110 protein-coding genes (1 of these 110 running past the window's edge) are annotated in these 115,343 nt (G+C 42.8%); 59 read left to right on the plus strand and 51 right to left on the minus strand.

Going from position 1 to position 115,343, the window contains the following annotated elements; genetic code table 11:
- The coding region (locus tag T433_RS0107110) for an HU family DNA-binding protein (RefSeq protein WP_044109432.1) at positions 1-242 on the minus strand (242 nt) is incomplete at its 3' end.
- A 915-nt stretch (positions 243-1,157) separates the two neighbouring features.
- Positions 1,158-3,215 carry a M13-type metalloendopeptidase gene (locus tag T433_RS0107120; protein ID WP_027455335.1) on the minus strand — a complete coding sequence of 686 codons (2,058 nt, stop codon included), beginning with the start codon at positions 3,213-3,215 and terminating at the stop codon, positions 1,158-1,160.
- 416 nt (positions 3,216-3,631) lie between these two features.
- Here T433_RS0107120 and T433_RS0107130 point away from each other — a divergent pair, with 416 nt between their 5' ends.
- The 8 genes from T433_RS0107130 (at position 3,632) to T433_RS0107175 (ending at position 10,412) form a co-directional block, all read left to right on the plus strand.
- Entirely contained in the window at positions 3,632-4,642 is a 1,011-nt protein-coding gene (locus T433_RS0107130) for a hypothetical protein (protein ID WP_155808421.1), read from the plus strand.
- A gap of 9 nt (positions 4,643-4,651) precedes the next feature.
- On the plus strand, positions 4,652-5,137 hold the full coding sequence (locus T433_RS0107135; RefSeq protein WP_155808422.1) for a hypothetical protein: 486 nt from the start codon (positions 4,652-4,654) through the stop codon (positions 5,135-5,137).
- A 346-nt stretch (positions 5,138-5,483) separates the two neighbouring features.
- On the plus strand, positions 5,484-5,780 hold the full coding sequence (locus tag T433_RS0107145) for a hypothetical protein (protein ID WP_027455339.1): 297 nt from the start codon (positions 5,484-5,486) through the stop codon (positions 5,778-5,780).
- A gap of 191 nt (positions 5,781-5,971) precedes the next feature.
- Positions 5,972-6,343 (plus strand): hypothetical protein, encoded by a 372-nt coding sequence (locus T433_RS0107150; RefSeq protein ID WP_027455340.1) that lies wholly within the window; start codon positions 5,972-5,974, stop codon positions 6,341-6,343.
- Positions 6,344-6,361: 18 nt separating this feature from the next.
- A complete protein-coding gene (locus T433_RS0107155) occupies positions 6,362-8,590 on the plus strand; it encodes a hypothetical protein (protein WP_027455341.1) in 2,229 nt (742 codons plus the stop codon).
- Between the two features lie 5 nt (positions 8,591-8,595).
- Positions 8,596-8,967 (plus strand): hypothetical protein, encoded by a 372-nt coding sequence (locus tag T433_RS0107160; RefSeq protein WP_027455342.1) that lies wholly within the window; start codon positions 8,596-8,598, stop codon positions 8,965-8,967.
- 79 nt (positions 8,968-9,046) lie between these two features.
- Positions 9,047-9,292, plus strand: a complete 246-nt coding sequence (locus tag T433_RS17025) for a hypothetical protein (protein WP_027455343.1) — start codon at positions 9,047-9,049, stop codon at positions 9,290-9,292.
- Between the two features lie 703 nt (positions 9,293-9,995).
- Positions 9,996-10,412, plus strand: a complete 417-nt coding sequence (locus tag T433_RS0107175; RefSeq protein WP_027455344.1) for a hypothetical protein — start codon at positions 9,996-9,998, stop codon at positions 10,410-10,412.
- A 3-nt stretch (positions 10,413-10,415) separates the two neighbouring features.
- On the opposite strand, the gene hisC is transcribed toward T433_RS0107175, so the two are convergent.
- Genes hisC through hisG form a run of 3 tightly spaced genes read right to left on the minus strand, consistent with a single transcriptional unit; the run spans position 10,416 to position 13,652 of the window.
- Positions 10,416-11,453 (minus strand): histidinol-phosphate transaminase, encoded by a 1,038-nt coding sequence (gene hisC, locus T433_RS0107180; RefSeq protein WP_027455345.1) that lies wholly within the window; start codon positions 11,451-11,453, stop codon positions 10,416-10,418.
- Positions 11,454-11,496: 43 nt separating this feature from the next.
- Positions 11,497-12,780, minus strand: coding sequence for a histidinol dehydrogenase (gene hisD / locus T433_RS0107185; RefSeq protein ID WP_027455346.1), 1,284 nt, complete (start codon positions 12,778-12,780; stop codon positions 11,497-11,499).
- A gap of 20 nt (positions 12,781-12,800) precedes the next feature.
- Complete coding sequence (hisG, locus tag T433_RS0107190; RefSeq protein WP_027455347.1) at positions 12,801-13,652, minus strand: ATP phosphoribosyltransferase; 852 nt, start codon at positions 13,650-13,652, stop codon at positions 12,801-12,803.
- Between the two features lie 131 nt (positions 13,653-13,783).
- On the opposite strand from hisG, the gene T433_RS14920 reads away from it, so the two are divergent.
- Positions 13,784-14,791 (plus strand): MltF family protein, encoded by a 1,008-nt coding sequence (locus T433_RS14920; RefSeq protein WP_052342134.1) that lies wholly within the window; start codon positions 13,784-13,786, stop codon positions 14,789-14,791.
- A gap of 8 nt (positions 14,792-14,799) precedes the next feature.
- Complete coding sequence (locus tag T433_RS0107200; RefSeq protein WP_027455348.1) at positions 14,800-15,606, plus strand: ATPase; 807 nt, start codon at positions 14,800-14,802, stop codon at positions 15,604-15,606.
- Positions 15,607-15,643: 37 nt separating this feature from the next.
- On the opposite strand, the gene rhaM is transcribed toward T433_RS0107200, so the two are convergent.
- Together rhaM and T433_RS0107210 are read right to left on the minus strand one after the other, a co-directional pair.
- Positions 15,644-15,964: an L-rhamnose mutarotase gene (gene rhaM, locus T433_RS0107205; RefSeq protein WP_044109435.1), complete on the minus strand. Its 321-nt coding sequence runs from the start codon at positions 15,962-15,964 to the stop codon at positions 15,644-15,646.
- Positions 15,965-15,968: 4 nt separating this feature from the next.
- Positions 15,969-16,871, minus strand: coding sequence for a glycosyltransferase family 2 protein (locus tag T433_RS0107210; protein ID WP_027455349.1), 903 nt, complete (start codon positions 16,869-16,871; stop codon positions 15,969-15,971).
- Positions 16,872-17,023: 152 nt separating this feature from the next.
- On the opposite strand from T433_RS0107210, the gene T433_RS0107215 reads away from it, so the two are divergent.
- The 10 genes from T433_RS0107215 (at position 17,024) to T433_RS0107260 (ending at position 25,002) form a co-directional block, all read left to right on the plus strand.
- Entirely contained in the window at positions 17,024-17,554 is a 531-nt protein-coding gene (locus tag T433_RS0107215; RefSeq protein WP_027450249.1) for a 30S ribosomal protein S16, read from the plus strand.
- Positions 17,555-17,728: 174 nt separating this feature from the next.
- Positions 17,729-19,255 (plus strand): F0F1 ATP synthase subunit beta, encoded by a 1,527-nt coding sequence (gene atpD / locus T433_RS0107220; protein WP_027450250.1) that lies wholly within the window; start codon positions 17,729-17,731, stop codon positions 19,253-19,255.
- Positions 19,256-19,296: 41 nt separating this feature from the next.
- Entirely contained in the window at positions 19,297-19,548 is a 252-nt protein-coding gene (gene atpC / locus T433_RS0107225) for an ATP synthase F1 subunit epsilon (protein ID WP_027455350.1), read from the plus strand.
- Entirely contained in the window at positions 19,545-19,934 is a 390-nt protein-coding gene (locus T433_RS15905) for a hypothetical protein (protein WP_027455351.1), read from the plus strand. The genes atpC and T433_RS15905 overlap by 4 nt, the downstream gene beginning before the upstream one ends.
- A 23-nt stretch (positions 19,935-19,957) precedes the next feature.
- Positions 19,958-21,007 (plus strand): F0F1 ATP synthase subunit A, encoded by a 1,050-nt coding sequence (gene atpB, locus T433_RS0107235; RefSeq protein ID WP_027455352.1) that lies wholly within the window; start codon positions 19,958-19,960, stop codon positions 21,005-21,007.
- A gap of 56 nt (positions 21,008-21,063) precedes the next feature.
- A complete protein-coding gene (gene atpE, locus T433_RS0107240; RefSeq protein WP_027450254.1) occupies positions 21,064-21,306 on the plus strand; it encodes an ATP synthase F0 subunit C in 243 nt (80 codons plus the stop codon).
- A 13-nt stretch (positions 21,307-21,319) separates the two neighbouring features.
- On the plus strand, positions 21,320-21,832 hold the full coding sequence (atpF, locus tag T433_RS0107245) for a F0F1 ATP synthase subunit B (RefSeq protein WP_044109437.1): 513 nt from the start codon (positions 21,320-21,322) through the stop codon (positions 21,830-21,832).
- 15 nt (positions 21,833-21,847) lie between these two features.
- Positions 21,848-22,384, plus strand: a complete 537-nt coding sequence (locus T433_RS0107250; protein ID WP_027450256.1) for a F0F1 ATP synthase subunit delta — start codon at positions 21,848-21,850, stop codon at positions 22,382-22,384.
- A gap of 50 nt (positions 22,385-22,434) precedes the next feature.
- The gene (gene atpA / locus T433_RS0107255) at positions 22,435-24,021 is read left to right on the plus strand and encodes a F0F1 ATP synthase subunit alpha (RefSeq protein ID WP_027450257.1); all 1,587 of its coding nucleotides are present in this window, start codon (positions 22,435-22,437) and stop codon (positions 24,019-24,021) included.
- 6 nt (positions 24,022-24,027) lie between these two features.
- Positions 24,028-25,002, plus strand: a complete 975-nt coding sequence (locus tag T433_RS0107260) for a F0F1 ATP synthase subunit gamma (RefSeq protein WP_027455353.1) — start codon at positions 24,028-24,030, stop codon at positions 25,000-25,002.
- Between the two features lie 12 nt (positions 25,003-25,014).
- Here T433_RS0107260 and prmA read toward each other — a convergent pair whose 3' ends face one another.
- Positions 25,015-25,890, minus strand: coding sequence for a 50S ribosomal protein L11 methyltransferase (prmA, locus tag T433_RS0107265; RefSeq protein ID WP_027455354.1), 876 nt, complete (start codon positions 25,888-25,890; stop codon positions 25,015-25,017).
- Between the two features lie 138 nt (positions 25,891-26,028).
- On the opposite strand from prmA, the gene T433_RS15910 reads away from it, so the two are divergent.
- The 3 genes from T433_RS15910 to T433_RS0107280 all read left to right on the plus strand — a co-directional run bounded on the left by T433_RS15910 (position 26,029) and on the right by T433_RS0107280 (position 31,152).
- Positions 26,029-27,054: a hypothetical protein gene (locus T433_RS15910; protein WP_052357033.1), complete on the plus strand. Its 1,026-nt coding sequence runs from the start codon at positions 26,029-26,031 to the stop codon at positions 27,052-27,054.
- 40 nt (positions 27,055-27,094) lie between these two features.
- A complete protein-coding gene (locus T433_RS0107275) occupies positions 27,095-28,759 on the plus strand; it encodes an OmpP1/FadL family transporter (RefSeq protein WP_027455355.1) in 1,665 nt (554 codons plus the stop codon).
- 1,055 nt (positions 28,760-29,814) lie between these two features.
- A complete protein-coding gene (locus T433_RS0107280; RefSeq protein ID WP_027450262.1) occupies positions 29,815-31,152 on the plus strand; it encodes an NADP-specific glutamate dehydrogenase in 1,338 nt (445 codons plus the stop codon).
- A gap of 167 nt (positions 31,153-31,319) precedes the next feature.
- Here the strand turns inward: T433_RS0107280 and T433_RS0107285 are convergent, their stop codons facing one another.
- The 5 genes from T433_RS0107285 to T433_RS0107305 are packed head-to-tail and all read right to left on the minus strand — an operon-like array spanning position 31,320 to position 35,645.
- Positions 31,320-31,901 (minus strand): L-threonylcarbamoyladenylate synthase, encoded by a 582-nt coding sequence (locus tag T433_RS0107285; protein ID WP_027450263.1) that lies wholly within the window; start codon positions 31,899-31,901, stop codon positions 31,320-31,322.
- A gap of 17 nt (positions 31,902-31,918) precedes the next feature.
- Positions 31,919-33,508 carry a peptide chain release factor 3 gene (locus T433_RS0107290; RefSeq protein WP_027455356.1) on the minus strand — a complete coding sequence of 530 codons (1,590 nt, stop codon included), beginning with the start codon at positions 33,506-33,508 and terminating at the stop codon, positions 31,919-31,921.
- Between the two features lie 46 nt (positions 33,509-33,554).
- A complete protein-coding gene (gene rfbD, locus T433_RS0107295) occupies positions 33,555-34,403 on the minus strand; it encodes a dTDP-4-dehydrorhamnose reductase (RefSeq protein WP_027450265.1) in 849 nt (282 codons plus the stop codon).
- Between the two features lie 3 nt (positions 34,404-34,406).
- A complete protein-coding gene (locus T433_RS0107300) occupies positions 34,407-34,952 on the minus strand; it encodes a DUF4924 family protein (RefSeq protein WP_027455357.1) in 546 nt (181 codons plus the stop codon).
- Positions 34,953-34,964: 12 nt separating this feature from the next.
- A complete protein-coding gene (locus T433_RS0107305; protein WP_027450267.1) occupies positions 34,965-35,645 on the minus strand; it encodes a LysE family translocator in 681 nt (226 codons plus the stop codon).
- 150 nt (positions 35,646-35,795) lie between these two features.
- Between T433_RS0107305 and T433_RS0107310 the strand changes: the two genes are divergently transcribed.
- On the plus strand, positions 35,796-36,776 hold the full coding sequence (locus tag T433_RS0107310; protein ID WP_027450268.1) for an ROK family protein: 981 nt from the start codon (positions 35,796-35,798) through the stop codon (positions 36,774-36,776).
- A 70-nt stretch (positions 36,777-36,846) separates the two neighbouring features.
- On the opposite strand, the gene T433_RS0107315 is transcribed toward T433_RS0107310, so the two are convergent.
- The 18 genes from T433_RS0107315 to T433_RS0107400 form a co-directional block, all read right to left on the minus strand.
- A complete protein-coding gene (locus T433_RS0107315; protein WP_027450269.1) occupies positions 36,847-38,769 on the minus strand; it encodes an NAD(+) synthase in 1,923 nt (640 codons plus the stop codon).
- Positions 38,766-39,827 (minus strand): DUF2027 domain-containing protein, encoded by a 1,062-nt coding sequence (locus T433_RS0107320; protein ID WP_027450270.1) that lies wholly within the window; start codon positions 39,825-39,827, stop codon positions 38,766-38,768. The genes T433_RS0107315 and T433_RS0107320 overlap by 4 nt, the downstream gene beginning before the upstream one ends.
- 12 nt (positions 39,828-39,839) lie before the next feature.
- Positions 39,840-41,060: an S-adenosylmethionine:tRNA ribosyltransferase-isomerase gene (locus T433_RS0107325; RefSeq protein WP_027455358.1), complete on the minus strand. Its 1,221-nt coding sequence runs from the start codon at positions 41,058-41,060 to the stop codon at positions 39,840-39,842.
- Positions 41,061-41,065: 5 nt separating this feature from the next.
- A complete protein-coding gene (locus T433_RS0107330) occupies positions 41,066-41,767 on the minus strand; it encodes a phosphatase PAP2 family protein (protein WP_027455359.1) in 702 nt (233 codons plus the stop codon).
- Between the two features lie 11 nt (positions 41,768-41,778).
- Positions 41,779-44,319 (minus strand): BatD family protein, encoded by a 2,541-nt coding sequence (locus T433_RS0107335; RefSeq protein ID WP_211249745.1) that lies wholly within the window; start codon positions 44,317-44,319, stop codon positions 41,779-41,781.
- 13 nt (positions 44,320-44,332) lie between these two features.
- Positions 44,333-45,055 carry a tetratricopeptide repeat protein gene (locus tag T433_RS0107340; protein WP_027455361.1) on the minus strand — a complete coding sequence of 241 codons (723 nt, stop codon included), beginning with the start codon at positions 45,053-45,055 and terminating at the stop codon, positions 44,333-44,335.
- Positions 45,056-45,057: 2 nt separating this feature from the next.
- Complete coding sequence (locus T433_RS0107345) at positions 45,058-46,071, minus strand: vWA domain-containing protein (protein WP_027450275.1); 1,014 nt, start codon at positions 46,069-46,071, stop codon at positions 45,058-45,060.
- 12 nt (positions 46,072-46,083) lie between these two features.
- The gene (locus tag T433_RS0107350; protein WP_027450276.1) at positions 46,084-47,100 is read right to left on the minus strand and encodes a vWA domain-containing protein; all 1,017 of its coding nucleotides are present in this window, start codon (positions 47,098-47,100) and stop codon (positions 46,084-46,086) included.
- A gap of 13 nt (positions 47,101-47,113) precedes the next feature.
- Complete coding sequence (locus T433_RS0107355; RefSeq protein ID WP_027450277.1) at positions 47,114-48,175, minus strand: hypothetical protein; 1,062 nt, start codon at positions 48,173-48,175, stop codon at positions 47,114-47,116.
- A complete protein-coding gene (locus T433_RS0107360; protein WP_027450278.1) occupies positions 48,175-49,044 on the minus strand; it encodes a DUF58 domain-containing protein in 870 nt (289 codons plus the stop codon). The genes T433_RS0107355 and T433_RS0107360 overlap by 1 nt, the downstream gene beginning before the upstream one ends.
- Positions 49,044-50,039 (minus strand): AAA family ATPase, encoded by a 996-nt coding sequence (locus tag T433_RS0107365; protein ID WP_027455362.1) that lies wholly within the window; start codon positions 50,037-50,039, stop codon positions 49,044-49,046. Before T433_RS0107365 ends, T433_RS0107360 begins: the two co-directional genes overlap by 1 nt.
- Before the next feature lie 19 nt (positions 50,040-50,058).
- Positions 50,059-51,327 (minus strand): HU family DNA-binding protein, encoded by a 1,269-nt coding sequence (locus tag T433_RS0107370; protein ID WP_027455363.1) that lies wholly within the window; start codon positions 51,325-51,327, stop codon positions 50,059-50,061.
- Positions 51,327-51,614 carry an HU family DNA-binding protein gene (locus T433_RS0107375; protein WP_027450281.1) on the minus strand — a complete coding sequence of 96 codons (288 nt, stop codon included), beginning with the start codon at positions 51,612-51,614 and terminating at the stop codon, positions 51,327-51,329. Before T433_RS0107375 ends, T433_RS0107370 begins: the two co-directional genes overlap by 1 nt.
- 2 nt (positions 51,615-51,616) lie before the next feature.
- Positions 51,617-52,909 (minus strand): 30S ribosomal protein S12 methylthiotransferase RimO, encoded by a 1,293-nt coding sequence (rimO, locus tag T433_RS0107380; RefSeq protein WP_027450282.1) that lies wholly within the window; start codon positions 52,907-52,909, stop codon positions 51,617-51,619.
- The gene (gene ftsY / locus T433_RS0107385; RefSeq protein WP_027450283.1) at positions 52,899-53,858 is read right to left on the minus strand and encodes a signal recognition particle-docking protein FtsY; all 960 of its coding nucleotides are present in this window, start codon (positions 53,856-53,858) and stop codon (positions 52,899-52,901) included. The genes rimO and ftsY overlap by 11 nt, the downstream gene beginning before the upstream one ends.
- Before the next feature lie 142 nt (positions 53,859-54,000).
- The gene (locus T433_RS0107390; RefSeq protein WP_027450284.1) at positions 54,001-54,615 is read right to left on the minus strand and encodes a DNA alkylation repair protein; all 615 of its coding nucleotides are present in this window, start codon (positions 54,613-54,615) and stop codon (positions 54,001-54,003) included.
- Positions 54,615-56,567, minus strand: a complete 1,953-nt coding sequence (locus T433_RS0107395) for a dipeptidyl-peptidase 3 family protein (protein WP_044109441.1) — start codon at positions 56,565-56,567, stop codon at positions 54,615-54,617. Before T433_RS0107395 ends, T433_RS0107390 begins: the two co-directional genes overlap by 1 nt.
- Positions 56,568-56,574: 7 nt before the next feature.
- Positions 56,575-57,006: a helix-turn-helix domain-containing protein gene (locus T433_RS0107400; protein ID WP_027450286.1), complete on the minus strand. Its 432-nt coding sequence runs from the start codon at positions 57,004-57,006 to the stop codon at positions 56,575-56,577.
- A gap of 153 nt (positions 57,007-57,159) precedes the next feature.
- Here T433_RS0107400 and purN point away from each other — a divergent pair, with 153 nt between their 5' ends.
- From purN to T433_RS0107455, 11 genes are all read left to right on the plus strand, one after another.
- The gene (gene purN, locus T433_RS0107405; protein ID WP_027455365.1) at positions 57,160-57,741 is read left to right on the plus strand and encodes a phosphoribosylglycinamide formyltransferase; all 582 of its coding nucleotides are present in this window, start codon (positions 57,160-57,162) and stop codon (positions 57,739-57,741) included.
- Positions 57,742-57,800: 59 nt separating this feature from the next.
- On the plus strand, positions 57,801-58,664 hold the full coding sequence (gene purU / locus T433_RS0107410) for a formyltetrahydrofolate deformylase (protein WP_027450288.1): 864 nt from the start codon (positions 57,801-57,803) through the stop codon (positions 58,662-58,664).
- A complete protein-coding gene (hisH, locus tag T433_RS0107415) occupies positions 58,664-59,245 on the plus strand; it encodes an imidazole glycerol phosphate synthase subunit HisH (RefSeq protein ID WP_027455366.1) in 582 nt (193 codons plus the stop codon). Before purU ends, hisH begins: the two co-directional genes overlap by 1 nt.
- Entirely contained in the window at positions 59,242-59,976 is a 735-nt protein-coding gene (hisA, locus tag T433_RS0107420; RefSeq protein ID WP_027450290.1) for a 1-(5-phosphoribosyl)-5-[(5-phosphoribosylamino)methylideneamino]imidazole-4-carboxamide isomerase, read from the plus strand. The genes hisH and hisA overlap by 4 nt, the downstream gene beginning before the upstream one ends.
- Positions 59,967-60,725, plus strand: a complete 759-nt coding sequence (gene hisF / locus T433_RS0107425; RefSeq protein WP_027450291.1) for an imidazole glycerol phosphate synthase subunit HisF — start codon at positions 59,967-59,969, stop codon at positions 60,723-60,725. Before hisA ends, hisF begins: the two co-directional genes overlap by 10 nt.
- Positions 60,700-61,365: a bifunctional phosphoribosyl-AMP cyclohydrolase/phosphoribosyl-ATP diphosphatase HisIE gene (gene hisIE / locus T433_RS0107430; protein WP_044109442.1), complete on the plus strand. Its 666-nt coding sequence runs from the start codon at positions 60,700-60,702 to the stop codon at positions 61,363-61,365. Before hisF ends, hisIE begins: the two co-directional genes overlap by 26 nt.
- Before the next feature lie 16 nt (positions 61,366-61,381).
- Complete coding sequence (locus T433_RS14935) at positions 61,382-62,047, plus strand: cell division ATP-binding protein FtsE (protein ID WP_044109444.1); 666 nt, start codon at positions 61,382-61,384, stop codon at positions 62,045-62,047.
- 19 nt (positions 62,048-62,066) lie between these two features.
- Positions 62,067-63,383: an aspartate kinase gene (locus tag T433_RS0107440; RefSeq protein ID WP_027455367.1), complete on the plus strand. Its 1,317-nt coding sequence runs from the start codon at positions 62,067-62,069 to the stop codon at positions 63,381-63,383.
- 30 nt (positions 63,384-63,413) lie between these two features.
- Positions 63,414-64,574 carry a diaminopimelate decarboxylase gene (lysA, locus tag T433_RS0107445; protein WP_027455368.1) on the plus strand — a complete coding sequence of 387 codons (1,161 nt, stop codon included), beginning with the start codon at positions 63,414-63,416 and terminating at the stop codon, positions 64,572-64,574.
- Between the two features lie 102 nt (positions 64,575-64,676).
- Positions 64,677-65,525, plus strand: coding sequence for a hypothetical protein (locus T433_RS0107450; RefSeq protein ID WP_027455369.1), 849 nt, complete (start codon positions 64,677-64,679; stop codon positions 65,523-65,525).
- The gene (locus T433_RS0107455; RefSeq protein WP_027455370.1) at positions 65,522-67,480 is read left to right on the plus strand and encodes a fructose-bisphosphatase class III; all 1,959 of its coding nucleotides are present in this window, start codon (positions 65,522-65,524) and stop codon (positions 67,478-67,480) included. The genes T433_RS0107450 and T433_RS0107455 overlap by 4 nt, the downstream gene beginning before the upstream one ends.
- On the opposite strand, the gene T433_RS0107460 is transcribed toward T433_RS0107455, so the two are convergent.
- The 7 genes from T433_RS0107460 to T433_RS0107490 form a co-directional block, all read right to left on the minus strand.
- The gene (locus T433_RS0107460; protein ID WP_027455371.1) at positions 67,481-68,062 is read right to left on the minus strand and encodes an AbgT family transporter; all 582 of its coding nucleotides are present in this window, start codon (positions 68,060-68,062) and stop codon (positions 67,481-67,483) included. It lies immediately after the preceding gene.
- Entirely contained in the window at positions 68,052-68,768 is a 717-nt protein-coding gene (locus tag T433_RS0107465) for a DUF5932 domain-containing protein (RefSeq protein ID WP_027450299.1), read from the minus strand. Before T433_RS0107465 ends, T433_RS0107460 begins: the two co-directional genes overlap by 11 nt.
- The gene (locus T433_RS0107470; RefSeq protein ID WP_052357035.1) at positions 68,750-71,803 is read right to left on the minus strand and encodes an ATP-binding protein; all 3,054 of its coding nucleotides are present in this window, start codon (positions 71,801-71,803) and stop codon (positions 68,750-68,752) included. Before T433_RS0107470 ends, T433_RS0107465 begins: the two co-directional genes overlap by 19 nt.
- Before the next feature lie 55 nt (positions 71,804-71,858).
- Complete coding sequence (locus T433_RS0107475; RefSeq protein ID WP_027450301.1) at positions 71,859-72,527, minus strand: bifunctional 4-hydroxy-2-oxoglutarate aldolase/2-dehydro-3-deoxy-phosphogluconate aldolase; 669 nt, start codon at positions 72,525-72,527, stop codon at positions 71,859-71,861.
- Positions 72,528-72,554: 27 nt separating this feature from the next.
- Positions 72,555-73,577 (minus strand): sugar kinase, encoded by a 1,023-nt coding sequence (locus T433_RS0107480; RefSeq protein ID WP_027450302.1) that lies wholly within the window; start codon positions 73,575-73,577, stop codon positions 72,555-72,557.
- A gap of 30 nt (positions 73,578-73,607) precedes the next feature.
- The gene (gene rho, locus T433_RS0107485) at positions 73,608-75,497 is read right to left on the minus strand and encodes a transcription termination factor Rho (RefSeq protein ID WP_027455373.1); all 1,890 of its coding nucleotides are present in this window, start codon (positions 75,495-75,497) and stop codon (positions 73,608-73,610) included.
- A gap of 191 nt (positions 75,498-75,688) precedes the next feature.
- The gene (locus T433_RS0107490) at positions 75,689-76,831 is read right to left on the minus strand and encodes a hybrid sensor histidine kinase/response regulator (RefSeq protein WP_027450304.1); all 1,143 of its coding nucleotides are present in this window, start codon (positions 76,829-76,831) and stop codon (positions 75,689-75,691) included.
- Between the two features lie 152 nt (positions 76,832-76,983).
- Between T433_RS0107490 and ruvC the strand changes: the two genes are divergently transcribed.
- From ruvC to T433_RS0107505, 3 genes are read left to right on the plus strand one after another with little or no spacing between them, the layout of a single operon-like run.
- Positions 76,984-77,553 (plus strand): crossover junction endodeoxyribonuclease RuvC, encoded by a 570-nt coding sequence (gene ruvC, locus T433_RS0107495; protein WP_027450305.1) that lies wholly within the window; start codon positions 76,984-76,986, stop codon positions 77,551-77,553.
- Positions 77,532-78,845 carry an ATP-binding cassette domain-containing protein gene (locus T433_RS14940; RefSeq protein ID WP_052357036.1) on the plus strand — a complete coding sequence of 438 codons (1,314 nt, stop codon included), beginning with the start codon at positions 77,532-77,534 and terminating at the stop codon, positions 78,843-78,845. Before ruvC ends, T433_RS14940 begins: the two co-directional genes overlap by 22 nt.
- A 17-nt stretch (positions 78,846-78,862) precedes the next feature.
- Positions 78,863-79,351 carry a hypothetical protein gene (locus tag T433_RS0107505; protein ID WP_027455374.1) on the plus strand — a complete coding sequence of 163 codons (489 nt, stop codon included), beginning with the start codon at positions 78,863-78,865 and terminating at the stop codon, positions 79,349-79,351.
- Between the two features lie 441 nt (positions 79,352-79,792).
- On the opposite strand, the gene dapA is transcribed toward T433_RS0107505, so the two are convergent.
- From dapA to truA, 3 genes are all read right to left on the minus strand, one after another.
- A complete protein-coding gene (dapA, locus tag T433_RS0107510; protein ID WP_027450307.1) occupies positions 79,793-80,680 on the minus strand; it encodes a 4-hydroxy-tetrahydrodipicolinate synthase in 888 nt (295 codons plus the stop codon).
- Between the two features lie 77 nt (positions 80,681-80,757).
- Positions 80,758-81,672: a DMT family transporter gene (locus tag T433_RS0107515; protein ID WP_027455375.1), complete on the minus strand. Its 915-nt coding sequence runs from the start codon at positions 81,670-81,672 to the stop codon at positions 80,758-80,760.
- A gap of 1 nt (position 81,673) precedes the next feature.
- Positions 81,674-82,405: a tRNA pseudouridine(38-40) synthase TruA gene (truA, locus tag T433_RS0107520; protein ID WP_027450309.1), complete on the minus strand. Its 732-nt coding sequence runs from the start codon at positions 82,403-82,405 to the stop codon at positions 81,674-81,676.
- 174 nt (positions 82,406-82,579) lie between these two features.
- Between truA and T433_RS0107525 the strand changes: the two genes are divergently transcribed.
- Positions 82,580-83,179 (plus strand): sigma-70 family RNA polymerase sigma factor, encoded by a 600-nt coding sequence (locus tag T433_RS0107525; RefSeq protein ID WP_027450310.1) that lies wholly within the window; start codon positions 82,580-82,582, stop codon positions 83,177-83,179.
- 17 nt (positions 83,180-83,196) lie between these two features.
- On the opposite strand, the gene rpe is transcribed toward T433_RS0107525, so the two are convergent.
- The 4 genes from rpe to T433_RS0107550 form a co-directional block, all read right to left on the minus strand.
- Positions 83,197-83,844: a ribulose-phosphate 3-epimerase gene (rpe, locus tag T433_RS0107530; RefSeq protein ID WP_027450311.1), complete on the minus strand. Its 648-nt coding sequence runs from the start codon at positions 83,842-83,844 to the stop codon at positions 83,197-83,199.
- Positions 83,845-84,057: 213 nt separating this feature from the next.
- On the minus strand, positions 84,058-85,029 hold the full coding sequence (fmt, locus tag T433_RS0107540) for a methionyl-tRNA formyltransferase (RefSeq protein ID WP_027455376.1): 972 nt from the start codon (positions 85,027-85,029) through the stop codon (positions 84,058-84,060).
- 1 nt (position 85,030) lies between these two features.
- The gene (locus tag T433_RS0107545) at positions 85,031-86,836 is read right to left on the minus strand and encodes a chloride channel protein (protein WP_027455377.1); all 1,806 of its coding nucleotides are present in this window, start codon (positions 86,834-86,836) and stop codon (positions 85,031-85,033) included.
- Between the two features lie 18 nt (positions 86,837-86,854).
- Positions 86,855-87,295 (minus strand): hypothetical protein, encoded by a 441-nt coding sequence (locus T433_RS0107550; protein ID WP_027450314.1) that lies wholly within the window; start codon positions 87,293-87,295, stop codon positions 86,855-86,857.
- 132 nt (positions 87,296-87,427) lie between these two features.
- On the opposite strand from T433_RS0107550, the gene T433_RS0107555 reads away from it, so the two are divergent.
- The 10 genes from T433_RS0107555 to T433_RS0107600 all read left to right on the plus strand — a co-directional run bounded on the left by T433_RS0107555 (position 87,428) and on the right by T433_RS0107600 (position 95,901).
- Entirely contained in the window at positions 87,428-87,844 is a 417-nt protein-coding gene (locus T433_RS0107555) for a SoxR reducing system RseC family protein (protein ID WP_027455378.1), read from the plus strand.
- A gap of 36 nt (positions 87,845-87,880) precedes the next feature.
- Entirely contained in the window at positions 87,881-88,744 is an 864-nt protein-coding gene (locus T433_RS0107560; RefSeq protein WP_027455379.1) for a Fe-S cluster domain-containing protein, read from the plus strand.
- Positions 88,741-90,105, plus strand: a complete 1,365-nt coding sequence (gene rsxC, locus T433_RS0107565) for an electron transport complex subunit RsxC (RefSeq protein ID WP_044109446.1) — start codon at positions 88,741-88,743, stop codon at positions 90,103-90,105. Before T433_RS0107560 ends, rsxC begins: the two co-directional genes overlap by 4 nt.
- Positions 90,102-91,103 carry an RnfABCDGE type electron transport complex subunit D gene (locus T433_RS0107570; protein WP_027455381.1) on the plus strand — a complete coding sequence of 334 codons (1,002 nt, stop codon included), beginning with the start codon at positions 90,102-90,104 and terminating at the stop codon, positions 91,101-91,103. The genes rsxC and T433_RS0107570 overlap by 4 nt, the downstream gene beginning before the upstream one ends.
- Positions 91,100-91,714, plus strand: coding sequence for an RnfABCDGE type electron transport complex subunit G (locus tag T433_RS0107575; protein WP_027455382.1), 615 nt, complete (start codon positions 91,100-91,102; stop codon positions 91,712-91,714). Before T433_RS0107570 ends, T433_RS0107575 begins: the two co-directional genes overlap by 4 nt.
- A 5-nt stretch (positions 91,715-91,719) precedes the next feature.
- Positions 91,720-92,304: an electron transport complex subunit RsxE gene (gene rsxE / locus T433_RS0107580; RefSeq protein ID WP_027450320.1), complete on the plus strand. Its 585-nt coding sequence runs from the start codon at positions 91,720-91,722 to the stop codon at positions 92,302-92,304.
- 60 nt (positions 92,305-92,364) lie between these two features.
- Complete coding sequence (gene rsxA / locus T433_RS0107585; RefSeq protein ID WP_027450321.1) at positions 92,365-92,940, plus strand: electron transport complex subunit RsxA; 576 nt, start codon at positions 92,365-92,367, stop codon at positions 92,938-92,940.
- A 287-nt stretch (positions 92,941-93,227) separates the two neighbouring features.
- Positions 93,228-93,836, plus strand: a complete 609-nt coding sequence (locus T433_RS0107590; protein WP_027450322.1) for a thiamine phosphate synthase — start codon at positions 93,228-93,230, stop codon at positions 93,834-93,836.
- A gap of 22 nt (positions 93,837-93,858) precedes the next feature.
- Positions 93,859-94,797: a ribose-phosphate pyrophosphokinase gene (locus tag T433_RS0107595; RefSeq protein WP_027450323.1), complete on the plus strand. Its 939-nt coding sequence runs from the start codon at positions 93,859-93,861 to the stop codon at positions 94,795-94,797.
- Between the two features lie 9 nt (positions 94,798-94,806).
- Complete coding sequence (locus T433_RS0107600; RefSeq protein ID WP_027455383.1) at positions 94,807-95,901, plus strand: TlpA disulfide reductase family protein; 1,095 nt, start codon at positions 94,807-94,809, stop codon at positions 95,899-95,901.
- A 62-nt stretch (positions 95,902-95,963) separates the two neighbouring features.
- Here T433_RS0107600 and panD read toward each other — a convergent pair whose 3' ends face one another.
- Both panD and panC read right to left on the minus strand, forming a co-directional pair.
- The gene (gene panD, locus T433_RS0107605; RefSeq protein ID WP_027450325.1) at positions 95,964-96,308 is read right to left on the minus strand and encodes an aspartate 1-decarboxylase; all 345 of its coding nucleotides are present in this window, start codon (positions 96,306-96,308) and stop codon (positions 95,964-95,966) included.
- Positions 96,305-97,159: a pantoate--beta-alanine ligase gene (gene panC, locus T433_RS0107610; RefSeq protein WP_027455384.1), complete on the minus strand. Its 855-nt coding sequence runs from the start codon at positions 97,157-97,159 to the stop codon at positions 96,305-96,307. Before panC ends, panD begins: the two co-directional genes overlap by 4 nt.
- Before the next feature lie 197 nt (positions 97,160-97,356).
- Here panC and T433_RS0107615 point away from each other — a divergent pair, with 197 nt between their 5' ends.
- The 4 genes from T433_RS0107615 (at position 97,357) to T433_RS16815 (ending at position 100,542) form a co-directional block, all read left to right on the plus strand.
- On the plus strand, positions 97,357-98,172 hold the full coding sequence (locus T433_RS0107615; protein WP_027450327.1) for a glycogen/starch synthase: 816 nt from the start codon (positions 97,357-97,359) through the stop codon (positions 98,170-98,172).
- A 104-nt stretch (positions 98,173-98,276) separates the two neighbouring features.
- Positions 98,277-99,656 carry a DUF4270 domain-containing protein gene (locus tag T433_RS0107620; protein WP_162164188.1) on the plus strand — a complete coding sequence of 460 codons (1,380 nt, stop codon included), beginning with the start codon at positions 98,277-98,279 and terminating at the stop codon, positions 99,654-99,656.
- Positions 99,657-99,664: 8 nt separating this feature from the next.
- A complete protein-coding gene (locus T433_RS16220) occupies positions 99,665-99,793 on the plus strand; it encodes a dehydrogenase (RefSeq protein ID WP_081778412.1) in 129 nt (42 codons plus the stop codon).
- An 80-nt stretch (positions 99,794-99,873) separates the two neighbouring features.
- Positions 99,874-100,542, plus strand: coding sequence for a YraN family protein (locus T433_RS16815; RefSeq protein WP_248616499.1), 669 nt, complete (start codon positions 99,874-99,876; stop codon positions 100,540-100,542).
- Positions 100,543-100,605: 63 nt separating this feature from the next.
- On the opposite strand, the gene T433_RS0107630 is transcribed toward T433_RS16815, so the two are convergent.
- From T433_RS0107630 to bamG, 4 genes are all read right to left on the minus strand, one after another.
- Complete coding sequence (locus tag T433_RS0107630; protein WP_027455386.1) at positions 100,606-102,738, minus strand: peptidylprolyl isomerase; 2,133 nt, start codon at positions 102,736-102,738, stop codon at positions 100,606-100,608.
- Positions 102,739-102,850: 112 nt separating this feature from the next.
- Positions 102,851-104,128: a hemolysin family protein gene (locus T433_RS0107635; RefSeq protein WP_044109448.1), complete on the minus strand. Its 1,278-nt coding sequence runs from the start codon at positions 104,126-104,128 to the stop codon at positions 102,851-102,853.
- A 15-nt stretch (positions 104,129-104,143) separates the two neighbouring features.
- Complete coding sequence (locus tag T433_RS0107640; protein WP_027455387.1) at positions 104,144-104,752, minus strand: LPS export ABC transporter periplasmic protein LptC; 609 nt, start codon at positions 104,750-104,752, stop codon at positions 104,144-104,146.
- Between the two features lie 74 nt (positions 104,753-104,826).
- A complete protein-coding gene (gene bamG / locus T433_RS0107645) occupies positions 104,827-106,110 on the minus strand; it encodes a BamG family beta-barrel-assembly machinery protein (protein WP_027455388.1) in 1,284 nt (427 codons plus the stop codon).
- Between the two features lie 87 nt (positions 106,111-106,197).
- Between bamG and T433_RS0107650 the strand changes: the two genes are divergently transcribed.
- The 6 genes from T433_RS0107650 to T433_RS0107680 form a co-directional block, all read left to right on the plus strand.
- Complete coding sequence (locus tag T433_RS0107650; RefSeq protein ID WP_027455389.1) at positions 106,198-107,367, plus strand: lipoprotein N-acyltransferase Lnb domain-containing protein; 1,170 nt, start codon at positions 106,198-106,200, stop codon at positions 107,365-107,367.
- A complete protein-coding gene (locus T433_RS0107655; protein WP_044109450.1) occupies positions 107,357-108,940 on the plus strand; it encodes an alkaline phosphatase family protein in 1,584 nt (527 codons plus the stop codon). Before T433_RS0107650 ends, T433_RS0107655 begins: the two co-directional genes overlap by 11 nt.
- Positions 108,941-109,055: 115 nt before the next feature.
- Positions 109,056-112,430 carry a preprotein translocase subunit SecA gene (gene secA, locus T433_RS0107660; protein WP_027455391.1) on the plus strand — a complete coding sequence of 1,125 codons (3,375 nt, stop codon included), beginning with the start codon at positions 109,056-109,058 and terminating at the stop codon, positions 112,428-112,430.
- Entirely contained in the window at positions 112,427-113,131 is a 705-nt protein-coding gene (locus T433_RS0107665; RefSeq protein ID WP_027450337.1) for an ABC transporter ATP-binding protein, read from the plus strand. The genes secA and T433_RS0107665 overlap by 4 nt, the downstream gene beginning before the upstream one ends.
- Positions 113,132-113,249: 118 nt before the next feature.
- Complete coding sequence (locus T433_RS0107670) at positions 113,250-113,528, plus strand: HU family DNA-binding protein (protein ID WP_027450338.1); 279 nt, start codon at positions 113,250-113,252, stop codon at positions 113,526-113,528.
- 253 nt (positions 113,529-113,781) lie between these two features.
- Positions 113,782-115,343, plus strand: the 5' portion of a protein-coding gene (locus tag T433_RS0107680; protein ID WP_027450339.1) for an Rne/Rng family ribonuclease. It continues 16 nt past the right edge of the window; the window shows 1,562 of its 1,578 coding nt (coding positions 1-1,562); it begins with the start codon at positions 113,782-113,784; its stop codon lies off the right edge, out of view.

Consider the following 115,343-nt stretch of genomic DNA (forward strand, 5'->3'; position numbering starts at 1 on the left):
GTCACCTTGAAGGCACCGATGCCGTCGAGCACCACGCGACCACCCTGAATGAGCTTCTGGTTCATCACCTCGCTCAGCTCGCAGAGCACGGCCTTCACGTCAGATTTCTTGACAGATGCGTTGCGCTGGATCTCGTCTGCCAGCTGGTCGGTGGTCACGGTCTCGCTCACCACGGCACGTGCGTACCACTTGCCAAACATCTTTGAGTTTTTCACTACGTTCTGATACTTTTTGAATCGCATAATTTGTGTGTGTTTTTAATGGTTAATACTTCCGCCTTTGGGCGTTTTTTTGTCTCGTTACTCTTGGCCTGCAGAAGTGGTGCTTTTGGGCCCTGATAGCGCCACTTTCATCTCTCAGCCGGCGCCCTTTGGCGGAGTGGGGGTGTGTGATGTTTTAATTCACGATGCAAAGATACAACACTGGTTTTGCGGTTTACGAATACTTGGGCAAGAAATCGAAAAAAAATATGGGGAGGGCAACTTTTCTAGGGTAGTACAAAAGCGCTGCACTGTTGCAGTGTTGCAGTTCTCGAAAGGGAGTGTATATACTCGAAAAATACTTCTATATTTATATATAAATATAGAGTTAAATTTTGATATATACAGTATTTGTTTTTATAACTGCAACGCTGCAACGCTGCAACACGAGTGTACTTCCCTAGAAAAAGTTCTTGGACGAGCCAAGCGGCAAGAAAGCCGAGCGGAATGGTTTTTAACTTAACTCTGCCATAGATTGAATGTCTGTACGGGCCTTAATCCTTATCCCTGGCAGAAGTTGAATAATTCTCTCTTAACCCTTGTTTTTGTTGAATAGGCTCCGCGGAAAGCTGTTCAATCATATTCAGGGTTTGCGGTGTGTCTTTTCCTGTATAGTGTTGACTCCCTCAGAGCCTTGATTTGTTACTGTTTTGTTAATTACTGTTTATTATACTGATAATCAAGACAAGCAAAATCATCAATGACATGGTAAAAGTACAAATATAATCTGAGAAAATCACCGCTTTTGGCGGAATATTTTTCGTTTTGGACAAATTCGACTCTATTCTGTCCTCTGTGATAGACTCACACTTAGGACTTCGGAACATACACGGGGACGGTTCTTTCGTTATCACAGCACGATAACAAAAGAACCGTCCCTCTGTTATGAAATATATATCACCAGATCTGCACGCGCTTCTCTGGTGCGAGATAGAGTTTCCCGTCAGTCACGTTGAAGAGTCTGTACCAGTCGTCGAAGAGTGTCACGATGACATTGACGCGGTTTTGGGGGATTGAATGGACGTCAGTCAGGTACAACACCTTCTTTTTGGCAAGGGTGGGATATTCCAGCCACAGTTTTGCATAGTGCAGGAAGAACTCCTGGCAGGCATAGTCGAGGGCAGCCCCCTGAAGCCCCTCATCCATTTTCTTCTGCTTGAAGAGTGAGTAGGCCAGCGTCATGCCGCCGTAGTCGGCCATGTTCTCCCCCAGCGTCTTTTTGCCATCGGCCGGCTGTCCGGGGTAGGCCTCCATACGGTTGTAGAGCGCAATCATCTCCTGCTGCTTGGCCTCGAACTTCGCTTTGGATTCTGATGACCACCAGTTTCTCAGGTATCCCCGTTCGTCATACTTTGCCCCATTGTCATCGAAGCCGTGGGTCATCTCGTGGGCGAAGACTGTAGCGGCAACGTACTGGGTGTATTCATCATCGGCAGGGAACAAGCCTTCACTGATGAATTGCGGCAAGATGATCAGACAGTTCATATCGGGAGCATAAGAGGCGTTCCGTACGCTATAATCGCTTTCATAGTCGATGATGGCGCGGACATGCTGCTCAACTTTTCCGCACATGTTATGCCTGATGGCTTCATTCTGCGCTATGATGGACAGGGCGTCCTCGACCAGCGTGTTCCCCTCGTCGAGGGTGAACTCGCCTTCGCTAAGGTTGTCGGGCACGCCGACAAAGAACTGCATGGCCTCCAGTTTCTTCAGTGCCTCCTGGCGCGTGGCGTCGCTCAGCCAGTCGAGCGTTTCGATGCGCTGTCGGAACAAGGTGCGCAGTTTCTCCAGCATCGTCAGGCAGCGGTCTGCCCCGGCTTGCCCCATCTTCCGTAGTACGTCCGCACTCAACTTGTTCATCAGGAAGGGGCTTGTCTGTTTCAATGTCGCTACGATTTCACTCTTGACGGCTCCTTCGCTTTTACCGGCATAAGTAGCCTTCATGTAGCTGAATACGCTCATGACGGCATAGTATCTCAGGTAGTCGTAGCAGTTGTCCATCGTCTTCAGCACGGTCGTGATGCCGCCTTTCTGTTCCATATATTTCTTGAAGGCGGGTGATTCGTCGAAGATTGCACCAGCCATCGGATGGAATGCTTCCCACAGCGTCTCCCGGGTGACTTCGTCTTCGACGCCGCCCCCGGCAAGTGTGGCACGACTCCGCGCGAAGCTGCCGGCCTCGGTGTAGTCAGGTATGTCGCGCACGTTCCACAAGCTCTGACGGTCTGAGTCGGAGGTATCGCCGCCACCATGGGCTGTCGCATAAATCAATTGCTCCTCGGCGAGAATCGCGCTGACGCGCTCCTCGAGTTCCGCCTCATAGCCTGCCGCCTTCGTGCGCTCCGGATCTGCCACGTTGTCGATGGTCGTCAGTATGTTCTTGATGTACGATGATTTCAGCAAGTCTGTCATTTTAGTTCCCAGCAAAGCTTCTACCAATTGTGTCTGGATGCCTCTGCTCACTATTTCCTGGCAGGAGTGGGATTGCATATGTATATCCACTTTTTTCGAGAATATGGGATTCAGCCCCTTGTCCTGCAGTTTGCCGATTTCGGTCAGCAGCATGCCGATTCCCGTCGGCTTCTGGATGTCCAGATAGTCGAGTACGGCCTTCACGTCTTCATTCAATGATGGCGCAGGAGCCTCAATATTCCGCACGAGGTGCCGGGCCAGGGGGTTGTCGGAGGCAAACAGGCTCTTTTCAACCTCATTGGTGTTTATTGAATCGTAATACTCCATGTACCCCGGGTCGCCCTCTTTATGTGAATTGAACCAGGTGCCCAGGGCATACATGTAGAAGTCGTCGCCGGGCTTGACGGTCTTGTCCATCAATGCCTCGTTGATGAAGTGGTCTGGCACTACCGGGTTGTCTATTGAATTGTCAACACACGATGTGAATACACTTGCGCCGCAAACGAGGGTGGCGGCGAGCACCCATTTCATGATTCTTTTCATATTGTAACGAACCTTAATTCCGCAGCATTTTAGTTTAACTTCCTTTATAAGTTCCTGGGTAACAAAATATTGCTCAGGATTTTGCTATGTCAGATTTTTCACTTACCTTAGTGCTGCAAATCAAGACAAGCAAAAATTATCAATGGCAAAGATACAACAAAAATCTGAGAAAATCAGCGCTTTTGGCGGAATATTTTTTAGAATCATCGGTACAGGCACTTGATCCGTTCAATGATAGGTGAAACTATACCAAGTGATAGAGACAGTGGAATTGGCATCAAACGTGAAAACTTAAAAGGGACTGCAAAGTCTTATGGAAAAAGGCTTGGAGAAGTATGGATTTTTTTGTAATTTTGCAGGCCAAAAAAAACGAAACTATAGATATTGACTGAGATTCAGAATAGCGATAATAATTGATGCAATCCCTAAAACTTCACATTGTAGGATTCCCTTACCGAAAGAATATTGAGGGGCACGTCAGCGAGTTTCTCTCTGACGCTCCTGGGCATGGCATGACGCTGAGACCACAGAGGAATAACGAGGTGGATGTACATGCCATTCGTGCCTACGACTGGGAGGGCAGGCATGTGGGCTTCGTGTCTTCTGCAGAACTGTCGGCGGCATGGGGTGCTTTGCAGGCTACAGGGCGTAAGTCGCTTCGAGGAACAATCGTGTCTTCCAACATAGAACATCCTTGTGCCATCTTTGAGTGCATGGTTCCTGATGACTATACCCCAGCCGTAGAGTTATATCCGCAGAAGCCTTTCACGGAATGGACGTACAGCGGACCGATGCTCGACTTCCCTGAGGAACTGGATGCGCTGGATTACATGATGGACGAGATAGACGACCGCCTTTATGAGCAGCACGACTGGAGTAAGGACGATTTGCATAACTTCATATTGCTGCTGGAGCGCTTTACGCATGAGTCCATTTACGACATCTCCAGCGAGACTAACGACTATAGACGCAGTCTGTTGACACGCCTTCGCGACACGAAAATACAGTCGCTTCAGACACTGGCCGATGAGCTGAATATGATGAGCGGACGCACGGGACGAGAGACGTCGGGCGGTTGTGTGCTGGACTTCTGGACAAGGGTCATTGCTTCAGAAGAGATGCGAAAGAGTCTGATGGTACACCAGCACCAGTATGATGCGGAAAAGGTGGAGGAGGAACTAAAACTGTTTCCTGACTGCATGTATTACGAATGGCTGCGCGACCGACAGCATTTCGTGTCGAAACTTTTTTATAAGCATATTCCTCGTGAGGTGTTGTGGTGCTTCGTCTCGGGCATTGCCTTCGTGGAAATGAAAAAGGCCATAGATCTGACGAAACAGGCCAAGGAAAGGGAGGAGGCCGACAGGCAGCACGTGAATGTGATTATGACGGGACAGAATGCCTCGTATATAGAGAATCATCAATAACAAAGGACGATGGGACGAAAGATAACGATGACGGGTAGATTTGCCCGATATGAAGAGCATAGAGGGGCTAACACTATGCCCAGTGATGACAGGGATATACGGCTGGAAGGCGAAGAGGCCATATATCGCGAGTATGCCTATCCTAGTAAGAAGGAGCAAGGGGCAGGAGAAAAAGGGCAAGAGGATAGATATAATGAGAGAGGGCAAGAGGAACAGCTGCTGCTTACTGACCATGGGGAATATATTGAGCCTGGCATGAGCGTGGAGGAAAAACTGAGCCCCATTTTCTATAATAACGAGGAGAACGTGAGACAATTCCTTAAGGAGATAAACGGTATGCCTGCTAACGATATCACCGACCTTGTGAACCGCTGGGTGCAGGACAAACGGATTTCAGATTACGGGTATAGTAGAAAGGGGGAACTCTGGGCTATACTCTATGATGAAGGGTTATACGATAAATCCAGACAGAACTGGAACAGGAGAGTCTTTTAGATTCTCCTTTTTTTATGCCTTTTTCTAAGCTTTCTAAGGCCGAAAGTTTCTAGTTTTAGTTTCTAAAAGTTTCAATGAGTTTCTAAAGGTTTCCACCCTTTGGACTTCTAATCCATATCTTTTTTCAGCCCCTTTTTTGTGCCTAACTTTGCAGCGTCGAAAGACAAGAAAACGCGCTCTTTGAGCTTTCGCTCGAAAACCTTGAGCGCTCGGAAGAGCCAGAAAGCAAGCTTTCGCTCTTCACTCGCTGATGCGGTCTTTGACTTATTGATACAGCATAGATAGACAAACAAAAAGAATAAACTTTAAAGGTCGTATGAAGGATGCGACGTAAAACAAACAAATTATGGAAACAAAAATTTTGAAAGTGGTACGCCAGGGCGAGGCCTTTAGCGTACAGAGTTCTAAACAGGAGTCGGGCAGCATTCAGAAGTGCAACATTGTGTTGCGCGAGCTGGGTGGCTCGAAGTTTGAAAACGAGTATGTGTGCGCCATGCTGGGCAATCTGGCGGCGTGCAGGTTCTACGAGGGTGATGTGGTTGCGGCCACCCTTCGTTTCTCTACACACGAGTATCAGGGGCAGATGTTCCAAGAAATTCTTGCTACTGATATTGAACGACTCTCCCCCCGCCCCTCCCTGTAATGGAGGGGAGTGATTAGACCTTCAATAAACAATTCATACATAATAATTATTAATTAGACCAACTAACTATTCCTCCCCATTCAGGGGGAGGCTGGGAGGGGGTCTTTCTGAGTTGAAGTGAGGAGGATATTCTCGAGTAAATGGCCAAAGAATCTGAAACTTCTTCTCGCTTATCAAATTCAGAAATTCTTATGGAAAAGATTATTATTTCTAAAGACAGACAGGTGACGCTTGATGGTCTGATGACCTTGGGCATGTTGGAGAGCGGACTCAAGACGGCAGACTTTCTGTGCTGCGAGGATGTGGAACTGGAGGCGTTCTCGGGAATTTTCAGTGTGCAGGCGATGCGCGATGGCAACATCTATATGCAGCAGAAGCCCAAGCGCATGAAGAACAAGCCAATATACCGCGACGACAACGCATCGTTCACACGCGGCAAGGACGGCAAGTACTATTTCTTCTTCGCCATGGACGAGGAGCGTATCGCAGAACTTCCAGAACAGCTGGTACGCCAGGCAAGTACAATAGCTCAGAAGGTAATTCGAGAACTAATCTGCAACTAAACGGCCATGAGTGTACACATGATTTATTATAAGGATGGGGCGAAGATGATGCGCCCCGTCCGCCAAAGAGAGGAGTATCTGGCACTGCGCAACGGTGGCGAACAGCAGTCCATCGTCAAGGCGGTGCGCGGTGGCGACGACAGCAAAAAGTGCCGCCTGGTGCAAATGAACTACTCGTGTCTGCCCAACGCCGACGGCACGCTGAAAGGCTCTACCACAATGAGCACCACCGTGGGCATGGACATAGACCACGTCGGCATAGAGAAGATGCAGACCTTGCTGACCCACATGCTCGGCAAGAAAGACGAACTGGGGCTCTTGATGTTGGAGAAGAGTGCCCGAGGTGCTGGCTACCACCTGGTGTTCCGCCGCCGTGAAGACCTCTCGCAAGAGGAGAACTTGCGCTGGGCCAGCGAACTGCTGGGCGTGGCCTATGACGACAACGCCAAAGACATCACACGCGTGTTCTTTACTACAACGGCCGATGCCGACGAGCTGCTGTTTCTGGACGACGCCATCTTTGATGCTACGCCAGCAGAATGTCACGAACCGAGGGAAGGCGTTGCAGCGTTGCAGTGCTGCAGTCAGCAGATAGTACACGACCCCGAAGCGATGTACAACGGGGTGTTGTTCAGCGACATCATTGAGAAATACTGGCAATTGTTCAACGACGGCAAAGAGCCCACCGATGGCGACCGCAACGCACTCACCTTTGAGTTGGCCGTCACAATACGTAGCATCTGCGGATACTCAATGCAGAAGATGCTGACGGTGGTGCCCAACTACTGGAATCGGCCCGACGGAACCTGCTCGCAACAAGATTTAGCCGAGTGGCACAAGACCATAGAGAACGCTCTGAAAGAACCCCGCAAGGGCATGCCTTACCGATTGAAACAGGTGCTGCAGGCACTGAAATCACAGGCCGCCGTGAAGGCCTGTGGCGGCACACTGACCGCCCCACCACCGATGCCGAAGAAGTTGCCACCACTGATTCGACTGCTGACGAAAAACGTGCCCTGGTTCTACAAGCCTGCTGTAGCGGGCGCGGTGTTCCCCGCACTAGGTGTTCATCTGCATGGTGTGAAGTTCAGGTATTGGGACAACGTAGACCACGAGCCCACGTTTATGAGCGTACTGATAGGTAGACAGAGCATCGGTAAGGGTACTATTAAAAAGCCTATCGAGTATATCATGGAGGGCATTCGCCAACGTGACATACCCAATCGTCAGCGCGAGGCCGAATGGAAACAAAAGAACCCAGGAGCAAGACAGAAGAAAGACCCGCGACCTAAGGATATCTGCATCCAAATGCTGATAGACAACCTGACCGATGCCGTCTTCAACCAGCGCATTGTGGATGCCAACAACAATGGACAGCGCTTTATCTACACCATGGTGGACGAGATTGAAGCCCTGAAGAAGGTGACGTCGAAGGGCACGGCAGACGAGGTGGGACTCTTGATTCGCAAGGCTTTTGACAATGCCGACGCCGGACAGGAGCGCGTGGGGGCCGACTCGGTATCGGGTATTGCTCCGCTGAGGTGGAACTTCAATGCCTCGACCACACCGCCCAACGCACGTAAGTTCTTCTACAAAATGGTGAACGACGGCACGGTGAGCCGATTGGATATATCGACCATTATACGAACGGACGACGACGATGACACAGCACCCATTTTGGGCATCTACGACCAGAAGTATGCCAAGGAGCTGAAACCTTATATCGACCGCTTGGAGGCTGCCAGCGGACTCATCGAGTGTGCGCAAGCCACGAAGCTTTCGCTGGAAATGAAGCAGGAGAACAAGGACACGGCCAGACTCTACGAGAGCGATGCCTACCGCGTGTTCAGTTATCGTGCCAACGTGATAGCCTGGCTGAAGGGGATGGTGCTCTATGTGGCTCACGGCTGCAAGTGGTCTCGCGAGATTGCAGATTTTGTGCGTTGGAGCCAACAATACAACCTGTGGTGCAAGATGCTGTACTTCGGTCAGCAGTTGGAGCACGAATTGCGCGAAGAGCAGGACATTCAGCGTCAGTCGGGCCCGCAGAACCTGCTGGATCTACTGCCAGACGAATTCACCAAAGAGGAGTATCACCACATGCGCTCACAGCAAGGAAAAACGGGCAGTGGCGACAGCACGCTGCGCTGCTGGCATAGTCGCGGCTACATCGACTACGATGAGGTTTCGGGCCGATATTGCAAGACAAAAGCATATAAGAAAAAGTTTGAGGGAGTTAATAGTTGAAAAATATGATTACCATTGAAAATAACCAAAAATGCTTTGTACAGCTCTGGCTTCAGCTGGAGCGCACAAGGCTGATGCTCTACAGACAATGCAAGCGATACTGCGTGAGGCGAGTGTTGAAGGCGTGGTTTGGCGGTGAGGCTACCGATGATTTTATCTGGCAAATCTGCACACTTAGCCTTCTGACGGGTTGGGATGAGCTCCCGTTGCCATCGCTCTGTCCGCGCCCACATCGGGAGCTACTGCGCGCTATCGTAGCCCACCAGACGGGCATCAGCTACAAAAAGGTTGACCTTTGTGCCCTCGACGCAGCCTATAGCATCGCATTCCCCCATAGCACCCCGCTGAATGTAAACAAAAAGAAACGTAAAAAGTAGCAACCCGTTGCAGTGTTGCAGCGTTGCAGTTATTAAATAAACAAAACTGAAAAACAGTAAAATCAAAGATTTAAAACATATGATGACACCACGAGGATTAAGAAACAACAACCCACTGAACATCCGTCGTTCTAAGGATAAGTGGCAGGGCTTGAGTGCCCAGCAAGAAGAAAAGCCACCCTTCTTTGAGCCGCCTGCGGCGGGAAATTATATAAAATTTGATACAAAATTAAACAGGATTATTTTTTTTTCTACTTGCGAGGAAGAAATAAAAATGAATAATTTTGTTTTTAATTTTGAAAAATTTCCCTGCGAAGCAGGCTAACCTTCCGCACTATCGAAGCAGGCTAAGCTCACAAGCTCCCCTCCCTTCAAGGGGAGGGGCAGGGGTGGGGTCTGTATCTCCATTGGCAGTTAGAACAACACTGACCCCACCCCCAACCCCTCCCCTACATGGGAGGGGAGTGGCTGCGCAAGGTTCAAGCTAAGGAAACAACCGCACAGGTTGAAAAATTTGACTTCCCCTGTCGACCGTCGAGCTATACCTTCCCTGCGAAGCAGGCTTCATTCGGTAGGAGGACTATAACCAATAAACATTAAACAAAATGAGTTTACCAAGAGGAATCAGAAATAATAATCCTTTGAACATTCGTCGGTCTAAGGACAAATGGCAGGGCTTGAGAGCCCAGCAAGAAGAAAAGAACCCCCTTTCTTTGAGCCGCCTACGGCGGGAAATTATATAAAATTTGATTCAAAATTAAACAGGATTATTTTTTTTCTACTTGCGAGGAAGAAATAAAAATGAATAATTTTGTTTTTAATTTTGAAAAATTTCCCTGCGAAGCAGGCTAAGCTCACAAGCTCCCCTCCCATGTAGGGGAGGGGAGTGGCTGCGCAAGGTTCAAGCTAAGGAAACAACCGCACAGGTTGAAAAAATTTGACTTCCCCTGTCGGCCGTCGAGCTATACCTTCCCTGCGAAGCAGGCTTCATTCGGTAGGAGGGCTATAACCAATAAACATTAAACAAAATGAGTTTACCAAGAGGAATCAGAAATAATAACCCTTTGAACATCCGTCGTTCTAAGGATAAGTGGCAGGGCTTAAGTGCCCAGCAGACAGATGCAGCGTTCTGTCAGTTTGAAACAATGGCGTATGGCTGGCGCGCAGCCTTCGTGCTGCTGACGCGCACGTACTACCACACGTATCGGTTGTTTACCATCCGAAACATCATCAGGCGGTGGGCACCGCCAGGCGAGAACAATACGGAGGCTTATATCGCCAACGTGAGCCGACTGACGGGCATCGACGCCAACGAGCCGCTGGGCATTCCCAGCGACCAGCCCGCCCGCTGGATGGCTCTGGCTCTGGCGATGGCTAAACATGAAAATGGCGACAGCGCCGACATCGACACTTTCGCCATGTTGAAAGGGTGGGAAATAAAATAATCTCTAGCAATACTGTCTCAGCGCACCTATCAGCTCGTTGTTCTCATCACGATTGCCGATAGTGATGCGCAGGCAGTTTTGGCACAACTGAACGCGCGTTCGGTTGCGAACAATGATGCCCTGCTCAACCAGATAGTCGTAGATGCGCTGGGCATCGACCACACGCGCCAGGAAGAAGTTGGCATCGGTGGGATAGATCTTCTCGCAAAGGGGCAGGGCCTGGAAGGCCTCTATCACACGCGTGCGCTCGCTCTTGATCAGCTGTACCCAGCGATCCACTTCGTAGGGGTCGCTAAGCACCTTGATGGCCTGCTCTTGAGTCAGGAGGTTGACGTTGTAGGGATACTTCACCTTGTTGAACAGGCCGATGATCTCGGGCGAGGCGAAAGCCATGCCCAGACGGATGGCGGCAGAGGCCCACGCCTTGCTGAGCGTGTTGAGCACAACGAGGTTGGGGTAGCGGGGCAACTCGAAGCGCAGCGGACGCTGCTGGGAGAAGTCGCTATAGGCCTCGTCGACCACCACGATGCCCTCGAACGAGGTGAGCACCTTGACAATCTCGTCGCGGTTGATATCGTTGCCCGTGGGGTTGTTGGGACTGCATATCCAGATGACCTTGGTATGGGCATCGCAGGCAGCCAGGAGGGCGTCGGCCGAGATCTGGAAGTTCTCGTCGAGCAGCACGGGGCGATAGGCTACGTCGTTGATATCGGCACAAACTTTATACATGCCGTAGGTGGGCTCGATAGCCACCACATTATCCTCCTTAGGCTCACAGAAGCAGCGATAGACCAGGTCGATGGCTTCGTCGCTGCCATTGCCCAGAAAGGTATAGTCCACGGGTATGCCCTTGACCTTCTCGATGATGTTTTTCAACTCTATCTGCAGCGGGTCGGGGTAGCGATTGAGCGGACCTCCGTAGGGATTCTCGTTGGCATCAAGAAACACGGAAGCCTTCTTGCCCGAAAATTCGTTTCTTGCACAGCTATATGGAGCCAGGTTCCAGATGTTGCGGCGTGCAAGTTTTTCAAGACTTATCATAATGATATGTGTATTATCCTCTGTAATCTACAAAAAAATACTTCTACTTTAATGCGTTCAGTCTCACGGTCATGGCGTTCTTGTGAGCATCCAGCTGCTCGGCCTCTGCCATCAGCTCCACGGCGTGGCCTATCTGGCGGATACCTTCCTCAGACAGGTGCTGGAACGTGATCTTACGGCAATAGCTGTCCAGATTCACGCCGCTATAGGCGGTGGCATAGCCGTGAGTGGGCAGTGTGTGGTTGGTGCCGCTGGCATAGTCGCCGGCACTCTCGCAGGCATACTGACCCAGGAACACGCTGCCGGCATTGACAACACTTTCGGCCATCTGCTCGTAGTTGGCGGTTTGGATAATAAGATGTTCGGGCGCATAGGCATTAGAGAGTGCCATCATTTCGTCTGACGTCTGCACCAGCACCAGTCGGCTGTTTTCCAGCGCACGGGCGGCAATCTCTTTGCGGGGCAGCAGGTCGAGCTGTCTTTCCACCTCTTGCTGCACCTGGGTGAGCATTGCTTCTGAGGTGGTGACCATCAGCACCTGTGAGTCGATGCCGTGCTCGGCCTGTGAAAGCAGATCGGCTGCCACGAAAGATGCGTTGGCCTGCTCGTCGGCAAGCACGCATACCTCGCTGGGGCCGGCAGGCATATCGATGGCCACATCGCCCATAGACACTTGCTGCTTGGCGGCCATCACATACTGATTGCCTGGACCAAAAATCTTATAGACCTTGGGCACGGACTCTGTGCCATAGGCCATGGCACCGATGGCTTGAACACCACCTATTTTAAATATCTTGCTGACGCCGGCAATGCGCGCAGCCACAAGTATAGAGGGGTTTATCTTGCCTTCGCGGTTGGGAGGCGTACAGAGCACGATCTCTTTGCAACCGGCAATCTTAGCGGGTGCTGCCAGCATCAAAACGGTGGAGAAGAGGGGAGCCGTGCCGCCAGGGATATACAATCCGACGCGCTCGATAGCTACACTCTTCTGCCAGCAGACGACGCCCTCGCGGGTTGTGATCTTACGGCCGGTGAACTGCTGGGCTTCGTGAAACTTATAGATGTTTTCATGAGCCAACTTGATGGCCTGTTTCAGCTCGTCGCTGACCTGTGTCTCGGCCTCGTTGATCTCGGCCTCTGTGACTGCGAGCGACGCCAGCGCTACGTGGTCAAACTGCTGCTCATACTTCCTGACGGCTTCGTCGCCATGCTGGCGCACATCGGCCAGCACGCCGCTGACGGTGGTTTGCAGTTGGGTCATGTCGAGATGAGGGCGCTGACAAATCTCTGCCCACTGTTCTCGCTTTGGATAACGTATAATCTTCATAACAAGATTAGTTTGTGGAATCAAAGAATCATCTTCTCAATAGGAGTGACAAGGATGCCTTGTGCACCCAGGTCTTTCAGCTGGCCGATAATCTCCCAGAAGCGCTTCTGGTCGAGCACGGTGTGAACAGAGCACCACTCTTCGTCGGCCAAAGGAATGATGGTGGGGCTCTTGAGTCCGGGCAGAACATTGATGATTTCATCAAGCTTGGCCTTGGGAGCATTCATCCGTACGTACTTCTTGTCTTCTGCCTGTTTCACAGCCTCAAAGCGGAACAGCATCTGGTTGAGGATGTCGCGCTTCTCCTGGCTCATGCCTGGATGGCCGATGAGCAGAGCCTCACTCTGCATCACAACCTCTACTTCGCGAAGATTGTTGCTGACCAGCGTTGAGCCTGAACTTACAATATCGAAGATGGCATCAGCCAATCCGATACCCGGGCTGATCTCTACACTACCTGTGATAACATGTACATCTGCATGGATATGATGCTCGTCTAGAAAACGATTCAAAATGACTGGATAAGAGGTGGCAATGGTTTTTCCGTTGAACCACTCTAATCCCTGATAGTCGATGTCTTTGGGAATGGCCAGCGACAAACGACAACGACTGAAACCTAATCGCGAGATAATGTCGGCCTCGGCTCCGCGCTCTTGGTATTCGTTTTCACCAACGACACCGATATCGGCAACACCCGTTGCCACGCTCTGAGGAATATCGTCATCTCGCAGATACAAAACCTCTAATGGAAAATTCTGAGCTGAAACCAACAGTGTTCTTTTACTGGCAGTAACCTTGATGTCTGCCTCACTGAGCAACTGCATGGTATCTTCATACAGTCGTCCTTTTGATTGTACTGCAATTCTTAGCATAAGTCTAATTATCTTGAAAAATCGCTCGCAAAATTACTCTTTTTTTTTCTAATATGCAATAAAATATATAATTTTGCACCAAAATTTCAAATAGTTTGAGACTCTTTAGTGTAATTATACTCCTCGTTGGGATGCTTTCTGCTTGTCAACAACAGAAAGACACAACACCGCCTTGGGCTACGAACGAGAACAGCGACAGCCTGTTTGACCTCTCTGAGATTGAGCAGACGGGCGAGCTGATCGCCGTGACCATGAGCGGACCTGACACTTACTACGACTATCACGGTCATCATCTGGGCGTACACTATCTGCTGTGCGAGCAACTGGCTAAGCATCTGGGCGTTGAGCTGCGCATGGAGGTGTGTCGCGACAGTGCGGAAATGATGGGCAGGCTGGAGGCCGACGAAGCTGACATCGCGGTGTATCCTTTCGACAACGACTCGGTGCTGTTTGGATGGCGAGTGGGCAACAACAAGCCTGAACTGATACAGGAACTTGAACAATGGTACAAGCCTGATATGCTGAGCAACATGAGGGCCTACGAGCATCGCCTGCTGACCGAGTCGAGGGTGAGACACAGGGTGTATGCGCCAATGCTGTCGAAGGGGGTCATCTCGCGCTACGACCACCTGTTCAAGCGCTATAGCAAGACCTGCAACTGGGACTGGCGACTGCTGGCGGCGCAGTGCTATCAGGAGTCAACCTTCGACGAGAAGGCGCAGTCGTGGGCTGGCGCAAAGGGACTCATGCAGATTATGCCCAGCACGGCCGACCATCTGGGATTGCCCAGAGACCAGGTGTTTAATCCGGAGAAGAACATCGCTGCCGCAACGCGCTTTCTGCACGAGCTGGAGTCGATGCTCAGCGATGTGCACAACAGAAACGAGCGCCAGAACCTGGCGCTGGCTGCCTATAACGGCGGCATGAACCATGTGCGCGACGCCATGCGACTGGCTGCAAGAGACAAGCGCAACCCGCATGCGTGGAACGACGTAAAGCCTTACATCCTGAAGTTGAGCCAAAGGGAGTACTACCAGGACACACTGGTGCACTATGGCTACATGCGCGGACAGGAGACTGCTGAATACGTAGATAAGATCAGAAAAAGATATCAAATTTATAGACGTTCTATCCGATGAATAATCACATGAAACTAGTAGCAGACAGTGGCAGCACCAAGACGGACTGGGCCATGGGCGGCCTTCGCTTTAAGACCCAAGGAATCAACCCCTTTCATCAAGACGATGAAGCAATACTAAAGATACTGTCGGAGGAGCTGTTGCCACAGGTGAAGGACTACGAGATACAGGAAATTTGTTTTTACGGAAGTGGCGTTCGCCAGGAGTTGGAAGATAAGATGACGGCGGCCCTGAGAAAGGTGTTCCCCAGCGCCACCTTCATCGAGGCGCACAACGACCTGCTGGGGGCTGCCAAGGCACTGTGTGGCGACCAAGAAGGCATTGCCTGCATCCTGGGCACGGGGTCTAATTCCTGCATCTACGACGGGCGCGCCATCGTATCGAATACGCCTGCACTGGGATATATCCTGGGCGACGAGGGTAGTGGGGCCGTGCTGGGCAAGCGCTTCCTGAACGCGCTCTACAAGAACCGTCTGCCAGAACAGCTGAAACGCGAATTTGAGCTATCGCAGCAGATGACGATGGCTGACGTCATAGCGCGGGTTTACAAGCAGCCGATGCCCAACCGATGGCTGGCGTCTTTATCGACGTTTATCAGCAAGCACCAGTCAGAAGAGGCAGTGCATCAGCTCATCGTAGATAATTTCAGCGATTTCTTCCGCTTCAACATCAACCCCTACGACAGGCGCGACCTGCCTGTGTCGGCCGTGGGTAGCATCGCTTTCTATTATGAATCCCAATTGCGCGAAGCCGCAGAAAAAGAGGGCTACGCCATGGGGAAAATCATGCGTAGCCCTATAGATGGTTTAGTATAAGTCCTGATTTAGGGGTTAGACTAAGCCCTGTTGAGGGTTAATCTAAATGGAATAGCTCAGGAAGGGGAATGGTGACAGGCGAGTTATCTGGATTCACCTCCATAATATCTGCCATCATGTCCCACCATTTCTGTGTGATGGGGTCCACGTTCTCTGTGTCCTGCGAGTTGCCTTCCTTGGTGCACTCCTGATAGGCAAACAGGATGTTGGTGTCCTTATCCCAGTAGATACTGTAGTTCTCCACGCCCTGCTCCTTGATCATCTGCTTGAGTTCGGGCCAGATGGCAGCGTGACGTTTTGCATACTCTTCCTCAAATCCCTTCTTGAGGAACATCTTAAAAGCAAATCTTTTTCTCATTGTTTTAGTCGTTTTTTGTTAATGATATATAGTAACCTAGTCGATATAGATTAAATACAGCCAGAACGGGATGCTTCCCGCATAGTATTCTTCGCTCTAACACCCCAAACAGGCGGTGCCAACAGCGAATGAGGGTAAGCACCTGTTTAATGTGTATGCCGTTGACGATGGTGAGCATGCGAGAATAGCCTCGCAGTTCGTCTCTAAAAGAATATAAGGTGCGCAAACTCCGCTCTATCTTTTCCACATAGCAGGCATTGCTCTCGAAGTCCACCATCATGGAGGGGTTGTCGATATGCGAAATGCGGATGCGGTGCTCTTTCAGCGTCTTTCCAAACATCACATCTTCATAGCCGCTTTTCTTGAAGCGCTCGTCAAACGGATGACTGATCATCAGCGAGCGCTCTATCATGAAGTTGGTGGAACGAAACGACTGATAGGGACGCTCGCTGCGCTTCGTATAGTGGTGCATCGGGGCGCAATGGGTCTCGTAGAGACAGCGCAGATTTTGCGTATCTCCCTCTTTGATGCAGATGCCGCCATTGACGACGCCATCAGACGCACAGTCGAGATAGCGGGCGAGAAAGTCTTGACTCACTATCTGCATATCGCAATCCAAGAACAAAAGCCACTGATACTGACTCTTTTGGGCCAGAAAATTGCGCGTGGCAGCACTGCCCGTATTGCGCTCTTTCTCAATAAAGGTGCAGTGGGGAATGGTGTTTATCTGCCTGTTCTGCTCGATGCTCGACACACGAGGGGAGGCATCGTCGGCCACAAGGATCTCGTACGTAAAATCAGGACGACGGGCACGCTCATTTTCACACATAGCAGCCAGTCGTCTCACAATATCAACACAAGCCTCGTTATAGACAGGAAGTAATATGGATATTTCGTTTTTACTCATTTCTTGAGCAAAATTACACAAAAAACCATAAAATGAACAACAAATCAAAGAAAAAGTTTGCGAGAATAGATAAAAAATAGTAATTTTGCACCCGCTATTACGAGATAATAGCATGAAATTCAAATTATTAATTAAATCAAAACAAAAAAAACATGGCAACAAAAATCAGATTGCAGCGCGGTGGTCGCAAAGGTTATGCTTTCTATAGCATCGTAATCGCTGACGCTCGTGCACCACGTGATGGTCGTTTCACTGAGAAGATTGGTTCTTACAATCCTAACACCAATCCCGCCACAGTAGACTTGAATTTCGAGCGTGCATTGTACTGGGTAGAGGTAGGCGCACAGCCCACCGATACTGTTCGCAACATCCTCAGCGGTGAGGGCGTTTACCTGATGAAGCACCTCCGCGGTGGTGTGAAGAAGGGCGCTTTCGACGAGGCTGCTGCACAGAAGAAGTTCGATGCATGGAAGGCAGACAAGCAGAAGGGCCTTGACAAGGTTCGCGAGGAAGAGGCTAAGGCAAAGAAAGAAGCTGCTGCAAAGGCTCTCGAGGCTGAGAAGAAGGCCAACGAGGCTATTGCACAGAAGGTTGCTGAGAAGAAGGCTGCAGCTGAAGCTGCTGCCGCTGAAGCACAGGCCGAGGCAGCTCCCGCAGCTGAAGAGGCTCCCGCAGAGGCATAAGCTTTTATGCTGAAATGAAGGTTAAGGTTGCGATCCTTTCAAGGGATTGCAACCTTTTTTAATTGTTTAACAAGTTTTTTTGTTAAAGATTTGCCGTTCAAAAAATAATTGTTATCTTTGCAAGCGAAAAAATCAACAGACAACATATAAACTTAAAATAATACATATTACTTTATGTCACAAATTACAGGTCACATCTCGCAGATCATTGGTCCTGTTATCGACGTTTATTTCGATACCAAAGGCCTGGATGCAGAGAAAGTGCTGCCTAAAATTCACGAGGCTCTGACTATTAAGCGTCCTAACGGCAATCAGCTGATTGTCGAAGTACAACAGCACATTGGCGAGGATACCGTGCGCTGTGTGGCTATGGACAACACGGACGGACTGCAGCGTGGACTTGAAGCACAGCCCATGGGCACACCTATTGTGATGCCCTCTGGCGAACAGATTAAAGGTCGTATGCTGAACGTGATCGGTCAGCCTATCGACGGTATGAAACAACTCGATATGCAGGGCGCATATCCCATCCACCGCGAGGCGCCTAAGTTTGAGGAGCTTTCCACAACCAAAGAGGTGCTGGCCACTGGTATTAAAGTGATCGACCTGCTGGAGCCCTATCTGAAGGGTGGTAAGATCGGACTTTTCGGTGGTGCTGGTGTAGGTAAGACGGTGCTCATCATGGAGCTTATCAACAATATTGCCAAGGGGCACAACGGTTTCTCGGTATTTGCCGGAGTAGGCGAGCGCACCCGTGAGGGCAACGACCTGATTCGCGAGATGATTGAGTCGGGCGTTATCCGCTATGGCGATAAGTTTAAAGAGGCAATGGCCCAGGGTAAGTGGGATCTGTCGCTGGTTGACCCCGAGGAACTGAAGAAGAGTCAGGCAACCCTCGTTTATGGACAGATGAACGAGCCACCTGGTGCTCGTGCTTCTGTAGCCCTTTCAGGTCTGACCGTAGCCGAGGGCTTCCGCGATGGTGGCGGTAAGGACGGCGGCGCTGCCGATATCCTGTTCTTTATCGACAATATCTTCCGTTTCACACAGGCTGGTTCTGAGGTATCTGCACTGCTGGGTCGTATGCCTTCTGCCGTAGGTTATCAGCCGACGCTGGCCTCTGAGATGGGTGCTATGCAGGAGCGTATCACTTCTACGAAGTCTGGTTCTATCACCTCTGTTCAGGCTGTCTATGTGCCTGCCGACGACTTGACCGATCCTGCTCCTGCTACTACGTTTACCCATCTGGATGCAACCACCGTGCTCGATCGTAAGATTGCCGAGCTGGGTATCTATCCTGCTGTGGATCCACTGGGTTCTACCTCACGTATTCTCGACCCACTCGTAGTAGGAAAGGCCCACTATGACTGTGCGCAGCGCGTGAAAGAGATTCTTCAGCGCTACAAGGAGTTGCAGGACATTATTGCTATTCTGGGTATGGACGAGCTTTCTGATGAGGATAAACTCACTGTGAACCGCGCACGTCGCGTTCAGCGTTTCCTCAGTCAGCCATTCTCTGTTGCCGAACAGTTTACTGGTCTGCCAGGCGTGATGGTGCCCATCGAAGAAACAATCAAGGGATTCAATGCCATTCTGGATGGTGAGGTCGATGACCTGCCCGAGCAGGCCTTCCTCAACGTTGGTACTATCGAGGATGCTAAGGCTAAGGCCAAGAAACTGCTGGAGGCAGCCAAGGCCTAATGCCTAATGGCACATGTTCAACGTTCAATGTTCTATGATTTATGTTGCAGCTTAAGATAGTTTCTCCCGAAAAGATAGAGTTTGAAGGCGATGTAGAGAGTGTGCTCGTACCAGGAACGCTCGGACAATTTGAGATCTTGGTCAACCACGCACCTATCATCTCTTCGCTCGACAAGGGTAGGGTGGTTTACACACTACCAGGAGGCGAGAAGAGAACTCTCGATATTTTTGGAGGTTTTGTCGAGGTGCAGAAGAATGTTGTCAGCCTCTGTATAGAATTAATCGAAGCATGATAGAGAAGAAGTTGTTTTCTACAGCCATCCATTACAGCATTCAGCTTCTCATCATAGAGTGCGTGCTATTTGCAGGATTCCTGCTGCTGGCACCACCTACGACCCTAGTTGGCTCTGTAGCTGGCATCTGTGCCACTTCTTTCTTCTATCTTCTTTGTGGTTGGATATGGTATATGGTCGCATCCAGACACCACGACTATCTGACCTCGTTCTATACGGGAACATCGGGATTTCGTTTTATGATGGCTCTTGCCGTGATAGGCATCTATTACATGACTGCCAATGAGCCTGATATGAAGACGTTTATCTGCGTGTTTGGCATCTATTATCTGGTTACGCTGATTCATTTCAGCATCTTCTTTTCGAGAGTATCTAACCGTTCGTAACGAGTTAACAAACAAAGAATTAAATGAAACGACTAAAGTCATTAATTATCCTGATAGCGTTAGCACTCCTGCCTTTATCATCATTGCTGGCTGAAGAGACGCCCAAGACCGAAGAACCTCTGAATATCTCAGAGATTGTCTTGGAGCATTTGGCCGACTCTTATGAGTGGCACATCGCTTCGTACGAGGGTAAGCATATCAGCATTCCGCTGCCCATCATCATCAGGAGTTCACATACTGGCGAGTGGCATTTCTGCACAGAGCACTCTCTGCCGGCAGGCTTCTTCTTTAACCCTGAAGCTCATGGCAAGATATACGAGCAGCTGCCCGACGGCACCACCGAACGTCCGTTAGACCTCAGCATCACTCGCAACGTGATGCAGATCTGGATCGTTGTGGCACTACTGCTGGTAGTATTCCTCAGTTGTGCCAGGTGGTATAAGAAGCATGATAAAACCAGTAATGCTCCAGGCGGATTCGTCGGTGCTGTCGAGATGCTGGTGATGATGATTAACGATGATGTCATCAAGTCATCCATCGGCGAGAAGCACTATAAGCCATACGCTCCCTATCTGCTGACGGTGTTCTTTTTCATTCTGTTCACCAACCTGTTAGGACTACTTCCTGTCTTCCCTGGTGGATCGAATGTCACAGGCAATATCAACATTACGTTCTTCTTTGCATTGTGCACGTTCCTGGCTATCAATCTCTTTGGTAATAAAGAGTATTGGAAAGAAATTTTCTGGCCCGAAGTGCCTCTGTTTCTGAAGGCCATCCCCCTGATGCCAGCTATCGAGTTGTTTGGTGTGTTCACCAAGCCATTCGCGCTGATGATCCGTCTTTTCGCCAACATGATGGCAGGTCACGCTATGATACTCAGTTTCAGCTGCGTCATCTTCCTGGGTTGGACAATGGGTGTTGGTCTTGGCATCGGACTTAATCTGTTCAGCATCCTGATGTTGCTATTCATGAATGCACTAGAACTCCTGGTGGCCTTTGTCCAGGCTTATGTGTTCACGATGCTTAGCGCTGTGTTCATTGGTTTGGCGCATCCGGAACATCATGCAGAATAAACAAAACAATAAAGAATTGAAAATATAAACATTATTAATAATTTAAAACTTTTAAAATTATGATTACATCATTATTATTGGCCGAAGGTCTGGCTCAGCTGGGCTGCGGTATTGGTGCTGGTATTGCAGTGATTGGTGCTGGTTTGGGTATTGGTAAGATTGGTGGTAGCGCTGTTGACGCTATTGCTCGCCAGCCAGAGGCTTCTGGTAAGATCTTCACACAGATGATTCTGACCTCTGCCTTCGTCGAGGGTTGTGCCCTTTTCGCAATTGCAGCTTGTGCATTCTTGATCAAATAAAACCGTATAGCAAATGGATTTCACTCAATTACCAGCAATCCTGACGCCAGATCTAGGACTTCTGTTCTGGATGTTGCTGGCGTTCTTGGTGGTCTTTGGTGTACTTGCTAAGTTTGGTTTCCCCGCCATCATCAATATGGTGGACGAGCGAAACAAATTTATAGACGACAGTCTGCGCAAGGCACACGAGGCTCAGGAGCGTTTGGCCAATATCGAGAAGGAAGGTGAATCCATCTTGCAGGAGGCACGCGAGAAGCAAGCTCAGATACTGAAGGAGGCCGCCGAGTCGCGCGACGCTATCGTCGAGCAGGCTCAGCAGAAGGCTAGGCTAGAGGGCGCCCGCTTGATGGAGGAAGCAAAGATTGCCATCGAGCAGGAGAAGAAGGCGGCCATCGCTGATATTCGTCAGCAGGTTGCAACCCTCAGCGTAGGCATCGCTGAAAAGGTTCTCCGTCAGAACCTCCGTGACGATAAGTCGCAGATGGATTTGATAGATCGCATGCTGGATGACTCTACTGTTAAATAATTAAGGTAAACGCGTATGGATATCGGAGTAATCTCTACGAGATATGCAAGGGCACTGCTGAAGAGTGCTACGGATGCCCAGCTTGAAGCACAGGTGTATCAGGAAATGATGACACTGGCTAAGAGCTATACCGATGTGCCCATGCTTCGACAGACCATCGACAACCCCATGCTGGACAAGTCCGAGAAGCAGAAGTTGCTGGAGGTAGCAACTGGTGGCACGCCCTGTCCGCTGATGCAAACCTTCATATCCCTGGTATTGAAGGAGGACCGCGAAAGCATGATTCAGTTTATGGCCTACTCGTACATGACGCTTTACCGCAAGCAGAAGAATGTCATTCGTGGCAAACTCACCACCGCCGCGCGCGTTTCCGCTGAGACGGAACAGAAGATGCGCCAGATGGTGGAGAGCCGAACTCAAGGCACAGTGGAGTTTGAAACAGAGGTGAACCCCGACATCATTGGTGGTTTCATATTGGAATACGACACGTTTCGCATGGATGCAAGCGTGAAGACTAAGCTCAACTCCATTCTTAACATACTTAAGAAATAACGTTATCACGCAAAAACGTCGTAACGTCATAACGAATAAAAATTAAAACAATGTCAGATAAAATAAAACCAAGCGAAGTCAGTCAGGTACTTCTTGAACAACTGAAAGGCATTCAGAATGCTGCACAGTTTGACGAAGTTGGTACCGTACTAACCGTTAGCGATGGTGTAGCCCGTATCTATGGTCTGCGAAATGCCGAGGCCAACGAGCTGCTCGAATTCGAAAACGGTACGATGGCTATCGTCATGAACTTGGAGGAAGACAACGTAGGTTGTGTGCTGCTGGGCAGCACATCAGGCATTAAAGAGGGCATGGTTGTTAAGCGTACCAAGCGTATTGCTTCAATTCGTGTCAACGATAATATGCTGGGACGCGTCATCAACCCTCTGGGTCAAGCTGTCGACGGCAAGGGCGACATTGATCTCACTGACGCTTTCGAGATGCCGCTTGACCGCAAAGCGCCTGGCGTTATCTATCGTCAGCCAGTGAAAGAACCTCTGCAAACTGGACTGAAGGCTATCGACTCGATGATTCCTATTGGTCGTGGTCAGCGTGAGCTTATCATTGGCGACCGTCAGACAGGTAAGACGGCTATTGCTGTTGATACGATCATCAACCAGAAGAGTTTCTATGAAGCAGGCAAGCCCGTTTATTGTATCTACGTAGCCATCGGACAGAAAGCTAGTACTGTAGCCAACCTTGTTCAGACGCTGAAGGAGCATGGCGCTATGCCTTACACGATTATCGTGGCAGCTACTGCCGCTGATCCTGCAGCTATGCAGTATTATGCACCTTTTGCCGGAGCTGCTATCGGTGAGTACTTCCGCGATCGCGGTCTTCCTGCACTCGTGGTCTATGATGACCTTTCAAAGCAGGCTGTAGCTTATCGTGAAGTATCGCTGATTCTGCGTCGTCCTTCTGGACGTGAGGCTTATCCTGGTGATGTGTTCTATTTGCACTCTCGTTTGCTTGAGCGCGCTGCCAAGATGAACGAGCAGCAGGAAGTAGCCGAACAGATGAACGACCTGCCCGAGTGTATGAAAGGCCACGTGAAGGGTGGTGGTTCGCTCACCGCGCTGCCTATCATCGAGACTCAGGCCGGCGACGTATCAGCTTACATCCCAACCAACGTTATCTCAATCACCGACGGTCAGATATTCTTGGAGTCAGACCTCTTCAACCAGGGTTTCCGCCCTGCCATCAACGTAGGTATCTCTGTATCTCGTGTAGGTGGTTCGGCTCAAATCAAGAGTATGAAGAAGGTGGCAGGTACACTGAAAATTGACCAAGCTCAGTATCGCGAGTTGGAGGCTTTCTCTAAGTTCTCTAGTGATATGGATGCAGTGACCGCAATGACGCTGGATCGTGGTCGTAAGAACAATCAGTTGCTCATTCAGCCACAGTATAGCCCCATGCCCGTTGGTGAGCAGGTGGCCATCCTCTATTGTGGTGTGCACGGTTTGATGCGCGAGGTGCCCATCGACAAGGTTCGCGAGTGCCAGAATCAGTTCCTCGACAAGTTGCGTTCGTCAGCTCCGGAGGTTATCGAGACACTGGCCAGTGGCAACATTGACGATGCCACCACGCAGAAGATTGAGTCAGTGATGGCTGATATCGCCGGAACATACAAAGCATGATAGCCTATGCCCAGCCTGAAAGAAATTAAAGGCCGTATTGCCTCGGTCAACAGCACGCGTAAGATCACTTCCGCTATGAAAATGGTGGCAAGTTCTAAGCTGCATCATGCTCAGGTGGCTATCCAGAACATGCTGCCCTATGAGTCAATGCTTGAGCATATTCTTAAGTCATTCCTCGCTGCCGAGGCAGAAGCTCAGTCTATTTATGATCAGGTGCGCCCAGTAAAACGAGTGGCTTTAGTTGTTTACTCTTCTAATTCTTCACTCTGTGGTGGGTTCAACGCCAATGTCATCAAGATGATGCTGAGCACCGTGAAGCAGCTGTCTGACCAACTAGGCGCAGAAAATGTCGAGGTGTACCCAATCGGAAGAAAAGTAGCAGAGAAAGCCAGGAAGATGGGTTTTAACGTGATGTATGATCAAAACGAAATGGTGGATCATCCTAACGTTAATCAATGCATCAAACTGGCCGCCGAGCTCGGCCAGCGTTTTGCCGATGGAGAAATCGACAAAGTGGACTTGATCTATCATCACTTCAAGAGTGCCGGATCGCAGATTCTTTGTAAGAAGACCTTCCTGCCGATTGATGTTGAAAGCGAGTTGGAGCGTGATCACGAGCGTGATCTCACTTCGAATATTGCTACTAAGAAGTCGCAGGAATATCTGAAGAAGCATGGTGCTTCACATGATGAGGGTTCAAAGAAAGAGGAAGCAAAGCCTCTGAATGACAACTTCATCGTTGAGCCTGATATGGATAGCGTGCTTTCTAGTTTGATTCCTAAGTACGCTCATCTGATGCTCTACACCGCACTTCTCGATAGTGTTGCCTCAGAGCATGCAGCGCGTATGGTTGCGATGCAGACAGCTACCGACAATGCTGACGAGCTCTTGCGTCAGTTGAATCTGCAGTACAACAAGAGTCGTCAGCAGGCTATCACTTCAGAATTGCTTGATATTGTGGGAGGATCTGTCAATAACTAACGTATTGACAAATCACTTTTCGAATACTAAACAAGCCCAGTGGTCATCCAGCCGCTGGGCTTTCTTTTGCAATCCCAGCTCAGTTGCTTTTCTTGTAAGTATTTCAATGTCATCCTCATAAAAACCACTTAATATGAGGATTGCATGTTCTTTCATTTTACCCACAAAGGCAGGCATATCTGCCAGCAGGATATTCCTATTGATATTGGCTGTTATGATATCGAAATGTCCTTGTATTGCATCATCCAAAACTTTAGCATCGCCAAGATATGACTGGAAGTGATCATCTACACGATTAATCACCGCATTATGCCTGGCATTATCTACACTCCATTCGTCGATATCATAACCAATGGCTTCGCAGGCCCCCAGTTTCAAAGCCGTTATAGCTAAAATACCGGTGCCTGTGCCACAATCTAAGAAGCGTTTGTTGTTCAGATCCAAGTCAAGAAGCGAGGTTACGATCATACGGGTTGTTTCGTGTGTTCCTGTGCCAAAGGCCAAGTGTGCATCTATTTCAATGCCCATATCCATTTTCTCTGGCAGATGTCTTCCGTCATGAATCGCTAAGACACCTTCTCCACGCGAAACAGGCGTCTGGATACAAATTGGCATGAATCCTTCCTTCTCCCATTGTTCGTTCCAATCTTTATCCTCAGCTTCCTCTACAGTATAGCTGATAGAAAAGGGTAGGGGGAAATCTTCTATAATGCCATCAAGTGCAGACCTATCGAATAGGTTCTGCTGAACATATCCCTTAAGGCCGTTTTCGCACTCTTCAAAAGTTTCAAAGCCAGCTTCTGCTGCCATCGAAGCAAAAACGTCACAAGCTGTCTGCTGCAGTTCTTCTGCTCCTTTTATATTAAATGTAACCTCGTAATACTTCATTTCTTTGTTAAATTTACCCGCAAAATTACAAAAATTAGGGAAAATCCTACTATGTTTTAGGGTTTTTCCGTAAATTTGCATGGAAATAAGTTTTATTTTTGCATCGTAAAAGAATATAAACTAAAGGATTTAAGAGATATGAAAAAGTTATTGTTACTGACCCTCAGCTTTGGCATCCTGCCAACTACCTTGCTGGCTCAGGATGACATGTACTTTGTTCCCAAAAAGTCGAAGCCCGCTAAAACGTATTCTTCTGCAGAGCGTTCTGCCGAGAATACTTATTATTCTGGTAGCTCCAGAAGTGTCGATGACTACAATCGTCGCGGCAACTCATACGATGTCTTGGCAAATGATTCGGCTAACGACGTGATAGATTTTGACGAGACCATGGGTGTCTATCCAGATTCAACCCAAGAGGATTACAGCATCACTAAGAAAATGGCTCGCTGGGAAGACTATACGCCATCGGAGTCTTACTGGGATGGCTATCTTGATGGACGACGTGATTCATGGGGATTCCGCTCTTGGCATTCACCCTGGTATTACGCATCGTTCTATCCTTGGTATGATTACACCTGGTACGATCCTTGGTATGCTGGATGGGGATGGCACTATGGATGGTATGATCCTTGGTACTATGGCTCATGGTCATGGGGGTGGGGTGGTTACTACTCCTGGCACTACTACCATCCTTGGCATTATGGCTGGTATGGTGGCGTAACGCACAACTGGAATAGGGGATACCACGGCAACTATCGTGGTGTGGCTCATGGTTCTGGTGCCTACAGAGGTTCTTCTTTGGGAAGCCGTCGCACCACTACATCTTCTGTAGGTTCACGCAGTTACTCTGTTGGCTCTCGTGCCTCTTCAATAGGTTCGCGTGGCACCACAAACCGAGCTCAATCTGCTTCACCACGCTCTACTGGTTCACGCAGATCTGCAATCGGTGGCTCGTCTTCTACGCCAACTCGCAGCAGCGGAAGCGTGTTTGACTCAGGAAGCCGTCGTTCAAGTTCATCGTCATACGAAAACCGTAGCACCGGTTCGTTCGGATCTAGCGGAAGCCGCGGATCATTTGGCGGAGGCTCATCCATGGGCGGCAGTCGTGGTGGCTCCATAGGTGGAGGCAGTCGCGGCGGTAGTCGTGGTGGCAGTCGCAGATAAAAATGGAAAAGTACTATAAATCAATTACGAAATAACCATTATGAAAAGATATATCGTTTTAGCAGCAGCTTCGCTGGCCATGCTGTCGGCAACTGCACAGGACACCTATGAGAATGCGCGTGTGTTAGGTTCAGACCTCAATGGTACTGCACGCTATGTGGGAATGGGTGGCGCACTCGAAGCACTTGGAGCCGATATCTCTACGATGTCAACCAACCCAGCTGGTATTGGTATGTTCCGCCATTCATATGCATCCATCTCGTTCGGTGGCGTCAATCAGGAAGAGGTGAACAAGTTTGATAATCTTGGCAAGACCAATCTAAGTTTTGATCAGGCTGGCTTTGTGTTCTCCATGAATCTTGATGATGACGATTCTTACGTAAACTTTGGCTTCAACTACCATAAGAGTCGCAATTTCGATCAGATAATCCAGGTGAATAATCGCTTCACTCACGAAGCATCTCTCAACAAGTTAGCTTTTGCCAAAAACACATTTGGCAGTGATGCTAACGGAGGATATGATCTAGGTTATAATACGGTTACAAATAAATGGATGGGGTATAGGAATCCTTCTGAACTTAACGACTACGGATATCCGTTCACTCAATGGGATTATTTATACCATAATGTATATAATGTGGATGATCAGAATACCTCAGCATTCCCGACGGGGGCCGACCATGCAATGCTTTTTAATGATGCTAATGATTATTACTTTGACAAAGCACATCGCGGATGGATTGCCGACTACGATTTCAATATAAGTGGAAATATTCATGATCGTTTCTATTGGGGCTTCACTTTAGGCCTGCACGATATTAACTATAAAGGTTATAGCCTTTACGATGAGGAAATAATTGATGCTAATGGATTTTCAACTGGCACAATGGTTCTTGAAGATGAGCGCCGCATTACTGGCAATGGTGTTGACTTGAAGGCTGGCGTAATATTCTTGCCTTTCGAAGAGTCACCATTCCGCATCGGTCTTTCAATTTCTACGCCTACGTGGTATGAGATGAAATCCGAGAACTACACTGTGCTTCATAATAATACTGCTATCCCTGAAGGATTTAAGCCCTGGGGTTATGATAATCTGTCTAGCGACGATGTCTATGAGTACAAGTATTACACACCTTGGAAGTTTGGATTGAGCTTAGGACATACCATCGGAAATTACCTGGCTCTTGGTGCCAGCTACGAATATAGTGATTATAGCACAGCAGACACCCGCATCTATGATGGCACATACGATGAGTACGACAACGAGAATTCATACTCTGACCGCGTCATGAACAATCATACAGATCGCACTTTGAAGGGTGTTTCATTGTTGAAACTTGGTGCCGAGTTCAAGCCAGATCCATCAATTGCTGTTCGTCTGGGTTACAACTACCAGTCGGCTGCCTACAATGAGAAAGGCTTCCGTGATACCACATTGGATTCTCCTGGCACATATTTCTCATCAACACCTGATTATGTCAACTGGAAGGGTACCAATCGCATCACAGCAGGTTTTGGTTATCGCGTTAACAAAGTATCGTTTGACATTGCATATCAGTACAGCATGACAAAAGGAATGTTTTATCCATTCCAGCCAGATGTAGAATTCAATGATAATGGTGCTTGGGAAACAAATATTTCAACTCCAAGCTCTTTAAATTTCAAGCGTCATCAACTTCTGTTTACGTTGGGATATACTTTTTAAAACACTAAAAATATAGTTCCATATATATGAAATATAATTTCTAATATAAAAGGATTTCCAGTTTAAAAGGATTCTAACATAAAAGAATTTCGATTATAAAAGGTGCAGATTCAGCTTTACACATGAACGCGAATCTGCACCTAAATTAATTTGTGCGTAACATCCATTCCTTTATTTGTAGTTTATCCTCTAAGACTTCATTTTAAATTCCTCCTTATTTTACTTTCAATCTTATATTACTTTCCACCTTATCTTACTTTTCACCATATATTATATATAAGCAGACTTTCATTGATAAAATAGGAGATAAATTATTTATGCCCAAATTACCTATTTATCATAATGCCGATTATCGTTTATTTGGTATTACCGGTTTATAAGGACCAAAAGCATCACCAAATCAATACAACTCATCAAAACAAACAGTCGCTTTAGGTATATAAGAATTATTCTTTCAATAAAAGAAAACTTATCCTTTTAAGAAACTATACCTATACTTTTCAAAGACAATACTAATACATTTCATTTGCAAAAGCGGTACTATTGACTTGCAAAAGCGTTAGTTTTGACTTGCAATAGCGGTACTTTTGGTCTCCATCTAGACTCTAGATCACATCAATCTAGACCCTAGATCGTCCGGTTCTAGACTCTAGATTGAATCATTCTAGACTCTAGAATCATCATTTCTAGCCCCTGGATTAAATTCAATCTACAAACAATTGTTTTATCAAAGTATCAGTATAAAGCTATTAAAGTTGCCGAATGAACGTTTAAAAGCATTCTTTCACCAATACAATAATTACGATTTACAATTTGTAAAGCAACTCATAAAAAAATGATGCTTTTTGTCATCTTGAAGTCTATCATTCTAGCTTAAAATACCCTTTTGGCTTGATATGAATCAAGAACTGACGTTTATAAGTATCAAAAAGTACATTAATCCATAAAATAATTGATAAAATGTTTGCGATTTCGGAATTTTGCTATAACTTTGCAACCGCAAACGCAAAAAAAATAAACTTTAGTTCAAAAATTAATTAAAAAGGTAAAAGATTATGAATGCAGCACAAGTTGTAGAGAATCTTAAACTGAGATTCCCCAACGAGCCTGAATACATTCAGGCCGTGAGTCAAGTTCTTCCTACTATCGAAGAAGAGTACAACAAGCACCCTGAATTTGAGAAGTACAATCTGATTGAGCGTCTTTGCATTCCCGATCGCGTGATTGAGTTCCGCGTAACATGGGTTGACGACAAGGGCAACGTTCAGACAAATATGGGTTATCGCATTCAGCACAATAACGCCATTGGTCCTTACAAAGGCGGTATCCGTTATCACAAGTCTGTAAACTTGGGTATTCTGAAGTTCTTGGCTTTCGAGCAGACCTTCAAGAACTCACTGACAACACTTCCTATGGGTGGTGCTAAGGGTGGTTCAGACTTCTCTCCCCGCGGTAAGAGCGACGCAGAAGTAATGCGTTTCTGCCAGGCCTTCATGAACGAGCTCTATCGCCACATTGGTCCCGATGAGGACGTACCTGCTGGTGACATCGGCGTAGGTGGTCGTGAGGTTGGCTATATGTTCGGTCAGTACAAGAAGCTCACACACCAGTTCCAAGGTGTGCTCACAGGTAAGGGCATCCAGTTCGGTGGTTCACTGATTCGTCCTGAGGCTACTGGTTACGGTACTGTTTACTTCCTCACATCTATGCTGGCAACTCGCGGCATCGACCTGAAGGGTAAGAAGGTTCTGATTTCTGGTGCTGGTAACGTAGCTCAGTATGCTGCTGAGAAGTGTCTGCAGTTGGGCGCTATCCCCATGACTATGTCTGACTCAGATGGTTACATCTACGATCCAGACGGTATCGATCGCGCTAAGCTCGACTTCATCATGGAGCTGAAGAACGTAGAGCGTGGACGTATTAAGGAATATGTTGAGGAGTATCCTACAGCTAAGTACTACGAGGGCAAGCGTCCTTGGTACGAGAAGGCTGATATCGCTCTGCCTTGCGCTACTCAGAATGAGATCAATGGCGACGAAGCTGCTGCACTCGTAAAGAACGGTGTTATCGCTGTAGCTGAGGGTGCAAACATGCCTTCACTGCCCGAGGCCATCAAGATCTTCCAGGATGCTAAGATCCTGTACGCTCCTGGTAAGGCTTCAAACGCTGGTGGTGTTTCAGTATCTGGTCTTGAGATGTCTCAGAACTCTGAGCGTCTGAGCTGGACTGCTAAGGAAGTTGATGACTACCTGAAGCGCATCATGAACGACATTCACGAGAACTGCGTGAAGTATGGTACACAGGCTGATGGCTACATCAACTACGTGAAGGGTGCAAACGTTGCCGGCTTCATGAAGGTAGCTAAGGCTATGATGGCTCAGGGTATCGTATAATCCAAGAAATACCATTTCAACACATAAACTGAATTCATAAAGAGGAAGGCCACCTGTAGATTCATCTATTAGGTGGCCTTTTAATTTTCTAGACAATTTGTGATAACTAAGAAGCCACTCAGCTGAATAATTAGCTGAGTGGCTTTAACTTGATAAGAAATATAAACTTACTTTCTAATGATCTTCACTCCCCCATCCTGCTCTAGTTTAATGATACTAGATGGCTGATGTGGTTTGTGCTCTTGTCTGCGTGTCCAGCATACATAATCAACTTGTTCGATGATGCGTGGGTCGATATCGCAGTAATTCTGGGCAGCAGGTTCACCACTGATATTTGCAGAGGTTGACACAAGTGCTTTCTGGAAACGGAAACAAAGCTCCTTTGAAAAAGCTTCTTGAGTGATGCGAATACCAATAGAACCATCTTCGGCAATCAGATTCTCTGCCAAATTAATGGCGCCATCGAGAATCAGCGTAGTTGGTTTTGCTTCTGCATCATTCAAACTGTCAATCAGCTGCCAGGCCACATCGGGCACATTTCTAACATAACGTTGAAGTCTTGCATCTGAGTCCACCAAGCAAATCAAAGCTTTTGAGTCGTCGCGCTGTTTAATCTGATAAACGCGTTTAACTGCATCTGCGTTAGTTGCATCACAACCAATACCCCAAACCGTGTCAGTAGGATAAAGAATCACCCCACCCTTTCTCAGTATTTCTACTGCATTTTTGATGTCTTGTTGCTGTGTCATACAAATATTATTTGCAATTAAAACTCACTTGTGAAATGGAATTGGATATGTTCAAAATCCTGTTGAGCCATCTGAAGGACATAGCCAGAGTCTGCTAAGAACACATCACGTCCCTGCTTATCTTTGGCCATATATTGATATTTACGCTTCTTGAAATTCTCCAACTCCTGTTCGTCGTCACTAGAGATCCAACATGCCTTATACAGATGAACTGGTTCCCAGCGACATTTGGCATTGTATTCATTCTCCAAGCGATATTGAATTACCTCAAACTGAAGCTGACCTACAGTGCCGATAATCTTTCTGCCGTTGAACTGGTTTACGAACAACTGAGCCACACCTTCATCCATCAGCTGGTCAATACCCTTTTGCAGCTGCTTAGACTTCATGGGATCGTCGTTTTCGATGTATTTAAAGAGTTCTGGTGAGAAAGAAGGCAATCCACGGAAATGAAGCTGTTCGCCAGCAGTTAGCGTATCGCCAATTTTAAACACGCCACCAGAATCAGGCAAACCAACAATATCTCCGGGCCATGCCTCGTCGATAGTAGATTTACGCTGAGCCATAAATTGCGTAGGAGATGTGAAACGCATCGTTTTACCCTGGCGCACGTGTAGATATGGCACATTGCGTTGGAACTTACCGCTGCAAACCTTGCAGAAGGCGATACATGAACGGTGATTGGGATCAATGTTGGCAGTAATCTTGAATATGAAACCGGTAAACTTCTGCTCATCGGGTTGCACTTCGCGCTCCTCTGCCTTTGTGGGACGAGGTGACGGTGCAATCTCAACGAAGCAATTCAAAAGCTCCTGAACGCCAAAGTTGTTCAGTGCAGAGCCGAAGAAAACTGGTGCCACCTCTGCAGAACGATATGACTCAACATCGAACTCTGGATAAACACCATCTACGAGCTCCAAGTCCTCACGCAGTTTCTCTGCATCGCTACTTCCAACTCTCTTATCCAGTTCTTCGCTATCAATATTTACTTCAACCTTCTCTGTGACACGCTGCTTGTCGGGCGTAAAGAGATCAAGCTTTTTCTCGTAAATATTATAGACGCCCTTGAATTTTGCACCTTGGTTGATAGGCCAACTTAAAGGACGAACTTTGATTTCCAGCTCTTGCTCTAATTCATCGAGCAGATCGAAAGGATCACGGCCTTCACGGTCCATCTTGTTGATGAAGATAATAACAGGTGTCTTGCGCATACGACAAACTGTCATCAGCTTGCGTGTCTGAGTCTCAACACCCTTAGCTCCGTCAACAACGATAATAGCTGAGTCAACGGCTGTCAGTGTGCGGAACGTATCTTCAGCGAAGTCTTGGTGACCTGGTGTGTCGAGGATATTTACCTTGTATTCAATATCTTTTCCTTCAGGGGTATAGTCAAACTCCATCACAGAGGTACTAACCGAAATACCACGCTGCTTTTCTATCTCCATCCAGTCACTGGTGGCCGTCTTCTTAATCTTATTGCTTTTAACAGCACCGGCTACCTGAATCTGTCCACCGAAAAGCAGGAACTTCTCAGTCAATGTGGTCTTACCTGCATCTGGGTGCGATATAATCGCAAATGTTCTTCTTCTTTCTATTTCTTCGCGCATTGCTTACTTTTATTTGGATTTCAAGCGAACTTGCCTAAAACTCTATTTATAATTTTTCTATACACTCTCTTAACGACTCCTCCCAATAGGGTATTTCTATCTGATAAGTCTCTTTTATCTTGGATTTGTCCAAAACACTATAGTGTGGTCTGGCTGCGGGTGTAGGATATTCCACAGTATGTAATGGGCGCACATGACAGTCTTTCACTCCTGCGATACGATGGATCGCTTTTGCAAAGTCATACCAAGAGATGACACCCTCGTTACTAAAATGATAGACGCCAGGAACAATTCCTTTATCAATGACTGTCATAATGGCTAAAGCTAAGTCACGAGCATAAGTTGGTGTTCCTATTTGATCAAAGATCACGCCTAGCTCATCACGTTCCTGCCCTAAACGAATCATGGTCTTCACAAAGTTGTTGCCAAACGTAGAATACAACCAAGCTGTACGGATAATCACTGACCTTTTGCAAGATTCACGTACAGCAATTTCTCCTTCTAATTTAGTACGACCATAAACGCTATTGGGGCATACGGGAGCGGTTTCTACATAGGGCACATGACTCGTGCCGTCGAACACATAATCAGTACTGATTTGAATCATCCATCCGCCACGCTGTTCTACAGCTTTAGCTAAGTATCCTGGAGCGCTGCTGTTCAACAGTGTACATAGCTCCGTGTTGCTTTCTGCTTTATCCACTGCAGTATAAGCAGCGCAGTTGACAATGCCGTCAATCTCATGGATATTAACGAATGCCGCAATAGCTTCTTGATTTGTGATGTCCAATTCATTAACGTCAGTATTAAAGAATGTATGCAGAGGATACTTACCCTCCAACAGCTGCATCTCGTTACCTAATTGACCATTACAGCCCGTGATAAGAATATTCATGACCTACTCAAACTTTAATCCTTCTTCTTTATCTTTTTTATAATAGTCAGACAGCATCCCAATAAAAGTCGATACCTCTTTTACGGCATGCGATGTGCTAGTCGAAACCTCTTTTTTCTGCAAACGGAGCATCATAACACCATACAACAGATTCAAACAGGTCTCGATTTCACCCTCTTCCTTATTGGCACCATGATTGCGTAATTCAACAATAAAAGGTAAAACCTTATAATAGGCAGTGTTGTAAAAGGGGAACTTGGGCGATGCTAAAAGCTGTGCATGCAGTTCTGACAACAACTGAAGTGTTACTTTGTTGATCTGCAAATGACCTTGCGCCCGACAACCTTCCTCGTTCATCATCTTTATAAGATTGCCGAACCAATCAGCTTCGTCATCTTTTTGTTCTTCTGTATAATCAAAACGATCGATATATTCGCGACGAATACGAGAAAGCGAACAATCAAAAGCTCGAATAGTATCCTCTACCTGCCACATATAAAGCAGGTATTCCGCAATATTATTTTTACGTAATTCCTGTGCAATAAACATAATAAGAAATAACTAAAAAATATGATAAAGATGCAAACTTGTAAGCGTTGAGAGTAAAATAATAACACTACCGACAATCACTAACATGCCGATAATCTGATTAATCAGCTTGATACCATTCTGGTCGAACTTGGTTCTGATCTTATCAACTAACCACGACAGCGACCACCACCATAGCAAAGCACCTCCTATAATGCTAAGGAAACCAACAACCATATCAATAGGAAGATCTGGCTGAAGTCCAAATGCAAACTGGGCATAGAGTGCCATAAACAGAAAGATAATAAGAGGATTGCTTAAAGTCACCAGAAAAGCCGTTATAGCATTATGTGCCAATGTACCTTTCTTCTGACCAGGCTTTCGTATGTTTTTTGTAGGATCCGTGCGATAGGTAAAAATACCAAATAAAAGAAGCATCACACTTCCTGCTATCTGAAGATAGAAACGTGTGGTATCGTTGCTAACAAAATCTACCACATATCCCATACCCAAACCGGTAATTCCCGCATAAATCATATCACTTACAGAAGCGCCAACTCCTGTAACAAAACCATACCATCGGCCCTTGTTCAGTGTGCGCTGAACACAGAGTACTCCAACAGGCCCCATAGGTGCAGAAGCGATAATACCTATGAGCATTCCCTTAAATACAATATCTAGTATGTTTGGTATCGTGTTAACAACAAACGGCATAATGTTTGCAAAGGTACTAATTTTAATTAGAAATGAAGAATCCGCTAATAATATTTTTTGTTTCACTTATAAAAAATGTTAAGTAAGCAAACTATTCCAAATAATTAAGTTATCTTTGCATTTGATTTTACTCACACTAAATGTATAATAATGGAGACACAATCAACTATTAAGCCATACGTTATAGGCTTGGACTTAGGAGGCACAAACTCAGTATTTGGAATTGTTGATGCCCGCGGCGATATTAAAGCCACAACTGCTATAAAGACCGGAGGATTTACCTCTGCTGAAGATTATGTAGCAGCTTCTGTAGAAGCATTACAACCCATCATCGAGCAAGTTGGAGGTATTGATACCATTAAAGCTATGGGTATTGGTGCTCCTAATGGTAACTACTATAATGGAACAATCGAATTCGCTCCCAACTTACCTTGGGCACATGATGGCATCGTTCCCTTGGCAAAAATGTTCAGTGACAAGCTGAATGGTATTCCTGTAGCACTTACAAACGATGCCAATGCAGCAGCTATTGGCGAGATGGTTTATGGCGTTGCTCGCGGCATGAAGAACTTTATCGTTATCACTCTTGGTACTGGCGTTGGTTCTGGTATCGTGGTAAATGGCCAGTTGCTCTATGGTCACGATGGATTTGCCGGTGAGCTTGGTCACGTCATCATGCGTCGTGAAAATGGTCGTAGCTGCGGATGTGGTCGTACTGGCTGTCTTGAAGCTTATTGCTCAGCAACAGGTGTTGCACGTACAGCTCGCGAAATATTGTCAACTACCGAACGTCCTTCCCTACTCCGCGATATCAATCCTGCAGACATCACTTCACTCGATGTTTCTATTGCAGCCGAAAAGGGTGATGAGTTGGCAAACGAGATTTATGAGTTTACCGGAAACATGCTCGGAGAGGCTTGCGCAGACTTTGCTGCATTCTCATCTCCTGAAGCATTTATCTTCTTTGGCGGTATGACCAAAGCTGGCGAACTTATTATGAAACCTATCCGTGAGTCATACGACAAACACGTATTAAAGATCTTCAAGGGAAAAGCCAAGTTCTTGGTTAGCGGTCTTGATGGTTCTTCTGCAGCTGTACTTGGAGCATCTGCAGTGGGATGGGAAGTGTAAGATTAAAAAAGAATTAATATAAAAATCCCCTGTTATCTAATGATTGACGGATAACAGGGGATTTCGTTTATTAGAGTTCGTCGCATTCTTTCAGCCAAAGAGCACTCGAAGCATCGCTTGGCATGCGCCAGTCACCTCGTGGAGAGAGGCTTACGCTTCCCACCTTCGGACCATCTGGCAGGCATGAGCGTTTGAACTGTTGATTAAAAAAACGACGACAGAAGGTCTTTAACCAATGCTTAATCGTGTCGTCGTCATACTTGTCGCCGAAGGCATGCTGTGCCAACAAGAATATCTTTGAAGGACGGAAACCTACGCGCAGATGATAATACAAGAAGAAATCATGCAGTTCGTAGGGACCGACAAGATCTTCGGTTTTCTGAGCGATATTTCCATCAGCATCCGCTGGTGTCAACTCTGGCGAGATGGGGGTTTCTATCACATCTATCAAGGTTTCTCTTTCCTGAAGGAATGCTGGCTGGTTGGCAATATACTTGATGAGGTACTGTACCAATGTCTTAGGAACACCAGCGTTCACACCATACATAGACATATGATCACCATTATAGGTACACCACCCTAAAGCTAATTCAGAAAGGTCGCCTGTACCGATAACCATACCACCTACTTGATTAGCCACATCCATCAGTATTTGTGTGCGTTCACGAGCCTGAGAATTCTCGTATGTTACATCATGATTCTCTACCTGATGGCCTATGTCTTCAAAATGCTGGAGAACAGACTTTGAAATATTGATTTCGCGAATCGTTATACCAAGTGACTGCATCAGTTTGACGGCATTCTCATGAGTACGGTCTGTGGTGCCAAATCCAGGCATCGTAATACCTGTGATACCACGACGAGACAATCCCAACTTGTCAAAGGCGCGAATGGTAATAAGCAATGCTAATGTTGAATCAAGACCACCACTAATACCAATAACGACATTCTCACAACGCGTGTGATGAAGACGCTTGCATAAGCCCATCGTCTGAATATTAAGAATCTCTTCACAAGCATCAATCATATCTTCATCCTTGGGAATGAAAGGATAAGGATTAATTGTTCTGATAAGTTCAAACTCACGGTGTTCTACCAGTTTGGTATTAATCACACGAGCTACAGCTCCAACCTGGGCCGAACGGAATGTTGTGTTGTTTTGGCGTTCAAGACGAAGTCTGTCTATATCTATTTGCTGAATACGCAGCTGAGGGTCGATAGAGAAGCGATCTGCTTCAGCGAGCAAGATGCCATTTTCATAGATAAGTGCATTTCCGCCATAAACGACATCCTGTGTTGATTCGCCAAAACCACAACTGCTATACACGTAGCCACACATCATGCGTGCACTCTGCTGAGCAAGAAGCGAGCAGAGATACTTATGCTTTCCATTTAATTCATCTGTGGCAGAGAGATTTAAGATAATATCTGCTCCAGCCAAGGCTAGATTATTGCTTGGTGGCAATGGAGCCCAGACGTCCTCACAAATCTCAATGCCAAAGCAAGCACCATCGCAAGTACGGAAGACGATAGGCTCGTTTGATATGTGAATAGGACTACCAGCCAGATAGATGTCCTGTGGAATCAAATCGGCAGCAGAAGCGAACCACCTTTTCTCGTAAAACTCATTATAATTTGGCAGGTGCGTTTTGGGAATGACACCAAGGATGCTACCTTGCTGGATGACAACTGCACAATTGTACAATAAGGCGCCAACACGAACAGGAAGTCCCACAACAGAGATGATGTTCAACTTGCGAGTAAAGTCAAGAAGAACTAGCAGGGATTCTTCTGCCTTGTCGAGAAGGAGTTGCTGGCTGAATAGGTCCTGACAAGTATATCCCGTGATGCTTAGTTCTGGGAACACAATAAGTTCTACGCCCTTTCCTTCAGCCTGAACAATAAGACTCTCAATCTGCTGGACATTAAATTCCACATCAGCCACACGAATACTTGGTATTGCTGCGGCTACTTTCATTAATCCGTATTTCATTTGATTGTCACTTGTGTGGCACCATAACCGTATTCGCGGAAAGATGCATCTTGGTAAATATAATGTTTATACTTATACTGTAGCTCATTGATGATAGCTTTACGCAACACGCCCTCACCTTTTCCATGAATAAAGATAATCTTTGTTCCCTTTTTCTTTTCATAGGTTTTAAGTGTCTTGCGCAAGACATCCAATTGGTAGTTAAGGATGTCTGTGGCATTCATGCCATTCGTTGTTTCCAGAAGAGCATCTGCGTGCAGATCAACAACAATGGGGTCGCCTTCTTTATATTCCTTTTTGATTTCTGGGCGTGCCTGGGGGGTATTATCGCCTTTCTGATACATATTCGCCTTCAGCTGTTGAGCGTCGATGACCAAAGGTCGTACAGGCTTGTCGTCTTTGATAATGGTATATACCAATGCTGGCTGCTCAAAGAATGCATTATTCTGAAAGGTATGTAGCTTATAGAACTTGACAGCATCTATGCGAAACTGAACATCTACAGAGGGTTTCAGCAAATAATGCTTGGTCGTTTTATAAGGCAGAATTTGTATAGCCACACGCTCTAAATCATTAAGATCCTCACGGCCAAACTCCTCTAAAAAGAGTTTCGTATTTGGTTCTACCTCTTCGGTGACTCTTAACTTCCAACTATTTCCTTCTGCCGTAGCATAGGTGAAACGCATATAATAATTGGAGTCGTTGACAAAATAGGCCTCAAAGCGCGTATTGGTCAACTCCTTGATATCGATAGGCACAAAAGCCAAATATGCAGAGAGCGCTTCCCCACCCTTTCTCTCTTCTGGTTGAGCTTTAAAGGTGATTGGTTTGTCGGCTGGTTCTACTTCTTTTTCTACGGAATTATTGGTCTGCTGTTTCATCTCTATGACATGACTCGTGTCATAGTTTTCCTCGCCAATGACCACCACTTCACTCATTTGCATTGGTACCTGAAAACCATCCTCGTCTTCAACCAATACAATATTCTTACCCTGGAAGCCTGCGACCTTTCCGCCGCCAATTTCGCTCAGGAATCTTACTTTATCTCCTATCTTCATTTTCAAGTACAATTAAGGTATCAACAAAGAACTATCGCCATAGCTCAAGAAGCGGAAATCGTGAGCTAATGCATAATCATATATTTTGTGCCAGTCGCCATTAACAAACGCACTTACGAGTAAGAGTAAGGTGGATTGTGGTTGATGGAAATTGGTTACCAGCATCTTAACAATTTTATATTTGTAACCAGGAGCTATAATAATCTGTGTGCTGCTATGAAGTGCAGGCAAATGATTATTATCAAGCCAATCAATCAGAGCCTGGATAGACTGCTGAACTGTAGCTAACGCAGCATCATCGCTTTCATATGGTTCCCATTGGTAAACATGAAGTTCTGCTTCTGAGATCAGAGGGTTCTTAAGAACCTTTAATCCCATATAATAGAGACTTTCAAGCGTGCGCACACTGGTTGTGCCAACAGCAATGGCACAACAATCATGTTTCATCAGTTTCTCCAATGTCTGTCGACGCACGCAGATATATTCTGTATGCATCTCATGATCGCTAATTTCCTCGCTTTTCACGGGTTTAAAGGTACCTGCTCCAACGTGAAGAGTGAGTTCTTCGCGATCGATGCCATGATTATCTAAAGAACTGAGAACACTGGGAGTAAAATGAAGACCGGCTGTAGGTGCAGCAACACTACCTTTGATCTTAGAATAGACCGTCTGATAGGTGGTCTTATCACTCTCTTGGGTTTCTCTGTTCAAATAAGGCGGAATGGGTAGTTCACCCATTGACTCTAGGATCTCAGCAAAAGAGATGTGATCATTATCCCAGGAAAAATCTATCCAATGACTAGTGCCATGAATTTCCCCACGCGTAGCAGTGAAGTTCAACGTTTCATCATTAATGGTCAACTGTCGTGTTAAAGTACCTTCTTTCCATTTCTTTAAATTACCTACAAGACATAGCCAAGAACAACTACCTTTGGTTTGAAACATCTGCTCATAATCTGCCGGTTTGGCAGGTTCTAAGAGGAAAACCTCGATAAGCGCCCCCGTTTCTTTACGGAAATGAAGTCTTGCTTGGATTACTTTTGTATTGTTGAAGACCATCAATGCGCCTTGTGGCAGATATTTGGAAAGATTGAAGAAACGATCTTCGCTAACAATCCCTTTATTATAAACCAGCAGTTTTGAGTCATCGCGTTTAGCTAAAGGGAATTTTGCAATTCGCTCATCTGGCAAGGGATAATTATAATCACTGATATGAATATGTTTTGTTTCCATTTTCTTTAAATATATAAATAGCAACAAGCTCTAAGAATTGAATACAATATGGTTAGCATAAAAACAGTGAGAACGATATCGACATCCGACTTCTGATAGCCTGTTTTTGTATAATGAGAGGATATATAACTATTTGAAGAATATAGTTGCTTCTTAACACGGAAATAAATAAAGCCGATGCTTAAACCGACGATGCCACCCCAACATAAACCGCAAAGGATATCGCCAGGAAAATGAACACCTAAATACAGACGTGTCCAACAATTAATGAATGACCATGTAAATAAAGTGATGGATAGAATTCGACTTTTAGTCAGTAATGCAAAGAATACCGCAATACTGAACGTATTGGCAGCATGCGAAGAGAAAAAACCATATTTCCCTCCTCTATAGCCATTTACCACATCAACATATTGACCAATAACATCGTCATGAGTGGGGCGCCATCTCATAACAAATGGCTTCATAAACACGTCATTTAAGGTTCCTGCCAGAAAAACACATAGACCAGCACCTCCTAATATTAATAATATTTTTTGGATGCTGTCATTATTCTTTAATACAATATAGAATAGCGACAAGTATAGAGGAATCCAAGTTCCAGCGGTGGTCAGTGTTTTTGCTAATCCATCAATGAACAAAGATTCACTACCATTAACTGATAATAGTAGTTGTCTGTCTATATCTATAAGTGTATTTATATCCATGATTGCAATAATTAAATGATTTCCATCTTATCAGCCTCAATCCATCCTATTTTGCCATCAGAGAGGCGTATCTCTTTCCATTCATTCATTGTGTCGTCGGTAATACTTACTTTTGTTCCTTCATGCAACAAAAATATGTCTTTTCCCCCTTGAGATGGCGCACTTTTAATAGGTACGGCAGAAACTGTTATGATAGCTTGATCGTGTATTGACATCTTATATTGCTGTTGCCAAGCACAGATGATAGCAACAACAAACAAAAGGAAAGCCGAAAGACCTCCGAAAAAGCCAACCTTTCTAATCCACAGAGGGTTAGAAAACAGATACAGTAACAATAACAATATAGCGAGAGCCAAACTGGCAAGTGAAAGGTATGCCCAACCATTGGCACTCATTAGATTAATGACTGCATGATACCATGTGACAAAGAACAGTTCACTCTCTGGTGCAATCTTATCAACGGTCTTACTACGAGCCATCTGAAGATTGTGTTTAATATCGGCATCGGCTGGCGATAATCTCAAGGCACGCTCATAAGAAATAATTGCCTGTGTAATCTCGTCTGTTCTGTAATAAGAGTTACCCAAGTTATAATACAACTCAGCACTAACTCCTGTTTCCAGAATCTGCTTATATTGTTTTATTGCTAATTGATAATTACCACTTACATACGAGCTGTCTGCTTCAGCTTTGCTAACTGCATGACTGCTAATGGGCGCAAATACAAATATAAGAAGTAACACCAAGTACTTTTCAATATGTTCTATTGCAGTCATTGCTGAATTATATACTTTTGTCATGTTTACTTTTGAATCACCAGGGGCGTATCTTTCAAACTCACACTCGTCTATTGCTTCAACAAATTGATCAATAGTTTGTTGGTTTACTTGTCGTTCATTTAAACGCTCACTGATATTGTCTCTTGAAAGTTTCTCTACTGAGATATTCAATTTGTCGCCAACATAACCCCACAAAGCTCTTAGCACTTCATCGAAGAACTGATCAGGAAGATTATTCTTCATGAGTTTAGCTGCTTTCTTTAAGCGTTTGGCTGCAATTTTATTGGCTTTCTTTCCGCGCATCCTTACAACATCGGCATTCTCTATAGCGCGTTTCCTAAAGATAACAAACAGCGCAATAAAGATAATCAATAACACACCTATTGATATCCAATAATCCATAGATGCAAAAAATGACTGATCCTTTTGTTGAAGAATAACATCACCAACTTTGATGTGATGAATATCGCTATCTAACAATTGCAATTCTTCTTGATTAGCAAAATTCTCAATTTCATTATCATTGCCATCACCTTTTTCTACCATGAGATGAAATGGCTCCGTAGTGAGAGTCTTATATTGGCGCGTTTTAGTATCGAAATAGGTAAACTCTACTGCAGGTATATCGTATTGACCTTGATGACGTGGTACGGCTAAATACTCATAAGTAACGTCTCCCTCTAACCCATTTGCTGTCAAATGCGTTTTTTCTGTTAGCTTAGGATCGTATGTATCAAAGTCCTTAGGAAACTGAATTTCCGGTTGCTTGATAAGTTTCAGATTTCCGACACCACTAATTACGACTTTGATTGTTAGCGGGTCGTTAGCCTTAAGTCGTGTTTTGTCAATTTCGGATTTAATAGAAAAATTACCCACTCCACCTGAGAAGGCACCGGGTTTGTTGGGAAGAGGATCGACATGAATAGATATGCCGGGGGCCTTTATCTGTTTCTTGACTTCCACATAGCCAGAACCTCCGTTAAAGAAGGCTTCAAAAGGATCAACATTTCTATTCTCTTGTACAACGATACCATTGAACGTAATGCTGGGAACTTCAAGTTTACCCGTTATCTGCGGGAACATGACATATTGGCTCCATGTGACTGTCTTGTAGTTTCTTCCATTATATTGCTCAATCTTAAAGCTCTTTTCCTGTGGCAAGGGAATTTCCTGCGTATGAAAACCTTTCAGGTCTGGCATTTTTCCCTCTAGTTGTGAAAGACGCACCAATGTATATACTTTATAAGTAAGCAATATGGGTTCCTGCTCTACAACATGTTGTTTTGATGCTGTAACTTTAATAAACAAGTCTGCTCCGGATATATTAGAACCTGAAGCACGTGTTTCTCCTTGCTGTCCTCTGCTCTGGTTAGAGTTTGACGAAGAACCAACAACCTGAATCTTGACAATGTTTGACTTTACATGCTTACCGCCAATACTAATGGTAGCAGGCGGAATCGTAAAAGTACCATTCTTTTCTGCACTAAGAATATATGTATATGTAATGGTAGAAGAATGCGATGTCTTACCATTAACCATGCTGAAACTACTCTGACTTGAGGTACTCGGCCCCATCAAAACCTCAAAAGCATCTGGTATTTGACCAATACGGAATCCAGACACATCTTGAGTTGTGGCTGTATAAGTAAGCCTGAATTGCTGGCCTTTTTCCACCTGTTGAGGCGCATTTGCAGTCAGTTGCTGTGCTGCTGCTGTTGTGTGAAGCAACAGCAACATCAATATTGCGTGTAGAAGTCTATTATTTAATATCATAATGCAATTAACATTACCAGTTCTTTTCAATACGTCTCCTTTGAGGTTGTTTCTGGGCATCCTTCATCCTTTCTTGAGTTTTCTTCTCTTGTTGCAATGCAGCTTTCAGAAGTTGCTCTGCATTTTCCTTGCTCATTGGAGGTTCTTGATTTTGTTGCTTATTTTGTTCGTTTTGCTTATTCTGCTCTTGCTTTTGCTGTTCCTGCTTTTGTTTATCTTGTTGCTCTTTATCTTTATTCTGGCCGTTATCTTGGTTTTGCTGAGGCTGATTTTTAAGCTGACGCTGACACAACACTAAATTATAACGTGTCTCATCATCATTTGGATTATTTCTTAAAGCATTCTTATAGAATTCAATCGCTTTCTGAAAATCCTTTTGCCCTTGGTAAATAACGCCAATGTTATGATAACCCATAGACTTGCGCATGGGGTTTTGTTCTGCTTCAATAGCCTTCCGGAAAATAGCTACCATAGAGTCGCCAAGTTCCTTAGGCGTAGATTTCCATTCCATAGGAAACATGGATGTCGCAAGATTGTATTTTGCACGAGCCAAGTTTTTGTCAGCATCAACAGCCTTCATATATATGATTTGTGCATCCTTTCTTTTTCCTGCATGAAATTGCTTGTTTCCACGTCGGATATATTTCCTAGCTTGTATATTTTCCGGCTCTTGAGCGAATGCGGAAGTGCAGGAAATAATGAAAACGCCTATGAAAAGAATAAATTTATTCATCATTATCATTTGAAGATTTTAATCTTATTCAGTAAATGATTCTTTCGTTCTAATACGATTACCTCCAATAGAAGAAGTATAAGGGCAATTACGCCAAACGTCTGGAACTGTTCCGAATAATTACTGTAAACAGACGAGTCGCTCTTCTCAAGTTTATCAAGTTCATTATCCAGGACCTGTTGCGCATTTGAGGTGTTGTCAACATGTATATAGACGCCACCACCTGCCTGAGCAATCTCTTTACACATATCCTCGTTGAGTCTTGAAATAACCGTCTCACCAGTACGATCAATCATATACCCACCGGTTTCCTTATCAGGAATAGGTGCACCTTTTGATGTTCCAATACCCAACATATAGATATTCATGCCTTTGTCCTTAGCATCTTTAGCAGCTTCAAGTGCCCCTCCTTCATGGTCTTCACCATCAGTTATCACAATGATTGCCTTTCCTACGTGTTCTTGCTGGGTAAAACTATGAGATGCTATATTAATAGCACTGGCAATATCTGTGCCTTGATTAATAATCATGGAAGGCTCAATACTATTCAGAAACATCTTGGCTGATACATAGTCACTAGTGATAGGCAACTGTACAAAAGCATCACCCGCAAAGACAATCAATCCGATTTTATCGTCGCTGAAGTTTTCTACTAGTCCTTCCACCAGCATCTTCGCTCTATCCAAACGACTGGGAGTGACGTCTTGAGCTAACATCGAGTTACTAATATCAATCGCAATCATAGTTTCAATGCCAGAACGTTTCTCCTCACTTATCTGACTGGCCTCTTGAGGACGGGCTAACATCAGAACCATAAAGATCAAAGCAAATTCTAGTAACAGAAACTTTATAATACCACGCCATTTTGAAACATCTGGCATCAGCTGTTTTAAAAGGATGGGATCGCCAAACTTCCGAAGGTTATACTTTCTTTTGAAGAATTGAGCAATATAAATAAGTGCCAATATAATCACTATTGACAAAAGCCATAAATATTCCGGATTTTCAAATCTAAACATCTTTCTTTTCTTTTATGGAATACGACGAAATACTGTCACCCTCATCAAAACCTCTATCAAAAGGATGATTAAAGCAATGAAGGCATATCTTTGATAGTCTTCATAGAATCTGCTAAATTTCTGGACTTCCAATTTCGATTTCTCCAATTTGTCAATCTCATGATATATATCTCGCAATTCTTCAGCATTTGTAGCTCTATAGAACTTTCCATTTGTAGTGGAGGCTATGTCGCTTAGCGTCTTTGTATCTATTTCGACTGGCACTTGGATATACTGAACGTCATTGCCAACTGTCAGCGGATATGGAGCTGTTCCATTAGTACCCACACCGATGGTATAGATTCTAACACCTAAACTGTTTGCAATCTCTGCAGCTGTCATTGGCGATATGTCACCTCGGTTATTTGTACCATCCGTCAAAAGGATAACTACACGACTTTTGGCTTGAGAGTCTTTAAGTCTGCTGACAGCATTGGCAATACCCATACCTATAGCTGTTCCATCCTCTATCAATCCTCTTGCGGCTATGTCTGTACGAACATTCTGCAATAGAGATAATAACGAAGCATGGTCTGTTGTCATTGGACATTGAGTAAATGCTTCTCCCGCAAAAATAGTTAAACCTATATTATCATTTGGGCGGTCTGCCACAAACTCTGCAGCAACTACTTTAGCTGCTTCAAGTCGATTGCGAGCATGATGGGCACGATCCTTTATATCTTCTGCCAACATAGACGTGGAAACATCCATTGCCATCATAATATCAATGCCCTCGATATTCTCCTTGGTTTTTGAGTCATGTGTTTGAGGTCTTGCAAGAGCTATGACTAGAAAAGTAAATGCAAGAACACGAAGAATTGGCAATACAGGTATGAGAAGCACTCGCCAACTACGTGGCGCCTGACTAAACGGGAAAGTGTTTGCAAGGCGAATCGTTGGCTCGTTTTTCTTTCTGTATAGAAGATACCAGATTATATATGGTATTATGAGAAAGAGTAGAAATAAATATTCTTTATTAGCAAACTCCATTTATATGTTACTTTTAAATAAGTTCATAAACACAATATAGAACATAGCCAAATAACAACAGCAAGAGAGTACACAAAACAGAAATAGTTATCTGCAAGGCCAACCTACTGTTCTTTGAACGTATTTCTTCGGTTGTCAATTGTTCTTTTATGGTCGATTGAGACTCTGGGATTTCAACCTTAGTCTGATTGATAAAATCAACCGCATTGACAAGATTGGCATCGTTCTCATTAATGAGCGTCGAATACTTCGCAAACTTGACAAGATCCGCCGTATTAAATAATTGTTTTAACTCTTCGAGTGACTTAGGATCATCTGTAGACATAAGTCTTTCAATAATCTCTTGGCTTGTCATCTCCATGGCATTAAAACCATAACGTTCCTCAATGTACTTACGAAGTGTATCAGTAAGCTTTGTATAGTAATCCTTAGGATCCTCTGCCATAACCATCTTATCAGCCTTGATCTCCTCTATAACCATCATTGCTTTCTGATGAGGAAGTACCCTTTTGACGATTTTAATCTTTGCAATAATAGGTTTATTATCCCTTAAACGCAAATAGAGATAATAAGTTATAGAAAAAAGAATGATGATAATGAAACTGAGCCAGAAAGGGGCACTCCATTCTCCACTCCACATAAAAGGATTGTCCTGAACGCTCTTTGGGCCATAGTATTTCTCATAATTGGTCGTATCAACATCAACTGTTAACACCTTAAGAGCTAACTTGTTAGTTTTATACTCCTTACCATCAACTTTAACAACAAAAGGCGGCAAATAATAAAGTGTATCTTCAAAAGAAGTCAATACATATGAACGAGAATGACGCACGCGACCATCTTCAATAGTTTCCGGTTCTTTTTCTATAGCCCCAAGAAATTCAATGCCAGCAGGTATTAATCCCTCCTTGGGAAACTCAACGTGAGAACCTTGAGGTGTTGTGGCACAAATATTAAGTTCTACCTGCTGACCTACAAGCATTTCTACAGAGCTAAGATTAGATTCAACCTTAACCTGTGAATAAACTTGTATAAACAACAAGAAGAGAAAAATACTATTTATAAATCTTTTCATTAACCTCTTTGTTTAAACAGTACCATTAGAGATTTCACAAAGTCTTCGTCGGTTGCAATGCTGACATTATCAACATTGCTTCTAACAAACATATCCTTTAACTCAGATTGCTGCTTCAACCAATATTGGTGATACATCTTTCTGAGCCTTTTACTCGATGTGTCCACATATTGTTCGTGACCCGTCTCTGCATCAACGACTTTCATTAATCCAATATTTGGCAATTCGCTAGCACGTTTGTCGTATATCTGTATAGCTACTACATCATGTTTACGATTTGCAATGACAAGTTGTTGCAGAAAACTATTCCGTACGTAGAAGTCGCTCAGAATAAAAGCAGTACAACGACGTTTCGAAACACTTGTTAAGAACTCAACAGCTTTTCCGACATCCGTTTTTTTACTATCTGCCTTAAAATCGAGCATTTCTCGAATGATATATAATATATGCTTGCGACCATTCTTGGGGGGGATGTATTTCTCAATCTTATCAGAGAAGAAAATCACTCCTATCTTATCATTATTCTGTATTGCAGAAAACGCAAGTGTTGCAGCTATTTCGGTAGCTAGGTCTCGCTTCATCATACGTTGAGTACCGAATTCAAGGGAGCCACTAACATCTATAAGTAACATGACGGTCAATTCGCGCTCTTCTTCAAACACCTTGACGTAAGGCTTATTAAAACGAGCTGTAACGTTCCAGTCGATATCTCTTACATCATCACCGTATTGATATTCGCGAACTTCAGAAAAGGCCATACCACGACCTTTGAAGGCCGAATGGTATTGGCCCGCAAAAATATTTGAACTAAGACCTCGAGCCTTAATTTCAATCTTTCTGACTTTCTTTATGATTTCTGATGTTTCCATCAGGGTACTTCAACTTTATTTATGATTTTACTAACAATATCCTCGCTTGTCACATTTGACGCTTCAGCTTCATACGTTAATCCGATACGATGACGCAATACATCATGGGCAACTGCTCTAACATCTTCAGGTACTACATAACCGCGACGTTTGATAAACGCATATGCACGAGCAGCCTTTGCCAAATTGATACTTGCACGTGGAGAGCCACCAAAAGAAATGAGATCTTTGAGTTCCTTAAGCCCATAGCGTTCTGGGAATCTTGTGGCAAAAACAATATCTGCGATATACTGTTCAATCTTCTCGTCAATATAGACTTCTCGTACAATTTCACGAGCTTTCAAAATCTCTGCTGCAGTAGTTACTGGTGTCACCTTGGGAAGTGAGCCACCAATATTTTCGCGAATAATTTTCTTCTCTTCTTCAAGAGTTGGATAGTCTATAACCACTTTGAGCATAAAACGGTCAACCTGAGCTTCTGGAAGTGGATACGTTCCTTCTTGTTCTATTGGGTTTTGTGTTGCCATCACAAGGAAAGGACTAGGCATATCGAAAGTTTCGCTACCGATAGTTACTTGCTTCTCCTGCATAGCCTCCAATAACGCGCTTTGAACTTTGGCTGGAGCACGATTTATTTCATCTGCTAATACGAAGTTAGCAAAGATAGGTCCCTTTTTAGTTTGAAAGCGTTCTTCTTTTTGAGAATATATCATTGTACCAGTCACATCTGCAGGCAAAAGATCCGGAGTAAACTGAATGCGACTATAGTCTGCATCAATCAGTTGTGAAAGCGTTTTGATCGCCAATGTTTTTGCCAAACCAGGTACACCTTCAAGCAGAATGTTTCCGTCGCTCAACAATCCAATAAGCAGAGAATCGACGAGATGTTTCTGTCCGACAATCACTTGGTCCATGCCCGCTACCAAATTGGTAACAAAGCTGCTTTGTTGTTCAATCCGCATGTTGAGTTCGCGGATATCAATATTTTCCGTCATAATATTTCTTTATTTTATATTATTTCTTTAATCTCTTTTTAACTACAAGCTTCGGAATAAGAATTTCTTGTCCTTCCTCCAAAACTGTAGTAGCTTTCATGCCATTATATACTTCCATATAGCACTCCATACCTTCTCCTAAAATAGATCTAGATATGCGACCCAGCGTTTGTCCTTTACGTGCTTTTACAACTTGGTCAGTACCAACGATATAGTAAGCACCGGTTCTTACTCTGGAATCCATATCTTCATATTTCTTGTAGAAACTAATAGTGTCATTGATGTCTTTTTCGGCCTTGACAGTATCCGTGAGAACAACATGATCTTTTACCATTGTCGTTGTATCTTCAGTATGGGTATCTTCAGGCTCTACTAACATTTCCACTGAAGGCTTTTCTTCTTTAGAAGGTATTGCACCAATAAATTGTCCGATGAAATAGCCTGCCACTAATGAGAATACAGCAACACCGACAATTAAGAATAAAAACAAGTATGTGTTTCCGTTTTTCTTTTCTACATTATGCTCTTTAACCTCACTAAGCAACTTCACTTGAGAAGATACGGAATCAACAGTTTTGGACTCTGCATCAGAAGACCTCACTTGAGATACTTGCTGATTTACATCTGGCTGCATCTCCTTTTGAGATTCTTCTTCATTAGCTAAAATATCCTGTTTAGTATGCAAGTCAGCTTCGTTATTTTCTTCAACCTCAACTTTTCCAACAGTTACATCTTGTGCGTCGGCTTTAGAATTTAACGGAGACTCCTCTGCAGATTCCTCTATAGTCTTTGATAACTTATCTTCCTCTGACTCTGACTCTGGCTCTATTGCTGCTTCATTAACAATTTCTGGTTCTATTTGAGATTCTGTCACCATTTGTTCTGGTTCTTCATTCTCTATAGTACCAATCTCAGTGCCTGTTAGGTCATCCGTTTCTTCTTCTACAGTAACATCTTCAAAATTTACTCCATCGTTAAGAATCACTGTTTCAAATTGAGAGAATGGACGGTTCACCAGTTCTTTCATGGCAGTATCAGGGGTAAACGTCAACTTATCGTGCCCGTCAATAACTACTCGATTACCAGTGTTAACATCAACACTCTCACGGGATTCGACACCAATAATCTTGAAAGTGCCCAATCCTTTAATCTTTACAAGTTTATCAGTATCAATCCCCTCTTGAATGATTTCAACAAGAGTTTCGATAAACTTTTTAGCTTCTTGCTTGCTGATATCGTGCTTCTCTGCCAATACAGCAGCATGATTAAGTATGTTGACTTTTTCCATTATTGTTTCTCTCCTTTCTTAATTTTATCTTTTAATGAAGAGATAGGCTTAAAACCAAGAACCAATTTAGGAGGCACGAGCATACGCTGACCTGTCGCAGGGTTAGTAATTACACGCTCCATCTTCTTTTTCACTTCAAAGGAACCCAGACTGGTTATTTGTATAGCATCACCTTCTATGAAAGTATCTCCCATAGCGCCAATCAGGGTGTTCATCATATTTTGCGCCTTAGATACTTTGTATCCAGTACGCTTAGCTAAACTGGCTATAAACTCTTTGTTATTCATAACTATTCTACAATTTCTCCGTATAGGTCAAATTCATCAGCATCAGTGATATGCACGTTATACATTTCTCCTATTTTCAGATCGTACGTATTCGAAATTAACACTTCCGGATCAACCTCTGGCGAACAGTATTCAGTACGCCCAATATAGTAGTCACCTTCCGTTCTATCAATCACAACAGGCATTGTTGTACTTACTTTAGAAGATTCTATCTCGGCACTGATATTCTGCTGGATACGCATCAGTTTATCCAGTCTCTGCTGTTTTACTTCTTCTGGAACATCATCTTCATAATGTTCTGCAGAATACGTACCATCTTCTTCTGAATAAGCAAAGGCGCCCATACGCTCAAATCGTGCCCATTTTACAAAATCAACCAATTCTTTAAAATCTTCATCTGTTTCACCAGGGAAGCCGACCATAAGCGTCGTACGAATATGAATACCTGGTACTTCTTTTCGAAGTCGTTTGATTAATTCTATGGTTTCTGCCTTTGTCGTGTTTCTGCGCATTCTACTCAACATATGATCAGAGATATGTTGAAGAGCAATATCCAGATAACGACAAACATTGGGCTTTTCGTTCATAACCTTCAACAGTTCCCAAGGAAAATGTGTGGGGTAAGCATAATGAAGACGAATCCAACGTACACCTTCAATATCAGCCATCTGTTCTATAAGCTGGGCTATGCGTTGCTCGCCATAGATATCAACGCCATAATAAGTCAGTTCTTGGGCAATGACCTGAAATTCAGTGGTTCCACCTTTTACCAAAGTCCTTACCTCGTCCAAGATTTCCTCAATAGGCCTGCTTTTGTGATGTCCTGTAATCAAAGGAATTGCACAGTATGCACAATGACGGTCACATCCTTCACTAATTTTGATGTATGCATAGTGACGTGGAGTTGTTAGTTTGCGTTCGCCGGTGCAATATTTACTGCCATTAAGATCTGTCAATAGCTGACGATAGTTAAACTTGCCATACCATCCGTCAACCTCGGGAATCTCGCTTTCTAAATCAGCAAGATATCGCTCCGAAAGACATCCCATTACAAAGATTTTCTTTATTCTCCCCTCTTCCTTTGCCTTTACCAATTCAAGTATAGTGTTGACACTTTCTTCTTTTGCATCGGCTATAAACCCACAGGTATTGACAACGACAACATCACTTTGTGGATTGTCGCTATCATGAGTAACATCATAACCATTTGCTTCGAAAAGTCCCATCAAGACTTCCGAGTCAACAAGGTTTTTAGAACAACCGAGAGAAATAAAATCTATCGTTTTACGCTTCATTCTTAAACAATGAGTCTACAAAATCTTTTCTGTCAAATAACTGTAAATCTTCCATACCTTCGCCAAGACCGATGTACTTTACGGGCACCTTAAGTTGATCGCTAATACCGATAACAACACCACCCTTAGCAGTTCCATCAAGTTTTGTAATGGCTAACGAAGTAATCTGTGTAACAGCAGCAAATTGTTTGGCTTGTTCAAAAGCATTCTGACCGGTTGAACCATCCAATACCAACATCACCTCGTCAGGAGCAGTTGGTATTACTTTCTTCATAACATCTTTGATTTTTTTGAGTTCATTCATCAGACCGACTTTGTTATGCAAACGTCCTGCAGTGTCGATAATGACAACATCTGCATTGTTAGCCTTTGCGCTCTGCAAAGTATCAAAAGCAACACTAGCAGGGTCACTGCCCATTTGCTGCTTAACAACGGGTACGCCAACACGTTCTCCCCAAATACAAATCTGCTCAACAGCAGCTGCACGGAATGTATCTGCCGCTCCTAAATAAACCTTCTTTCCAGCCTGTTTGAATTGCCAAGCCAACTTACCAATGGTAGTAGTTTTGCCTACGCCATTAACGCCTACTACCAAAATCACGTATGGACGATGATCTGTTGGTAAATCCCAATTGCTATTATCTTCAGTATTATTCTCTGCAAGAAGAGCTGCTATCTCTTCACGGAGTATATTATTGAGTTCACTCGTAGAAACATATTTATCACGAGCAACACGTTCTTCTATTCTCTCAATGATCTTCAACGTTGTGTCTACACCAACATCGCTAGTAATAAGAACTTCCTCAAGATTATCCAAAACATCATCATCGACTTTTGACTTACCTGCAATAGCACGCGTTAATTTATCAAAAACCGATGTCTTTGTCTTTTCTAACCCTTTGTCTAATGTTTCCTGCTTGTTTCTACTAAAGAATCCAAATAATCCCATACAATTGTATTTACGTAAATTTTAAATGCAAAAGTACAAAAAAGAAAAGATATGCGCAAGAGTTATAACAAAACTTTGTTCTCTTTTCACATATCTTTACTATATACCTTCGTACATAGAAGGTAAAAACCTACAAAATGTACTACAAAATAGTCATTCCTGCCCTTGAAGTAGCCGATGAAACCAATCTTTTATGCATCAAGCTGATTTCAGAAAAGCGGATAAGTGCTTGTTTGGCCGACTTTGATAAACTCACATTATCACTTAAAAGTGCAACAACAGCTTGATCAATAAACTCATTTATTGCCCTTTCATTCAACTCCACATGCTGCATAAACAACCGACTCAACGTATGGTAGCCAACTATCTGTGGGAAAGTGGCACTTTGAGACAGATAAACGAACGCTTTACCACCTGAAAACGGCAACTTTTGAACGAGATTAAAGGCCAATTGCTCTGCTATTTCAACCGTAGGTATCTGTTCGACCCACAAATCCAACACCTCAGGAAGCATCTTTTCTGGAGGCATTATCATAGTAGCCAAGATTTTACATTCGCGAATATTCTCCTTCCAAAGTGCTATTGCCAAATCATAATCTTGCCCGATTTCATCGGCTTTATTTTTAAGAAAAAGAATGCCAGCGCCCCAATTCAAATGATAGTTCACGCCCTTATCACGCATGGATTGCGCAATTGAGCCATCCATAATCAGTCGAAATGACTGTTTAATATTCTTTAATTGCTCTGCTGTTGTCATTATATTAATGTGCCATATTCAGAACTATAACGCAACATCTGATGCTCATATGATTCCGAATAATTAATCTGAATATCGACGATATCGCCCATTTTATCGTAGACAGGCAACATCCACGGATTAATAAACCCTTTATATGGTGCAAGATTTAGACCTCTATACCTTTCAAGAACTTCCTGATGTAGTTCTGGATCTATCTTAACTGCATATCTTTCTACTAGATCTCGAGCTGCATCATAGTCACCCTCGCTTTTGATTCTCTGAATCTCTGCAAGAAGACGCGCAAAAAGGTCTCTTAATTCTTCGAAATCATCAATCTCCAATTGCGTGACGCCATCTTTCTTTTTCAATCGCATAGAACGGGCACGCTCTAAACACCACCTGGCGATTAGAGCTCTATTTCTCATGTGAGCCTCTTCTATATCATGCCCAATATTTATTCGAACTAGCTGAGTCATCAGTCCGTTCAAAATATAGGTAAAATAATTACTCTTATATGCTTCATTATTTGGAAGAAGTCCGAGAGCGACTAGCTTATCGTCTGCCATATAATATAACGCGAAGAGGTCAGCCCTAGCTTCTTCGATGACATTGCCATATGATTTGAGCGCATCTGAATCAACACCTGGTAGTAGTTTACCACTTCCATGCCCCAGACACTCATGCAAATCTGTATGCAAATCATCGCAAACATCGTCATATTTCCGAATAAGCTCAAGTATCTGTTTATCCCTAACAAATTCATCGAGAAATCCGTTTCCTTTTGAGGACTTTCTATATGCATCCGTAATATTACTAATCGTAATACTCTTTGATCCATGTCGTGCCCTAATCCAGTCCGCATTAGGAAGGTTGATGCCAATTGCTGTGGAGGGATACTCATCGCCACCAAGCATGGCCGCACATATCACATTTGCAGAAACGCCCTTAACGACGTCTTTCTTAAACCGAGCATCAACAGGAGAATGATCTTCAAACCACTGCGCATTCTTGCTAATAGTACGAGTACGCTGGGTTGCTTCCTCATTAAGGTATTCTACAAGGCCTTCCCATGATCCCTTAAGACCTAAAGGATCACCATAGACTTCGATAAAACCATTAATAAAATCGACCTTGGTATCAAGACACCTAACCCAATCTATGGAATATTTATCAAAATCACGCAAATCACCTGTATTATAATACGTTATCAGCGAATCTATAACATTCTTTTGTTGAGCGTTCTCGGCTACATCTTTTGCTTTTTCTAACCAATACACGATGTGTCGAATAGCATTTGCATATCGTCCGTTTGCCGACCATACTTCCTCAACAATTTGCCCATTCCTTTTTACAAGAGTACTATTCAATCCATACGAAGGAGGCTCTGGATCATCAACATTCTTTTTAGAGTTATAGAAAGATTCAGCCTCTTCCTGCGTCACATCCTGATAATAGTTACATGCGGACGTTCTGACAAGATCTTCGCCATCAGTCTTATTTACTCTTTTGGGCTGTACATTTTCGTCAAATATAACAGGAAAGAGTTCTTCACACATTTCATCCACCGTCTGTCCATCATTAAGTGGAAATGACTGTGGATTACATTGTTTTATCGCTAAACGAAGATAATCTTGACTAAATCCCGGCTTAAATTTGTCTGATGAATAGTGATGATATATACCACTTGAGAACCAAATGCGTTTTAAGTATTCTTCCAACGCACGAAAATCGTTGTTATCCCGATCAATATTATAATTAGAATATATAACCTCCAGTACTTTTCGAATACGAAGGTTATATATACCAAATTGGTCAAAAGTAATGTCTCTCCCGAATACAGTGGCCTTTGCTAAATAATAAATAAGTTTCTTTTGTTGAACGGTGAGCTTTTCAAAACCATCAAGTTTGTATCTTAATACTTGAATGTCTGCAAATCGTTCACTTAGATAGTTAAAATAGTCTGACTCCATCAAAAACCTACTTTTTCTTTCTCTGATTAGAAGAATGTGACACGCGGTATTCTTTCGGGGTTATACCCATAATACGATAGAACGAAGCATAAAATGACTGGCGGTTAGCAAAGCCTACCATATCACTTACCTCCTCGATTCTCAAATCCTGATAGCGTTTGTCAACGAGAATTGACATAGCCTCTTCTATACGATACTTATTGACAAAAGAGGTGTAGTTCATATGGAACTTAACATTTACAACAGCTGAAATATAGCGAGTGTTTGTTCCTAAAGCTTCAGCAAGTTTCTTAGCAGAGAAATCGCGATCTTTATACTTCTTCTGCATAACAATAATGTTCAGAATCTTCTCTTTAAGTTCGTCCATCAAAGCGGGATTAACCAGATTTCTGTACGCGGCCTCTTTTTCCTTTTTTTCTGTAATGTTGTACTTTGTCATATAACCAAAAATCTAATCTAAAAATTTTACTATCCAATTATTTTTCTGCAAATATACATTAATTTATTTTAATGGCAATGGAAAATTAAAGAAAATTGCACAAATTAAAAGATTATTTTGTATTTTTGCACGAATAATTAAAGTATATTTAACATGAAGACTATAAATGTGGCAATCTTTGTTTCTGGGAACGGTACGAATTGTGCTAACATTATTCGATATTTCAAGAACTCTAAAAGTGTAAAAATCAAGATAGTCTTGAGTAATCGTCCAGATGCTTTTGCATTAGTCCGCGCACAACAACTTGGCGTGCCAGCCATCGTGATAGATAAGGCTCAGTTAAATAGCGAAACAAAAATGATGGAAATCTTACAAAGTCACGCCATAGATTACATTGTTTTAGCAGGGTTTCTTCCAATCATCCCTGACTTTATAGTTAAGTCTTTTCCCAATCGTATTGTAAATATTCATCCATCACTACTTCCCAAGTATGGAGGAAAAGGAATGTGGGGATATCATGTACACGAAGCAGTAAAAGCGGCAGGAGAAAATGAGACAGGCATCACAATACATTATGTCAACAATGAGTGTGACGGGGGTACAATTATCGAACAATTCAAGATTTCCCTGAGCCCCGAGGACACCGTCGAAGATATTGAAAACAAGGTGCACATGCTGGAAATGAAGCACTTCCCAAAGATTTTAGAATGTATTTTCTTAGGTAAGTTTGCTTAATTTCAATATTATTTTGTAATTTTGCACGTTGAATAGAAATTGAAACACAATATAAACAGATGAAACCAACAGCAATTTTGCTTCTGCACTGTCCCGACCAGCAAGGCATTATTTCAGAAGTAACGAAATTCATTACCGACAACGAAGGCAATATCGTTGATCTTGACCAATATGTAGATCGTCAAGATGGTGTCTTCTTTATGCGCATACAATGGGAACTTGATGGATTCCTGATACCCCGCGAGAAGATTAAGGAATATATAGAAACATTATACACGAGACGCTACAATATGGAATTCTCGCTATATTTTAGCGACCAACGTCCACGCATGGCGATTTTTGTATCAAAAATGAGCCATTGTCTCTATGACTTGTTGGCTCGTTGGAAAGCTGGCGAATATGACGTTGACATTCCTTGTATCATTTCCAATCACGAAGATCTTCGCTATGTAGCTGAGCAATTTGGCATTCCATATTACGTATGGAGCATCAAGAAAGACCATTCTAACAAAGCAGAAGTTGAGCAAGCTGAGATGGACTTGCTAAAGAAAGAAAAAGTCACATTTATCGTCTTAGCCCGCTATATGCAGATCATTAGCGATGAGATGATTGCTGCATATCCTCACCATATTATTAATATTCATCATTCCTTCCTACCTGCTTTTGTTGGTGCTAAGCCATACCATCAGGCTTGGGAGCGCGGCGTAAAAATCATTGGTGCCACAAGTCATTACGTAACAGCAGAGTTGGATGCTGGTCCTATTATTGAGCAGGATGTAACACGTATCACTCACAAAGACACCCCTGAAAGTCTCGTTCTAAAAGGAAAAGATCTTGAAAAGATTGTTCTGTCAAGAGCGGTTACAAAACATATCCAGCGAAAAGTACTAACATATAAAAACAAAACGATTATTTTCAGTTAATGCAAGTAGCTGTCGTAAAATATAATGCAGGAAACGTCTATTCAGTTTTGAATGCGCTGAAGAGAATTGGCATTGATCCAATACTAACGGACGACGCCAAGTTGATTCGTCAAGCAGATCGTGTGATATTTCCTGGGCAAGGAGAAGCCAGTAACGCAATGGCATATCTTCGTCAGCATGGCTTAGATGAAGTCATTCGTTCTCTGCGCCAACCAGTACTTGGTATATGCATTGGTCAGCAGTTGCTCTGTCGACACTCTGAAGAAGGCGATGTAGACTGTATCGGAATATTTGATGCAGAAGTCAAGCGCTTTCAGCCCGCTATGCATCAAGAAAAAGTTCCATGTATGGGATGGAATCAGCTGAGAGATGTAAAATCGCCTCTTTTTGAAAACAACAGTTATGTCTATTTTGTGCATAGCTATTATGTGCCATTGTGTAACGAGACAATTGCCACTGCAGATTACATTCTGCCCTACTCTGCCGCATTACATAAGGACAACTTTTATTCATGCCAATTTCATCCTGAAAAGAGTGGCGATGTAGGTGAACGTATTATTAAACGTTTTATTGAATTATGATTGAACTTATACCAGCAATAGATATCATTGACGGCAAATGTGTTCGTCTAACAAAAGGTGATTACGAAACGAAGTCGGTATATGGCGAACCTATCGATATGGCTCAACAGTTTGAGGCATTAGGTTTTAAACGTCTCCATATGGTTGATTTAGATGGTGCTAAGTCAAAGCATATTGTTAATGATTCTGTGCTTCGTCAGATTACGGAAGCAACAAATCTAATTGTTGACTTCGGCGGTGGTATCAAGACTGATGATGATATTCAAAAGGCATTTGATGCAGGAGCTTCTATGGTGACTATTGGCTCAGTAGCTGTCACAAATCCTGAATTGTTTGAGAATTGGCTGAACAAATATGGTCCTGATCATATTATTTTAGGAGCTGACGTACGCAACGGAAAAATCAGTATTAATGGCTGGAAAGACGATTCAAACGATGAACTTCTATCTTTTCTGAAACGCTATGTGAAGATGGGTGTAAAAAACGTATTGTGCACAGAAATATCTCGTGACGGAACATTGTCAGGACCTGCCACTCCACTATATAAAGAAATAATGAATATCTATCCTCATCTTCACCTAATTGCTAGTGGAGGCATTGGAAGTATCGAAGATATAAAAAACTTGAGCGACTCCGCTATACCAGCCGTTGTTTTTGGAAAGGCAATCTACGAAGGAAAGATAGACATGAAAGAATTGATTCAATTAAAGAACACACAAAAATGGGGTTAGCAAAAAGAATCATCCCTTGTTTAGATGTGAAAGATGGCGAAACAGTAAAAGGTACCAATTTCGTCAATCTTCGCTCGGCGGGAGATCCTGTCGAGCTGGGCAAGTTATATTCTGCTCAAGGAGCCGATGAACTTGTATTTCTTGACATCACCGCTTCGTATGAAAAGCGTAAAACGTTCACTGATATGGTAACTCGTGTTGCACAACAGGTAAACATCCCCTTTACTGTAGGAGGTGGTATTAATGAACTTTCAGACGTTGAACGCCTACTATATGCAGGCGCTGACAAAGTCAGTGTAAATAGCGCGGCCATCCGCCGTCCAGAGCTAATAGAAGAAATTGCCAATCGATTTGGATCACAGGTATGCGTGGTAGCCATCGATGCTCGTTTTGACAGTGATGGCTGGCATTGCTATCTCAAAGGAGGACGTGAACGCACAGAATTAAACCTATTCGACTGGGCTCGTGAAGCACAAGAACGTGGAGCAGGAGAAATATTGTTCACATCAATGGACCATGATGGCGTTAAAGAAGGTTTTGCCAATGAAGCTCTTTGCCATTTGGCTGACAGTCTTTCAATACCCATCATCGCTAGTGGTGGTGCCGGCAAGAAAGAAGATTTCGTTAATGCGTTTACACAAGGACATGCAGATGCAGCCCTAGCTGCAAGCGTGTTTCACTTTGGGGAGATATCTATTCCTGAACTAAAAAAATATCTGTATAATGAAGGAATTAATGTTAGACTTTGAGAAGATGGGAGGTTTGGTGCCTGCCATCATTCAAGATGCAAGTACTAAAAATGTTTTAATGCTAGGCTTCATGAATGAAGAAGCATATCAAAAAACGCTAGAGACAAAACATGTCACATTTTGGAGTCGTACTCGTAACACACTTTGGACAAAAGGTGAAACCAGCGGACATTTCCTAAACCTTGTTGACATGAAGGTTGATTGTGACAACGACACCTTGCTTGTAAAGGTCCATCCACAAGGTCCTACATGTCACAAGGGTACTGACACATGTTGGGGTGAAGATAACAACCCTTTGGAAAGCAGTTCTCTTACTTTTCTTTCAGAATTGCAGGATTTTATAGAACAGCGTCATAAAGAAATGCCAGAGGGAAGCTATACAACAAAGCTTTTCAAAGAAGGTGTAAATAAGATTGCGCAAAAGGTCGGTGAAGAAGCCTTGGAAACTGTCATCGAAGCAACAAACGGAACAGATGAGCATTTGATATATGAAGCATCCGATCTTCTTTATCATTTATTGGTTCTTCTCACACACAAAGGAAAGAGAATCGAAGATGTTGCTGACGAACTCCAAAAACGCCATGATCCTGAGTGGGATAAAAAAAGACGTGCTGCAAAAGCTGCAGGCCAAATGAAATAACAATAAATGATTAGTGATGTTGATAGATTATAAAAATGCAACAATATGTCAACAAGACGGAAAGGTTGTTCTTGAGAATGTAAACTTCACGGCCGATGAAAACTCGTTTATTTATATCACTGGCCGCGTTGGATCTGGCAAAAGTTCCCTGCTAAAGACCTTTTACAAGGAACTTGATGTAGAAAAGGCAGATTGTGCTAACGTTCTAGGTAGTGACATGCTATCAATTAAGAGCAAGGAGATACCTGCTTTACGTCGTCAGATGGGAATTGTATTTCAAGATTTCCAGTTACTGACTGACCGATCTGTTCATCATAACCTTCAGTTTGTATTGAAATCCACAGGATGGAAGAATAAATCTGAGATTGAATCTCGCATCGAGCAAGTACTGAAAGTCGTTGGTATGTATGACAAGATTGACTGCATGCCACATGAGCTTTCCGGAGGTGAGCAACAGCGCATTGCAATTGCCCGAGCAATTTTGAATTCGCCCAAATTAATTATAGCAGATGAACCCACTGCCAATCTCGATCCAGATACAGCAAAAGGAATTATGGAACTTCTTTACGGATTCTCCAAACAGCAAACTGCAGTTGTCATGAGTACACATAATCTTCAACTACTCGAGCAATTTCCTGGTGTTGTATATCACTGTGAAAACAATCAAATAATCAAAGAATAACAACAAAAATAATTAAGATATGAAAGTTATGAAATTTGGCGGAACCTCAGTAGGATCTCCGCAAAGAATGAAGGAAGTAACTAATCTTGTTACAAAATCAGGAAAACCCGTAATGGTGGTTCTTTCTGCAATGTCTGGTACAACAAACTCTTTGGTTGAGATTTCGGATTATCTATATAAGAAGAATCCAGATGGTGCCAATGAGGTTATCAACAAGTTAGAGCAGAAATACGAGCGTCATTTGCCAGAGTTGTATTCTACAGAAGAATACAGAAAGATAACACACGATTTCCTTGCAGAAGAATTCAACTATCTGCGCTCGTTTACAAAAGAGCTGTTTACTTCTTTTGAAGAAAAAAGCATCGTTGCACAAGGCGAGATGATGTCTACCAACATGGTGGTAAATTACATGAAGGAACTGGGAATTAATGCCGTGTTGCTTAATGCGCTCGATTTTATGCGAACAGATAAAAATAGCGAGCCAGACCCCGTATATATTAAGGAGAAGCTCGCCGCATTAATGGAGCAGCATAAAGACGTTCAAGTATTTATCACACAAGGTTTTATTTGCCGTAATGCATATGGTGAAATAGATAACTTACAGCGCGGAGGTTCTGACTATACAGCTTCACTGATAGGCGCTGCCATTGGTGCCGATGAGATCCAAATATGGACAGATATTGATGGCATGCATAACAACGACCCTCGAGTTGTTGATAAGACAGAACCTGTTCATCAGCTTCATTTTGAAGAGGCTGCAGAGCTTGCATATTTTGGAGCTAAGATTCTGCATCCCACATGCGTACAGCCAGCAAAGTATGCAGGCATTCCTGTGCGTTTGTTAAATACGATGGAACCAGAAGCCGAAGGAACCACTATCTCCAACCAGACAGAATACGGAAAGATCAAAGCTGTTGCGGCAAAGGATAATATCATTGCTATTAAGATTAAATCTTCACGTATGCTTTTGGCAACTGGATTCTTGCGTAAAGTGTTCGAAATCTTTGAGTCATATCAAACTCCAATTGATATGGTATGTACTTCAGAGGTTGGTGTTTCTATGTCAATTGACAACTCTGCTCATCTTGGCGAGATTGTTGACGAACTGAAGAAATATGGCACTGTTACCGTAGATACAGGTATGTGTATCATATGCGTCGTTGGTGACCTTGACTGGTCAAACATTGGTTTTGAGACAATGGTCATGGATGCAATGAAGAACATCCCCGTTCGCATGATTTCATATGGCGGAAGCAACTATAATATTTCTTTCCTTATTCGTGAGGAAGACAAAAAGCGTGCTTTACAAAGTCTCAGCGATCAACTCTTTAACTAAATCACAACAACACAACACAATACTATATTCATGAAAGGATTATTCCCTATTGAGAAATTCGGCCATATCAGAACGCCGTTTTACTACTATGATACAGAACTGCTTCGCAAAACGCTAGATACAATAAAAGAAGAAGCACAAAAGCATGAAGGGTTCTGCGTACATTATGCTATTAAGGCAAACGCCAATCCTAAAGTTTTACGATATATCCGAGAAGCAGGATTTGGCGCCGACTGTGTCAGTGGTGGTGAAGTAGAAGCATCACTTCGTGCGGGGTTCCCTGCATCGAAGATAGTATATGCTGGCGTCGGAAAGAGCGACTGGGAAATCAATCTAGGCTTAGACAATGATATCTTCTGCTTTAATGTTGAAAGCATACCAGAGTTGAACGTCATCAATGAACTAGCTCATCAGAAAGGAAAAATTGCTCGTGTAGCTTTCCGTCTCAATCCCAACGTTGGTGCTCACACTCATGCTAATATCACGACAGGACTAGCAGAAAACAAGTTTGGCATCGATATGAGAGATATGGTTAAGGTTATGGAAGAAGCTGCCTATATGGAAAACATCAAGGTAGTTGGTCTTCATTTCCACATCGGCTCTCAAATTTTGGATATGGGAGATTTTGAGGCTCTCTGCAATAGGATTAACGATTTGCAGCTTGAATTAGAACGTCATCATCTCACTGTTGAGCATATTAATGTCGGTGGTGGCCTCGGAATAGATTACCAACATCCAAATCGAGTTCCTATTCCAGACTTTAAGTCGTATTTCAACACATTTGCAAAGAAATTAAAACTACGTCCAGGTCAAACCCTTCATTTTGAATTGGGTCGTTCTGTAGTAGCACAATGTGGCACGCTTATCACTCGAACGCTCTATGTGAAAGAAGGCTATGTGAAGAAGTTCGCTATTGTTGATGCAGGATTTACTGATTTAATTCGCCCAGCACTCTATCAGGCATATCACAAGATTGAAAACCTGTCAAGTGATGAAGCATCTGAATCATACGATGTTGTAGGCCCCATCTGCGAATCTACAGATGTGTTTGCCAAACAGATTGACCTGAACAAAGTACATCGCGGCGATTTGATTGCGATTCGGTCTGCTGGAGCTTATGGAGAGATTATGGCTAGCAGCTATAATTGCCGCACACTCCCACAGGGATATACTAGTGATGAATTCGTATAAAACGAAGTGAATATGCGTATATTGAATGTTTATTCTCATGATAATCACCAGTTAGCACGTTATGTAAACATGCTATGTTCGGAGATGCCGTCTTCTATTGATATGAAGAGTGTAGATGACTCTCTAGACATGAAGAAGACCCTTGAGAATATTCATCCCGATATCATACATATTCATGGTTCAATAAAATGGAATATTACGAACGACTTCCGAATTGTCATTTCACCTCATGGCGAAAATATAAATCGTGACGCATATGTTGTGATTGCCAGAAGTGAAATGGAACGAAAAAAACTATCAGAAACTTACGAACGTTTGGAAGTCGTTCGCAATCCATTTTTAACCAAAACAACAGCAAATGATGCATGTTGTAATCAGTTGGAAGCAATATACCGTAAAGTCATTGACTCCGATGTATTTCCTTTGATGGATTCAAATACCATACAGATGATGCATGCAATGTTGAAAGCAGGTATTACAGGAGATGCACGTTGGGTTCAACTTGAGGAGTTCCATCCGGTTGACTGGCATAAGCTTCACATCTATGCACACTATCAGGGAATATCAGATATTATTAGATCTGGTGCCACAGTTCTTGATCTACAAGAACCGACTTCTCAAGTGATCAACTCATATCTTCCTCCTCATTATAATGAACCGATACCATTAGAACGTCATGATGCAACAAGTATAATAACAAAAATCATAGAAGGTGATGTTGCTTTACTTCGCTTTGTAGAATTAGACATTGCCTTGCGACGCGGAGACATTGACGAAGAAAGTTTTCTTCACGACCTAAAGGAATTGCATTTCGATACTTACCTTCCAAGTATTTTGCAGATACTTAAAGAAACTACATGGTTGGACGAAGGATTTATGCCTTGTCTCCCTCAAAACAATAAATATACAAACAAATTACGGACTTTGATGGCTAATTATCTAAGAATATGATAGACGAACGCTACTTACATCTCTTATCTACGACCTATCCTACCGCAGCAGATGCTGCTAGTGAAATAATTAACTTAGAAGCTATACTAAACCTACCCAAAGGGACAGAACATTTTTTAGCTGATATTCATGGAGAACATGAAGCATTTCTACATATTTTGAAGAATGCCTCTGGTAACATCAAACGCAAAGTCTCCGAGATATTTGGGAATACCATTCGTGAAAGCGACAAGAAAGAACTTTGTACTCTGATTTATTATCCTGAGCAGAAATTGGAGTTAGTCAAGGCTAATGAAGACAATATTGACGATTGGTACCAAACAACTATACACCAGTTGGTTCGTGTCTGCCGTGATGTTTCTAGCAAATACACCCGTTCAAAAGTTAGAAAATCACTTCCCGTTGAGTTCTCGTATATAATAGAAGAGCTATTACACGAAAGTCTAGACGACCAAGACAAAGCTGCCTATGTGTCAGTTATTGTAGATACAATCATCTCTACAGGAAGAGCCGATGATTTTATAGTTGCCATTTGTAATGTAATACATCGTCTGGCTATAGATCAACTACATATTTTAGGCGACATCTATGATCGTGGTCCTGGAGCACATATCATTATGGACACTTTACGCCAATATCATTCTTGGGATATACAATGGGGAAATCACGACGTATTATGGATGGGAGCTGCTGCAGGAAATGATGCTTGTATTTGCAACGTTCTAAGATTGTCATTAAGATATGCCAATCTCGCAACACTCGAGGAAGGATATGGAATTAATCTTGTACCTTTAGCAACTTTTGCTCTAGATGTTTACAAGGATGATCCTTGCACAGAATTTATGCCATTACTTGTTAAAGGACAGTCTTTAGACGAAAAGACGATTCACCTAATAGCCAAGATGCATAAAGCCATTTCTGTCATTCAATTCAAAGAAGAAGCTAGAATTTTCCATCGCCGTAAGGATTGGCAGATGGAAGATCGCTGTATGCTAGAAAATATCGACTACAAAAATGCCACCTGTATTGTAAATGGTATTTCATATAAAATGAACAGTTGTTATTTTCCTACAATCAATGAGAACAACTGTAATGAATTAACGACAGAAGAATCCACCTTGTTAAGCAAGCTACATCACTCTTTCCGTGTCAGCGAGAAACTTCGTAAACATATACAAACGATGCTAAGTCATGGATGCATGTATAACATATGCAATCAGAACCTCCTTTTCCATGCTTCAATCCCATTGAATGCTGATGGCTCATTGAAAAGAGTGAAAATTCTGAACCGAGAGTTATGTGGTCTAGAACTTATGGATTATATTGGCCAAATGATTCGTTCTGCTTTTCAAAATGACACCCCACAGGACATAAAAGAATATGCAAAAGATTATTTCTTATATCTTTGGTGTGGAAAGGATTCTCCATTATTTGACAAGTCAAAGATGGCTACCTTTGAAAGGTATTTCTTATCTGACAAAATTACGTACCAAGAGGAAAAAGGATATTATTATAAGTTAAGAGACTCCATAGAAGTGTGTGATCGGATTCTTGATGCTTTTGGTATTCAGGGGGAAAATCGACATATCATAAATGGACATGTGCCTGTACATGCATCAAAAGGAGAAAATCCCATTAAGGCCGGAGGACGTTTAATGGTAATTGACGGCGGTTTTTCCGAAGCATATCATAAAGAAACAGGTATAGCTGGCTACACATTAGTATATCATAGTCGTGGATTCCAGTTGGTACAACATGAACCATTCACTAATGCTAATGATGCTGTTTTAAGAGGTACTGACATCAAATCAACAACCCAAATTGTAGAATTGTCAGCTCATAGAATGCATGTTTCAGATACTGACAAAGGTCGTGAGCTACGTGAGCAAATTCAAGATCTTAAAGATTTGCTTTATGCATACAGACATGGCATTATTAAAGAAAAAAGGGTATAATCAATTTATCACATAAACCAACGAGTTTATCAATTGCATAACAAAAACGTATAGCACCAAGTATGGTGCTATTGTTTTTATACCATCCCCCATCGCAGCTATTATGGTAGAAGCTGATGCGAACCTCTTTGTAATAAGACCATAGATAATACTTGCCAAAGAAAAGATAAAAGCAATAATTGGAACAACAGCTCTGCTAAACGCAGATGACCATAGCCCTCCTGTCGCAGAACGAAGAATAGCATGTGATGGCAACGAAATATAAAATATAAACGAAACGTACACCACGACAACAAACAAAACTATCCTAAATGCGCCATAATGGCGTATGTCGTGATTATAATGTCCAATTCCGCAATTCCTAACACACCCCCATGTGATAGAAAGAAGAAGTATCCAAATAAGAACTTCCGTTTGCAGTCCATCTACAAAACTGCCAAAGAACCACCTGATTCCCTCCGCAGAAAGAAGAGAACGTATCCCCTCTACTTCAATGGCAGACATTAACCACGAAGCAAGTACTAGCATAACTTCTAATATGCATAAAAAGACTACAAGAAAACCAATAATTCTATTCTTCATCTGGTTCCAGGTTATCAATGTCTAAGATATGGAGTTCTATGGCTCTTACAACAAGACGGGTGGCATTGACGCTTTTCCCATCTGGAAACAATTTCTGTATTAATTCATTTTGGCGTTTTTCCAGACTTTTAACGCCAAAAGGCATTGCTCTCAATTGCGTTATTTGATCCTTCGTGTAGCCAAGTGCCAAATGACGCAAGAATCGTTCATCATATTCATCTATTTCATAGTTGATGAGTGCCTCTTGTTTAGCAATTTGCGCACCAATACTCTTTTTAAATCGCTCCACAATTTTTTTAAGAATCGGCTCGTTAAAGACAAGTTGTTTACCTTCCATTACAGCCGAAACATCATTGCGTGTCAGCAGCTCGCCTGTCTTTAGAATAATACCGTCAGCTCCCGCATCTAGCACGTCAACCCACAGTTTCTCATTTAGTATTTCACCTGTAAATATTAAAACCTTTATTTCAGGGTGCAGTTCTTTAGTCTGACGACAGATCTCTACTCCAACAGTCGTAGAACCACCTAATCCTAAATCCAATAAGACAAGGTCAGGCAGTTGCTTTTTTAACAAATGCCAATAGGCAGATTCTGTATCCGCTGTTCCAATTATTTCTGCCTCAGGAATCTCTTTATTTATAATACCTTCAGTCCCTTTCAATTCTAAGGGAACGTCTTCTACGATAATTACTTTGAAGTTTTGCATACTCGTGGAAATATAACATTGATAATCACTTTGTCATCTTTTCTTTCTGCCCAAATACCACAGCTGTGTAAATTGGTAATATTACCTAGATCTCTCACAATCTGTTTACATATTAGCAATGGTATATGTTCGATGCTTGGTGCAAAAAGATTCTTCAACTCTTCATCTGTTATTGACACTTGCTTCAGATTAACTTGGCAAGCTATATATCTATTATCTCGTGGTACATAATTAATAGTTTCAATCTGACCACTAAACACCTTTCTCAACAAATCAAAAAGCATTTTCAGTTGCAGTTCGTTTGCTAAAATCTCATGATCACACTCTGACAGCCTAGTAGAATGCTCGTTTGCTTGTTTATTGGCATGTTCACTTAGAATACCATAAATCTCACGATAATAGGCGACGGTATCGATAAGAGATTTTAAATCTCCATCATTTAAAAGTTGCCGTATTCGACCAGGGTAATACATCGTTTCATGCTTAAGTGAAGAAAGACAATTGTCCAGCACAGCATTTGTTACGTAAAGATTACCTTCTTCATAACGTATTCTATTTAGCTCATCTTCCTTCATTTTCAACTGCTCTCGAATGCTGTTCTGGCGTTGTGCAGAATTATTAAGTTTAACAATAACATGCCAAACGATGACCACGATGATGGAAAACAGTAAGATTACTAATAGTATAATTGCTATTTGCTTATTGCTTTGTGACTGTTGTATTTTTCTACAATAATCATCCAATGTAGCATCCGCAGACAATTCCTTAAACAAGAGAGTGTATATTCTGTTGTTGTAATGATATAGTGTCCAATCGTGAAGTGCCAGAGCAGCTACCGCACTCTCGTTTCGAATATCTAATATGACGTTATAATTAATATCAATAGAATCGTGTAGCCAAAGAATCTCCGGAATTACCGCATTATCCGCATACTCCATCAAAGTATCTTTTCCTTGTGCGCATATCTTTAGATACTGTTCATTGATCTTTTGTCTACCTAAATTTGCAAAAGTCAAAGCCTTTTCATAATCCCCATTAATATTACAGAAATAAGCAGAGTCAGCATAGATACTTGCTTGTTCTATTGGAGTCATGGCAGACACATTCAGAGGAATCAATGAGGCTATAACAAAAGATAAAAGAGAAAGACTTCTACTTAACATCTTTACAACGCCTTTAGGCAGTCGGAAATAGAACCGGCTACCCTCGCCTTTTGAACTTTCACAACTGATAGTACATACATTGAATATTTTACTAGTCTTGCGATATTTCTCAATGATTCCCTTGCAGTTTACAAGTCCATAACCATGACCACCTTCTATCTTGTGTTCAAATATATGCGCTGCTGTGTTCTCATCCATTCCAATGCCCGTATCTTTAATTGAGATTTCGACATAATCATCGGATTCCTCAGAATAGATGGAAACGACATCTCCTTCTCTCGTAAATTTACGTGCATTATCAGCCAGCGTGTTCAACATAAACACTGTCAGTATCTTGTCAGCCTTCACCGTAGCATTTGTCGGAACAATGTTCAACTGAACATGTTTCATATTAAATCCCATTTCGCTCTTTGCTACAATATTAAATATTTCCTGCAGCGGGAAGGATTCTATATGTAGATTTAAGTCTCCTTGATGTAGCTTTATCCAGTTGGTTAAAACATCGTTGTCTTTTTCTATCTGCTCCGTCAGCTCATTGACATAGGTAATAGAGTCAATATCGATATGGTCGTTGGGCGACTTGATTGCATATAGTATTCTATCTATCAGTGGAGTAATACTATTTACAAGAGAAATCTTTGCACGATGTTCCACTAGAGCACGTTGCTCATTCTCACAATGCAGTGTTGCTATATCTATCTGTTCTTGAATCTCTTCTATTTCATTGACAATCTCTTCATCTTCAACATAATTATTTCTTCGATGACGTAGAAGTCTGCGATAATAGAGTACACAAACCAAGGTAGCAACAAAACCTATAACAATACAAAGAACGATTAATAAATCATTCAATTGCGACAGCTGATACTCCAACTGTCCGGCTCTAGCCTCCAGTGAGCGATCTTGACGTGTTTGTTCTTGTAAATCAAGATAGCGATTTCTATTCAGATCACTATTTCGTTTATTGTTTATAGCCGCATAGACCACACTCAACTGTTCACAAATACTAGCAACCAGGTCTGGTGCTTGGTTTATAGTGGAGTCAGAAAGGGCTTTTTCTAAGTACAACAGAGCCTGTTCGTAGTCTTGATGGGCCCAATAGCAGGACGCTAATGTTCTATAAGCACCCGCAATTTGGTAAACATCCCCGTATTGGCAAAATAAAATCAGTGCACTATCAGCCAATGCAGGTGCATAATACTCATCCAAATGATGTTCAGCTAGTCCTTCTAACGAATTGGCCATGAAAAATGTATACTGTCCCTCCTTTGCTAATTCATAGCACCTTGTTAGATATACAATTTCTTTTTCATTGATATCATCTTGAGTACCCTGATTAATCACACCACCGGCACCAATATTATATAGGTAGTTCAGATATTGGGCAGTGTCACTTTCCAGATCAACGGATATTTCATCCATAGCCTGTATAGACTGTCGTTCCAGTCCTACATAATAATAGTAGGTGGAGGTGATCAGAGACATCTCACTTTTGGCATAGCTTAACCGATGCTTCTGACGCTCGTCGAGCATTTCTGTATCTTCCTCTATTCTGGCCAATGACTGTAGGGCCTTCATACGAAAATCATAAAACTCTCGATTATGTGAACGACGTTGACATAATCGCATCTGTTGAACATACGCAACAAGAAGTTCAATATGATTGTCCGTTAATAGAGGGATTTGACGAAGCAGGCTGTCAGCCTGATCGTATTGCATTCGAATAATGTGAACGAATGCAAGATTATTAAAAGCTTCTGCCTTTCCATCAGGGTAATTATCTGAGAGGTTGATAGCAACATTCGCATAATGCTTGACTGAATCTAAGTCACGATAATGAAAGGCATAAGAAAGAGAATTCAGCTTGTCCACCGCTTGTCTATTAGACGGTGAACAAGCTGAAAGAAATAATATTGCGGTGACTATATTAAGCGCGAGCTTTTGCCACATAACCCAGTGCCTCCTTGCACTTGTTGGTCACGTACTGCCAATCGCCAGCCTTAACGATGTCGCTTGGGAAGAGTTTTGATCCCATACCTACACAGAATACGCCTGCTTTAAACCACTTGGTCAGGTTCTCTTCTTCTGGAGCTACGCCACCAGTGACCATGATTTTAGACCAAGGCATTGGTGCCTTCAAACCTTTCACCATATTCGGTCCAACCACATCACCAGGGAATACTTTTGTCAGATCACAACCCAACTCTTGAGCTTTACCTATTTCAGATACAGTCATACATCCAGGACAGTATGGAACCAGTCGTCTGTTGCAAACTGGCGCAATCTCTGGGTTGAACAGAGGACCAACAACAAAGTTTGCACCCAACTGGAGATATAATGCAGCAGTAGGAGCATCTACAACAGAACCAATTCCTAATGCCAGCTCAGGACATTCCATGTCTGCCCACTTTACCAACTCTCCGAAAATCTCATGTGCGAAATCGCCACGATTAGTAAACTCGAATGCGCGTACACCTCCTTCGTAGCAAGCCTTTACTACATTCTTACATGTTTCTAAGTCTTTGTGGTAGAAAACAGGCACCATACCTGTATCACCTATCTTTTTTAGTACAGCTATTTTATCAAATTTTGCCATAGTAGTAGTTCTTCTTTATGTGTCATATTATCGTTGAACACGTCCGTTGGCATTGCCGCCTGCCAAAGCCTCTACTTCTTCGGCAGAAACCAGATTGAAGTCACCATTAATAGTGTGTTTCAGCGCACTAGCTGCCACTGCAAATTCGAGAGCTTCACCTTGTGTTTCTTTTGTCAGCAAACCGTGTATCAGGCCACCTGAAAATGAATCGCCACCACCAACGCGGTCGATAATGGGATTAATTTCGTAACGTTTTGACTGATAGAATTCCTTACCATCGTAAATCAGCGCTTTCCAACCATTAAACGTTGCAGAGTATGACTCACGCAATGTCGAAACGACATACTTGAATCCGAATTCCTTCATCATCTGCTTAAAGATGCCTTCATAACCTGCAGCATCCGTTTGTCCGCCTTCGACATCAGCATCTGGTTTGAATCCTAAGCAGAGTTCAGCATCTTCTTCGTTACCAATGCATACGTCAACATACTTCATAAGAGGACGCATCACAGAGATAGCCTTTTCACTGGTCCACAACTTCTTACGGAAATTCAGATCGACAGACACCGTCACGCCATGACGCTTAGCTGCTTCACAGGCCAAACGGGTAAGTTCTGCTGCCTTATCACTAATAGCAGGTGTGATACCACTCCAATGGAACCACTGTGCACCTTCCATGATCTCATCAAAATCGAAGTCCTTTGGATCGGCTTCAGCAATTGAAGAATGTGCACGGTCATATATAACCTTTGAAGGACGCATAGATGCTCCTGTTTCTGCGTAATACAATCCAACGCGATCGCCACCACGTGCAATAAAGCGTGTATCTACGCCATAACGACGCAAAGCGTTTACTGCAATCTGGCCAATCTCATGTTTGGGCAGTTTTGACACAAAATATGCCTCATGACCATAATTAGCCACGCTAATAGCTACATTAGCCTCACCGCCACCAGGGATGATACGAAAAGACTCACTCTGAATGAAGCGATCGTTACCCTGTGGTGAGAGACGAAGCATAATTTCACCAAGTGTTACAATTTTTGCCATAATTTTAATTTGTTTTTAATAGTTTGTTAATTATCCATTCATTGACATAAGGAATTCATCGTTATTCCTACTTTGTACAAGTCTGTCGCGTACAGTATTCATCGCCTCAATAGGATTCATCTCACTGATAAACTTACGTATAATCCACATGCGGTTAAGTGTAGTTGTATCCTGCAACAGGTCATCACGGCGTGTTGATGACTGAACAAGATTGACAGCAGGGAATATACGTTTGTTAGAGAGCATACGATCCAACTGAATTTCCGAGTTACCCGTACCTTTAAACTCTTCAAAAATGACTTCATCCATCTTTGAACCAGTATCTACCAACGCAGTTGCAATAATAGTCAGCGAACCGCCATTTTCAATGTTTCGCGCAGCACCAAAGAATCGCTTTGGTTTTTGCAGTGCATTGGCATCCACACCACCGGTAAGTACTTTACCACTTGCGGGAGATACCGTATTGTATGCGCGCGCCAGACGCGTGATAGAGTCAAGGAAGATAACCACATCGTGGCCACATTCAACCATACGTTTTGCTTTCTCCAAAACAATACCAGCAATTTTCACATGACGGTCTGCGGGTTCGTCGAATGTAGATGCAATCACTTCAGCATTAACTGTACGACTCATATCTGTCACCTCCTCAGGACGTTCATCAATGAGCAGCATCATGATATATGCTTCTGGATGATTGGCAGCAATTGCATTAGCGATGTCTTTCATCAGGATTGTTTTACCAGTCTTAGGCTGTGCCACAATCAATGCACGCTGTCCTTTACCAATTGGAGAGAATAAGTCAACAATTCGAGTTGAAGGATTTGTTGTAGCCTTTTCACCACACAAGTTAAACTTCTCCTCAGGGAAAAGTGGAGTCAGATGTTCAAAACTAACACGGTCACGAACTTCAGAAGGTATGCGTCCATTGATCATTTCCACATTAGACATTGCGAAATATTTCTCATTGTCTTGTGGAGGGCGAACGGTGCATTCTACCACATCGCCTGTTTTCAATCCAAAACGTTTGATCTGCTGTGGCGAAACATAAATATCATCGGGTGATGAAAGGTAATTATAGTCGCTGGAGCGGAGGAATCCATAACCATCCTGCAAGATCTCCAACACACCATTACCTTTGATAATATCTTCAAAGTCGTATTTCTCGATTTGAGGTGCAACGGTTGGTGCTGAAGGGAATGCAGTATCTGGCTGTTGAATCATGGGGCGATCAAACATATCCAATGTTGGAATGGCAGCTTGATCTTCTATGGGAATATCGACTACTGTAATAAAGTCGGTACCATCGCCTGGGTCACCTGGCCAAACGTCATCATCCTCAACTTCAAAATCCTCTAACAATCCGTGATGAGACATTTTTTCTTGTAGCTGATTAATCATGCCTTCATCCAACATCTCCGAGGCGTCTGAATCAATATGCGCTTCCTCAGGAATTTCTGCAATAGATTCCTCAGGAACCACCGTTTCATTTGGCTGTTCTTCTGCGGGCACTGCCACTTCTTCTGTAGCTTCTTGTATTTCCTCTTTAGCTACTTTTGGCTTGCGACCGCGCTTTTTGGGAGCAGATTTCTCTTCGCTTTGAGTTTCCTCTGCAGCAGGTTGTTCCTCTGTGAAAAGAGAAGGCGCTTCCGAGGCAGTTTTCTTTCCGCTTTTCAAGTCGTAGTTTTCTCCCTCGTTTCCTTTTACCGTATAAACTTTGTCTGTGTCTTTCTTGGCAATACGAGTACGTTTTTTCTTCGGAGCCTCATTGGTATTATTTGCGGTATCAATAGCCGCTTTGTCCAGAATGTCATAGATAACCTTTTCCAGACTATCATCCTGAGAAACTTTTACACCTAGGTTGTTGGCAATTTCCATCAACTGAGGTATATCCATCTTTTGGAGTTCATCTTTTGTATACATAAACTAATATACTAATTTCAAAATTTGTTTTGTTTGATTTTAAAAAACGCTTCTAGGAAAGAAGCGCTACTTGAATTTGTTTGCAAAGGTACAAAAATTCTTTGATATAAACAATTGACAATTGAAAAACTGCACCGTATTTACATTAATTAACCATGCGCATGTTTTTCAATCGTCAATTATCAGATATCTTATTTTTTTAGGGGAACGACAACACTAAACGTAGATCCTTCTCCCAATACAGATTCTACCATAACGTCTCCACCAATTTTCGTGGCAAAATCCTTGCAAAGTTGTAGTCCTAATCCACTACCCTCTTCGCCATCGGTTCCATAGGTCGTTTCACCTTTATGGAATAATGTTTCTATGCGATCAGGGCTTATACCAACACCATGGTCCTTGATGCTAATTTTGGCGAATTCACCCTCAGGTTTCATCGAAATCTCAATAGTGCTCTCATCAGGACTGAACTTAATGGCATTAGAAATAAAGTTTCTGACAATAGTTTTCAGCATATCGTTATCTGCCAAAACGACGACAGGATCTTTACTACCCGTATAGACCAGTTTAATCTTCTTGGTAAGGGCAATCATATTGTATATTTCAACGACACCTGGAATGATGTCATTCAAATCCAATTCCTGCTGAACGACATTGAGTCGTCCGGTCTGACTTTTCGTCCATTTCAAAAGATTATCCAGCAAGTCATGACAATCCTCCGACTCTTTGTTCGCCTTATCCAACAAATCAAATAATTCAGGACCAATAATATCTGGAGTCACAGCCGACATCACTAGGTTCAAAACCATACGGATTGACGCCATTGGCGAGCGTAAGTCATGAGCAATAACCGAATACATCTTATCGCGGTTCTTGATAGTCGCCTGCAAATCGCTATTTTGCTTTTGAATAATGCGCTTTGCAGCGACAAGTGCTATTTGGTGCATCACACGAACCAACAGCTCATCCTTGTTGAAGGGTTTCGTCAAGAAATCGTTAGCTCCCACCTGGAAACCTTTTACCAAGTCACTTGGGTTATTAAGTGCAGTAAGAAATATGATGGGAATATCTTTTGTTTCAGGATCCTTACGCAAAATGATAGCAGCATCAAAACCACTAATATCTGGCATCATAACATCAAGCAAAATCAAATCTGGCTTCTCTGCCTTCGCTTGCTCAATGGCCATATTTCCGCAGTTTGCAGTACATACCTGAAACTTCTCATTAGACAGCAGTATCTTCAATAGAAGAACATTGCTGACGACATCGTCAACAATTAAGATTTTATAGTCACTTCTGTTAATTTGTGACTCAAATTTACCTTCCTGATCCATCGTTAATAAATTAATGGTGTGGATTTATTTTGCAAAAATAAGACAAATAATTGATTTCCGCAAATTTTTAGACAAGATTTTTAATATGAGCACATTATTTTAGCTAATTTACTATAGTATACAGGAATTTTTAGCTAACTTTGCACATTGAAATGGAAAAAATTATACTTGGAATTGACCCTGGAACAAATATCATGGGATATGGCTTACTTAAAGTCTGCGACGGAAAAGCTCAAATGATTACCATGGGTATCATCGACTTACGCAAGTTTGGCGATGCATATCTTAAGCTAGGCTATATTTTTGAGAGAGTTACGGGTATCATTGATGCATATCTTCCAGACGAATTGGCTATTGAAGCTCCGTTTTTTGGAAAAAACGTTCAGTCAATGTTAAAACTTGGCCGAGCGCAAGGTGTTGCCATTGCTGCAGCCATCAAACATGGGGTTCCCATTCATGAATACGCACCTATGAAGATAAAGATGGCATTGACAGGTAATGGAAATGCATCGAAAGAGCAAGTGGCTGGCATGCTTCAGCGTTTACTTCATATACAACAAGAGGAAATGAGCAAATTCATGGATGCCACCGACGCCTTGGCAGCCGCCTATTGTCACTATCTTCAAATGCGCTCTCCCATTTCCGATGCACCACACTATAAGGGATGGAAGGATTTTGTGAATAAAAACCAGGATAAAGTATGGAAAAAGGCAAAACCATAGCGATTGTTGGTTTTAATGCCAGCGGCAAAACCCAATTTGTAGATAAACTTCGTCGCCAACTGGCCAGTGATCGGGTTCGGTACATGGCTTTCTGCGATTCATATGGGTTGTTTACGGATCGTGCTTATTATCTTCAGCAACGCTGGAACCAACACGACATCGACGAAGAGACGCCTACCGTTGGGGGGATTCTTGAGCAGACTTTCCTTCTTACAGGTGATGACAATCCTGAACGGCGTAATTATCAACAGCGTCTCTATAGATTGTTTGCTATGAATGACGAGCTTGACAAGTACGTCATATTACTCTCAAGCGGAGAGTTGCGCAAGTATCAATTGGTGAAACAGCTACTTTCGCATCCTAGCACTTTAATTCTTGATAATCCTTTCATTGGATTAGATGCCGAGTCCAGAGACTCGTTGCGCAATCTGCTCTATTCACTAGTTAAAGAAGAGCATCTCACGCTTTACATTCTTCTTACAAAACCAGAAGACATACCTGAATATGTTGACGAGGTTATCTATTCAACACAAAAAGAACTGTTTCACTCTAATCCCCAGAGCCTTAGCTATAAAAAGGAAAAGGAACTCTTGAATCTACAAACTCCAATACACACATCTACATCCAACTTAGTTGTCAAGATGAAAGATGTTGGCATTCGCTATGGAAATCGTCAGATTCTGGAGAACCTAAATTGGGAAATTCATGAGGGGGAATGTTGGTCGCTTTCCGGTTCCAATGGTTCCGGCAAATCGACTCTGTTGTCACTCATTGCTGCCGACAATCCTCAAGCTTACGCATGCGACATCACACTGTTTGGTAATCAACGAGGATCCGGCGAAACAATATGGGATATCAAACGCCGTATTGGATACGTATCACCAGAAATGCATCGTGCCTACAAACACAATCTCCCCGCACTACAAGTAGTAGCTAGTGGTCTCAAAGACACCATAGGATTATATGTACGCCCAAATGAAGCAGAGCGCGAACAGTGCATGTGGTGGATGCGTTTATTTGGTATAGAGGAATTAGCCACTCGTTCATTTATGATGATGTCGAGCGGAGAACAACGAATGGTTCTTTTGGCGCGTGCATTTGTCAAAGACCCTGAGCTTCTTATTCTCGATGAACCCATGCATGGTTTGGATTTACACAACCAACAGTTGGTCAAAGACATCATTGAGACGTTTTGCCAGAGGCCTCATAAGTCACTCATCTTTGTGACTCACTATCCAGATGAGCTACCTCCTTGCATAGATCATCATCTTACACTTACAAAAATACATTAATATCCTCAGTTATAATAATGAAAAAGATAATAATAGTTTGTTCGTTGCTTTTCACAACTTATATTAGCTCATCTGCGCAAGCGGTCTATGCGGAAGTAAAAAAAATCACGCAAGAACACATAGATAATCCCCGTTCGACACAGATCATTAAAGACGTAAACAGATTTGAGCTAGACGCATTAAACTATATGGGTATGAAGATGAAAGAGCTGATGCCAGACGCTCCAGCCTCTGTACTCGATGATCAAGCATACGCTTTATATCAGTTTATCAATTTATACTGTAAAACATTGGTCGACATTAAGAATCAGCCCAAATCCTATCAGCTTAAAGTTCTTAACCTCTTTATGGATGTCAGCTATTCTAATCCCTTCTTCAAAGACCCAGAGAAAGAATTAGTTTTGTTATACTTTTCCAATGCCGAGAGTGTAACACGGTTCTCTCTTGACACAGATTGGCAACGTGCTTTTGTTGCTGCATCAACAGAACTAAAGAAGCTAAAGTAAGCGAACATAACCAATGTTCTTCGTAGTCAAAGAGCGTACTCCCCTCGCCCTTTGGCTAGGAGTTTAAGTCGAATCATTTTAGTGAAGCTCTTTTTCAACCTAATAGCGACGCTTTAGTAACTGAAAAGCGCCGCTTCTTTAATTCACGACTTAAGTCAACAGATCTCACGACTTAAGTCAACAGATCTCACGACTTAAGTCAACAGATCTCACGACTTAAGTCAACAGACCTCACGACTTAAGTCAACAGACCTTTCGACTTAAGTCAACAGGTCACACGACTTAAGTCGAAAGACGCGAAAGTGGCACCATTAAGGCGGAATAGTGGCACTATTAGCAAACAAAAGTGCCAGTATTCAGAACGAATAGCGGCACTTTAAAACTATTTCTGTTTTATATTCCATCAACACAGCAAAACGAGTGAGTCATAAAAAAAGGAGCTTAGATTTTAAGCTCCTTCATTATTTCACTCATACGTTGAAGTGTTGAGATCCTGGTTGGTACCAAAGGCAACCTCAAAACATTTTCAATGAAACCCATCTCGTGTAGCATTGCCTTAACACCAGCGGGGTTGCCGTCAACAAAGAGCAGCGAGAACAAATCCGTAAATCGATGATGTATCTTTCGTGCAGGATCATACTCACCTTTCATTTGCAAACGAATCATCTTAGAGAATTCCTTTGGTAGCGCATTGCCAATAACCGAGATAACGCCCACGGCACCACACGATATCATGGGGAAGGTTAATGCATCATCACCCGAAATAACATCAAAATCCTTAGGTTTATTCTTGATTATCTCGTCCACCTGCTCCAAGTTGCCGGAGGCTTCCTTAATAGCAACAATATTCTTACAGTCACGTGCCAATCTAACAGTTGTTTCTGCTTTCAAGTTTACACCCGTACGTCCAGGCACATTATAAAGGACTACTGGAAGTTCTGTGGCAGCAGCTATGGCTTTAAAATGCTGATAAAGTCCCTCCTGCGAAGGTTTATTATAATATGGGCAAACGCTCAACACGCCATCAACGCCCTTAAAATCACCATTTTTCAACTCATCAATCACAGCAGCTGTGTTATTACCGCCGCAACCCATCAAAATGGGAACACGAGCCTGCACTCTATCTACAATCAGATTTTTGATTTTTGACTTTTCTTCTTGTGTCAGTGTGGGAGTCTCTCCTGTAGTAGCTAGAATACAAAAGAAATCTGCGCCGTTCTCTAATTGATAGTCAACCAATCGCAAAATAGCGTCGTAATCTACAGAGCCATCTTGTTTAAAAGGGGTTACGAGCGCAATTCCTAGCCCTTTAAAAATATTGTATACCATAATAGTCCGTCTAATTTGTCTGCAAAGGTACTAATTATTTTTCTATTACTTGCACGATAAACGATTTTTTTACTCGTTTAACTACCAATATACAAGAATATCATTCCCAACAGCACCAAGGCCAAATCAACGGCTTTAGCTTTCAGGTTCTTCTCATGGAAGAACGCTGCGCCACACAAGAACGAAACTATCACGCTACCTCTTCTGACCATCGACACAATACTGATCATAGCCTCAGGAAGTGACAATGCATAGAAGTAAACGAAATCAGCCGTTGACAGAAAGAGGCTTACGCCAATAATAGCCCAATCCCAGTGAAAAGGGGTGTTTTCCTTTCTTTTAGGCCACCACAACAACATCAACATCACAAACATCATGATGCATTGGTAGATGTTATACCATGCCTGTACCATCATGCGGTCTAGACCTACCCCACCAGCTTCAACGGGCGCCATTAAATACTTGTCATAAAGGCCACTTATGGCTCCCAGTATTGCTGCACCAACAATCATATAAATCCATTGGTCATGCTTAAAGTCTATTCCCTCTTTTTTTCCGCTTCCGCTCAACAAAAGAAAAGAGACGATGGCCAGCGACACACCAATCCACTGCCAGGTATTTAAACGTTCGCCAAAAACCAACAATGCACCGATCAGCACCATTACAGGTCGTGTCGCATTAATTGGTCCAACTATTGTAAGTGGCAAATGCTTCATGCCAAAATATCCTAATACCCAGCTAGAAAGCACAATAATGGCCTTCTGTACAATATACTTATGACATTCCCATCCTCCTGCAGCCACCAGAAAAGGCGTTTCTTCTAACGACTGCGTCATATAGCTCAAAACAATGAATGGAATGAATATAAGCGACGAAAACAATGTATTAAGAAACAAAATAGGAATAACCGCATTATCCTTCAGTGCTTTCTTTTTCAAAGAGTCATACACACCCAAAAGGGCTGCAGACATGAATGCAAGTAATAACCACATATTAATATTTGATATCTACTAAAAACAAGGCATTTCCAGGCATCGATTCTCCGGCTTCCGTACGACGTTTTCCTTCTATCACGTGACGAAAATCATCTAGCGAAAGACGGCCTCGACCAACTTCAACTAATGTTCCAACGACAGCCCTCACCATATTTCTCAAAAACCTGTTCGCACTTATCTCAAAGCGCCATTCTCCATCCTTAAGTTCTTTCCATTCTGCATGAGTTACTTTACAGAGGGTCGTCTTTACATCTGAATGACTCTTACAAAAAGCGCCGAAGTCTTCATACTCCATCAGAATCATGGCAGCCTCATTCATTTTCTTAAAGTCCAGTTCATAATGCATTTCACATGAATAATGACGTAAAAAAGGAGACTTATATGTATGAATGAAATAATGGTACGTGCGCGATGTAGCCGAAAAACGTGCATGCAAATCTTCGTCAACAGGTTCTATCCGCTGGATAGCAATATCCTGAGGCAACAACCTATTCAACTTGTAACACAACTGATGGCAGTCAAACTCTTTTACCGTATCAAAGTGCGCAATCATCATCGAGGCATGAACTCCTGCATCCGTGCGTCCTGCACCAGTGATAGCTATTTCTTCACGCAAAATAAGGGACAGAGCTTTTTGCAACTCTCCCTGCACAGAAATTCCATTGGGTTGCACCTGCCATCCATGAAATCGAGTTCCGTCGTAACTTAATGTGATGAAATATCTCATAATCGCCTGCAAAATTACCTCAAAAATCAAAGAAAAGCGATTTTTTTAACGAAAAGTTTGGCTGTTATGAAGTTTTTATATACTTTTGTACCCAATAAAACCATTATTAATAACTCATCAATCTAAAAATTATTGCCTATCGAAACAAAATTACTTCATTATTAAAATAAAAACAATATGAAGAAATTTGAAGGAGTTACCGACGAACAGTTGGCACTGCTCTATGCTAAAGGCAATAATCGTGCGTTTGATGAATTATTAGATCGCACCAAGAGCAAGTTGTTTACATATATTATGTTCGTGGTACGCGATCACGATATCGCAGACGACATCTTCCAAGAGACCTTTGTCAAGGTTATCATGAAGTTACAAAGCGGACACTACGCCGATACTGGAAAGTTCCAGTTTTGGGTTAGCCGCATTGCCCATAACGTAATGATGGATTGGTATCGTCAGCAGCAAAACCATCATTTTGTTGAACCAAACAAAGAAAACGATCTACAGAACTTACGTGGAGCATCCATAATGGACAATTGTCGTGAATCTGAATTGGTCAACGAGCAAGTTCTGCATGATGTTACTCGACTGATGAACACCCTTCCTGCCACACAGCGCGAGGTAGTTTACATGCGTTTCTTTCAGCAACTTTCTTTCAAGGAAATTGCCGAGATCACAGGTGTTAGCATCAACACATCACTTGGACGTATGCGCTACGCCATTTTTAACTTGCGTAAAATGGCGAAAGAAAACAAAATGGAACTTGCCCTTCAGTTATAGCAACTTGTAGTTAAGACTTATAAAGCCTTCAATTCTTTGATGACAGACTCGGGATCGGCAGCTTTGAAAATATAGCTACCGCTTACCAATACATCGGCACCTGCAGCTACGAGACGTGGTGCCGTTTCTTTTTGTACACCTCCATCTATCTCAATCAAAGCTCTACTACCACTTTCGTCAATCATTTGGCGCAATCGTTTCACTTTATTGATTGTGTTCTCAATAAACTTCTGACCGCCAAAACCGGGGTTAACACTCATCAACAACACCATCTCCACTTCTGAAATCACATCTTCTAACACCGAAACAGGTGTTGATGGATTCAGGGTCACTGCAGCTTTCATACCTGCATCATGTATCTCCTGAATGGTGCGATGCAAATGCACCGTAGCCTCTTGATGTACATTCATCATCATTGCACCTAGTTTCGCCGTTTGGCTGATATACCTCTCAGGACGTTCAATCATAAAATGCACATCCAAAGGTTTTGTACATACCTTGGCAACTGCCTCGATAACAGGAAAACCGAAAGAGATATTAGGAACAAACATGCCGTCCATCACATCAACATGCAACCAGTCGGCTTCAGAACGATTAATCATCTGAATGTCGCGTTCCAAATGCAGGAAATCAGCAGAGAGCATTGAAGGTGAAACAATGGTCATTTCTTACTATTAGTTTAAATGTTTTTAAATTTAATTCAGGCAGTAAGCCTCTTTGTTATTTACGCGATAGGTATAAGCTATCTGTTTAATGAGTTTAATCACCTTCTCACTGGGGTTCATTTCTTCGGGAGTAAATATTTGCATAGGCCAATATATTATGTTTTTATTGATCGTTTTTATTATCATAACGTACTGACCCATATAAATATTATACTAACGAACAAAATATTTTTCTATATCTTTCACCCCATTGAGAAAGGCCGTAGCTTCCATTCTCTTTTTACCAGCTAATTGCAATTCCTCAATTTGTAGCAGGAAATCTTCGCAACAAACATACAAGTGCTTTTTATCTGCTATTAATTGTCCCACGTTTCCTTTGGTGGGAAGATTGGTTTTGCGAGTCTTATATATTTTCATCACGGTTTCGTGTCCTTCGCCATCTGTCATGGTTGTCCAACTGCCAGGGTAAGGTGATAGTCCGCGAACAAAATCATATATCTTTTTGCATGATTTATTCCAATCAATCATACAGGTTTCCTTAAAAATCTTTGGGGCATGATTCAATTCTGTCTCGATCAAAGAAGATTGATCGCAAGCTGCAGGATGACCATTTGAATCCACAATCTTACTCAGAGTACTTAGACATATTTTCGCGCCTAGATGCATCAGCCCGTCATATACATACTCAACATCTGCATCGTCTGGAATATCAAAAGGCATTTGTTCAATAATACGTCCTGTATCTATGTCGTGATCTAAGAAAAAGGTCGTAACTCCTGTTTTGGTTTCACCATTGATAACAGCCCAGTTGATAGGTGCGGCACCACGATATTGAGGCAGCAGCGCAGCATGAACATTAAACGTACCATATTCAGGCATAGCCCACACCACCTCTGGCAACATACGGAAGGCTACCACCACCTGCAAATTGGCATGATACCCTTTCAACTGTTCGATGAAACTGGGATCTTTCATTTTCTCAGGCTGCAGCACAGGCAGTCCTTTACTGAGAGCGTATTGCTTTACTGGCGATGGCTGCAGAACCGAGCCATGCCTCCCTACTGGTTTGTCTGGCTGTGTCACGACAGCCACCACCTGATAGTTGTTTTCAACCAAAGTTTGAAGGGTCTCTACCGCAAATTCGGGCGTACCCATAAAAACGATTCTTAAATCTTCTTTTGTCATGCTATTCCTCACTCATATCTGCCACCATCTTTCTGTACTGTGTAAACAGGCGTTGACGCGAAATATACCCATCAAGACGGCCCTCGTTGTCGAGTACAGGTAGCCAGTCGGCATGTGTCTGCTCGAACACTTTCACTACATCGGTCATTGGCGATTGGTCACTTAATACAGCAGCAGGCTCCTGCATCAACTGTCGAGCAGTAAAATGATGGTAAAGTTCGATACGAAATACTACATTGCGTATCTTGGTTATGTCTATCTCACCCTGCAACATACCACCGGCATCAAGCACGGGTATGACACTGGTATGAGAACGACTTATTTTATTGACGATGTCTCTCAACTCTGTATCAGGTTCCACCGATAAAAAATCCTTCTCTACAACACTACTCAATTGCATCAGTGTTAGCACAGCGTGATCGGTGTGATGCGTAATCAGTTTACCTTCTTTTGCCAATCGTGCACTATAAATACTGTGCGATTCAAAAATATTAATCGTCAAGAACGAGCTGACAGATACAATCATCAGGGGCAGGAAAAGACTATATCCACTCGTAAGTTCTGCGATCAAAAAGATACCCGTCAGTGGTGCATGCATTACGCCAGACATAACACCGGCCATGCCCATCAGTGCAAAGTTCTTTTCAGGTACATGAACACCAACCTGATAGATATTCCACAGACGTGAAAAAAGGAAGCCACTATAGCATCCCACAAACAAGCTGGGAGCAAAAGTGCCACCACAACCACCTGCACCATTCGTTGCAGATGTAGCAAAGACTTTTGTCAACAAAACCAATGCTATGTATATAATCAGCCAATGACTATGTCCAGAAAACAACGAGTTGTTCAAGATGGCATCCCAGTCGGCCTCGTCAGTACCATTAATCAACAAATTAATAGAATCGTAACCTTCTCCAAACAATGCCGGAAACAAGAAGATTAGCCCGCTCAGCAGCGCGCCTCCTAACAACAATTTAACATACGTACGGTTCTTCAATCTTGCGAAGATGCCCTCACAAAAGCTCATGGCTCTAATAAAATAGAGACTCACAAGTCCACAGAACACACCCAAGAAAATGCAAGCAGGAATACGTTCAACCGTCCATTCTTCATCAAGATGGAATGTAAATAGAGCATTTCCACCACTTAATATATAAGTAAAGCAAGTGGCTGTAACACAAGACACTAGAATAGGCATTAATGAGGCCATTGTCAAATCTATCATCAATACCTCAAGTGTGAAAACCAAACCGGCAATGGGAGCCTTAAAAATGCCGGCTATGGCACCTGCAGCACCACAGCCCACAAGCAGCATCATAGTCTTACGGTCAAGCCCGAACACTTTTCCCAGGTTACTACCGATGGCGGAACCCGTTAGCACAATCGGAGCCTCTGCACCCACCGAGCCACCAAAACCAATAGTGATAGCCGATGCCAGAACCGACGTCCATGTATTATGTGCTTTCAATCGCGAACGATTCGAGCTGATTGCATATAAGATGCGAGTGATACCATGCGAGATATTATCTTTCACAACATACTTTATAAAAAGCATCGTTAGAAAGATACCTACAACGGGATAAACCAAATATAACCAGTTGTAAGATTCTGAATTAAAAGAACTGGTCAGGAAATGACCAATCTGTCGAATGATAGAATGAAGTACAAAGGCTGCTACCGCAGCTAGCAAGCCTACCAAGAAAGCTAAAACGAGCACAAGCATGCGCTCGCTAATATGATCCTCACGCCAACTGTTCAGACGCAAGAGCCACGATGAAGATATGTCAGTTGATGTATCTGTCATCAGATATAAGGCTACAGTTTAGTTTTTTAAAAGTTCTGCCAGAAAGTTATCCAGTTCTTCATCCAATCCTTCCATCAGGTTAGGATCAATTATCACGGTATCGTCGTCAACAACATACAACTCTGTAATATGTTCGCAATCATCATTCTCCAATACAAAAGAATATGGTTTCAGAATCGACAAGTTCTCCACCATCTCTTTTTGTTGACTAATGCATTGACGGATATCCTTTGCGATGGCCTCATAGAAATCATCATCCTTATTATCTATCCATTGCTCAACTACGCAACGTGTAATCTCATTGTCGTCATCATCAAAAGCCAACAATTCACCTGTATCCTGCGATACGCGGATATGAATATCTGTCAGCAAAGCTGCCTCGTCATTTACTGGGAACTTCTCAGCTATTTTCCTAATAGCTCGTTGGATTTGCTGCATGGTGTTTTCTGTTGCTTTCATATGCTTTCCTATCAAATATCACTGCAAAAATATCAAAAAAAAATTGTATCTGCAAATAAATGCGGAAAATATTTAAAAAAGACATTATTTTCTTCGTCTTAATTCTGATTTTATTGTATCTTTGCCCTCAATATGCAAGAAATAGTACGCCACAAAGGCACCGTATTATCGACCTCTGACACCCATGTAAGGGTTAAGATTGTACAGCAGTCAGCCTGTGCAACTTGTCAGATTTCATCCCATTGCCAGGTTTCTGAGTCAAAGGAGAAAATCATCGACGTCTTCGATGTTCAGTCAACAACCTATCAAGCTGGCGATTCCGTTGTGGTGTATACCACACGTCGAATGGCCTTTCAGGCTTTGTTTCTTGGATTTATCCTACCATTACTCCTGCTCTTAGTCATCTTGTCACTGCTTTTGTGGCAACACACCAGCGAAGGACTAGCCTCGTTACTATCTCTGAGTGCACTTGTACCCTACTACGGCATCCTATGGCTATATCGAAAGAAAGTGGCCAATTTCGCGACATTCTACATTGAACATACCTAAAAAACAAATAACTATAACACTAATAATTTATACTTTATGAATTCAATTATTATAGCAGTCGTTATACTTGGAGGCATCGCATTTGTTGCAGCCATCGTACTATTTGTCTGCTCTAAGAAATTTGCGGTCTTCGAAGATCCCCGCATTGCCCGCGTCAACGAGTTGCTACCAGGAGCCAACTGTGGTGGATGTGGATTTGCAGGTTGCAACGCCATGGCCGAAGCTCTAGTCAAAGAGTCTGACAAAGGTAGCATCGAAGGAATCAGTTGTCCTGTGGGTGGTGCCGAAGTCATGTCGCAAGTAGCAAATCTTCTCGGCATGACTGTTGCAAATGGTGAGCCACAAGTTGCCGTGATAAGATGCAACGGAACATGTGAGAATCGTCCTCGAATCTCTCAATATGTCGGTCTGCGCACCTGTGCCGCAATGAATGCCTGTGGTGCAGGCGAGACCGCCTGCGGCTATGGGTGCCTGGGGTGTGGCGATTGTGTAAATGCTTGTCAGTTTGACGCCCTCCACATGAATGAAGAAACCGGTCTGCCCGAAGTTGACGAAAATAAATGTGTGACATGTGGTGCTTGCGTCAAAGCTTGTCCTCGACATATCATCGAATTACGCAAGAAGGGCCCAAAGAATCGAAGAGTCTTTGTTTCGTGTGTCAATCGTGACAAAGGCGCAATTGCCATGAAGGCTTGCAAATCCGCCTGTATTGGTTGTGGCAAATGCGCAAAAGAGTGTCAGTTCGAAGCAATTACCATAGAAGAAAACCTCTCCTACATTGACTTCACGAAATGTCGTCTCTGCAAGAAGTGCGTAGCTATTTGTCCTACAAAGGCCATCCAAGCTGTCAATTTCCCATTACCCAAGAACACAGAAGTAAAAAAGGAGGTAGAAGCATGAAAATTAAGACATTCAGCATAGGTGGTATTCACCCGGATGAGAACAAGTTGACCCACGAAGTGCCAACCCAGTCAGCCCCATTGCCCACACAAGCCATCTTTCCATTGTCGCAACATATCGGTGCTCCAGCCAAGCCTGTTGTCAAGAAGGGAGATTTTGTTAAGGTCGGTACGTTAATAGCCGAGGCTGGTGGTTTTGTGTCGGCTCCCATCTATTCATCAGTCAGTGGCATCGTACTCAAAATCGATACCGCCATTGATGCCACAGGCTATCGCAAACCTGCCATTTTTATCAACGTGGAAGGTGACGAATGGGAACCTTCTATCGACCGAACAGAAAAACTAGAATTAGTGAAAGACCATCCTGAGCTGACGCCCGAGGAGATTGTGAATCGAATCAAGTTAGGAGGTGTCACCGGTATGGGTGGAGCAGGATTCCCGACATTTATCAAACTCTGTCCGCCACCAAAAGCCAAGGCCGAGTGTGTGATAATTAATGCCGTAGAGTGCGAACCCTATATAACAGCCGATTACCGTCTGATGATGGAGCATAGTGATGAGATACTTGTAGGACTGGAATTGTTAATGAAAGCAGCCAAGGTGACACGAGGCTATATTGGCATTGAAATTAACAAGCCCGCAGCTATCAAGCTTCTCAAGCAAAAATGCAACGAAGTGTTCTGTAACTCAGATTACAAGGTTGAGGTAGTACCTCTACAGCAACGCTATCCCCAGGGAGGCGAAAAGCAGTTGGTTGACGCAGTCATTGGGCGCCAAGTACCAGCACCGCCAGCCATCCCCGTCAACGTTGGAGCAATAGTTCAGAATGTTGGTACTGCTTACGCTGTATATGAAGCAGTTATGAAACACAAACCACTTATCGAACGCTATACGACTGTTACAGGTAAAAAGCTATCGAAACCTGCAAACTATCTAGTGCGTATAGGTACTCCTATGCTACAACTGATAGATCTATGCGGAGGGATGCCGGAAGACGACAACAAAGTCTTGGCTGGTGGACCTATGATGGGCAAAGCACTCACTTCTACCGAGGTGCCTATCTGCAAAGGTACAAATGCCGTAACAATCCTCTCGGGCGATGAAGCTCGTCGTCGGACACCTGCCCCGTGTATCCGTTGCGCCAAATGTGTCTCCGCATGTCCGATGGGACTTGAACCCTATCTTTTGGCAAAGCTTTCAGCTTTCAAGGAATGGGAACGTGCCGAGCGCAACGACATCGTCAGTTGTATAGAATGCGGTTCGTGTCAGTTCACGTGTCCTGCGCATCGTCCGTTGCTGGACAATATCCGCTTAGGTAAGAGCACCGTTATGGGTATCATTAAATCAAGACAAATAAAATGAAACAACTTATAGTATCTCTTTCGCCACATGCTCACGGAAATGATTCCGTAGAGCGCAATATGTATGGTGTCATCATCGCGCTAATACCTGCCTTGCTGGTATCGTTTGTTTATTTTGGCATTGGCTCTATTGTCGTTTGCCTTTCCAGTGTTATAGCATGTGTATTTTTCGAGTGGTTCATCGCCAAGTATGTAATGGGCCGCCAGACATGTAGCATTCTCGATGGATCAGCAGCTTTGACAGGCCTTCTTCTAGGCATGAACCTACCATCTAACCTACCAATTTGGATTGTTATTATCGGCGCCTTATTTGCCATAGGTGTAGCCAAAATGACGTTTGGTGGTCTCGGTAATAATATATTCAATCCAGCTTTGGTTGGTCGTTGTGTACTGCTTGTTGCCTTTCCTGCCCAGATGACTAGTTGGCCCCAGCCCGGCCAGTTATGGCAATATACAGATGCTGTCACTGGTGCCACCCCCCTATCCATTATGAAGCAGGCAATTCAAACGGGCGATGCGGCCGTACTCGATCAGTTACCTGATGCTTTTCACCTATTGCTAGGCAACCATTCTATTGGCGGTGGCGCAGGAACCATCGGTGAGATATGCGGACTAGCCCTCTTGTTAGGTTTAGCCTTTATGTTATGGCGACGCATTATCACCTGGCATATTCCCGTCAGCATCATTGCAACGGTTTTCTTATTCAGCACGGTAATGCATATTATCAACCCGATTTACGCTGACCCAACTACTGTCATTCTAAGTGGCGGGCTATTACTTGGTGCCATCTTCATGGCCACTGATTATGTTACATCTCCAATGACCGCCCGTGGTCAGCTTGTATATGGTGTTTGCATCGGTCTGCTCACCATCGTTATCCGCAATTGGGGATCCTATCCTGAGGGCATGTCATTTGCCATTCTTATCATGAATGCCTTCACACCACTCATCAACAATTACATGAAACCAAAAAGATTCGGAGAGGAGATCAAGAAATGAGAAAGCTTGAATCATCATTAATAAATATGGTGCTGGTACTTACGGGAGTTGCTATTATTATGAGCATCGTACTAGCCAGTGTAAACCATATAACCAGTGAACCTATTGCCTTACAGCAGCAGAAGGCTTTAGCCGATGGCATCAAGGCGGTGATGCAGGCCGACGACATCTGCGTCAGCCGCACAGACACAGTTCAGCAAACCGACGATAGTGGCAAACCGCAACTATTCTTAGTTTATCAAAATGAGCTTGGTGCAGCTGTGGAAAGCACCACCAATGGCTTTGGCGGCAAGCTGCGTGTATTGGTAGGATTCAATAACCAGGGCAAAATTTTGGGCTACACAATTTTAGAACATGCCGAGACGCCTGGACTAGGCGCCAAGGTCACTGAGTGGTTTCAAAGTGGACAAAAAAGCTCCATCATTGGTCTATCCCCCGCTAAGCCTCTCACGGTATCAAAGGACGGTGGTACCATAGATGCTATTACTGCATCTACCATTACAAGTAGAGCATTTCTTTTAGCTGTCAACAATGCCTATCGTGCTTATAAAACAATGTCTATCGATGGAGAAACAGCAGCCACTCCACAAACTAAAGATAAGAAGGAATAAGTGAAATGAAAGCTATACAAATTATCAAGAATGGCATCATCAAAGAGAATCCTACCTTTGTACTGATGCTTGGCATGTGTCCTACACTTGCCACCACGTCTTCAGCCATCAATGGTCTTTCAATGGGCTTAGCTACCATGGTTGTTCTTATATGCACCAATGTGGTCATTTCGTGCCTAAAAAGTATAACGCCCGACAAGGTTCGCATACCTGTATTCATCGTTGTGATTGCAGCCTTCGTCACCATCCTACAGATGACCATTCGGGCCTACCTGCCTGCTATCGATAAGGCACTAGGACTATTCATACCACTTATTGTTGTCAACTGCATCATTCTGGGGCGCGCTGAAGCCTTTGCATCCAAACACACACCACTGGCATCGCTTTTCGATGGTATTGGCATTGGACTAGGATTCACGCTGGCACTTACCTTGTTAGGCATGGTTCGAGAATTGCTAGGTGCAGGCTCTCTTTTCGGCTACACTATCATCTCCGAGCAATACAACATTCTGCTATTCGTCTTGGCTCCTGGTGCATTCATAACTTTAGGCTATCTTATTGCATTAGTCAGAAAAATAACAGAACGATAATATATATCCCTTTTAGCATTGCTGCAAGGAAATAATTTTCAATAAAGATATTACAAGAATATGGAATACTTACTGATTTTCATAAGTGCTGTCTTTGTCAACAACATTGTGTTGGCGCAGTTTTTGGGCATATGCCCCTTCTTGGGCGTTTCTAAAAAGATAGACACCTCATTGGGAATGTCGGCAGCAGTAGCCTTTGTTATGGTTCTGGCCACATTAGTCACATGGTTGGTACAATCCTACCTGCTAGTACCCTTCCATCTAGAGTATTTGCAAACTATTGCTTTCATTCTAGTCATTGCCTCACTTGTTCAGATGATAGAGATTGTACTGAAGAAAGTTTCTCCAACTCTGTATCAGGCATTGGGTATCTTCTTGCCACTTATCACCACTAACTGTGCCGTGCTGGGTGTCGCCATCCTAGTTATTCAGAAAGAAATGTCTCTGGCTCACTCTGTGATGTATGCCCTATCTACGGCAATTGGCTTTGGCCTAGCTCTAACCGTGTTTGCCGGCATTCGCGAACAGTTGGCACTAAACGATGTACCCAAGGGCATGCAAGGTATGGCTATCGTACTAGTCACAGCCGGCCTGCTTAGCCTCGCCTTCATGGGTTTCTCGGGTATTGGAAACTAAGAAAGACAAGATGCGATTGTCTTGTCTGCGTGTTTTACCCTGAAAAACGTTGAATCAAAAAACAACGTTCTTCAGGGTAAAATTGTGAGATAATAATAAAAAGCGCAGGCTCTCCACTTCAACAATTAAAAGATGTGTATTTATTGATATACATCTGTAGAAAATCCAAAGATAAAGAACAAAAACAAAAAAAAACTTGAAATATTACTCAATACGGATTTTATTTAGTAACTTTGCATCGCAAAACAGCAAATTCTTTATAACGTAATAAAATAATGGCTTAAAAGATGAAGCTTATCATCCTTACAAGAGCCACGTTTTTCGTGGAAGAAGACAAGATTCTGACAAGTCTTTTTGAAGAAGGCATGGAGAATCTGCATCTATACAAGCCCGGTTCAGAACCAGTATATTCTGAACGGCTTCTTACCCTTCTCTCTGAAGACTATTATAAAAAGATTACTGTTCACGACCATTTCTACCTGAAAGAAGAATATGGGCTGCACGGCATTCATCTTGACGCTGCAGATATTGAAAAGCCTGAAGGATACAAAGGACATACAAGTTGTACATGCCATAGCATTGAAGAACTTCATGATGCCAAAAAGCGCAACGACTATGTTTTCCTGAAGACGATCTTTGATAGCAATAGTAATCCTGACGACAAACAGACACTCGACATGGAAAGCTTGAGAAATGCGTCGAAGAAAGGATTAATTGACAGACATGTATACGCTATGGGTGGTATATGCCTGGATAATATAAAAGAAATGAAAGATCTTGGCTTTGGCGGAGTCGTGATTTGTGGTGATATATGGAATAGATTTAGTATTCATCATGGTCAAGACTTCAAAGAGCTGATCACACATTTCCAGAAATTACAAAAGGCAGTAAGTTAATTTTCGATTATACAATAAAAAAATGAGTACACAAAACTCCTACATGGTATTCTCAGGTACAGCAACTAAGTACCTGGCTGAAAAAATCTGTCAAAGTTTGGGTTGCCCTTTAGGTAAAATGCAGATGACAAAGTTCTCTGACGGAGAATTCGCAGTGTCTTACGAAGAATCAATTCGTGGTCGCGATGTATTCTTGGTGCAGAGCACATTTCCCTCTAGTGACAACTTGATGGAACTGCTGCTTATGATTGACGCAGCGAAACGTGCTTCTGCCCGTACCATCAATGCTGTTATCCCCTATTTTGGATGGGCGCGTCAAGACAGAAAAGATAAGCCACGCGTTTCAATTGGTGCGAAACTCGTAGCCGATCTTCTTAGCACCGCAGGAGTTAACCGTGTTATCACGATGGACTTGCACGCAGATCAGATTCAAGGTTTCTTTGATGTTCCCGTAGATCATCTCTACGCGTCAGGCGTTATTCTCCCCTATCTACAGAGTTTGAAGCTGAAGGAAATGGTCATTGCATCTCCTGACGTCGGTGGTTCAAAGCGCGCTAACACATATGCCAAATATCTTGGTTGTCCACTGGTTCTATGCAACAAGACTCGTGCTAGAGCAAACGTAGTAGAGTCTATGCAAATCATTGGTGACGTAGAAGGTAAGAACGTTGTAATCATCGACGATATGGTTGACACCGCTGGTACCATCACTAAGGCTGCCGATCTAATGATGGCTGCCGGCGCAAGTAGCGTTAGAGCCTGTGCTTCGCACTGCGTGATGAGCGGACCTGCTAGTGAAAGAGTTCAAGAGTCTGCTCTTGAGGAAATTGTATTTACCGATTCAATTCCTTACACTCAGCGTTGCGCAAAGGTTAAGCAGATCTCAGTTGCAGACATGTTCGCCGAGACTATTCGCCGCGTGATTGCAAACGAGAGCATCAGCGATCAATATCTAGTATAACAATATTGTATGAAGACTCATAAATTATCTATTGGGCTAACTAGTTTAGCCCTTTTCTTTTCAGCATGTCACTCAAACAGTTATAAGATTGAGGGAACTACTGAAGGAATGTCTGACGGAGACACACTGTTTATTGTTGACGCCTTTGGTAATCCTACCGACACACTGACCATCAGTAATGGTAAGTTCGAATACGAAGGAGAAGTAGATTCGGCTGCCCTCTATTTGCTAGGAGCACCCGCATCTATGAATTCGGTATCGTTCTTCAAAGAACCTGGAACCATCAAGATTCATTTCTCTGCTGATGGTAATTCTAAGGTATCAGGAACTAAAGCCAATGATGGATTGCAGATTTTCGAGGATATCAACACGGAATATGCGAAAAAAGCTGAAGAGTTGATGATGACGGCAAAACCTGACGAGATGACAGAAGCGCAGCAGAAGGCCATATTCCAGCAATACAAGAATCTGCAGAAAGAAATGCTTGACAAAATTCTTGAACTTGCTTCTGACAATATCGACAATGAATTTGGCTACTACCTAGTAGTCAACATTCCCATCAACGAAGAGGCACTTACACCAGAGAAGGCTTCTGAACTGATTGAGAAGATGCCTGAAAAATTCAAAAAGCGCCAGCTTATCAAAGAGTTAAGAGAGCGTATATCGGCCTATCAGGATCTAGCAGTAGGAAAAGAAATTAAAGATTTCACACTGACCACACCCGATGGAGCACCACTGAGCATCATGAGCGAGGTTAGTAAACATAAGATAACAGTTCTCGACTTCTGGGCCTCATGGTGCAACCCATGTCGCAGGGAAATGCCCAACATTGTGAAGCTATACAAGGACTATCAGCCAAAAGGCTTAGGCATCATTGGTATTTCTCTTGATGAGGATGCAGATGAATGGAAAAAAGCCATCAAAAGCATGGGACTCACATGGCCACAAGTTTCCGATTTGAAAGGGTGGCAATCTGAACCAGCAAAAAGATTCCAAGTAAGAGCAATTCCATTCACTATGGTTTTAGACAACAATGGAAAAATCATAGCAAAAGAGTTAAGAGGCGTAGAACTCGAAAACTTTATCAAGCAACAGCTTAATTAACTAATAAAGAACGGCGGACTTCATCAAGAAGATCCGCCGTTCTTATATATAAGTTTACAAGATTAAACCAACTTATTGTCCTTTGGGAAAACAACTGTCGGTTTGAAAGTCTTTGCTTCTTCAAAATCCATCAACGCATACGAAATGATGATGACAGTATCTCCAACCTGAACTTTTCGTGCAGCGGCACCATTTAGACAAATACAACCACTACCGCGCTCACCCTTTATGATATATGTCTCGAAGCGCTCACCATTGTTATTATCAACAATCTGTACTTTCTCGCCAGCAATCATATTGGCTGCATCAAGCAAAGCTTCGTCGATAGTGATACTACCCATGTAGTTCAAGTTCGCTTCCGTTACCTGAGCACAATGTATCTTTGACTTCAATACTTCTATCATCATGATTCTTTATATTTTATATGGTCGATAAGGCGAATGGGGGTCTTGCCACAATAAACAGTAATACATCCTACTACATAATCAGAAGTATCCCAATCAGCAAGGTCCTGAAGCGTATTACCATCTACGATAGAGAAGTACTCCACGTCAAGTCCGTCAACAGCATTAATCGAGTCAACCACATAATCATGTGTTTCCTTCAACGAATGAGTCTTGCTATATACAACACTGTCCTTCAATGCTTCATAGATTCTAGGAGCGATAGCGCGTTCTTCTGGTTTTAACAATGTATTTCTGCTGGAACGAGCCAATCCATCGTCATCACGAACAATCGGACATTCCACGATTTGAACCCTCAGGTCCAGATGCTTGACCATTGCCTTCACGACAGCTATCTGCTGCCAGTCTTTCTCACCAAAATAAGCCCGATCTGGACGAACTATGTAAAAAAGACGACTTACCACCTGACACACTCCGTTGAAATGGCCAGGACGATGTGCGCCCTCCATAACAGTAGATACTGGAGGATACTCGAACTGACGCATATCGGGAGTTGGATACATATCCTCCACTTCGGGAGCAAAGACGTAATCAGCCTTACATTTCTCTAACAATTCGCAGTCAGCTTTTAAATCCCTCGGATAATTTTTAAGGTCATTTTTATCGTTGAATTGAGTAGGATTTACAAATACTGATACCACTGTTACATCGTTATCCTTAACACTATGGCGCACAAGCGATGCATGACCCTCATGCAATGCTCCCATCGTGGGAACTAATCCGACAGAGTGTCCCTGCTTTCTCGCCTCAAAAAGTTCGTTTTGCAGGTCAACAATTTTACTTAAAACTTTCATCAATATTGTATATCTTTAATCACCAAAATTCATATCATGGCGTAAATTGCGGTGCAAAGTAACAACAATTTTTGCAAATATGGAAAAAAAAGACTAAAAAATAGCCTCTCAAATGTCACTTTTTCATAAAATAAGACCTTTTAATGCGTCTTTTAAGATTTTTTTTCGTACCTTTGCATGGAAATAATCAAATAGTAATGGCAAAGAAAAAGATTCTTTTTATCAACCAGGAGATTGCTCCTTACGTTCCTGATACGAATCTATCGCTCATGGGACGTGCTCTTCCTCAAGCAATGCAAGAGAAGAACCATGAAATCCGTACGTTCATGCCTAAGTGGGGAAATATCAATGAGCGCAGAGGTCAGCTTCATGAAGTGATCAGACTCTCTGGTATGAATCTCATTATTGACGACACCGACCATCCCCTAATTATTAAAGTCGCAAGCATTCAGTCTAGCCGCGTTCAAGTATATTTCATCGACAACGACGATTATTTTTCTAAACGCCAGATGGTTACAGACGAGCTTGGAGAGGATTATCCTGATAATGGTGAACGTGCCATCTTCTTTGCAAGAGGCGTACTCGAGACCGTCAAGAAACTGCGTTGGGTACCAGACATCATTCACTGCCAGGGTTGGATGAGTGCCGTAGTTCCATTGTACGTAAAAACAGCTTACCACGATGAGCCCTCTTTTGCCAATACAAAGATTGTTACCTCATTGTTTACCAAGGGCTTAAAAAATGATTTGGGTACAAACTTCAAGAAATGTCTGGAATTCAGAGAGGCTAAAGCTGAACTGCTGGCTGGATACAAAGACAAATTTGACTTCGTGGAGTTAGGAAAGCTTGCTATTGATTATAGCGATGGTGTCATTCAGGCTAGCGAAGATGCCAATGCGCAACTGATCAAATACACTAAGAAAAAAGAAATTCCGCTGTTGCCCTTCACAGAAGATTTTGCTGACGCATACGAAAGCTTCTATGATCAGATTTATCCAGATCCGGTGGAATAATAAATTGATAATAACATCATACAATAAAAATGATGAACGTTTTTAAGTACATGGCTGGCGCTACATTCGTAGCAATAGCCATTTCTTCTTGTGATGAAAGTACAGTGACACTTGGCGGATCGCTGACTGACGAGAACGACAATCTCTCTATTGTCGATGCCGCATTTCATGCCACTTCACGCACATATGTTGCAGATTCTGTTCTTTCGCTGAGTAATTCTTTCTACCTTGGAAAGGTAAAAGATCCAGAAACAGGCGCTGAAGTTAGAAGTGAATTCACTACGCAGTTTCACCTGTTAGAGCATACATACATCTCACCTGAAAACAAAATTGTTGGAAGAGACAATGGGCGAGCAGCTGCAGACTCATGCGAACTGTTAATTTATATTGAATCTGCATACAATAACAACGACAGTTTGACTGCCGTCAAGATGCGTGTTCGAGAACTAGCTAATCCCATGGAGGAAGGCGTGAAGTATTACTCAAACTATGATCCTGTGAGCCACAACCAAATCCTTGCTGATGGACTGAACAAAAGCAAGGTCTTCACATATAAGAATTTAATGGAAGAAGATAGTGTGCGCAATGAATCAAACTATTTGAACCACATACGTATTACGCTAAACGAGCCATACACAAAGAATGGTGTAACCTACAACAACTATGGCACATACCTGATGCGTAATTACTATGATCATCCAGAATATTTCAAGAACTCATACTCATTCATCCATAACCTTTGCCCTGGCTTCTACTTTGAGATGACAGATGGTGTGGGATTTCATTCAAAGATTTCAAATATAGGATTAAGAGTACACTATCGTATCGATGCTGATACTGCAGTAACCAGTGGTATTCTAACACTAGCCGGAACCAAAGAGGTTCTTCAAACTAGCCATATTATAAATGACAAGAACGTCATAAAAAATCTGGCAGAAGAGAACACTCACACATATATCAAATCTCCAGCAGGACTCTTCACAGAAGTTGAGCTTCCTGTTACCGACATTAAGGAGAACCATCAGAACGACTCATTATTAGCAGCTAAGATTGTGTTCCAACGTCTGAACAACCAATCGTCAGACAGCCGCCAACTAGGCATACCACAAACCATCATTATGATTCAAAAGGATAGTCTCATCTCCTATTTTGAGAATAATGATGTTCCCGATGGCAAAACATCGTACTACACATCGTTTGCATCAAGCACAAACACCTACACATTCACCAATATATCAAACCTGATTACTTATTTATGGCAAGTAAGAGCAGATGGTATTGCAAAAGATGCAGCATGGGAGACAAAACATCCTAACTGGAACAAGGTATTGCTGATACCCGTGAATGTTAAGACTTCAAACTCATCCTCTACCCTAACTCGTGTGGAACACGACATGTCACTATCTAGCATTCGCTTGGTAGGTGGAGAAAACAATCCTAACGATCCAATAACCATCAATGTGGTTTACGGAAAGTTTAAATAAACAACAAGATGGCAGACGGATATTTAGAGAAGCATCAGCAGGATTACGAAATACGCAAAGAAAACTATCTAAGAAAGAAAAAGCATTTGCCGAAACTCGTAAAGAGACCAACAAGACCTGATGATGAAGCCTTATAAGAAGACAAAAGCGCCGCAATTCTTCGAGAAAAGCGGCGCTTTTATCATATTAAACAATTGAAATACAAAGACGAAACAGCATGACAACCAATGATATTTTAGAACTACGAAAAGCTGGACACACTGAAGATGCCTACGAAGCTGCCAGAAGACTATATGCATCTGTAAAAGACGCTAGAACTTCCGCAGTGATGTTTCTCACTGCCACCGACGTACTCAAACGCAGGACGGATGAAGGAAGAATGGATGAAGCTTATAAGATATATATGGCTTTAAAGAGACTTATAAGCAACACGAACTGCGAGAACGAATGGATGCAAGACGCGCTTAAAAGATGCGAAGGTTTTCTACAACAGGCCAACAGAAGGATGACAAATCCAAGACTAACACCTGAGCACATAACCCTAGGTAAATGGGGAGAAGAGTTAGCTGCAGCCTACCTAAGAGAGAAGGGATACGCCATACTGGAACGTGACTGGCACTCCAGTCATAAGGATATCGATATTATTGCGCGACAAAGGGATTGTATTGTATTCGTAGAAGTAAAAACGAGAAGAAATAGAGACTTTATAGAACCAGAACAAGCAGTCAACTACAATAAGCAAAAGAACCTAAGAATGGCAATCAACCACTATGTAAAATCGCATCACTTAAATGGTCCATGGAGATTTGACGTAATCACCATTGTAAAAAGAACAGGAGAACTCATGCCAGACATTAATCACACGGAAGACTGGAGCCTTATATAAAAAAGCTGCCGTCAAAACCTCAAGTCCTGACGGCAGCTTTTTATAACTAATTCTATCTATTACTTAGAAGAACAGATAGCGATTATCCTCGATATTGGCCTTCTCGTAAAGGTCCTGTAACAACATCTGAACGTTAGGCATATTCTGCTGACGCAGCTGCAACTGCATCTGCTTCTCATCGAACTTAGCGCCCTCACGATTCTTTCTGTCAACTACTTGGAACATATAAGCACCAGCTTTACCCTTTACAACACGACTCAACTTACCTTTCTCAGTAGCAGCAACAGCACCATTAAGTGCGGGCTCGCTAGCAACAGTAGAAGGAACAAAAACGGGACTACTGAATGTAATGAAACGAACGGTATCAACACGAGCATTCAGCTTCTTTGCATCTGCAATGCTCTTAACACCCTCAAACTTCTTTGACAAGATCTCGAACTTCTTATCATTCATAACCTCAGGTCTCAAAGTCTCCTTAACAGACTCGAAATCAGCATATCCCTTCTCGTGAATTTTATCAAGGGCAACAACAAGCATATAGTCATTGTCACCACAACGATCGTAGAGTTGAGAGATAGCACCAGGCTTAGCATCAAACACCCATTTCAAAGCATCGTGTGTTCCACGGATACCAGCAATCGTGTGAACTGCATTTGAAACATTTGCACGAGTTAAAACGTTGTAACCATTCTTAGCTGCATTTTCTTCCATCGCCTCGATGGTTGAGTTTTCACTAATAAACTGACTAAACTTATTGAATGCCTCGTTATAAGTATCGTTAGAGAAGTTGATATCACGCTTTACAATAGCGACATTGTACTTATCAACAATAGCACGACGATCGGTTACCTCAAATACGATATTTCCCTGTGAAATCTTCAGGTTCTTAAGTTCACCACGCTGCATAGAGAGCAGAGCTTCAACATAGTTCTTTGTATCAGCATCGATAGTGGGAGCTGACTGATAGTTGGCAGAAGTAAACCAATTCTTTGTACCAGGCTGATTGTAGCGAGCTGCAATAGAATCAAACTGTGCACCACCACGAAGTGCCTTCAGCACACTGTCGGCCGACTCTTCGTTTGCAAGGAAGATTGAGCGAACCTCAATAGAGTCAGGCTGTTGAACCTTAGAGATATACTTAATAACATTGAATGTATTATCACCAGTTGTCTCGAATGGCTGAGATACCTGTCCAATAGCCATAGAGTCAAGGTGAGCAACGATATCACTAGGCAAAGCCTCACGTGTTACAGGAAGGCCATTGTATGCAATCTTAGACTGTGCACGACGAACAACTTCAGAAGCTTTTAAACTATCTGATTTGAAATCAGCAACACAACCTTTCATGATATCCATCAACTGCTTACGATCAGCTTCTGAAGCCTTAACATGTACAGGAATGTATTTGATGTCGCGTGTCTCAACTACCTGACGGAACATACCCTTCTTCTCGTTGTACTTAGCCTTAAGATCAGCATCTGATACCGTTACATCATTATCATTAACCATACTATAAGGCAATGCTGCAAGCAGAATGCTGCTCTCCTGAGACTGATTCTCAAATGCTGCCTTTGCAGCAACTGGGTTAGACATAACGCAACCAGCAAGGAGGCTCTGGTACTTTGACTGCAGAAGCTGCTGACGAAGTTGCTTCTCGACATATTTCCAGTAGCGATCAAATGTTGAATACTGCTCCTGATAGCGAGCATCCTGAGCAGCCAACTGCTTCAGCTGTTCGTACTGAGTAGTTACGATGCTGTAGTCAAACTGACGAGTCTGCTGATTAAAGAACTGTGGACTAAGAGGTAACTGATAGAGAATTGGATTAGTTCCCTCACGAAGGATATTTGCTATTTCCTCGTCAGTAACCATCAAACCTAGTTTCTCTGCCTCGGCTTCAATCAGTTTATTAGTAACGTAATTCTGCCAAACCATGTCTCTGACATTGTTCATCTGGTCCTCGTTCAGGTCATCATAACCCTGCATTTTGAGCACTTCCTGATACTCATCAACGAGAGCCTGATAATCCTGATAATAGACCTTCTCGCCCATTACCTTACCAATTGTCTGACTGTTTGTAGCTGTAATAGTACGCAGAGCTTCACCTGCATACTCCAAAATAAAGAATAGGAGCACAATTCCCAGTACAATTACCAGGAAGGTTCCCCAGCTTCTAATTTTTCCAATTGCTGCCATTTTGTTTTTGTTTTTTATTATTTAATTTTTAGTTATTCGAACTAATATTATGCTCGGATTCCCCGATTCAGCCGACAAAATTACTAAATTAACTTGAAACGACGGCATAATTTTACGAAAAATTACTACTCTCGTTAACTTTAAGTCGAACAAGTTCTATTTTTGTTGCTGTATTTTTAATGATTTTGAATTCATAGGGAGGAATAGATACTATCTCATTGAGTTTGGGAAAACTCTGATACTCATGAAGAATTAAGCCTCCGATAGTCATATAGTCGTCACTTTCAGGAAGTTCGAGGCCAAACATTTCATTGACTTTTTCAATCTCAAGTCTCGCAGAAAGAAGATACTCGCCATTGTCAAGTTGTTTGGAAATATAATGCGTAGAATCGTGTTCGTCCTCAATATCGCCGAAGATTTCTTCGACTATATCTTCTAGGGCTATGAGACCACTTGTACCACCAAACTCATCAACTACAACACCTAAAGACTTTTTTTGCGCCAGAAATGTCTGCATCATCTTACTAGCAGGCATCGTTTCTGGTACAAACGTCATCGTGCGAATATTTTGAGTCCAGTCTTGAGGATTGCGGAACATTTCAGAAGAATGAATATAGCCAACGATATGATCTATATCCTCATGATAAACGACGATCTTAGAATGTCCACTTTCAACAAATTTCTGCTTCAATTCATCAATACTACAAGTATCTTCAACGGCGTCAATCTCCGTGCGTGGTATCATGCAGTCACGCACCTTTGTATCGGTAAAATCAAGCGCATTCTGGAATATTTTAACCTCCTCATCGATATCATTCGCATTAGCAGCATTGTCAATACTTGACTGCACCAAGTAATCCAAATCCACCTTAGTAAACTCTTTATCATCCGCTTCCTTCTGCATATGAACACCAAACACTCGAAGCAAGCCCCTTGAAAGAAGTGTTGCAAAACGTGAGATAGGCCAAAGAGCTACATAACAAATCCATGCAGGAACTGCAAAGATAGTGAGCAACCCATTAGGATTAGACTTAAAAATACTTTTGGGAAGAAATTCGCCGGTAAACAAGACGACCAAGGTAGAAAGCAACGTGTCGCACGTCACACGAACACCATCACTAAAACCATGGAAAAGTGTTGCATCGAATATACGAGCAAAGAGAATACCATAAATAACCAATGCAATATTATTTCCAACTAACATTGTGGAAATAAAATTATTTGGGTATTTATAGAAAATAGACAGAGCTCGCTGAGAAAGACCATTTTTCTCTCTATCCATTTCTGCACGTAAACGATTACTTGAAACAAAGGCGATTTCCATGCCTGAAAAGAAGGATGAAAAAATCATTGTTAAAAATAATCCTATAATATCAGCAGTTGAGACCATTGGCATAATGATTAGTTATCTTGAAGCTGCATGCTTTACCACAGCAGGTCGAACATACACGCTATCTGGCGTACTTGACGTATCGGGCTGTGAAGCACCATCAGATGATTCTCCACTCATATCAGAAGCGAGAAAAGAGCCTTTTGAATTGGTTACCAAATAATGACTCATATTTTCATCACTCCGAAAATAGGAACCTTCTAGTGTTCGCTCGGGGGTAACTATTCTAGAGAACTCTGTAGAATAGAACTCATGGCGCAAACCATCCCAATAAAGTTCGTTGGAAGTATAGACAACACCATTGACATTACGTATATTCACTCTTCCACGTAACTTCCAAAGTCTCTGCTGATCGTAATACCATGCTGTGTCAGCCTGAATATAGGCTTGAACATGCAACAATTCATCAAATTGCTCGAAAAAGATGCCTTTCATGAATTCCCAACGTGACGGATTCTTAACCGTATTCACGTCCCAGCGTTCAGTAACTATACGATACTTGATGACTCCAGAATCACTAATGAGTGTATTAACGCCATAAGAGGTCATCATTGACGCAGAGTCTTGCGGATTGATTGCATCTGCAACATGTTCATGTGCCTGATTACATGAAACAAAAATCATAAGAGTGAATGAAATACTCACCCTTATGACAAATTGTATGATATGATTAATTGTTCTCAATGAGATAAGGAATGTTAATCAATTCTCCACTTCATGAACCATCGTTCATTGAAAGTTAGACCAATATTAATACGGAATGTATTTTCGGTTATCAAGTCTTTTGCTGAAGTACGCACCCATTGAGCACTAACGTTCAAAAGCGAGCGATTATTATATGCGTTCTGAAGAGGAATTCCCAAGCCGGCACTTACACTAATTTCTTTAGGGCCATCAGCTCCATTTATTTTATAATATGGTGTAGTATATCCAGCACCAAAACGATAATGTACGCGATTTAAGAAACGACGACTCATAGGCTGCGGAACAAAATCGGCACCTACATTCACTTTATAACGATCCTTCAACATATCATCACGCAAAACATAATCCTTGATATTTCCATCGAAATAAGGATACTTCACACTTCCCCACTGCTGCAAGCAGAAATCTGCAGCAACTAGCCATCTATTAGAATGATTCCAAGCCAAGCCCAATCCATAAGTCATTGGGATCTCCAAACCGTTCTTAATCGTAAAGAGTGTGGTATCAGTAGCAGCTGTTTGAGAGTTGATATCCAATATCTCACAATTAGCATCACAACCCAGTTTATGTCCAATACCAACTGTAGCGCCAATAGTAAGTTCATCTTTTCTTGACAACTGCTGCTGCCATTGGAGTCCAAACTCCAAGTTATAACTATTCACTGTACCATAGTAGCTCTTAGTAAGTGAATTGATAGACGAAGTTGAGCTACTAGAAACAGAACGATTATAGGTACCCCACATATAGGCTATATTAAAACCTACCGACAAAGGCTTAAGAATACGCCAACCTGCACCTATAAACGCCTGATGAAGACCACCTTCGCCCGTGTGAGTATCAGTGATTGTCTGCTGAGTAAGTTCAAGTCTTTGCTCCGAATAATAATTATACCCTATATTGGAATATGGCAAAATACCAAAACTCACACCGACAGACGGCAACAATCGAAAACTACCAACGGCATACTCGAAATTTGAATTATTGGCATTGACCTTAACATTCCCTTCTTTAAAATTCGTTATTTGGCCAGAAAGACCAACGTCAAACATCATTGTCAAAGAATCAACAGCCGAGTACGATGCAGGGTTCAATGTATTGACGATATTACCTTTACGGACTCCAAGTCCCACGCCATTCATACCGCGATTGAAACCCAGAGATTGATCAGAAAGGATTCCTAATCCATACTGACTATATGGGGAATTTGTTCCACTTTGCGCATTAGTCATCAAGACTAACGCCGCCATGCAAACTGTAGATATAATTCTTTTATTCATATCTTGATTATTATTCAGCGTGCAAATTTATTAAAAAAAATCGAACTAAACGCACCGAAAGTGGAAAATATAGCTTAAATTTGCATCGTGAAACAATTTAAAGACTTTTTTAGAACTATTTTCCTTGTTTTTACAGGGATAATTCTTGTTTGCCCGACAACTTTTGCAGACGAGAATGACCGGCTTGACAGTATTGAGATTGGACTTATCACCTGTTCTCCGCACGAAGAGCTTTATAGTCTGTACGGTCACAGTGCCATTAGGATACATGATCTTAAAACAGGCGAAGACCTAGTCTTCAACTATGGCGTTTTTAATTTCAAACAGCCATTTTTTATCCTTCGTTTTGTATTGGGTATCCCCAAATACGAACTTGGAATCATCCCGTATGACTACTTTTGCAAATACTATAAGGATTGGGGCAGTCAGGTTACAGAGCAAATTCTGAACATTACGAATGTAGAAAAGCAAAGAATTGCCCAAGAATTGGCTTTCAATTACCGTCCAGAGAACAGAATGTATGTATATAACGTGTTCTACGACAACTGTTCTACACGTCCAAGAAACATCATTGAACAATGCCTGCAGGGAAGAATTGAATATACGTACAACAATAATTATACACCATCTTTTAGGGAGATGACGCGCGAATACACGAGAAATCACCCTTGGGCCACTTTTGGCAATGACATCCTTTTGGGAGTGAAAGCAGATTTAGAAACAGATGCGCGCCAACAAGAATTTCTTCCCTTTAACCTTCGCAATGATTTCGATCATGCAATGATAAACAGGAACGGAGTCTTAACTCCCCTAGTCAAAGAGCGAAGAGAACTAGTTGCACCTGGTGTTCAGATTATCGAAGAAGATTTTCCTTTATCACCAACAATGTGCGCACTTCTTCTTTTAGGTCTCTCCCTCATCGCGTTTGGCATAGAATACTATAAAAAAACAACATACGTATGGATTGATGCTTTACTGATGACATTAACAGGAATCGCAGGTTGCTTACTTACAGTCATGCTATTCTCCCAACATCCGACAACGAGCACAAATCTTCAGGTATTAATACTAAATCCTGTCGCTTTGGCATTTATACCAAAAATCGTAAAAAAGAAGAAAAGCTATTGGTTTCGTATCAATGCATTGCTTATCTTTATATTCTTTATTGGTGGCATTTGGCAAGACTACGCTGAAGGAATGGAAATTGTGGCACTATGTTTGCTGCTTAGAATACTGAGACATTACAATGACAAATAGAAAGTTTTATATTACGTTACTAGCCGTTTTAGGCTTTAGCATCGAAACAATAGCACAAGGCGAGGTTCAACCACAAAACGCACCTCGACTGGTGGTCAACATCACTATTGACCAACTACGCAATGATTATCTTGAAGCATTCATTCCCCTGTATTCTGAAAAAGGATTCAAACTGATGCTAAACAAAGGAAGAGTATACACTCAAGCATCATACCCTTTTGCACCAATAGACATTGCATCAGCCATTGCGTCACTAATGACGGGAACCACACCTTATTATAATAATATAACAGGTACAGACTGGATGAGCAGAAAAACCCTACGTCCAGTAAACTGTGTGGAAGACACAAAACAAGAAGGCTTTCTGACAAGGAAAAAGGCTTCGCCCGCAAAACTAAACACATCTACAATTACTGACGAACTAAAAGTTGGAACTGCAGGAAAATCTGTGATATATGCTATCGCCCCATCTTGCGAAGCTGCCATTCTGGCAGGAGGACATGCTGCAAATGGAGCAGTATGGTTAGATGAGAAAAATGGATTTTGGTGCTCGTCTAGCTATTATTACAACTCCCTTCCTTCATGGATTCAAAATTTCAACAGTCTGCATGCACCTGGAAAACTATCACAGAACATCACATGGGAGCCAATCAATGAATTAGTTGGTAATTTCAGCTATTTCATGAGCTCTAGCATACAGAAGCCCTTCAAACACACAATTAAGGGTGATCATCAATACGCAGACTATCAAACTAGCGCACTTATCAACGAAGACATCTCAAATCTGGCTATGCAATGTATGCTTAGCACAGGAATGGGTAAAGATAAGGTAACAGACATGCTATGCCTCACATATTATGCTGGAACCTACAAACATCAATCCGTAACAAAATGTCAGATTGAGCTACAAGACACCTATGTACGCCTTGACTATGAACTGGGACGTCTGATCGAATTTATTGAAGAGCGCATTGGAAAAGAAAATGTTTTATTTGTACTAACAAGTACTGGCTATAATAAAGAAGACGACGCAGACTACGAAACATATAGAATTCCTTCTGGAACATTCTACATGAACAGGACGTCTAATCTTTTAAACATGTACTTAGGAGGAGTATGGGGACAAGGTAATTATGTAGAAGCAACATTCAGTAACCATATATACTTAAACCACAACCTCTTAGAAACAAAGAAAATAAGCATTAATGAAGCAGCTTCAAAAGCTCAGGAAATACTGGCTATGATGTCAGGGGTGCGAAATGTTTATACTTCCTTTCAACTTATAACAAGTAAAAATGAAAACATAGAGAAAACGAGAAATGCTTTCTCTGCAGATCACGGAGGCGATTTAGTCATTGACGTTGCTCCAGGATGGCGTGTAATGAACGAAGATACTCAAAAAAGCGAGCAGTATAGATCGTCATATATACAATTCCCCATTCTTTTCTACGGAACAGGCGTCCATGCAGAACGCATCAACAAGCCAGTAAGTATTACTCAACTAGCTCCTGCAATAGCACGCAGCATTCGTATCAGAGCGCCAAATGCATGCTCTTCAGAACCATTATACTAAAGAAAGTATTACTCCCAAAATCGCAAATAATAGTCTTTTCTTGCAGATTTAGCAAAAAAATGACTACCTTTGCATGCAATTTACTGTAAAAGAATAAAATAATATATCATAAACGATGAATTTTAATAAAATTTTGAGGGCTTTGTTTGGTGACAAGTCTTCACGAGACATGAAACTCATCCAGCCATTCGTAGAAAAGGTATTGGCTGTATCACCCCAAGTAGAAACATTAGATAACGATGCCTTGCGTGCAAGAACGCAAGAAATCAGAAAATATGTTCAAGCTGCCGCTACAAAGCAAAAAGAGGAAATTGAACAACTAAAGGGCACAATTGAAGGAACGCCTATTGATGAGCGTGCCGACATTTTTGCTCACATTGACAAACTTGAAAAAGAAGCACTTGAGGAATACGAAAAGGCACTCAACGAAGTAATGCCTGAAGTTTACGCTATTGTCAAGGAGACAGCACGTAGATTTGCACAAAACGAAGATACAATTGTAACTGCCAATGATTTTGACCGCGAACTAGCAGGAGATCCTCGCAAGGACTTCATTACAATCGACGGCGATAAAGCTATTTACCACAACCACTGGACTGCAGGAGGCAATGACCTTAAATGGGAAATGGTACACTACAACGTACAGTTGTTTGGTGGTGTTGTCCTTCATCAGGGTAAGATTGCAGAGATGGCCACAGGTGAAGGTAAAACATTGGTTGCGACCCTCCCTGTATTCCTAAACGCATTGACAGGAAATGGTGTTCATGTAGTAACGGTCAACGACTATCTTGCTAAACGTGACTCTGAATGGATGGGACCTCTATATATGTTCCACGGACTAAGTGTAGATTGTATTGACAAGCACCAACCTAACTCACCCGAACGTCGTAAAGCCTACCAAGCTGACATCACGTTTGGTACAAACAACGAGTTTGGCTTCGACTATTTGCGTGATAACATGGCCATTTCTCCTGCTGACCTTGTTCAGAGAGCCCATAACTATGCCATTGTCGACGAGGTTGACTCTGTATTGATTGACGATGCACGAACACCTCTTATCATTAGTGGCCCTGTACCCAAAGGCGACGTACAGATGTTTGAAGAATACCAGCCACTGGTTGAAAAGCTGGTTGGAGTTCAGCGTCAATTGGCCACACAGTATCTTGCAGACGCAAAACAAAAGATTTCAGAGGGACAAAGGACTAACAATAAAGAGTTGACCGACGAGGGATTCCTGTCTCTATACCGTTCACACAAATCACTTCCAAAGAACAAGCCACTTATTAAGTACCTCTCAGAAGAAGGTATCAAAGCTGGTATGCTCAAGACGGAAGAAATATACATGGAGAACAACAACCGCAAGATGCCAGAAGCTGTAGAACCGCTATACTTTGTGGTTGATGAGAAACTGAATTCGTGTGACCTCACCGATAAAGGTACTGCATGGCTAGCTGCGCAAGTTAACGATAAGGACCTGTTTGTACTCCCTGACATCGCATCACAACTCTCTGAGTTAGAATCAGAAAAAGGACTAACAGACGAGGAACGCTTAAACAAGAAAGACGAGCTTCTAAACCATTATGCAGTTCAAAGCGAACGTGTACACACACTACAACAGCTTTTGAAGGCATATACCATGTTCAACAAGGATGACGAATATGTGGTAATCGATGGTGAGGTAAAGATCGTTGATGAGCAGACTGGACGTATTATGGAAGGTCGTCGTTGGAGTGACGGTCTTCACCAGGCTGTAGAAGCTAAAGAACACGTAAAAGTAGAAGCAGCTACACAAACATTTGCTACTATCACCCTTCAGAATTATTTCCGCATGTACCACAAACTTGCTGGTATGACAGGTACTGCATCAACTGAAGCAGGTGAATTCTGGGACATTTACAAACTTGATGTTGTAGAGATTCCGACCAACAAACCCGTCGCAAGAAACGACATGGACGATCGTGTGTACAAGACTGCAAGAGAAAAATACCGTGCCGTTATTGAGGAGGTAGTCAAAATGCGTAAGGCAGGGCGTCCAACATTGATTGGTACCACCTCTGTGGAAATATCTGAGCTGCTTTCACGCATGTTGGATATGTACACTGATCCAGAAACTGGAAAACGCGAAGGAATCCCCCATCAGGTATTGAATGCTAAACTTCATCAAAAAGAAGCAGACATCGTAGCATTGGCTGGTCAGCAAGATAGCAACGGACAAGGCGCCGTAACTATCGCAACCAACATGGCGGGTCGTGGTACCGATATCAAGCTTTCACCCGAAGTAAAAGCTGCAGGCGGCTTGGCAATCATCGGTACAGAACGCCACGAGAGTCGTCGTGTAGACCGTCAGTTGCGAGGCCGTGCTGGTCGACAGGGAGACCCAGGCTCTTCAGTATTCTATGTTTCTTTGGAAGACAAACTGATGCGTTTGTTCGCTAGTGAACGTATTGCCGCGGTCATGGACCGTCTGGGATTCAAAGAAGGAGAAATGATTGAAAGCCCCATGATATCCAAGAGTATTGAGCGTGCTCAAAAGAAAGTGGAAGAAAATAACTTCGGCATTCGTAAGCGCTTGTTGGAATATGACGATGTAATGAATAAGCAGCGAACAGTTGTATATGAAAAGCGTCGTCACGCATTGATGGGTGAGCGAATTGGTATGGACATTTCCAATACCATTTGGGATCGTGTTGTGTACATCCTTGAGAATAATGATTACGAAGGTTGCAAAGAAGAATTCCTGCATCTTTTTGCGATGGAAGTTCCTTTCTCAGAGCAGCAGTTCAATGATAGAAAACTGGATGATCTTGCAGAAGAATCATTCCAAGCCGCTCTTGCAAATTTCAATCGTAAAACCGAAAGAATTATTGAGGTTGCAACACCTATCATCAAGCAGGTATATGAGAATCAAGGACATATGTATGAGCGCATCATGGTGCCCATTACTGATGGCCGAAGAATGTACAACATTGCCTGCAACTTGAAAGAGGCTTATGAGACAGAATGTAAATCTATTGTAAAGGAGTTTGAGAAGCAGATGCTATTGCATATTATTGATGATGCATGGAAAGAAAATCTGCGCGAACTTGACGAGCTCCGTCATTCTGTACAGAATGCCAGCTACGAGCAGAAAGATCCTTTACTTATCTTTAAATTGGAGAGTGTAAAACTGTTCGACGCAATGGTTAACAATATGAATAACCGGACAGTTTCAATCCTCACTCGTGCAGCCATTCCAGAAATGCAGCAAAGCGAGGTAAAGGAGGCTGCTCCTGAAGAGCACACCAACCGTCAGCAGTATACAGAGAATAAGCAAAGCCTGCCAGAAGAGCAAATGACCGATGCTAGTCAGACTCGTGCGGCTCAGTCTGACACACGCGCTCAACATCCCAACAATCCAATTGTAAAGGACAAATTGCCTGGTAGAAATGACCTCTGTCCCTGTGGAAGCGGCAAAAAGTTTAAAAACTGCCACGGAAAGGGTCTCGTATGATAAACATTTCAAACATTAAGAAACAGTTTGGAAAAACAATAGCCAGCGATATCCCGTCGTTCTTTGTGAACGACGGAGATATCCTTGGTTTAGTAGGAAATAACGGTGCCGGAAAAACCACTCTTTTCCGCATGATGCTAGACCTTCTAAGACCTGATGAAGGTACTATCACGATAGACGACATCAATCCCTCTATCTCTGAAGAATGGAAGACTAGAACAGGCGCATATATAGATGATAGTTTTCTAATTGACTACCTTACTCCAGACGAGTACTTTGCATTCTTGGGGAAAATTTGTAATATCACTAGCGAAGAACTTTCGACACGACTCCAGCAATTTGAAACGTTTGCCAATGAAGAAATCTTCGGGCAAAACAAACTGATTCGCAATCTATCTGCTGGCAACAAGCAAAAGGTTGGCATCATTGCAGCCTTAATGAGAAATCCAAGCCTAGTTATTCTCGATGAGCCATTCAACTTTCTAGATCCAACCTCACAAAGTTCACTGAAGCACCTTCTAACTGAATACCATAAAAAGTATAATGCTACGATATTAATAAGTAGCCATAATCTACAACACACCACAGACATTTCAACGCGTATTGCATTGATGGAGAAAGGCTGCATTATTCGCGACCTTAACAATGACAATGAAGAGGCAAAACAGGAACTTATCACCTATTTTGAACAACAAATGTAAGCGCAAAGGAAGTTTTTTTTGAAAAAATACCTAAAAAATTTCTATATGTAACTGAAAAACAGTATCTTTGCACTCCGAAATTAGAAATAACAATATAAATACGTAAATTAAGAGTAATATGACTAAGGCAGAAATGGTCAACAATATTGCCCAACAAACAGGAATCGGCAAGAAAGAAGTTGCGATTACAATAGAGGCTTTTATGGAAGAAATCCGCAATAGCCTTGCAAAACAGAAAGAAAATGTATACCTCCGTGGTTTTGGAAGTTTTATCGTAAAGCATCGCGCTCAGAAGACTGCCCGTAACATTTCAAAGAACACCACATTGGTTATTGAGGCTCACGATTTGCCCGCATTCAAGCCAGCTAAGAGCTTCATTGAGAAGATGACAAAATAATAAGGAATTTCAAAACAAAATAATAAACATTAATTTTATTTAGTTATGCCTAACGGAAAGAAAAAGAAGGGTCACAAGATGGCTACCCACAAGCGTAAGAAGAGACTGCGCAAGAACAGACATAAGAGCAAGTAAAAGAGAGCTTTTACGTCATGAAGGAAATGAGAGGAGTGTACCCATGGCATAAACACGTGCAGGGTGCACCCTTTCTGTTTTAAGACAACTAATTATTATAGAAAGATAAGTCAAAGACATGACAAGTGAAGTAATTATCGATGTCCAACCAAAAGAAATTTCCATTGCTTTACTAGAAGATAAGCAATTGGTGGAATACCAGAACGAGCCTAGAGAAGTCTCGTTTGCAGTTGGCAACATCTACATAGGAAAGGTTCGTAAATTGATGCCTGGCCTTAATGCATGTTTCGTAGATGTAGGATCTGAGAAGGATGCTTTTCTTCATTACCTTGACTTAGGCCTACAATTCAGTTCTTACGAAAAATACCTTAAACAGGTATCTAGTGATCGCAAAAAACTATTCCCCATCCAGAAGGCCACTCACCTACCCGACCTTCCAAAGGATGGAAGCATTCAGAACAGCCTGAAGGTTGGACAGGAAATACTTGTTCAGATTGTCAAAGAGCCCATCAACACTAAGGGGCCGCGTTTGACATGTGAATTAAGTTTTGCTGGACGTTATATGGTTTTAATACCTTTTGGCGACAAGGTTTCAGTTTCTAGCAAGATTAAACGTGGCGAAGAGCGTACACGTTTAAAACAACTTGTTCAGAGCATGGTACCTAAGAACTTTGGTGTTATTGTACGTACGGTTGCTGAGGGTAAAAAAGCAGCAGAACTTGATCAGGAATTAAAAGTACTGCTCAAGCGATGGGACGATACAATCACTAAAGTACAGAAAACAACCGAGCGCCCATTGATGGTGTTCGAAGAACAAACACGCGCTGTGGCTTTGCTACGCGACCTTTTCAACCCAACTTATGATGGTATCTATGTGAATAATGCTGAAATTAAACAGCAGATTCACGATTATGTGTCACTCATTGCCCCAGAAAAAACAAGTATCGTTAAGCTTTACGAGGGTAATGTACCCATTTTCGACAACTACAATGTCACCAAACAGATTAAGTCAGGATTTGGTCGCACAGTTAACTACAAGCGTGGTGCTTACCTGATTATTGAGCACACTGAGGCAATGCATGTTGTAGATGTCAACAGCGGCACACGTATTAAGAAAGAAAACGGTCAGGAAGCCAATGCCTTAGAGACCAACCTAGGTGCAGCAGATGAACTAGCACGCCAGCTTCGTCTTAGAGACATGGGAGGAATCATCGTTGTAGATTTTATCGACATGAACCTGGCTGAAGATCGCCAATTGCTCTATGAGCGTATGTGCGAAAACATGAAGAAAGACCGTGCACGTCACAACATTCTTCCACTCAGCAAGTTTGGTTTGATGCAAATCACGCGCCAGCGTGTGCGTCCTGCAATGGATGTCGCAGTAGAAGAAAGCTGTCCCACATGTCATGGTACAGGTAAGATTAAAGCAAGCATTTTGTTCACAGATCAACTAGAAAGTAAGATTGATTGCCTAGTCAACAAAGTAGGTATAAAGAAATTCACACTTCATGTGCATCCCTATGTAGCTGCATTTATCAATCAAGGTGTTATCTCACTGAAACGCCGCTGGCAGATGAAATACGGCTTGGGAGTGCGTATTATTCCCAATCAGAAAATGTCATTCTTGCAATACGAATTCTACGATGCCAATAAGCAGTTCATAGATATGCAAGAAGAAAA

Origin of the sequence: Xylanibacter brevis ATCC 19188 (assembly GCF_000621725.1) — a bacterium.
In the GTDB taxonomy this organism is placed as follows: Bacteria; Bacteroidota; Bacteroidia; order Bacteroidales; family Bacteroidaceae; genus Prevotella; species Prevotella brevis.

Bases quoted from the DNA above. Each gene is read 5' to 3' on its own strand.
- rpe (WP_027450311.1), bottom strand. From the start codon at position 83,844: ATGACCATTGTTTCACCTTCAATGCTCTCTGCTGATTTCCTGCATTTG.
- T433_RS0107155 (WP_027455341.1), top strand. From the start codon at position 6,362: ATGATTTATTATAAGGATGGGGCGAAGATGATGCGCCCCGTCCGCCAA.
- T433_RS0107135 (WP_155808422.1), top strand. From the start codon at position 4,652: ATGGGACGAAAGATAACGATGACGGGTAGATTTGCCCGATATGAAGAG.
- T433_RS0107550 (WP_027450314.1), bottom strand. From the start codon at position 87,295: ATGAAAGCAACAGAAAACACCATGCAGCAAATCCAACGAGCTATTAGG.
- T433_RS0107615 (WP_027450327.1), top strand. From the start codon at position 97,357: ATGGCAAAGAAAAAGATTCTTTTTATCAACCAGGAGATTGCTCCTTAC.
- T433_RS0107575 (WP_027455382.1), top strand. From the start codon at position 91,100: ATGAGAAAGCTTGAATCATCATTAATAAATATGGTGCTGGTACTTACG.
- T433_RS0107285 (WP_027450263.1), bottom strand. From the start codon at position 31,901: ATGACACAGCAACAAGACATCAAAAATGCAGTAGAAATACTGAGAAAG.
- T433_RS0107335 (WP_211249745.1), bottom strand. From the start codon at position 44,319: ATGATATTAAATAATAGACTTCTACACGCAATATTGATGTTGCTGTTG.
- T433_RS0107465 (WP_027450299.1), bottom strand. From the start codon at position 68,768: ATGCAAAACTTCAAAGTAATTATCGTAGAAGACGTTCCCTTAGAATTG.
- T433_RS0107345 (WP_027450275.1), bottom strand. From the start codon at position 46,071: ATGTTTAGATTTGAAAATCCGGAATATTTATGGCTTTTGTCAATAGTG.
- T433_RS0107600 (WP_027455383.1), top strand. From the start codon at position 94,807: ATGAAGACTCATAAATTATCTATTGGGCTAACTAGTTTAGCCCTTTTC.
- T433_RS0107275 (WP_027455355.1), top strand. From the start codon at position 27,095: ATGAAAAGATATATCGTTTTAGCAGCAGCTTCGCTGGCCATGCTGTCG.
- prmA (WP_027455354.1), bottom strand. From the start codon at position 25,890: ATGAAGTATTACGAGGTTACATTTAATATAAAAGGAGCAGAAGAACTG.
- secA (WP_027455391.1), top strand. From the start codon at position 109,056: ATGAATTTTAATAAAATTTTGAGGGCTTTGTTTGGTGACAAGTCTTCA.
- T433_RS0107330 (WP_027455359.1), bottom strand. From the start codon at position 41,767: ATGGATATAAATACACTTATAGATATAGACAGACAACTACTATTATCA.
- T433_RS0107560 (WP_027455379.1), top strand. From the start codon at position 87,881: ATGAATTCAATTATTATAGCAGTCGTTATACTTGGAGGCATCGCATTT.
- T433_RS0107215 (WP_027450249.1), top strand. From the start codon at position 17,024: ATGGCAACAAAAATCAGATTGCAGCGCGGTGGTCGCAAAGGTTATGCT.
- T433_RS14920 (WP_052342134.1), top strand. From the start codon at position 13,784: ATGCTTTCTGCTTGTCAACAACAGAAAGACACAACACCGCCTTGGGCT.
- T433_RS0107440 (WP_027455367.1), top strand. From the start codon at position 62,067: ATGAAAGTTATGAAATTTGGCGGAACCTCAGTAGGATCTCCGCAAAGA.
- T433_RS14935 (WP_044109444.1), top strand. From the start codon at position 61,382: ATGTTGATAGATTATAAAAATGCAACAATATGTCAACAAGACGGAAAG.
- T433_RS0107545 (WP_027455377.1), bottom strand. From the start codon at position 86,836: ATGACAGATACATCAACTGACATATCTTCATCGTGGCTCTTGCGTCTG.
- purN (WP_027455365.1), top strand. From the start codon at position 57,160: ATGAAGACTATAAATGTGGCAATCTTTGTTTCTGGGAACGGTACGAAT.
- T433_RS0107370 (WP_027455363.1), bottom strand. From the start codon at position 51,327: ATGGAAAAAGTCAACATACTTAATCATGCTGCTGTATTGGCAGAGAAG.
- T433_RS0107305 (WP_027450267.1), bottom strand. From the start codon at position 35,645: ATGCCGTTTGTTGTTAACACGATACCAAACATACTAGATATTGTATTT.
- T433_RS0107480 (WP_027450302.1), bottom strand. From the start codon at position 73,577: ATGGCAAAAATTGTAACACTTGGTGAAATTATGCTTCGTCTCTCACCA.
- atpC (WP_027455350.1), top strand. From the start codon at position 19,297: ATGTTGCAGCTTAAGATAGTTTCTCCCGAAAAGATAGAGTTTGAAGGC.
- T433_RS0107640 (WP_027455387.1), bottom strand. From the start codon at position 104,752: ATGATTTTTGTTTCATGTAATCAGGCACATGAACATGTTGCAGATGCA.
- T433_RS0107475 (WP_027450301.1), bottom strand. From the start codon at position 72,527: ATGGCAAAATTTGATAAAATAGCTGTACTAAAAAAGATAGGTGATACA.
- dapA (WP_027450307.1), bottom strand. From the start codon at position 80,680: ATGGTATACAATATTTTTAAAGGGCTAGGAATTGCGCTCGTAACCCCT.
- T433_RS0107310 (WP_027450268.1), top strand. From the start codon at position 35,796: ATGGAGACACAATCAACTATTAAGCCATACGTTATAGGCTTGGACTTA.
- T433_RS0107630 (WP_027455386.1), bottom strand. From the start codon at position 102,738: ATGGCAGCAATTGGAAAAATTAGAAGCTGGGGAACCTTCCTGGTAATT.
- T433_RS0107130 (WP_155808421.1), top strand. From the start codon at position 3,632: ATGCAATCCCTAAAACTTCACATTGTAGGATTCCCTTACCGAAAGAAT.
- T433_RS0107450 (WP_027455369.1), top strand. From the start codon at position 64,677: ATGAAGAGTGTAGATGACTCTCTAGACATGAAGAAGACCCTTGAGAAT.
- atpD (WP_027450250.1), top strand. From the start codon at position 17,729: ATGTCACAAATTACAGGTCACATCTCGCAGATCATTGGTCCTGTTATC.
- T433_RS0107325 (WP_027455358.1), bottom strand. From the start codon at position 41,060: ATGGAAACAAAACATATTCATATCAGTGATTATAATTATCCCTTGCCA.
- T433_RS0107340 (WP_027455361.1), bottom strand. From the start codon at position 45,055: ATGATGAATAAATTTATTCTTTTCATAGGCGTTTTCATTATTTCCTGC.
- T433_RS0107375 (WP_027450281.1), bottom strand. From the start codon at position 51,614: ATGAATAACAAAGAGTTTATAGCCAGTTTAGCTAAGCGTACTGGATAC.
- T433_RS0107525 (WP_027450310.1), top strand. From the start codon at position 82,580: ATGAAGAAATTTGAAGGAGTTACCGACGAACAGTTGGCACTGCTCTAT.
- atpA (WP_027450257.1), top strand. From the start codon at position 22,435: ATGTCAGATAAAATAAAACCAAGCGAAGTCAGTCAGGTACTTCTTGAA.
- T433_RS0107655 (WP_044109450.1), top strand. From the start codon at position 107,357: ATGACAAATAGAAAGTTTTATATTACGTTACTAGCCGTTTTAGGCTTT.
- T433_RS0107460 (WP_027455371.1), bottom strand. From the start codon at position 68,062: ATGAAGAATAGAATTATTGGTTTTCTTGTAGTCTTTTTATGCATATTA.
- T433_RS14940 (WP_052357036.1), top strand. From the start codon at position 77,532: ATGGAAAAAGGCAAAACCATAGCGATTGTTGGTTTTAATGCCAGCGGC.
- bamG (WP_027455388.1), bottom strand. From the start codon at position 106,110: ATGAATAAAAGAATTATATCTACAGTTTGCATGGCGGCGTTAGTCTTG.
- T433_RS0107145 (WP_027455339.1), top strand. From the start codon at position 5,484: ATGGAAACAAAAATTTTGAAAGTGGTACGCCAGGGCGAGGCCTTTAGC.
- atpF (WP_044109437.1), top strand. From the start codon at position 21,320: ATGGATTTCACTCAATTACCAGCAATCCTGACGCCAGATCTAGGACTT.
- rimO (WP_027450282.1), bottom strand. From the start codon at position 52,909: ATGAAGCGTAAAACGATAGATTTTATTTCTCTCGGTTGTTCTAAAAAC.
- T433_RS0107515 (WP_027455375.1), bottom strand. From the start codon at position 81,672: ATGTGGTTATTACTTGCATTCATGTCTGCAGCCCTTTTGGGTGTGTAT.
- T433_RS0107290 (WP_027455356.1), bottom strand. From the start codon at position 33,508: ATGCGCGAAGAAATAGAAAGAAGAAGAACATTTGCGATTATATCGCAC.
- hisC (WP_027455345.1), bottom strand. From the start codon at position 11,453: ATGATAAGTCTTGAAAAACTTGCACGCCGCAACATCTGGAACCTGGCT.
- T433_RS0107120 (WP_027455335.1), bottom strand. From the start codon at position 3,215: ATGAAAAGAATCATGAAATGGGTGCTCGCCGCCACCCTCGTTTGCGGC.
- T433_RS0107350 (WP_027450276.1), bottom strand. From the start codon at position 47,100: ATGGAGTTTGCTAATAAAGAATATTTATTTCTACTCTTTCTCATAATA.
- T433_RS0107665 (WP_027450337.1), top strand. From the start codon at position 112,427: ATGATAAACATTTCAAACATTAAGAAACAGTTTGGAAAAACAATAGCC.
- T433_RS0107315 (WP_027450269.1), bottom strand. From the start codon at position 38,769: ATGAAATACGGATTAATGAAAGTAGCCGCAGCAATACCAAGTATTCGT.
- rho (WP_027455373.1), bottom strand. From the start codon at position 75,497: ATGTATACAAAAGATGAACTCCAAAAGATGGATATACCTCAGTTGATG.
- ruvC (WP_027450305.1), top strand. From the start codon at position 76,984: ATGGAAAAAATTATACTTGGAATTGACCCTGGAACAAATATCATGGGA.
- rsxA (WP_027450321.1), top strand. From the start codon at position 92,365: ATGGAATACTTACTGATTTTCATAAGTGCTGTCTTTGTCAACAACATT.
- T433_RS0107590 (WP_027450322.1), top strand. From the start codon at position 93,228: ATGAAGCTTATCATCCTTACAAGAGCCACGTTTTTCGTGGAAGAAGAC.
- T433_RS0107505 (WP_027455374.1), top strand. From the start codon at position 78,863: ATGAAAAAGATAATAATAGTTTGTTCGTTGCTTTTCACAACTTATATT.
- purU (WP_027450288.1), top strand. From the start codon at position 57,801: ATGAAACCAACAGCAATTTTGCTTCTGCACTGTCCCGACCAGCAAGGC.
- T433_RS0107490 (WP_027450304.1), bottom strand. From the start codon at position 76,831: ATGGATCAGGAAGGTAAATTTGAGTCACAAATTAACAGAAGTGACTAT.
- T433_RS0107150 (WP_027455340.1), top strand. From the start codon at position 5,972: ATGGAAAAGATTATTATTTCTAAAGACAGACAGGTGACGCTTGATGGT.
- rfbD (WP_027450265.1), bottom strand. From the start codon at position 34,403: ATGAATATTCTTATCACGGGCTGTAATGGTCAATTAGGTAACGAGATG.
- T433_RS0107570 (WP_027455381.1), top strand. From the start codon at position 90,102: ATGAAACAACTTATAGTATCTCTTTCGCCACATGCTCACGGAAATGAT.
- T433_RS0107395 (WP_044109441.1), bottom strand. From the start codon at position 56,567: ATGGAGTCAGACTATTTTAACTATCTAAGTGAACGATTTGCAGACATT.
- T433_RS0107320 (WP_027450270.1), bottom strand. From the start codon at position 39,827: ATGAAGATAGGAGATAAAGTAAGATTCCTGAGCGAAATTGGCGGCGGA.
- rhaM (WP_044109435.1), bottom strand. From the start codon at position 15,964: ATGAGAAAAAGATTTGCTTTTAAGATGTTCCTCAAGAAGGGATTTGAG.
- hisIE (WP_044109442.1), top strand. From the start codon at position 60,700: ATGAAGGAATTAATGTTAGACTTTGAGAAGATGGGAGGTTTGGTGCCT.
- ftsY (WP_027450283.1), bottom strand. From the start codon at position 53,858: ATGGGATTATTTGGATTCTTTAGTAGAAACAAGCAGGAAACATTAGAC.
- T433_RS0107355 (WP_027450277.1), bottom strand. From the start codon at position 48,175: ATGAAAAGATTTATAAATAGTATTTTTCTCTTCTTGTTGTTTATACAA.
- T433_RS16815 (WP_248616499.1), top strand. From the start codon at position 99,874: ATGACAACCAATGATATTTTAGAACTACGAAAAGCTGGACACACTGAA.
- T433_RS0107160 (WP_027455342.1), top strand. From the start codon at position 8,596: ATGATTACCATTGAAAATAACCAAAAATGCTTTGTACAGCTCTGGCTT.
- T433_RS0107175 (WP_027455344.1), top strand. From the start codon at position 9,996: ATGAGTTTACCAAGAGGAATCAGAAATAATAACCCTTTGAACATCCGT.
- rsxC (WP_044109446.1), top strand. From the start codon at position 88,741: ATGAAAATTAAGACATTCAGCATAGGTGGTATTCACCCGGATGAGAAC.
- T433_RS0107200 (WP_027455348.1), top strand. From the start codon at position 14,800: ATGAAACTAGTAGCAGACAGTGGCAGCACCAAGACGGACTGGGCCATG.
- T433_RS0107280 (WP_027450262.1), top strand. From the start codon at position 29,815: ATGAATGCAGCACAAGTTGTAGAGAATCTTAAACTGAGATTCCCCAAC.
- fmt (WP_027455376.1), bottom strand. From the start codon at position 85,029: ATGACAAAAGAAGATTTAAGAATCGTTTTTATGGGTACGCCCGAATTT.
- T433_RS15905 (WP_027455351.1), top strand. From the start codon at position 19,545: ATGATAGAGAAGAAGTTGTTTTCTACAGCCATCCATTACAGCATTCAG.
- T433_RS0107300 (WP_027455357.1), bottom strand. From the start codon at position 34,952: ATGTTTATTGCACAGGAATTACGTAAAAATAATATTGCGGAATACCTG.
- T433_RS0107555 (WP_027455378.1), top strand. From the start codon at position 87,428: ATGCAAGAAATAGTACGCCACAAAGGCACCGTATTATCGACCTCTGAC.
- hisH (WP_027455366.1), top strand. From the start codon at position 58,664: ATGCAAGTAGCTGTCGTAAAATATAATGCAGGAAACGTCTATTCAGTT.
- T433_RS0107635 (WP_044109448.1), bottom strand. From the start codon at position 104,128: ATGGTCTCAACTGCTGATATTATAGGATTATTTTTAACAATGATTTTT.
- T433_RS0107670 (WP_027450338.1), top strand. From the start codon at position 113,250: ATGACTAAGGCAGAAATGGTCAACAATATTGCCCAACAAACAGGAATC.
- T433_RS0107595 (WP_027450323.1), top strand. From the start codon at position 93,859: ATGAGTACACAAAACTCCTACATGGTATTCTCAGGTACAGCAACTAAG.
- T433_RS0107260 (WP_027455353.1), top strand. From the start codon at position 24,028: ATGCCCAGCCTGAAAGAAATTAAAGGCCGTATTGCCTCGGTCAACAGC.
- lysA (WP_027455368.1), top strand. From the start codon at position 63,414: ATGAAAGGATTATTCCCTATTGAGAAATTCGGCCATATCAGAACGCCG.
- rsxE (WP_027450320.1), top strand. From the start codon at position 91,720: ATGAAAGCTATACAAATTATCAAGAATGGCATCATCAAAGAGAATCCT.
- panD (WP_027450325.1), bottom strand. From the start codon at position 96,308: ATGATGATAGAAGTATTGAAGTCAAAGATACATTGTGCTCAGGTAACG.
- T433_RS0107455 (WP_027455370.1), top strand. From the start codon at position 65,522: ATGATAGACGAACGCTACTTACATCTCTTATCTACGACCTATCCTACC.
- T433_RS15910 (WP_052357033.1), top strand. From the start codon at position 26,029: ATGAAAAAGTTATTGTTACTGACCCTCAGCTTTGGCATCCTGCCAACT.
- hisD (WP_027455346.1), bottom strand. From the start codon at position 12,780: ATGAAGATTATACGTTATCCAAAGCGAGAACAGTGGGCAGAGATTTGT.
- T433_RS17025 (WP_027455343.1), top strand. From the start codon at position 9,047: ATGATGACACCACGAGGATTAAGAAACAACAACCCACTGAACATCCGT.
- hisG (WP_027455347.1), bottom strand. From the start codon at position 13,652: ATGCTAAGAATTGCAGTACAATCAAAAGGACGACTGTATGAAGATACC.
- hisA (WP_027450290.1), top strand. From the start codon at position 59,242: ATGATTGAACTTATACCAGCAATAGATATCATTGACGGCAAATGTGTT.
- T433_RS0107250 (WP_027450256.1), top strand. From the start codon at position 21,848: ATGGATATCGGAGTAATCTCTACGAGATATGCAAGGGCACTGCTGAAG.
- T433_RS0107360 (WP_027450278.1), bottom strand. From the start codon at position 49,044: ATGGAAACATCAGAAATCATAAAGAAAGTCAGAAAGATTGAAATTAAG.
- T433_RS0107390 (WP_027450284.1), bottom strand. From the start codon at position 54,615: ATGACAACAGCAGAGCAATTAAAGAATATTAAACAGTCATTTCGACTG.
- T433_RS16220 (WP_081778412.1), top strand. From the start codon at position 99,665: ATGGCAGACGGATATTTAGAGAAGCATCAGCAGGATTACGAAATACGC.
- T433_RS0107400 (WP_027450286.1), bottom strand. From the start codon at position 57,006: ATGACAAAGTACAACATTACAGAAAAAAAGGAAAAAGAGGCCGCGTAC.
- T433_RS0107365 (WP_027455362.1), bottom strand. From the start codon at position 50,039: ATGACGGAAAATATTGATATCCGCGAACTCAACATGCGGATTGAACAA.
- panC (WP_027455384.1), bottom strand. From the start codon at position 97,159: ATGAAAGTTTTAAGTAAAATTGTTGACCTGCAAAACGAACTTTTTGAG.
- hisF (WP_027450291.1), top strand. From the start codon at position 59,967: ATGGGGTTAGCAAAAAGAATCATCCCTTGTTTAGATGTGAAAGATGGC.
- atpB (WP_027455352.1), top strand. From the start codon at position 19,958: ATGAAACGACTAAAGTCATTAATTATCCTGATAGCGTTAGCACTCCTG.
- T433_RS0107210 (WP_027455349.1), bottom strand. From the start codon at position 16,871: ATGAGTAAAAACGAAATATCCATATTACTTCCTGTCTATAACGAGGCT.